Origin of the sequence: Andreprevotia sp. IGB-42 (assembly GCF_009848685.1) — a bacterium.
GTDB lineage: Bacteria > Pseudomonadota > Gammaproteobacteria > Burkholderiales > Chitinibacteraceae > Andreprevotia.
In genome coordinates this window covers 57672-163526 of record NZ_WXTX01000012.1, presented here as the reverse complement: position 1 = coordinate 163526, position 105855 = coordinate 57672, and the positions used below count along the sequence as shown (strand labels likewise).

89 protein-coding genes, 2 tRNA genes and 1 pseudogene (1 of these 92 cut by a window edge) are annotated in these 105855 nt (G+C 61.2%); 45 read left to right on the top strand and 47 right to left on the bottom strand.

Annotation, left to right across the window (positions count from 1 at the left end; translation table 11 throughout):
• The coding region (locus IGB42_RS17490) for a transposase (protein ID WP_174764231.1) at nt 1–277 on the bottom strand (277 nt) is incomplete at its 3' end.
• Nucleotides 278–493: 216 nt separating this feature from the next.
• On the opposite strand from IGB42_RS17490, the gene IGB42_RS17485 reads away from it, so the two are divergent.
• Nucleotides 494–2803: a kelch repeat-containing protein gene (locus IGB42_RS17485; RefSeq protein WP_159674050.1), complete on the top strand. Its 2310-nt coding sequence runs from the start codon at nt 494–496 to the stop codon at nt 2801–2803.
• A gap of 228 nt (nt 2804–3031) precedes the next feature.
• Here IGB42_RS17485 and IGB42_RS17480 read toward each other — a convergent pair.
• The 4 genes and pseudogenes from IGB42_RS17480 to IGB42_RS17465 form a co-directional block, all read right to left on the bottom strand.
• Nucleotides 3032–3405: pseudogene (locus IGB42_RS17480) on the bottom strand (IS5 family transposase); the annotation flags it as partial.
• A 210-nt stretch (nt 3406–3615) separates the two neighbouring features.
• Nucleotides 3616–3705 (bottom strand) — tRNA-Ser (locus IGB42_RS17475).
• A 35-nt stretch (nt 3706–3740) separates the two neighbouring features.
• A complete protein-coding gene (locus tag IGB42_RS17470) occupies nt 3741–5285 on the bottom strand; it encodes a hypothetical protein (protein WP_159674048.1) in 1545 nt (514 codons plus the stop codon).
• A gap of 90 nt (nt 5286–5375) precedes the next feature.
• On the bottom strand, nt 5376–6557 hold the full coding sequence (locus IGB42_RS17465) for a pyridoxal phosphate-dependent aminotransferase (protein ID WP_159674046.1): 1182 nt from the start codon (nt 6555–6557) through the stop codon (nt 5376–5378).
• Nucleotides 6558–6640: 83 nt separating this feature from the next.
• On the opposite strand from IGB42_RS17465, the gene IGB42_RS17460 reads away from it, so the two are divergent.
• The 4 genes from IGB42_RS17460 to nadC all read left to right on the top strand — a co-directional run bounded on the left by IGB42_RS17460 (nt 6641) and on the right by nadC (nt 11600).
• Complete coding sequence (locus IGB42_RS17460; protein WP_159674044.1) at nt 6641–8245, top strand: ABC-F family ATPase; 1605 nt, start codon at nt 6641–6643, stop codon at nt 8243–8245.
• A 120-nt stretch (nt 8246–8365) separates the two neighbouring features.
• Nucleotides 8366–9364, top strand: a complete 999-nt coding sequence (locus IGB42_RS17455) for a YheT family hydrolase (protein ID WP_159674042.1) — start codon at nt 8366–8368, stop codon at nt 9362–9364.
• Nucleotides 9365–9375: 11 nt separating this feature from the next.
• Complete coding sequence (locus tag IGB42_RS17450; RefSeq protein ID WP_159674040.1) at nt 9376–10749, top strand: phosphomannomutase/phosphoglucomutase; 1374 nt, start codon at nt 9376–9378, stop codon at nt 10747–10749.
• Between the two features lie 5 nt (nt 10750–10754).
• Nucleotides 10755–11600, top strand: coding sequence for a carboxylating nicotinate-nucleotide diphosphorylase (gene nadC / locus IGB42_RS17445; RefSeq protein WP_159674038.1), 846 nt, complete (start codon nt 10755–10757; stop codon nt 11598–11600).
• A 56-nt stretch (nt 11601–11656) separates the two neighbouring features.
• On the opposite strand, the gene IGB42_RS17440 is transcribed toward nadC, so the two are convergent.
• The 3 genes from IGB42_RS17440 to glmS form a co-directional block, all read right to left on the bottom strand.
• Nucleotides 11657–12145 carry a heme-binding protein gene (locus IGB42_RS17440; protein ID WP_159674037.1) on the bottom strand — a complete coding sequence of 163 codons (489 nt, stop codon included), beginning with the start codon at nt 12143–12145 and terminating at the stop codon, nt 11657–11659.
• A gap of 121 nt (nt 12146–12266) precedes the next feature.
• Entirely contained in the window at nt 12267–13829 is a 1563-nt protein-coding gene (locus tag IGB42_RS17435) for a methyl-accepting chemotaxis protein (protein WP_159674035.1), read from the bottom strand.
• 125 nt (nt 13830–13954) lie between these two features.
• Entirely contained in the window at nt 13955–15760 is a 1806-nt protein-coding gene (gene glmS / locus IGB42_RS17430; RefSeq protein ID WP_159674033.1) for a glutamine--fructose-6-phosphate transaminase (isomerizing), read from the bottom strand.
• A 176-nt stretch (nt 15761–15936) separates the two neighbouring features.
• Here glmS and IGB42_RS17425 point away from each other — a divergent pair, with 176 nt between their 5' ends.
• The 3 genes from IGB42_RS17425 to dxs are packed head-to-tail and all read left to right on the top strand — an operon-like array spanning nt 15937 to nt 18945.
• Nucleotides 15937–16179 (top strand): exodeoxyribonuclease VII small subunit, encoded by a 243-nt coding sequence (locus IGB42_RS17425; protein WP_159674031.1) that lies wholly within the window; start codon nt 15937–15939, stop codon nt 16177–16179.
• Nucleotides 16176–17078, top strand: a complete 903-nt coding sequence (locus IGB42_RS17420; protein ID WP_159674029.1) for a polyprenyl synthetase family protein — start codon at nt 16176–16178, stop codon at nt 17076–17078. The genes IGB42_RS17425 and IGB42_RS17420 overlap by 4 nt, the downstream gene beginning before the upstream one ends.
• 19 nt (nt 17079–17097) lie before the next feature.
• Nucleotides 17098–18945 (top strand): 1-deoxy-D-xylulose-5-phosphate synthase, encoded by a 1848-nt coding sequence (gene dxs / locus IGB42_RS17415; protein WP_374705057.1) that lies wholly within the window; start codon nt 17098–17100, stop codon nt 18943–18945.
• An 83-nt stretch (nt 18946–19028) separates the two neighbouring features.
• On the opposite strand, the gene IGB42_RS17410 is transcribed toward dxs, so the two are convergent.
• The 4 genes from IGB42_RS17410 to IGB42_RS17395 form a co-directional block, all read right to left on the bottom strand.
• On the bottom strand, nt 19029–20132 hold the full coding sequence (locus IGB42_RS17410) for a tetratricopeptide repeat protein (protein ID WP_159674025.1): 1104 nt from the start codon (nt 20130–20132) through the stop codon (nt 19029–19031).
• Entirely contained in the window at nt 20133–21599 is a 1467-nt protein-coding gene (locus IGB42_RS17405) for a diguanylate cyclase (RefSeq protein ID WP_159674023.1), read from the bottom strand.
• A 90-nt stretch (nt 21600–21689) separates the two neighbouring features.
• Entirely contained in the window at nt 21690–22817 is a 1128-nt protein-coding gene (locus IGB42_RS17400; RefSeq protein ID WP_159674021.1) for a MalY/PatB family protein, read from the bottom strand.
• A gap of 49 nt (nt 22818–22866) precedes the next feature.
• Nucleotides 22867–24018, bottom strand: a complete 1152-nt coding sequence (locus tag IGB42_RS17395; protein ID WP_159674019.1) for a PLP-dependent aspartate aminotransferase family protein — start codon at nt 24016–24018, stop codon at nt 22867–22869.
• 193 nt (nt 24019–24211) lie between these two features.
• Between IGB42_RS17395 and IGB42_RS17390 the strand changes: the two genes are divergently transcribed.
• The 9 genes from IGB42_RS17390 (at nt 24212) to yiaA (ending at nt 31145) form a co-directional block, all read left to right on the top strand.
• Nucleotides 24212–24994: a transporter substrate-binding domain-containing protein gene (locus IGB42_RS17390; RefSeq protein ID WP_236822632.1), complete on the top strand. Its 783-nt coding sequence runs from the start codon at nt 24212–24214 to the stop codon at nt 24992–24994.
• Between the two features lie 122 nt (nt 24995–25116).
• Nucleotides 25117–25785 carry an amino acid ABC transporter permease gene (locus IGB42_RS17385; protein WP_159674017.1) on the top strand — a complete coding sequence of 223 codons (669 nt, stop codon included), beginning with the start codon at nt 25117–25119 and terminating at the stop codon, nt 25783–25785.
• A gap of 105 nt (nt 25786–25890) precedes the next feature.
• Nucleotides 25891–26547 (top strand): VTT domain-containing protein, encoded by a 657-nt coding sequence (locus IGB42_RS17380; RefSeq protein ID WP_159674015.1) that lies wholly within the window; start codon nt 25891–25893, stop codon nt 26545–26547.
• 118 nt (nt 26548–26665) lie between these two features.
• A complete protein-coding gene (locus IGB42_RS17375; RefSeq protein ID WP_159674013.1) occupies nt 26666–26989 on the top strand; it encodes a hypothetical protein in 324 nt (107 codons plus the stop codon).
• A 209-nt stretch (nt 26990–27198) separates the two neighbouring features.
• The gene (locus tag IGB42_RS17370) at nt 27199–28032 is read left to right on the top strand and encodes an NADPH-dependent oxidoreductase (protein ID WP_159674011.1); all 834 of its coding nucleotides are present in this window, start codon (nt 27199–27201) and stop codon (nt 28030–28032) included.
• A 61-nt stretch (nt 28033–28093) separates the two neighbouring features.
• Complete coding sequence (locus IGB42_RS17365; RefSeq protein ID WP_159674010.1) at nt 28094–28906, top strand: class I SAM-dependent methyltransferase; 813 nt, start codon at nt 28094–28096, stop codon at nt 28904–28906.
• 74 nt (nt 28907–28980) lie between these two features.
• Complete coding sequence (locus IGB42_RS17360; protein WP_159674008.1) at nt 28981–29598, top strand: glutathione binding-like protein; 618 nt, start codon at nt 28981–28983, stop codon at nt 29596–29598.
• An 89-nt stretch (nt 29599–29687) separates the two neighbouring features.
• Entirely contained in the window at nt 29688–30557 is an 870-nt protein-coding gene (locus IGB42_RS17355) for a neutral zinc metallopeptidase (protein ID WP_255461514.1), read from the top strand.
• A 168-nt stretch (nt 30558–30725) separates the two neighbouring features.
• Entirely contained in the window at nt 30726–31145 is a 420-nt protein-coding gene (gene yiaA / locus IGB42_RS17350) for an inner membrane protein YiaA (protein ID WP_159674006.1), read from the top strand.
• A gap of 160 nt (nt 31146–31305) precedes the next feature.
• Here yiaA and IGB42_RS17345 read toward each other — a convergent pair whose 3' ends face one another.
• Together IGB42_RS17345 and IGB42_RS17340 are read right to left on the bottom strand one after the other, a co-directional pair.
• Nucleotides 31306–31809: a DUF3617 family protein gene (locus IGB42_RS17345; protein ID WP_159674004.1), complete on the bottom strand. Its 504-nt coding sequence runs from the start codon at nt 31807–31809 to the stop codon at nt 31306–31308.
• Between the two features lie 81 nt (nt 31810–31890).
• A complete protein-coding gene (locus IGB42_RS17340) occupies nt 31891–32985 on the bottom strand; it encodes an HD domain-containing phosphohydrolase (RefSeq protein WP_159674002.1) in 1095 nt (364 codons plus the stop codon).
• A gap of 187 nt (nt 32986–33172) precedes the next feature.
• Here IGB42_RS17340 and IGB42_RS17335 point away from each other — a divergent pair, with 187 nt between their 5' ends.
• The 6 genes from IGB42_RS17335 (at nt 33173) to IGB42_RS17310 (ending at nt 36706) form a co-directional block, all read left to right on the top strand.
• Nucleotides 33173–33532, top strand: coding sequence for a hypothetical protein (locus tag IGB42_RS17335; protein ID WP_159674000.1), 360 nt, complete (start codon nt 33173–33175; stop codon nt 33530–33532).
• Nucleotides 33533–33719: 187 nt separating this feature from the next.
• The gene (locus IGB42_RS17330; RefSeq protein WP_236822631.1) at nt 33720–34490 is read left to right on the top strand and encodes an HAD-IIA family hydrolase; all 771 of its coding nucleotides are present in this window, start codon (nt 33720–33722) and stop codon (nt 34488–34490) included.
• 52 nt (nt 34491–34542) lie between these two features.
• Complete coding sequence (locus IGB42_RS17325; RefSeq protein ID WP_159673998.1) at nt 34543–35136, top strand: DUF4124 domain-containing protein; 594 nt, start codon at nt 34543–34545, stop codon at nt 35134–35136.
• Nucleotides 35137–35258: 122 nt separating this feature from the next.
• Nucleotides 35259–35687: a DUF4124 domain-containing protein gene (locus tag IGB42_RS17320; RefSeq protein ID WP_159673996.1), complete on the top strand. Its 429-nt coding sequence runs from the start codon at nt 35259–35261 to the stop codon at nt 35685–35687.
• Between the two features lie 99 nt (nt 35688–35786).
• Nucleotides 35787–36107 carry a DUF4124 domain-containing protein gene (locus IGB42_RS22700; RefSeq protein WP_159673994.1) on the top strand — a complete coding sequence of 107 codons (321 nt, stop codon included), beginning with the start codon at nt 35787–35789 and terminating at the stop codon, nt 36105–36107.
• A 167-nt stretch (nt 36108–36274) separates the two neighbouring features.
• Nucleotides 36275–36706 (top strand): DUF4124 domain-containing protein, encoded by a 432-nt coding sequence (locus IGB42_RS17310; RefSeq protein ID WP_174764230.1) that lies wholly within the window; start codon nt 36275–36277, stop codon nt 36704–36706.
• Between the two features lie 118 nt (nt 36707–36824).
• Here IGB42_RS17310 and IGB42_RS17305 read toward each other — a convergent pair whose 3' ends face one another.
• The 7 genes from IGB42_RS17305 to rbsK form a co-directional block, all read right to left on the bottom strand.
• The gene (locus tag IGB42_RS17305; RefSeq protein WP_159673992.1) at nt 36825–37292 is read right to left on the bottom strand and encodes a hypothetical protein; all 468 of its coding nucleotides are present in this window, start codon (nt 37290–37292) and stop codon (nt 36825–36827) included.
• A gap of 449 nt (nt 37293–37741) precedes the next feature.
• Nucleotides 37742–38749 (bottom strand): LacI family DNA-binding transcriptional regulator, encoded by a 1008-nt coding sequence (locus IGB42_RS17300; protein WP_159673990.1) that lies wholly within the window; start codon nt 38747–38749, stop codon nt 37742–37744.
• 132 nt (nt 38750–38881) lie between these two features.
• Nucleotides 38882–39817 (bottom strand): ribose ABC transporter substrate-binding protein RbsB, encoded by a 936-nt coding sequence (rbsB, locus tag IGB42_RS17295; protein ID WP_159673988.1) that lies wholly within the window; start codon nt 39815–39817, stop codon nt 38882–38884.
• A 110-nt stretch (nt 39818–39927) separates the two neighbouring features.
• Nucleotides 39928–40866, bottom strand: coding sequence for an ABC transporter permease (locus IGB42_RS17290; RefSeq protein ID WP_174764229.1), 939 nt, complete (start codon nt 40864–40866; stop codon nt 39928–39930).
• Nucleotides 40867–40877: 11 nt separating this feature from the next.
• Nucleotides 40878–42359: a sugar ABC transporter ATP-binding protein gene (locus IGB42_RS17285; RefSeq protein ID WP_159673986.1), complete on the bottom strand. Its 1482-nt coding sequence runs from the start codon at nt 42357–42359 to the stop codon at nt 40878–40880.
• 19 nt (nt 42360–42378) lie between these two features.
• On the bottom strand, nt 42379–42777 hold the full coding sequence (rbsD, locus tag IGB42_RS17280) for a D-ribose pyranase (protein WP_159673984.1): 399 nt from the start codon (nt 42775–42777) through the stop codon (nt 42379–42381).
• A gap of 20 nt (nt 42778–42797) precedes the next feature.
• Nucleotides 42798–43715: a ribokinase gene (gene rbsK, locus IGB42_RS17275; protein WP_159673982.1), complete on the bottom strand. Its 918-nt coding sequence runs from the start codon at nt 43713–43715 to the stop codon at nt 42798–42800.
• A gap of 427 nt (nt 43716–44142) precedes the next feature.
• Between rbsK and IGB42_RS17270 the strand changes: the two genes are divergently transcribed.
• Nucleotides 44143–44233: transfer RNA gene (locus IGB42_RS17270), tRNA-Ser, on the top strand.
• Between the two features lie 134 nt (nt 44234–44367).
• Here the strand turns inward: IGB42_RS17270 and IGB42_RS17265 are convergent.
• Nucleotides 44368–45171: an ABC transporter substrate-binding protein gene (locus IGB42_RS17265; RefSeq protein WP_159673980.1), complete on the bottom strand. Its 804-nt coding sequence runs from the start codon at nt 45169–45171 to the stop codon at nt 44368–44370.
• Between the two features lie 196 nt (nt 45172–45367).
• Here IGB42_RS17265 and IGB42_RS17260 point away from each other — a divergent pair, with 196 nt between their 5' ends.
• The gene (locus IGB42_RS17260) at nt 45368–46261 is read left to right on the top strand and encodes an NAD(P)/FAD-dependent oxidoreductase (RefSeq protein ID WP_159673978.1); all 894 of its coding nucleotides are present in this window, start codon (nt 45368–45370) and stop codon (nt 46259–46261) included.
• A gap of 60 nt (nt 46262–46321) precedes the next feature.
• On the opposite strand, the gene IGB42_RS17255 is transcribed toward IGB42_RS17260, so the two are convergent.
• Nucleotides 46322–46780, bottom strand: coding sequence for an Rrf2 family transcriptional regulator (locus IGB42_RS17255; RefSeq protein ID WP_159673976.1), 459 nt, complete (start codon nt 46778–46780; stop codon nt 46322–46324).
• A gap of 99 nt (nt 46781–46879) precedes the next feature.
• Nucleotides 46880–47113 (bottom strand): hypothetical protein, encoded by a 234-nt coding sequence (locus IGB42_RS17250; RefSeq protein WP_159673974.1) that lies wholly within the window; start codon nt 47111–47113, stop codon nt 46880–46882.
• A gap of 231 nt (nt 47114–47344) precedes the next feature.
• Here IGB42_RS17250 and IGB42_RS17245 point away from each other — a divergent pair, with 231 nt between their 5' ends.
• The 4 genes from IGB42_RS17245 (at nt 47345) to IGB42_RS17230 (ending at nt 50336) form a co-directional block, all read left to right on the top strand.
• Complete coding sequence (locus tag IGB42_RS17245; protein WP_159673972.1) at nt 47345–47812, top strand: hypothetical protein; 468 nt, start codon at nt 47345–47347, stop codon at nt 47810–47812.
• 75 nt (nt 47813–47887) lie between these two features.
• The gene (locus IGB42_RS17240) at nt 47888–48430 is read left to right on the top strand and encodes a hypothetical protein (RefSeq protein ID WP_159673970.1); all 543 of its coding nucleotides are present in this window, start codon (nt 47888–47890) and stop codon (nt 48428–48430) included.
• A 438-nt stretch (nt 48431–48868) separates the two neighbouring features.
• Entirely contained in the window at nt 48869–49096 is a 228-nt protein-coding gene (locus IGB42_RS17235) for a hypothetical protein (protein ID WP_159673968.1), read from the top strand.
• 172 nt (nt 49097–49268) lie between these two features.
• Complete coding sequence (locus tag IGB42_RS17230; protein WP_159673966.1) at nt 49269–50336, top strand: ABC transporter substrate-binding protein; 1068 nt, start codon at nt 49269–49271, stop codon at nt 50334–50336.
• A gap of 46 nt (nt 50337–50382) precedes the next feature.
• On the opposite strand, the gene IGB42_RS17225 is transcribed toward IGB42_RS17230, so the two are convergent.
• Complete coding sequence (locus IGB42_RS17225) at nt 50383–52104, bottom strand: chloride channel protein (protein ID WP_159673964.1); 1722 nt, start codon at nt 52102–52104, stop codon at nt 50383–50385.
• A 6-nt stretch (nt 52105–52110) separates the two neighbouring features.
• Entirely contained in the window at nt 52111–52563 is a 453-nt protein-coding gene (locus IGB42_RS17220; RefSeq protein ID WP_159673962.1) for a MarR family winged helix-turn-helix transcriptional regulator, read from the bottom strand.
• A 109-nt stretch (nt 52564–52672) separates the two neighbouring features.
• Between IGB42_RS17220 and IGB42_RS17215 the strand changes: the two genes are divergently transcribed.
• A complete protein-coding gene (locus IGB42_RS17215) occupies nt 52673–53761 on the top strand; it encodes an HPP family protein (protein WP_159673960.1) in 1089 nt (362 codons plus the stop codon).
• 68 nt (nt 53762–53829) lie between these two features.
• On the opposite strand, the gene IGB42_RS17210 is transcribed toward IGB42_RS17215, so the two are convergent.
• From IGB42_RS17210 to IGB42_RS17175, 8 genes are all read right to left on the bottom strand, one after another.
• Entirely contained in the window at nt 53830–55929 is a 2100-nt protein-coding gene (locus tag IGB42_RS17210) for an HlyD family secretion protein (protein WP_159673958.1), read from the bottom strand.
• Between the two features lie 4 nt (nt 55930–55933).
• Complete coding sequence (locus IGB42_RS17205) at nt 55934–57277, bottom strand: efflux RND transporter periplasmic adaptor subunit (protein ID WP_159673956.1); 1344 nt, start codon at nt 57275–57277, stop codon at nt 55934–55936.
• Nucleotides 57274–58029, bottom strand: coding sequence for an efflux RND transporter periplasmic adaptor subunit (locus IGB42_RS17200; protein WP_159673954.1), 756 nt, complete (start codon nt 58027–58029; stop codon nt 57274–57276). Before IGB42_RS17200 ends, IGB42_RS17205 begins: the two co-directional genes overlap by 4 nt.
• 13 nt (nt 58030–58042) lie before the next feature.
• On the bottom strand, nt 58043–59566 hold the full coding sequence (locus IGB42_RS17195; RefSeq protein WP_201799987.1) for a TolC family protein: 1524 nt from the start codon (nt 59564–59566) through the stop codon (nt 58043–58045).
• Nucleotides 59567–59658: 92 nt separating this feature from the next.
• Entirely contained in the window at nt 59659–68364 is an 8706-nt protein-coding gene (locus IGB42_RS17190) for a DUF4347 domain-containing protein (protein WP_159673952.1), read from the bottom strand.
• Between the two features lie 104 nt (nt 68365–68468).
• Nucleotides 68469–69035, bottom strand: coding sequence for a phage tail protein (locus IGB42_RS17185; protein ID WP_159673950.1), 567 nt, complete (start codon nt 69033–69035; stop codon nt 68469–68471).
• A 64-nt stretch (nt 69036–69099) separates the two neighbouring features.
• Nucleotides 69100–69435 (bottom strand): hypothetical protein, encoded by a 336-nt coding sequence (locus IGB42_RS17180; protein ID WP_159673948.1) that lies wholly within the window; start codon nt 69433–69435, stop codon nt 69100–69102.
• Nucleotides 69432–69974, bottom strand: a complete 543-nt coding sequence (locus tag IGB42_RS17175; protein WP_159673946.1) for an N-acetyltransferase — start codon at nt 69972–69974, stop codon at nt 69432–69434. Before IGB42_RS17175 ends, IGB42_RS17180 begins: the two co-directional genes overlap by 4 nt.
• Nucleotides 69975–70346: 372 nt before the next feature.
• On the opposite strand from IGB42_RS17175, the gene cysC reads away from it, so the two are divergent.
• The 4 genes from cysC to IGB42_RS17155 all read left to right on the top strand — a co-directional run bounded on the left by cysC (nt 70347) and on the right by IGB42_RS17155 (nt 75623).
• The gene (gene cysC, locus IGB42_RS17170) at nt 70347–70919 is read left to right on the top strand and encodes an adenylyl-sulfate kinase (RefSeq protein ID WP_201799986.1); all 573 of its coding nucleotides are present in this window, start codon (nt 70347–70349) and stop codon (nt 70917–70919) included.
• A 206-nt stretch (nt 70920–71125) separates the two neighbouring features.
• The gene (gene macA / locus IGB42_RS17165; protein ID WP_159673944.1) at nt 71126–72271 is read left to right on the top strand and encodes a macrolide transporter subunit MacA; all 1146 of its coding nucleotides are present in this window, start codon (nt 71126–71128) and stop codon (nt 72269–72271) included.
• Between the two features lie 2 nt (nt 72272–72273).
• Nucleotides 72274–74223, top strand: a complete 1950-nt coding sequence (gene macB, locus IGB42_RS17160) for a macrolide ABC transporter ATP-binding protein/permease MacB (protein ID WP_159673942.1) — start codon at nt 72274–72276, stop codon at nt 74221–74223.
• Between the two features lie 17 nt (nt 74224–74240).
• Nucleotides 74241–75623 (top strand): efflux transporter outer membrane subunit, encoded by a 1383-nt coding sequence (locus tag IGB42_RS17155; protein ID WP_201799985.1) that lies wholly within the window; start codon nt 74241–74243, stop codon nt 75621–75623.
• Between the two features lie 25 nt (nt 75624–75648).
• On the opposite strand, the gene IGB42_RS17150 is transcribed toward IGB42_RS17155, so the two are convergent.
• The 12 genes from IGB42_RS17150 to tssA form a co-directional block, all read right to left on the bottom strand.
• Entirely contained in the window at nt 75649–75861 is a 213-nt protein-coding gene (locus tag IGB42_RS17150; RefSeq protein ID WP_159673938.1) for a hypothetical protein, read from the bottom strand.
• A 202-nt stretch (nt 75862–76063) separates the two neighbouring features.
• Nucleotides 76064–76669: a hypothetical protein gene (locus IGB42_RS17145; protein WP_159673936.1), complete on the bottom strand. Its 606-nt coding sequence runs from the start codon at nt 76667–76669 to the stop codon at nt 76064–76066.
• Nucleotides 76670–76678: 9 nt separating this feature from the next.
• A complete protein-coding gene (locus IGB42_RS17140) occupies nt 76679–81160 on the bottom strand; it encodes an RHS repeat-associated core domain-containing protein (protein ID WP_159673934.1) in 4482 nt (1493 codons plus the stop codon).
• A gap of 11 nt (nt 81161–81171) precedes the next feature.
• Nucleotides 81172–81615: a DcrB-related protein gene (locus IGB42_RS17135; protein WP_159673932.1), complete on the bottom strand. Its 444-nt coding sequence runs from the start codon at nt 81613–81615 to the stop codon at nt 81172–81174.
• A gap of 12 nt (nt 81616–81627) precedes the next feature.
• Entirely contained in the window at nt 81628–83562 is a 1935-nt protein-coding gene (locus IGB42_RS17130; protein ID WP_159673930.1) for a type VI secretion system Vgr family protein, read from the bottom strand.
• A gap of 243 nt (nt 83563–83805) precedes the next feature.
• Nucleotides 83806–84234 (bottom strand): hypothetical protein, encoded by a 429-nt coding sequence (locus IGB42_RS17125; RefSeq protein ID WP_159673928.1) that lies wholly within the window; start codon nt 84232–84234, stop codon nt 83806–83808.
• Nucleotides 84231–84653: a hypothetical protein gene (locus IGB42_RS17120; protein ID WP_159673926.1), complete on the bottom strand. Its 423-nt coding sequence runs from the start codon at nt 84651–84653 to the stop codon at nt 84231–84233. Before IGB42_RS17120 ends, IGB42_RS17125 begins: the two co-directional genes overlap by 4 nt.
• Nucleotides 84653–85486 carry a type VI secretion system accessory protein TagJ gene (locus IGB42_RS17115; protein WP_159673924.1) on the bottom strand — a complete coding sequence of 278 codons (834 nt, stop codon included), beginning with the start codon at nt 85484–85486 and terminating at the stop codon, nt 84653–84655. Before IGB42_RS17115 ends, IGB42_RS17120 begins: the two co-directional genes overlap by 1 nt.
• Before the next feature lie 571 nt (nt 85487–86057).
• Nucleotides 86058–86543 carry a type VI secretion system tube protein Hcp gene (locus IGB42_RS17110; RefSeq protein ID WP_159673922.1) on the bottom strand — a complete coding sequence of 162 codons (486 nt, stop codon included), beginning with the start codon at nt 86541–86543 and terminating at the stop codon, nt 86058–86060.
• 304 nt (nt 86544–86847) lie between these two features.
• Nucleotides 86848–88356 carry a type VI secretion system contractile sheath large subunit gene (gene tssC, locus IGB42_RS17105; RefSeq protein WP_159673920.1) on the bottom strand — a complete coding sequence of 503 codons (1509 nt, stop codon included), beginning with the start codon at nt 88354–88356 and terminating at the stop codon, nt 86848–86850.
• A gap of 51 nt (nt 88357–88407) precedes the next feature.
• A complete protein-coding gene (gene tssB, locus IGB42_RS17100) occupies nt 88408–88935 on the bottom strand; it encodes a type VI secretion system contractile sheath small subunit (RefSeq protein ID WP_159673918.1) in 528 nt (175 codons plus the stop codon).
• A gap of 41 nt (nt 88936–88976) precedes the next feature.
• Nucleotides 88977–89960 carry a type VI secretion system protein TssA gene (gene tssA / locus IGB42_RS17095; protein WP_159673916.1) on the bottom strand — a complete coding sequence of 328 codons (984 nt, stop codon included), beginning with the start codon at nt 89958–89960 and terminating at the stop codon, nt 88977–88979.
• A 220-nt stretch (nt 89961–90180) separates the two neighbouring features.
• Here tssA and tssJ point away from each other — a divergent pair, with 220 nt between their 5' ends.
• The 8 genes from tssJ to tssG are packed head-to-tail and all read left to right on the top strand — an operon-like array spanning nt 90181 to nt 101258.
• Nucleotides 90181–90894: a type VI secretion system lipoprotein TssJ gene (gene tssJ / locus IGB42_RS17090; RefSeq protein ID WP_159673914.1), complete on the top strand. Its 714-nt coding sequence runs from the start codon at nt 90181–90183 to the stop codon at nt 90892–90894.
• A 27-nt stretch (nt 90895–90921) separates the two neighbouring features.
• Nucleotides 90922–92250 (top strand): type VI secretion system baseplate subunit TssK, encoded by a 1329-nt coding sequence (gene tssK / locus IGB42_RS17085; RefSeq protein WP_159673912.1) that lies wholly within the window; start codon nt 90922–90924, stop codon nt 92248–92250.
• A gap of 31 nt (nt 92251–92281) precedes the next feature.
• Nucleotides 92282–93538, top strand: coding sequence for a type VI secretion system protein TssL, long form (gene tssL / locus IGB42_RS17080; protein WP_159673910.1), 1257 nt, complete (start codon nt 92282–92284; stop codon nt 93536–93538).
• Between the two features lie 21 nt (nt 93539–93559).
• A complete protein-coding gene (gene tssM, locus IGB42_RS17075) occupies nt 93560–97174 on the top strand; it encodes a type VI secretion system membrane subunit TssM (protein WP_159673908.1) in 3615 nt (1204 codons plus the stop codon).
• A gap of 19 nt (nt 97175–97193) precedes the next feature.
• The gene (gene tagF, locus IGB42_RS17070) at nt 97194–97913 is read left to right on the top strand and encodes a type VI secretion system-associated protein TagF (protein WP_159673906.1); all 720 of its coding nucleotides are present in this window, start codon (nt 97194–97196) and stop codon (nt 97911–97913) included.
• A 7-nt stretch (nt 97914–97920) separates the two neighbouring features.
• A complete protein-coding gene (gene tssE, locus IGB42_RS17065) occupies nt 97921–98403 on the top strand; it encodes a type VI secretion system baseplate subunit TssE (RefSeq protein ID WP_159673904.1) in 483 nt (160 codons plus the stop codon).
• Between the two features lie 3 nt (nt 98404–98406).
• Entirely contained in the window at nt 98407–100278 is a 1872-nt protein-coding gene (gene tssF, locus IGB42_RS17060; protein ID WP_159673902.1) for a type VI secretion system baseplate subunit TssF, read from the top strand.
• Nucleotides 100242–101258, top strand: coding sequence for a type VI secretion system baseplate subunit TssG (gene tssG, locus IGB42_RS17055; protein ID WP_159673900.1), 1017 nt, complete (start codon nt 100242–100244; stop codon nt 101256–101258). The genes tssF and tssG overlap by 37 nt, the downstream gene beginning before the upstream one ends.
• 44 nt (nt 101259–101302) lie before the next feature.
• On the opposite strand, the gene IGB42_RS17050 is transcribed toward tssG, so the two are convergent.
• The gene (locus IGB42_RS17050; RefSeq protein ID WP_159673898.1) at nt 101303–102085 is read right to left on the bottom strand and encodes an FHA domain-containing protein; all 783 of its coding nucleotides are present in this window, start codon (nt 102083–102085) and stop codon (nt 101303–101305) included.
• Nucleotides 102086–102165: 80 nt separating this feature from the next.
• On the opposite strand from IGB42_RS17050, the gene tssH reads away from it, so the two are divergent.
• The 3 genes from tssH to IGB42_RS17035 all read left to right on the top strand — a co-directional run.
• A complete protein-coding gene (gene tssH, locus IGB42_RS17045) occupies nt 102166–104808 on the top strand; it encodes a type VI secretion system ATPase TssH (RefSeq protein WP_159673896.1) in 2643 nt (880 codons plus the stop codon).
• A 116-nt stretch (nt 104809–104924) separates the two neighbouring features.
• Nucleotides 104925–105377, top strand: coding sequence for a DUF6714 family protein (locus tag IGB42_RS17040; protein ID WP_159673894.1), 453 nt, complete (start codon nt 104925–104927; stop codon nt 105375–105377).
• 247 nt (nt 105378–105624) lie between these two features.
• Nucleotides 105625–105855, top strand: partial view of a hypothetical protein gene (locus tag IGB42_RS17035; RefSeq protein ID WP_159673892.1) — the beginning only. Its footprint extends 342 nt past the window's final position; only the first 231 of its 573 coding nucleotides appear in the window; the start codon lies at nt 105625–105627; the stop codon falls past the right edge of the window.

Here is a 105855-nt window from a genome sequence, read left to right as displayed (position 1 = left end):
ACTTGATCTGCGCGTTCTCGGTGCGGCCGTTGCGCTGGATCGGCACCGGCACCAGCGTGGCATCGATGATCTGGCCGCAACGGGCCAGATAGCCATGGGCCTGCAGCTGGCGGTTCACTTCATCAAACAGTGCCGCACCCAGGCCGGCCTGGACCAGCTTCTCGCGGAAGGTCCAGACGGTATTGCGATCCGGCACCTTGCCGCTGTCCTTGATGCCCAGGAAACGCTGGAAGCTGCTGCGGTCAAGCACCTGATATTCGCGCTGTTCATCCGACAAGTTGAAGAGCTGCTGGATGACGTATACCCTTATGCAGATGAAAAGTGCGTGGTGATAACAAGCATTGGCACGTGGGCGATGCGCTCGCGAACACACCGTGCCTCCCATGATTTTCCAAGTGTTACACCGCAGTGCCCAATGAAGTAAAAGGCGTAATTTGACTCCTCTGGCATATCGCCAGCAGAACGGATTGTTCTGAACCAAGGAGGCATTTATATGCAAACATCTTTTCAATTGTCTGCCCGCCGCGGCGTGGCAGGCATGATGCTGGCGGCCTTGCTGGCGGCGAGTGGCGCCCAGGCGGCGGTGAGTACGGGCACATTGAGTGTGCCGCGCTTGTCTCATCAAGCCAGTGTGTTGGCGGATGGTCGGGTGCTGATCACCGGTGGGGAGGTTTCCGCGTCCACGGCGCCATATAGCAGCGTCGACATGTACGACCCCGCCATGGGCCTGTTCGTGCCAACGAGCCCGATGCTGCAGGCCCGTGCCGAGCACGGTGCGGTGACCTTGGCGGATGGCCGCGTGCTGGTGGTGGGCGGCACGATTGCCAACAGCCCGTCGCTGCTGGGTACGGCAAGTGCGGAAATCTTCGACCCGGCCACCGGTCAGTGGACGGCCACCGGCAGCATGGCAGTGGCGCGTGCACGTGTGCTGGCACAAAGACTGCCGGATGGTCGCGTGTTCGTGATCTCGAAGGACAACACTGGCGCACCGGCCTATGCCGAGGTGTATGACCCGCAGACCGGCACGTTCACCCCGACCGGCAATCAGCTGGTGTTGACCACTTTGCACGGTGTGGTCGTACTGGCGGATGGCAGGGTGCTGAAGGTGGGTGGCGTCGGCAATGTCGGGAGTGGCACCACATACCTGAAGCGTGCCGAGATTTGGGATCCGGCCACCAATCTGTGGACGGCAACTGGTGACATGAACGTGGCGCGGTCGGAAATCAAACCGGTGTTGCTTGCTGATGGCCGGGTATTGGTGGCGGGCGGCCGCAGTTCGTCGTCGCTGGCCAGTGCCGAAATCTATGATCCGGCGACCGGCAGGTTCTCGGCTGCGCCGGCCATGCCGGAGTGGGTCGACCCGGTGAATTATGTAGTGACGCTGCCTGGCGGCGATGTGATGCTGTCGGGCTCATTCAATAACGGCTTGCTGCGCTATAACGCGCAAGCGGGCAACTGGAGTGTGGCCGGCCCCAAGCGCCTCAGAGTACGCGAAGGCACGGCTACCGTGCTGCATGATGGCAGCTTGCTGCTGGCTGGCGGCACGGAGCAGCTCAATGCCTCGAGCTTTGCCGAGTTGTTCGAGCCAACGTGCCAGACACGAATCCTGGAGGCCAGCCCCGGCAGTATCAACCTGCCCAGCGAAGGCGGTAGCGCCAGCCTGACGGTGACCGGCGCACCGGGTTGCCACTTCGAAGTGGCCGGCTTGCCGAGCTGGCTACAGGGTGGTGCGCCCAACCCGCAGGTGATCCAGCCCGATGGCACCGCGGCAGTCGGCTTTGCCACCACAGGCAGCAACACCACGGTCACCCCGCTCAGCGCCAGCTTCACCGTGGGCAACATTAGAGTGCCGGTGACCCAGGCGGCCTCGACCTCCTGCACCAGCCAGCCCACGCTGTCGGGCACGTTCTCGTACAGCGCAGCAGCCACCAGCGGCACGCTGAACGTGAACGCCAGCGACCGCTGCCCGTGGACACTGCAGGGTGGCATGCCGGCATGGTTCACGATCAGCGGCCCCAGCAGCGGCGTCGGCAATGCCGTGCTGAACTACAGCGTGGCGACCAATACCGGCGCAGCGCGCAGCGGCGGCATCGCAGTGAGCGCGCAGGGCATCGGCAACAGCTATACCCTCACACAGAGCGCGCCAGGCAACTGCACGACTGCCCCGGTGCTGACACCGATCAATGTCAGCCTGAGCTCCGTCGGTGGCAGCACCACCATCAACGTGAGCGCACCGTCCACCTGCACCTGGATCGCCAGCGTGCCGGCCTGGGCTACCTTGACATCGGCCAACAGCGGCAACGGTAATGGCAGCTTCACTTTCAGCGTGCCGGCCAGCACCGGCGCACGCAGCGCCAGCGGCAGCGTGCAGGGGCCAGGTGTGGCATCGACCTTCAACGTCTCCCAGGCCCCGGGCGGCACCAACTGCACACCACCCACCACCCAGCCCATCAACAGCGGCGTGACGGTGAACGGCAATCTGCAGGCCAATACCTGCAGTTATGGTCTGCGTGGTAGCGGGTATTACACCGACCGCTACAGCTTTACCGCCACACCGGGAAACAAGGTAAGCATCGCACTCAGTGCATCGGCGTTTGACACCTATGTCTACCTGCTCGATCCGACCGGCAAGCAAATTGCCTACAACGATGACAGCGGCGGCAGCACCAACTCGCGCATCCCGGCCACCAGCGGTACCTTTACGCTGCCGGCCGGCACGGCGGGTAGCTACAGCATCCAGGTGACCAGCTATGGCAACGGCAATACCGGGCCGTACAGCCTGAATCTGACCGTTACCCCGTAACCTGTCCACGATTCGGCTGCGAGGGGCTGATCGGGGCTGATGTGCTGCCACCTCGTTTAGCCTCCTCTCACAGGGATAACGAACAACTTCTTGGCTCGACAACGTTATGTCAACCCCGGTTGCCGCAAGGTGCCGGGGGTTTTTTGGGTTTTATTCTAGATGTCTGGTGATCAACAGCGGTGCAATTTGATGCTCAAGTTCTATGCAACTAGGCGATCAAGTCAGTGCAATTTTGCAGTTCCGGCCACCGCGGGACTTGCCGATAGCCTGCGGACCGTTTTTTTTGGTGCTTCGGTGCCATCTGGATGGACCTTGACGCTGGTACTGTCCAAAGAGACGGCTTCCATCTTGATCCGTACAACCTGAGTGCGTTGTAGCTCCTCGAAGGCCCGGTCTAGAACGCCGACCTTGGCCCAGCGATTCATGCGGGTGTAGATGGTGTGCCAGTTGCCGAATCGTTTGGGCAAGCCTCGCCACTTACAGCCGTGCTCTGCGACGTACAGGATGGCATTGAAGACCTGCAGATTCGTGAGGCTGACGTTGCCGCGCTGCCGGGGCAGGCAGTGTTCGATCTGTGCAAATTGCGCGGACGTGATTTCCATGGACATCGTATCCGTAGAAATCGCTAACTGTGCAATTAGTGTTAACAGGCCCTGGTCCATAGCGAGTAAATCACTAACTCAGTAGTTCTTGTCTGGGGAAAGAAAGGCGAGGCCAAGTCCATATGGGTATAAAAATGGCATGCTGAATGGCATGCCGGAAAATTGAAAAAGAAAAAGCCCCTGAATTTTCAGGGGCTTAGTTCTTTATGTTGGCGGAAGCGCAGAGATTCGAACTCTGGGGGGACTCACATCCCCGACGGTTTTCAAGACCGCTGCCTTAAACCACTCAGCCACGCTTCCAGAGGCACGCAGTGTAACAAATTGGCCTTGGTCCGTCAGCCGCCAAGTTTCTCCAGCACCGCAAACCGGGTGAGCGTGGCTCTGGCTGTGTGCTCCAGCGCGGTACTCAGGCGGATACGGTAAATCTTGCCCTGCGCGGAGAGGCGGAATTCACGGCTGTCGGCAAAGAATGCTTGCGGCAGCAGCAAAAAACGCCCGCGCGGGTTGGCGGTGGCATCGGGTGAGTACAGGCCGAAGAAGCTGCGATCACTGCCCAGCGGGCTCAGTTCCACGATCACCGCGGTTTGCGTGAGTACCTCGATGCCGACATGCACCAGGCCATCCAGCGTCTTGTTGATACGGCGCACGATGCCCGTGGCAAAAGGCTGGTTGCCGATGCCGGACAAGCCAAGGATTTCGCCAGCCTGCAGCTTGTCGTCACCGGCGGACTGGTAGGTAACGCCCACGCCGCCGGCGCTTTCGTTTTCCACTTCCCAGCGTCCGCTCAGCGCAGGGGACCGGGCGGTGCTGCTGCCGGTGCGCTCGCCACGCAGGAACTGGATCACGTCATCCAGGCCGCGCACGACGTGGATGGCTTTTTTGGCTGTGCGGCGCTCGAACTTGCGGATGGGGGCCGGCGTATCGCGAGACCACAATTCGATCAGCCCCTGGATCAGGTCGATGTTGGCGGGTGCGGCAGAGTCTTCCGGCAGGCCATGCGCGGCCGGATCCACTTCATCCTGCATCAGTTGCTCGGCCACTTCGCGCATGTGTTGCACCAGCGGTTCGGTTGTCCAGTAGCGCCAGTTCTCGCCCACCATGTCGCGGCGTAAGCGCTTGGGCGGGGTGGAGCCGGCAATGTTGATGGCAAACAGCTGCCGGTTGGGGCGGATCTGTGTTTCCAGATCAATGCGGCCGGCCCAGCGCTTCAGCCATTGCGACAGCACTTCGATCTGGCTCGATTGCAGCCGTTCCGGGTTGGCGAGCGCCAGCATCAGCACCTGCAGGTATTCACGGCGTGATTCGGTGATTTCGCTGTCCGGATAAGCTTGCAGCGGCGTGTTGGCGCAGCCTTGCTGTTCAGCCAGCAAGTACAGCCGGTTCAGGTTGCGCCACACCTTGGGATCAAGCTCCAGGTAACGCAGGTAGGCCCATTTGATCTGCTGGCCGAAGTACGCCAGGCCGCGCAGGATGAAGATGTGCATGCTCTTGTCGAGCGGGCGGTTGCTGGTTTGCTGTGCCTGCTTGAGCGTGATGCGGTAGGCGTCGCCCATTTCTGCCCAGAAAGCGAGCAGGGTGGGCAGCACATGCGGTGGCCCTACATGTTCGACGATGACGCGGCCCAGATAAATGTCGACCAGATGTTGCTGTAAGGTGCGCGCTTTCTCGTCCAGGTAAGGAACGGTTTTCATCCGCTCCTTGAGACTGATTTTCGGATTGGCGTTCAGCTGTTTCAATGCCTTCACGATTTCCAGTTGTGCTTGCAGGATGTCTGATTCCGGCAGCTCCTGCATCATGACAGTGGCAGATTTGAGGTCGAATACGCCTTCCTGGTCGCGCTTGCTGAACAAGGCGCCCACCAGACCTTTGAAGTCAAACATCGTTGCCCATCCCCCTGATTTATTATTGGCTGGGATTGTAAGTCAATTTGCCGCTTACCAGATTAGGCAAACAGGGTCCCGGCTGCAAATTCAGGACGGACGGCGGCCACAGAAGTGCGCAATACGTTGCAATGCACCATTCAGGCGCGCTTCTGGCTGGGTGTAGGCAAAGCGCAACAGCGTGGGCGCATGGCCGAAATCCACCCCGGGGGTGACCGCAACCGCTTCCTCCGCCAGAAGTCGGGCGGCAAAATCGCTGGCGTCATCGGTAAAGCGTGCTGCATCGGCCCACAGGTAAAACGCACCATCGCCCACACAGGGTATTTCAAAGCCCAGCGCTTGCAGCCCGGTCGCCAGCAATGTGCGGCGCGCTGCCAGTTCCTGCCGGCGCGTTTCAAGAATGGCGAGGGTTTCCGGCGTGAATGCAGCCAGCGCCGCGTGCTGCGCCACGGTGGGTGGTGCCAGGAACAGGTTCTGCGCCAGCTTTTCCAGGTCGGGTAGCGCCCATTCCGGCGCCACCAACCAGCCCAGCCGCCAGCCTGTCATCTGGAAGAACTTCGAGAAACTGTTCACGACGAACACATCGTCCGCTACCGACAGTACCGTTTCATGCGGGCGGCCATATACCAGCCCCTGGTAGATCTCATCGACGATCAAGGCGCAGTCGCGCTGACGGGCGGCGGCGGCCAATGCGGCCAGTTCGGATAGCTCCAGCACCGTGCCGGTGGGATTGGCGGGGCTGGCTACCAGCGCGGCCACTGTGTTTTTATTCCAGTTTGTTGTCAGCAGATCGGCGGTCATCTGATAACGGCTGCCAGGGCCGACCCGCACATTGACAGGCTTGCCTTCAAACAGGCTCACCAGATGGCGATTGCACGGGTAGCCGGGATCGGTGAGCAATACCTCTGTATCGCGCTCTACCAGCAGCGCCAGGATGAGCTGCAGCGCGCCTGATGCACCGGGCGTGATGATGATGCGTGCCGGGTCCACCGTCACGCCAAACTGGCTGGCGTAAAAGCCCGCAATGGCTGCGCGCAGCTCGGGCAGTCCGCAGGCACCGGTATAAAAGGTTTTGTGCTGGCTCAGCGCCGCGATACCGGCGGCAACGATGGGGGCAGGGGTGGGGAAGTCGGGTTCGCCGACTTCCAGATGGATGACGTCATGCCCGGCCGCTTCCATGGCTTGCGCGTCCGCCAGGATGCGCATCACGTGGAAGGGTTCGATATGGGAAAGGCGCAACGGCCTTTGTGCCGCAAAGCGGTGCTGGGGCATGTGGTAGAATCCGGCGATTCGAAATTTTCAGTATTTTACCTGCGCCAAGGCCGGTTCGGCCCCGCGCGAGAGGCAATCGACACATGATCAGTACCGCCAATATCACCATGCAGTTCGGCGCCAAGCCGCTTTTTGAGAAAGTAAACGTCAAATTCGGCGATGGCAACCGCTACGGCCTGATCGGCGCCAACGGCTGCGGCAAGTCCACCTTCATGAAGATTCTGGGGGGTGATCTGGAGCCGTCCGGCGGTAACGTCAGCCTGGATCCGGGCGTGCGCTTGGGCAAGCTCAAGCAGGATCAGTTTGCCTACGAAGACATGCGCGTGCTGGATGTGGTGCTGCACGGCCATGCCGAGCTGTGGGATGCCATCCACGAGCGTGATTCCATCTACGCCAATCTGGAAGCCACCGAAGACGATTACATGCGCGCCGCAGAGCTGGAAGGCAAAGTGGCCGAATATGATGGCTACACAGCAGAAGCGCGCGCTGGCGCGCTGCTGATGGGCGCGGGCATCCCGATCGAGCTGCACAACGGCCCGATGAGTGACGTGGCCCCGGGCTGGAAGCTGCGCGTGCTGTTGGCCCAAGCGCTGTTCAGCAATCCGGACGTGCTGCTGCTGGACGAACCGACCAACAACCTGGACATCAATACTATCCGCTGGCTGGAAGAAACGCTGAACCAGCGCAACTCCACCATGCTGATCATCTCGCATGATCGTCACTTCCTGAACCAGGTATGCACGCACATTGCCGATGTGGATTACGGCGAGATCCGTATTTACCCCGGCAACTACGACGACTACATGCTGGCCGCCACGCAAGCGCGTGAACGCTTGCTGACCGACAACAGCAAGGCCAAGGAAAAAGTGGCCGAGCTGCAGGCGTTCGCGCAGCGTTTTGCCGCCAACAAGTCCAAGAGTCGCCAGGCCACATCGCGCCTGAAACTGGCCGACAAGATCAAGGAAAACATGATCGAGGTGAAGCCGTCGTCGCGGCAGAACCCCTACATCCGCTTCGACATGGACGACAAGCAGAAGCTGCACCGCCAGGCATTCGAGGCCAGCAATCTGTCCAAGTCGTTCGACAAGCCGCTGATCCAGAGCCTGAACCTGATTTTCGAAGCCGGTCACAAGCTGGCGGTGATCGGCGGCAACGGCGTGGGCAAATCCACGCTGATGAAGTTGCTGGTGAACGAGCTCAAGCCGGATGCCGGCAGCATCAAGTGGGCGGACAAGGCCGAGCCGGGCTACTTCGCGCAGGATCACGAGGAAGACTTCAGCGAAGACATCACGCTGTTCGACTGGATGAAGCAATGGGGCCAGCCGGGTGACGACGACCAGATCATCCGTGGCATCCTGGGCCGTCTGCTGTTTGGCGGCGATGATGTGAAGAAATCGGTGAAGGTGCTGTCCGGTGGCGAAAAGGGCCGCATGTTGTACGGCAAACTGATCCTGCAAAAGCCCAACGTGCTGATCATGGACGAGCCGACCAACCACATGGACATGGAGTCGATCGAATCCCTGAACCTGGCGCTGGATCTGTACAAGGGCACGCTGATTTTCGTCTCGCACGACCGGGTATTCGTGTCGTCGCTGGCCACGCAGATTCTGGAGCTGAACGGCGACGGCAGCTACGAGCACTTCCTCGGCGGGTACGAAGACTATCTGGCCAGCAAGGGTCTGGAATAAGCGCTTGGTGGTTTGCGCGATGCGTTGCATGGCCTGCCGCTCGTCGATCACGTAAGAAAGGCCGCCCTGGGTGGCCTTTCTTGCTTGTGCGCTTCACACAAAAAAATTAGCCTTGCACTCATGCGACACGAACGCCATCTCGATTTGCCCACTTACCACGCGCCGCCCTGGCTACCCGGCGGCCACGCCCAGACGGTTTATCCGGCGCTGTTCCTCTGGCAAAGGCTGACACGCTACCGGCGCGAAGCCTGGGTGACGCCCGATCTCGACAATATCGTGGTCGACTGGGTGGATGGCCGGGCAGGCACGCCCATCGTGGTGCTGTTTCATGGTCTCGAGGGCGGATCCAGAAGCCACTATGCGCTGTCGCTGGCGCAACACTTCTACCCGCGGGGCTACCGCGTTGCGGTGCCGCATTTCCGCAGTTGCGGCAATGTGTCCAATCGCCTGCCGCGTGCGTACCATGCGGGTGACAGCAACGAGATCGACTGGATCTTGCGCCGCATCCGTGATCGCAACCCGGAATCGCCGCTGTACGCGGTGGGTGTATCGCTGGGTGGCAATGCGCTGGCCAAATGGCTGGGCGAGCAGGGCGAATCCGCTGCAGAGCTGCTCAGCGGCGCCGGCGTGGTGTGCGCGCCGCTGGACCTGACCGCGTGCGGCAATGTGCTGGACGTGGGCGTCAACCGCCATCTGTACACACGCGAGTTCCTGCGCTCGCTCAAGCGCAAGACGCTACTCAAGCTGAAGATGACCGATAACCCGTATATCGACCGCGACAGCGTGAAGCGGGCGCGCACGCTACGCGAGTTTGATAATCTGGTGACTGCGCCACTGCATGGCTTCAAGAGTGTCGATCACTACTGGCAGACCTCCAGCGCGTTGCCGCTGCTCAAGCATATTGCCGTGCCCACCTTGCTGATCAACTCGAAAAATGATCCGTTCATTCCGGCCAGCAGCTTGCCGGGCGAGGACGATGTATCGGACTGGGTAATGCTGCTGCAGCCGAAGGAAGGCGGCCACGTGGGCTTCGTGACCGCGTATCCGCCCGGACGCCTGTCGTGGTTGCCGGATGTGCTGCACCGGTTCTTCCAGCATCACTCGCCGCTGCCGCGCTGAGCGGAGACCCGATGGCGCTGATACCCGCAGAAATCTTCAAGGCGTACGACGTGCGCGCGCGCACCGACCTGCTGACGCCGGATGCTGCTTGGCTGATCGGCCGCGCGCTGGGCTGCGAGGCCACCGCGCGTGGCTTCAGCCGCATGGCATTGGGGCGGGACGGGCGCCTGTCCAGCCCTGCGCTGACCGCCGCGCTGGCCCGTGGCCTGACCGAAGCCGGCATGCAGGTGCTGGACCTTGGCCTGGCGGCAACGCCGCTGCTGTATTTTGCCGCGAACCACGCTGCCGATGGCTGCGGTGTGGTGGTGACCGGTAGCCACAATCCGCCTGAATACAACGGTATCAAGATCATGCTGGGGGGCGAGGCTTTGGGTGGCGCCTTCCTGCAGGCGCTACGCAACTGCATCGAAACGGATGCATTTACCCGCGTACCGGCCGCCCAGCCGGGCAGCGTGCGGCAGTTTGCGGTGGCGGATGATTACTTTGCGGCGATTGCCGCGCGCCTGCCGCTGGCGCACCCGTTGAAAATCGTCGTCGATTGCGGCAGCGGTGTGGCCGGCGCGTTTGCACCCGCGCTGTACCGGCGCATGGGCTGCGAGGTGATCGAACTCTATTGCGAGGTGGACGGGCATTTTCCGCACCATCACCCCGATCCGCAGAATGAAGCCAACCTGTTGGACTTGAAAGCGGCCGTTGCCGCACACGGCGCGCACATCGGCCTGGCATTCGATGGTGATGGCGACCGCCTGGGCGTAGTCACGCGCCGTGGCGCCACGGTGCCGGGAGACCGGCTGCTGATGCTGTTCGCTGCCGCGGAACTTGCCGAGCATGGTGGCGGCCATGTGCTGTTCGATGTGAAATCGAGCCGCGCAGTGGCCGCGTGGGTGGCCCGGCACGGTGGCACATGCGAGGCCATTCCCACCGGCCACACGCATATGAAGAAAAAGCTGCGCGATACCGGCGCGCTGCTGGCGGGCGAGCTATCCGGCCACTTTGCGTTTGCTGGCTGGCGCATCGACGATGCGCTGTATGCGGGCGCCAAGCTGCTGCGGCTGCTGGCTGCCGGCCTCGATATCGATGCCGAGCTGGCTGGCTTCCCCACGCCGCTGACTTCGCCAGAACTGCAGATACCGCTGGCTGAAAACGGCCACGCACTGGTGGCGCGCATTGCTGCAGCCGCACGCTTTCCCAGTGCCGAGCGCGTGGCGGACATCGATGGCCTGCGCATCGAGTACCCGGATGGTTTCGGGCTGATCCGCGCGTCCAACACGCAACCCTTGCTTACCCTGCGGCTGGAAGCCGACAATGCACCCGCGCTGTGGCGGATACGCAGCGAACTTGCCGCCGCCATTGCCCCGTTGATCCTGCCTGATTTTGACTGCTGAGCCTCATGACCTTTGTCTTGCCCCCGCATCACCTCATTGCCGCCAACGTGGCTGCTGCATTGCAGGAAGATATCGGCGATGCCGACTGGACCGCCAGGCTGATCCCGGCAGGCCGCAGTGGCCGCGCCACGGTGATCGCACGCCAGGATGCGGTGATTTGTGGCCAGGCGTGGTTCGATGAAGTATTCCGCCAGGTGGATGCCGGTGTGGCCGTGCACTGGCAGGTGGCGGAGGGCGCACCCGTCGGAACGGATACCGTGCTGTGCCAGATCGAAGGCGTGGCGCAAAGCCTGCTGACCGCGGAGCGCTCCGCGCTCAATTTCCTGCAGACGCTGTCTGCAGTGGCCACCGAAACACGCCGTTATGCGGATGTGGTGGCTGGCACCCGTGCCCGGGTACTGGATACCCGCAAAACGTTGCCGGGCCTGCGCCGTGCGCAAAAGTATGCGGTGACGGTTGGCGGGGGTGCCAACCAGCGCATCGGCTTGTATGACGGGATACTGATCAAGGAAAACCACATCATGGCCGCTGGCGGCATTGCCGAGGCGCTGGCTGCCGCACGCGCGATTGCGCCTGACCACGTTACGCTGCAGATCGAAGTGGAAAACCTGCCGGAGCTGGCTGCGGCGCTGGCTGCCGGTGCGCCCTCGGTGCTGCTGGATAACTTCAGCCTGGAACAGCTGCATGAGGCGGTGCTCATCACCGCAGGCCGCGCGGTGCTGGAAGCATCAGGTGGCGTAGATATGGGCACCTTGCGCGCGATTGCTGAAACCGGTGTGGACCGGATTTCGGTGGGCAAGCTCACCAAGGATATCCAGGCGGTCGATCTGTCGATGCGTTTTGCGCTCTGACACCGGACAGATCAGCCGGCAAAGCGGATAGCGGCTTTGCCGGGGATGACGAGTTGCTACTTCAACCGGTCGGCAATCTTCGCAATGCCTGCCTGGGCACACGTTTCATCCAGTGGCCCGGCCGGTGCGCCGCCCACGCCGATGGCGCCGATCACTTCGTCGCCCACCTTGATCGGCACGCCGCCACCCAGCACCAGAAAGCCTTCTATCATCGGCAATGTGGCTGCAGGCGGATTTTTCTGTACCGCGTCCAGCATGGCCGTGGTGGCATTCCTGGCCGATGCGGACGTAAACGCCTTGTCCCGTGCAGCGGCGATGGTGTGCGGGCCGGCGCCATCGGCGCGCAGCTCGGCTTTCAGTACCCCGGCGCGGTCCACCACCGCTGCCGATACATTCCAGCCTTTGCCCTGGCAGAACTGCACTGCCGCCTGTGCGGCATCCACTGCAAGCGACAGTGACATATTGCGTTCGATCAGTACATCTGCCGCGTGTACCGGCAGGGTGGTCATGGCAAGCAGGGTGGCCAGCAACGGACGTAGCGGCATGGTGATGTCCTCCGGGTGGATCAGGGTGGCCCGGGATCGGCGCCACTCATACACCATAGCCCGTTGCGTGCAGGCTGAAAGGCGCCGCAGACGACAGGCAACATTGCCACGGTTAATGCCGCTAGAAGCGGAAATGTGCCAGTTGCTTGTCCAGCCGGTTGGCGGTTTCGGTCAGGTCACGCATGTCGCCGAGCATTTCCTCGCTGCGCCGGCTGCTATGCGCTGCGCCTTCACCGATGCCGGCCAGCCTTTCGTGGATGGCCACGCTGGCCTGGCTTTGTTCTTCGACCGCGGCGGCAATGGTATCCATCATCTCGCTGACGTTTTGCGCGGCCGAACCGATGGCGCCCAGCGAGCCCGCCACCGCCTCGCCATCGCCCAGGCACTCGCTGACCCGCGCACTGGCAGCCTGCATCGCGCCCAGTGTTTCACGTGCCTTGGTGCGCGTGGTATCGAGGATGCCGTGGATATCATGGGTGGCGCTGGCCGTTTGCAGCGAGAGCTTGCGCACTTCGTCCGCTACCACTGCAAAGCCCCGGCCTGCTTCACCGGCCCGCGCCGCTTCGATGGCGGCGTTAAGCGCCAGCAGGTTGGTCTGGCCGGCAATGTCGGCAATGCCTTGCGCCACGCGCACGATGTCCTGCACTGCCAGCGTGAGCGCGGAGAGCGCTGCCTCCGCATCGCCAAACTCGCTGCTGAGTGCATTCAGCCGCACGATGGAGTTGCGGCCGGCATGGCTGGCGTTGCCGGCGGCATCACGCGTCTGCGCGGCGAGGTTGGCGGCCTGCTCGGCCTGCTCGGCCACTGCGTTGATGGCGCCCTGCAGCGTCTGGCTGGTACTGGCAATGTCTTGCAGGTGACCGGTCTGGCGTGCGGCATCGCCGTGGATGGCATCGGCCAGCCGGGTGACATCGCCAGCGTCGTTGCGTGTGGTTTGCGCGGCTTGGCTGACGGTAGACAGCGTGCTGGCCAGCCGGGACAGGAAGCGGTTGAGGCTGCGGCCCAGCTCGCCGATTTCATCGGCGCTTTCCAGCATGCGCCCGGTCAGGTCGCCCTGTTCCAGCCGCTGGCTGGCTTCATGCATGGCTTGCAGCCGCGCCCGCAGCTTGCGGGCAAAGTACAGCTGGCTGGTCACGATCAGCAGTGCGGTCAGCGCCAGCGGGATCAGCGTGCTGGCCAGCAGATTGGCCATGCGCTCATCAATGGCGGTGGTGACCTGCCGCGCGTCGCTCTGCATGCCCGCGCTGGCGGTATCGAGCAAGGCCAGTACCGGCTCGAGCTCATTCTTGGAGATCTGCTCGGGGATGCTGAGCGCATCCTGCGGGCTGGTTTCGGAAATCTTCACCGCACTGCGGAACTGGGTCAGGTATTGCGCCCAGTGCTGCGCCAGCGCGGTGTTGAGCGCCGTGCTGTCGAGGCCTGCAAGGCCGGCAAGATTTTTCTGCACGGTCTGTTCCGCATCGTTCAGGCGCTCGCCGGTATCCGGGGCCAGCGGATCGGCGCGCGATACGGTCAGCATGGTGCTGCGGATGTTGCCGATGGCGGCCAGTGCCTGCTGGCTGTCGTGATAGCGCTGGTAATCGCTGTGCAGCAGGCGTACCTGCGTGGTGACCCATAGCCCGAGCCCGACCAAGGCGATGACGGTAATGGCGCTGACGGTTTTAAGCTGGGCAGAGATACGCATGATGGTCTGGCTGTTGAATCCGAGACCGCAAAGTATTTAATTCCGGTTACGCCCATATTAAAAGTTGCGCTGGCTTACAGATTTACCCGGGCAGCAAGCGGAGCCGGGTCACGTGATGGCCGCTGCTACTGCTCGTTGGCAAAGGATTTGGCCAGATAGCGCGGTGTATCGATCTCGTTACCCTTGCAAACGGCAATCCGGTAGGCAAGCAATTGCAGCGCGATCACGTACAGGATGGGGTTGAGATCGTGCAGATCATCGGGCATGCGGGCGATGTTGAGCCGGTCTGCCTGGGATAAGCCGGCGTCTGACAGCACGAACAACTCGCCATTGCGGGCGCGGATTTCCTGCAGGTTGGCCAGCAGCTTTTCGGCCAGCCGGTTCCACGGCAGGCAGGCTACCACCGGCAGCTTGGCATCCACCAGTGCCAGCGGGCCATGCTTGAGCTCGCCGCCGGGGTGGCCTTCAGCGTGCAGGTATGCCACTTCCTGCATTTTCAATGCGCCCTGCAATGCGATCGGGTAGTTGTAGTGCCGGCCGATGCAGAACAGGTGCTCGCTACGCGCCAGCCGCTGTGCCCACTGGTCCAGTGTGGGCTCCAGCGCCAGCACAGCCTGTGCGGCCTGTGGCAGGCGCAACAGGTCGGCATGCGCCTGCTGCTGCAGTACCGGCGTGAGCCGGCCGCGTTGCTGCGCCAGCCCCAGCGACAGCAGGTAGAGCATCAGCAACTGGGCGCTGAAGGTCTTGGTGGACGTCACGGCGATTTCCGGCCCGACTTCATGCGCCAGTTGCAGTTGTGCCTGGCGCATCAGGCTGCTGTTGCGTACGTTGGAAACGCCCAGAGTGACTGTGGCGCCCAGTTGCTGTGCGTGGCGCAATGCAGCCAGCGTATCCGCGGTTTCGCCCGATTGCGACAGGCCAATGGCCAGCGCATTGCTCGGTAGCACCGCATCCAGATAACGGAATTCGCTGCCAAGCTCCACGGTGGTGGGCAGGCCGGCCAGCCCTTCCAGCCAGTAACGGGCAGTCAGCGCTGCGTGATAGCTGCTGCCCGATGCAATCAGCACGACCGCATCCACATTGCCCAAGCTGCGCGCACCATGGTCGCCCACCAGCACGTTCAGATCCGGATCGCAACCGAAGCGTGCCAGAGCATCGGCCAGCAGCGCGGGCTGCTCGTTGATTTCCTTGCCCATGAAATGGCTGAAGCGGTCCAGCTCGGCGCGGTTGCTGCGGATATTGATGGCATCATGCTGTCGGCGCACCGGTGCACCACCGGCATCGACGATTTCATAATGCGTGGGTGTCAGGCTGGCCACATCGCCAGCGGTCAGTCGCACCACGTCGGTGGCAAACGGCAGCAGTGCGGCCAACTGGTCTGCGCAGGCATAACCGCCCTGGTGCGAGGCAATCAGCAGCGGAATACCCGCACTGGCAAACACCAGCTCATTGCTGTTGCCGTGTTCGATCACGCCGATCGCATACAGGCCGGTCAGCTCTTGCATGGCCGCGTGCGTGGCGCGCACCAGGTCACGCTGGGTGCGGTGATGCCAGTGGATCAGTGCGGCAATCAGCGCCACCTGGTTTGTGGCTTCGCTGGCATAGCCCAGCGATTCCAGCCGGTTGGCTACTGCCTCGCCGTTTTCCAGGCTGCCGCGCATCACCACGCCGATCAGCTCGCGCTCGATCACCGTGGCATGGCTGGCGACCGTGGCCCAATCCAGCCGCATCAGCAAGCGGTTGCTGGTTTGTCCGCCCAGCGCGGCCAGCAAGCTGGCTGGCCCGTCGTTGCTCTGATGGGCGGCAATGCCGTTCTGGTCACCGCTGATGGCAACGCATCCCTGCAGGCCCAGTGGGGCAAGCCGCGTACATTGCTGTTCCAGCGCGGGCAGGCAGTTTTGGGCGGCGATCAGGCCGATCAGGTGACTCATGGCAGGCTCTTGGACGGATTTGTCACTCTATTTGTAGTGCAGTCTGGCCGCGCAGGCTTGCAAACGTCATAAGTGAATGCTGAAACTGTGTGAAAAGCGCCGCCAACGGCCAGCGCAATTGACTAATGGCGCGGGTTTGGGCTACTTTCCACCCGTTCCCCCGCCTGTGTTTTTTCATGTCCAGATCCCCCAAATCCACTGCTGCTGCACCTGCTGATTTCGAAGCGGGCGTAGTCGAGCTCGAAACGCTGCTCGCCCAGCTTGAAAACGGCCAGTTGCCGCTGGAGCAGGCGCTTGCTGCCTACCAGCGCGGCCAGACGCTGCTGCGCTACTGCGAGGGCAAGCTGGAGGATGCGGAACAGCAGCTCAAGGTACTGGAAGGGGGCGAGCTCAAGCCCTACAGTGCGGAGGCGCCATGATTGCCGCCGATCTCGATTTCAAGGGCTGGATGAGCGCAGTACAAGCGCGCATTGAACACGTGCTGGAAGCCTGTCTGCCCAGCAACGAACACATCCCCGCCCGTTTGCACCAGGCAATGCGCTACGCGGTGCTCGACGGTGGCAAGCGGGTGCGCCCGCTGCTGGTGTTTGCCGCCGGCGAGCTGGTGGGCGCGGACCCGGCGCGGCTGGATCATGCCGCCGCCGCCGTCGAGCTGATCCATGCGTATTCGCTGGTGCACGACGATATGCCGCCGATGGACAACGACGTGCTGCGCCGTGGCAAGCCCACCGTGCATGTGCAGTATGACGAAGCCACCGCGCTGCTTGCTGGCGACGCGCTGCAAACGGCCGCATTCGATGCCTTGTCCGGCCACGTATTGACGGACGATCCGCGCGAGCAGCTGAAAATGATCAACCTGCTCGCCAAGGCATCCGGCAGCCTCGGCATGTGTGGCGGGCAGGGGGTTGACCTGTACAGCGTGGGCAAGGCATTGAACCTGCCCGAGCTGGAGCTGATGCATATCCTGAAAACCGGCGCGCTGATCCGTGCCTCGGTCTTGCTGGGCGCGCATTGCGGTACTTCGCCCGGTGCGGAGCAACTGGCCCGGCTCGATCATGCGGCCAAATGCGTGGGGCTGGCGTTCCAGGTGGTTGATGATATCCTCGACTGCGAAGCGGATTCGGCCACGCTGGGCAAGACCGCCGGCAAGGATGCCGCCAACGACAAGCCCACCTATGTGTCGCTGCTGGGGCTTGCCGCCGCGAAGGAAAAAGCCGCCGAACTGCAAGCGCAGGCGCATGCCGCGCTCGATACCTTTGGCGCGCCTGCCAGCCGCCTGAAACAGGTTGCCGACTTCATCGTCGCGCGCCGCTCCTGAACTGTTCCTCATGTCTGAACTGACCAATACCCGCTTGCTCGACCGTGTGGCCTGTCCTGCCGACCTGCGCCGCCTTGAGCGCAAGCAACTGCCGCAACTGGCCGACGAACTGCGCGCCTTCCTGCTCGACTCCATCAGCCAGACCGGCGGCCATTTCGCCTCCAACCTGGGTGCGGTAGAGCTGACGGTTGCGCTGCATTACGTATTCGATACCCCGAACGACCGGCTGGTATGGGATGTGGGCCACCAGAGCTACCCGCACAAGGTACTGACCGGCCGGCGCGAACGCATGGGCAGCATGCGCAAGAAGGGCGGGCTGGCTGGTTTCCCCAAGCGTGAAGAAAGCGAGTATGACACCTTTGGCGTTGGCCATTCTTCCACGTCGATCGGTGCTGCGCTGGGCTTTGCCGAGGCCGCCAAGCTGCGCGGCGAGGGCCGCCACGCCATCGCGGTGATCGGCGATGGTTCGATGACCGCCGGGCAGGCCATCGAAGCGCTGTTCAACGCTGGCCACCGCGACGTGAACTTGCTGGTCATCCTCAACGACAATGAAATGTCTATTTCGCCCAATGTGGGGGCGTTCAACAATTATCTGGCCAAGCTGCTGTCGGGCAAGTTCTACAACGGCTTCCGCAATGCCTCCGGCAAGATGCTGGATGTGATGCCCACGCTCAAGGAGCTGGCCAAAAAGGGTGAGGAAAGCGTCAAGGGCTTCTTTACCCCGGCTTCGTTCTTCGAGGAACTGGGCTTCAACTATATCGGCCCCATCGATGGCAACAACCTGGAAACGTTGCTTGCCACGCTGTCCAACATCAAGAAGTTGAGCGGCCCGCAATTCCTGCACATCGTCACCAAGAAAGGCCACGGCTACAAGCTGGCGGTGGACGACCCGGTGAAATACCACGCCGTCACGCCATTCACGCCGGAAAACGGCATGACCGGCAGCAAGGGCGGCAAGATCAGCTTCACCCAGGTGTTCGGTGACTGGTTGTGCGACATGGCTGCGCAGGATCAACGCCTGGTGGCCATCACCCCGGCCATGCGCGAGGGCTCGGGCCTGGTGCGTTTCGAGAAGGAATTCCCCACCCGCTATTTCGACGTGGGCATTGCCGAGCAGCACGCGGTGACCTTTGCCGCTGGCCTGGCTTGCGAAGGCCTCAAGCCGGTGGTGGCGATCTACTCGACCTTCCTGCAGCGCGCGTATGATCAACTGATCCACGACGTGGCGCTGCAGAACCTCGATGTCACCTTTGCCATCGACCGTGCAGGTTTGGTCGGCGCAGACGGCCCTACGCATGCCGGTGCGTTCGACCTGAGCTTCCTGCGCTGCATTCCCAATATGGCGGTACTGGCGCCGGCGGACGAGAACGAATGCCGGCAGATGCTCTACACCGCCTGGCAACACAACGGCCCCGCCGCCGTGCGCTATCCGCGTGGCGCCGGCAATGGCACCGCAATCGAAGCAGCCATGAGCGCCTTGCCCTGGGGCAAGGGTGAAGTGCGCCGCACTGGTGGCAAAGTGGCGATCCTTGCGTTCGGCACCGTATTCGAAGCGGCGCTGCAGGCTGGTGAAGTGCTGGATGCCAGCGTGGTCAACATGCGCTTCGTGAAGCCGCTGGATGTGGAACTGGTGAGGCAACTGGCTGCCAGCCATGACCTGCTGGTGACCGTGGAAGAGAACGCCATCATGGGCGGCGCGGGCAGCGCGGTACTTGAAGCATTGGCTGCCGCCGGCATTGCCAGACCGGTGCTGCAGCTGGGCTTGCCCGATAGCTACGTCGAACATGGCGAGCAGAAAGAGCTGCAGGCCGATTGCGGGCTGGATGCTGCCGGTATTGCTGCTGCGATACGGGTACGACTGGGCTGATTGCTAGCGCGTTGAATAAACCATGCCGGCTTGCAGCCGGCATGGTTGTTGCGGGGCGAGTAGTTTCCTGAGCGGCAGCCGATTCAGCGGCTTGCGGGCGAATTTGCCCCAGGCGTTGCAAAGCGCAGGCGCGTGCGGGCAAGGCGGCTGCGCGCTTCCAGCAACTTGAGCTGTGCTGCCGCTTGCGGGCTGCTCCGCAACGATGTTTCCGGGTTGGCGGGGAAGGCCTGGCTGCGCAATGCGTGCAGTTCGCGGTAGCGGCGCAGCGTGGTTTCGTGATCACCGCGATCTGCGGCAATCTGTGCCAGCAGGCTGACCGCGTCCTGCTGCAGCGAGGTCAGCTGCGCCTGCCTTGCCAGCTCGCGCGCGCCCAGCAGATCGCGTTCCGCGCTACTGGTATCGCAAAGCCGGGTGAACACTTTGCCCAGTGCCAGCAGCGCGTGCGCCTTGCCCCACAGGTTGTCGTTTTCGTTGTTGAGGCGGAATGCGGCTTCCAGAAAGGGGACTGCTGCGGCATCCTTGCCCTGCGCGTACAGGATCAGCCCGCGGTAGTTATGCACTTCCGCAGCCCATACCCGGTTGCTGACCGCACCCTGCAGCAGTGCATCGGCCTCTGCCAGTGCCTGTTCGGCACGGCTGTAGTTGAGCTGGCGATATGCATCACCGGCCACATTGATCAGTGCCTCGCATTCCAGCCGGGCTTCACCCAGCGGGCGCGCCAGCTTGAGCGCAAGCTCATGGTAGTGCAGTGCGCTGTCGTGATCGCCGAACGCCACATACACCTGGCCCACGCCCAGATAGACCCGGGCGCAGTTGTACAGATCATGGCTGACGTGCGCGTGTTCCAGGCTTTTTGCCCAGGTATCGAGCGCACGTGCAGCATCGCCAGCGGCGTAATGGCAGCGGCCTTCCTCGATCAGTGCTTCCACATGCGCGCGGGCCAGGTTGGCATGCAGAAACACCTTGGCGCCATGGCGGAACGCCTGCTGGGCATTTTTCAGGCTGCCGGTATGCTGCCACGCGTGCCCCAGCGTCACGTAGGCGAGGCCGATCAGTTGCGCATCGTTCAATGCGCGCGCGCGCCGCAGCAGCGCATCGATCACGGCCGGGCTTTCCGGAGAGCCGGAGGCTGCGGCGGTGGCCAGCGGTTCAAGCTCGGATGCCAGTTTTTGCTGCGTGTCGCTCACTCAGGCCTCCGGGGTGCTGCAGATGCGGTTGCTGCCGGCGCGCTTGGCCAGGTAAAGCGCCAGATCGGCGCGTGACAGCAGGATTTCCGCCGTATCGCCATGCGTGTATTCGGCGCAGCCGATGCCCACGGTGATTTTCAGATTGGGGTAGGCCAGCCAGTGATGCGATTCGATGCGGTAACGGATGCGTTCCGCCGTCTTGATCGCCTCGGCAAGGTGCACACCGGGCAGTGCCAGCACGAACTCTTCGCCGGAGAAGCGAGCCGGCAGATCGCTATCACGGCATTCATGCAGCAACAGCTGGGCCACACCCTGCAGCACTTCATCCCCGGCGGCATGCGAATAAGCGTCGTTTACCGCCACCAGCTGATCGATATCGAGCAGCAGCAAGGACAGCGGCACGCCGCCCTCGGCAGCGGCGGCCAGATCGGGCAGCCGCTCGTTCAGCGCGCGGCGGTTGGGCATCTGCGTGAGCGCATCACGGTAGGCGGCGTTTTCCAGTTTTTGCAGCTGCTGGCGCCCCGCCTGGGTTTCCTCGCGCAGCTGCGACAGTTCGATCTCGGACGTCAGCAGCTTCAGGCGCATTTCGATGGTAGCCAGCCGCTTGCTGGTGGCACGCGCAGCGGTGGTGGGCAGTGGCTGGCGCGCCAGGAAGGCCGCGTAATGTTCGGTGGCGCGTGCATGGTCAGCGCGTGCTTCGTACAGCGCCGCCAGCTCGCGGTGGATGTCGCCCTGCAGCCTGGCGGCGTCGAGCGCGCTGGCAAGCTCTGCGGCCGCTTTCAATTCCGTTTCGCCGTCCTGCCCAGCGGCCTGCTTCAGCTGGCCGATGCGCAGCAGGCAGCGCAGTTGCCCGCCGCGCGCACCATATTGCCGGTGTTGCTGCAATGCATGTTCATAGCAGACCAGCGCCTGCGCCGGCCTGCCATCCTGGCGGACCAGCTTGCCGAGTATCTCGTGGTAGGTGGCGGGCCAATCCGCGCTGGCATCGTGCTCTGCCACGCGCAGCACCGCGCTGGCTGTCGGCAGCTCGCCCAGCGCAAACAGGTCGGCAGCCAGCGCCAACTGGCAGCGCGCCAGCAATTCGCCATGGCTGCCGGCAAAATCCAGCGCCTGCTCGTGATGACGCAATGCGCTATCCACATCGCCCTGGCGGCGATGCAGCGTGCCGATTTCCAGCCACAGCTCGGCACAAAGCGGCGCGTGTTCCACCTGCAACGCCTTGTCCAGCCCCTGCAGCCAGATATTGAGCGCCTTGCCCTGATTGCCGCCATCGAGCAGTGTGCTGCGCCCCAGCCACAGGTCAACCTCGGCCTGGGCAAGCAGGTCGGCCCCGCATAGCCGCGCAGCCTGTTGCAGCAATGTCTCCGCACTGTGCTCGCCGCGCAGCAGCGTGGCTGCCTGCGCAAGCAACACATGCCTTTGCTGGGTGATCTTTGCAGAATTACCGGGGCTCAAATCAGTGGTCATTACGGGCAGGTGGGTATTGCAGATGGAAAGCCATGTCTGGATGGTGCCAAGCCATACCGGCTGAATCAAGCCCCTTTGTTACAAGCGGGTTCAACGCAGCGGCTCAAGACGCTGCAATGCCTGTTCGAGAAGCGCGGTAGGGCAGCCGAAGTTCAGCCGCAGGAAGCCTGGTGTGCCGAAATCACGCCCGTCCGACAAACCCACGCCATGATCTTCAAAGATGGGCAACGGGTTTTCCGCATCGATGGCGCGCGCGTCGATCCATGCGAGGTAGGTGGCTTGCGGCACGGTCAGCTTGAGGCGGCTACTGCCGGCAAACCAGTCTTGCAGCAGCTGGCGGTTGGTGCGCAGCGTAGCGAGCAGTGCGGCGTGCCATGCACCGTCATCGCGGTACGCCGCTTCTGCGGCGGTGTAGCCCAGCAGGTTCACCGATGGCGTCAGCCCCAGCGTGGCATGGCGGAAGCGGGCACGCAGTGCCGCATCCGGTATCACTGCCACCGCGCAGCCCAGCCCGGCGATGTTCCAGGTCTTGGATGGCGCCAGCAGGGTAATTGTCTGCCGGGCAAAATCGCTGTCCAGCAGCGCAAAGGGGGTATGCGTGGCACCGGGTTCCAGCAACAGGTCGCAATGCACTTCATCCGAGCACACCACCAGATCGTGCTGGCGGGCGATATCCAGCAATTCGCGTAATTCGTCATTGCGCCAGATCCGGCCTACCGGGTTGTGCGGGTGGCACAGCAGCAGCAGGCGGGTGGCGGGGGTGATGGCCGCTTCAAGCGCGGCCTTGTCCCAGCGCCATTCGCCATCGCGCTGTTCCAGCGGCACGGTGATCAGCTCGCGCTCACCCAGCGGTGGCGCATACAGGAACTTGGGATAAACCGGCGTAAAGGTCAGCACCGCATCGCCGGGCGAGCCAACCGCGCGGCAGGCAATGTTCAGCCCCTGTACCAGTCCCGGCAGCCATACCAGCCATGCCGGATCGATATCCCAGCGATACACGCGGCTGGCGTAGCCGGTGAACGCCTCGACCAGGCTGGCGGGTGGATCGGTATAGCCAAACACGCCATGTGCCACGCGCTCCTGCAGTGCGGCGATGATGGATGGCGGGCTGTGGAAATCCATGTCGGCCACCCACATCGGCAGGATGTCGCGATTGGCGTATTTCGCCCATTTCTGGCTGGCGGTGGGAAGGCGGTCTATCGGCGTATCGAAGCGCATTGCTGGAGCCTGCGGAATGAATGGCGGGGTGAGCCGGGTTACGGGTGGATCAATGTTGCAATGCAGCGGCCAGATCGGCAATCAAATCCGCGCTGTCCTCGATGCCGACGGACAAGCGCACTAGCGTATCGGTCACGCCCAGCCTTGCGCGCTCCGCCGCCGGCAGGTTGGCGTGCGTCTGCACCGCTGGTACGGTGATCAGGCTTTCCACACCGCCCAGGCTCTCTGCATACGAGATCAATTGAACGCCTTCGATCAGTGCGGCAACAGCTGCAGTGCTGGTCAATTCAAAGGACAACACCGCGCCAAAGCCATTACTGAAGCTTTTCAGCCGCGCGTGGCCGGCATCGCCAGGCAGGCCCGGGTAGTAAACGCGCCGCACCTGCGGATGCGCTTGCAGCCATTGCGCCAGCAGCAGCGCGTTGCGTTGCTGTGCTTCCAGCCGTAGCGCCAGTGTCTTGAGGCCGCGCAGCACCAGCCACGCATCCTGTGGCGCCAGCACTGCGCCCACCGCGTTTTGCAAGTAGCCCAGGCGCTCTGCCAGCGCCGGCGTGCGCACGCTGACCAGGCCGGCGATGGTGTCGTTGTGGCCGGCCAGGTATTTGGAGGCCGAATGCAGCACGATATCCGCAGCTACGCCATCGGCTCCCGCCAGCGGGCGCAGCCAGTATGGGGTCAGGAAGGTGTTGTCGACGATCAGCAGCGCGCCTGCTTCATGCGCAAGTGCGGCCAGCGCCGGCAAATCGGGTACCAGCAGGCAAGGGTTGGATACTGATTCGATCAGGATGGCGCGTGTATTGGGCTGCAACGCCGCGCGGTAGGCGGCGGTATCGGTAATCGATACATAGCTGGCCGATAGCCCCAGCCGTGCAAATACCTGGTCCAGCAGGCGCGTGGTGCCGCCATACGCGCCTTCGGCAACGATCAGGTTATCACCGCTGGAGAACAGGCACAGCACCGTGGAGAGCGCCGCCAGGCCACTGCCAAAGGCGAAGCTGGCTGCCGCGCCCTCGATCTGCGTCATCGCGTCCTCCAGCGCCTTGCGGGTAGGGTTGCTGCTGCGCGTGTAGTCGTACCCGGTGCTTTCGCCCAGCGCAGGGTGGGCAAAGGTAGCGGTCTGGTAAATGGGGGTGCTGATGGCGCCAGTGGCGGGGTCGCGGCGGTTGCCGGCTTGGGCGAGCAGGGTGGCAATACGGTGCATCAATTCAGGTCCGGAGGGCTATGCGGGGCTTGCTTGCCTAGACCTTACTATGTTGTCGTATCCGGAGGCCAGTGCAATTGCGTACAGATCAGGGCTATCCCGTATTTGTGGCTAATTCCGTTGACCAGCAAGGTGTCGCTTCTTAATATTCACTTTCGATATTAAATACCATTTTTAATACAAGGAATTGCATATGAATATGCGTAAATTGCTGGTTGCCGCCAGTTTGCTGGGTTTGGCACTGCACGCTGGTGCGGCCGATCTGCTCGATACCGTGAAGCAACGCGGTACGCTCAAGGTAGCGCTGGAAGGTACATACCCGCCGTTCAACTACAAGGAAAACAACGAACTGGCAGGCTTCGAAGTGGAGCTTGCCAAGGCACTCGGCCAGAAGCTGGGGGTGAAGGTTGAATTTACCACCAGCGAATGGAGCGCCATCCTGGCCGGCCTGCAGGCTGGCAAGTACGACGTGGTGATCAACCAGGTGGGCATTACCGACAAGCGCAAGGAGACATTCGATTTCTCCGAGCCCTATACCATCTCCGCACCGCAGCTGATCGTCCGCAAGGATGAAAAGCGCGTGTTCAACAGCCTGGAAGACCTGAAGGGCAAGAAGCTGGGCCTCGGGCAGGGCACCAATTACGCGGATATCGCCAAGGCAGTGGGCGGTATCGATGTGAAAACCTATCCGGGCGCACAGGAATACCTGCAGGACCTGGCATTGGGGCGCATCGACGCGGCGCTGAACGACAGCCTGCTGATCCCGTATATCGTCAAGCAGACCAAACTGCCGCTGAAGCCCGGTGCACCGGTGGGCGCGCTGGAAAAATCCGGCATCCCCTTCGTGAAAGGCAATCCCAAGTTCCAGGCTGCGCTCAACAAGGCGCTGGCGGATCTGCAGGCCGATGGCAGCTTTGCGAAGATTTCGAAAAAGTGGTTTGACCGTGATGTGAGCAAACCGCCGGTCGCCAGGTGACAGCACTGTGTGGCTGCGTGGCTTGTCCACCCGGCCGCTGCAGATAAGCTCTAAACTCCGCATGACCGAAGCCCGGCACCCCCAGCTCTGGCTGGGGGTTTTGTTTTGACGGAGTTGCACGTATGGATGTTCATGGCCTGATCGCGCTGTTGCGCGATGCATTGCCGCTGTTGCTCAAGGGCGCGGGTTATACGCTGATGCTGGCGTTGTCCGCGATGGTGGGCGGCTTCCTGATCGGCACGCTGGTGGCGGTGATCCGGCTGGCGCGGCTGCCCGTACTTACGCAGATTGCCGGCCTGTACGTGAGCTGCATGCGCGGTACGCCATTGCTGGTGCAGTTGTTCGTGATCTATTTCGGCCTGCCCAGCATCGGCATCCAGTTCGAGCCCATTACCGCCGGTATCCTTGGGTTGAGCCTGAACGTGGGTGCGTATCTGTCCGAGACCATACGCGGCGCGATTGTCGGCGTGGACCGTGGCCAGTGGGAGGCCGGCAAGAGCCTGGGCCTGACGTATGCGCAGACGCTGCGCTATGTGGTGGGCCCGCAGGCGTTGCGGCTGGCGGTGCCCAGCCTGTCCAACAGTCTGATCAGCCTGATCAAGGATACCTCGCTGGTATCGGTGATTGCCGTGGGTGAACTCATGCTGGCCACCAAGGAAGTGATTGCCACGACCTTCCAGCCTTTTCCGCTCTACCTTGCCGCGGCGGGCATCTACTGGCTGCTGAGCGCTTCGTTCGAGGCGGTACAGAAAAAGCTCGAGACGCACCTCAACCGCAGTTATGTGCGTTAGCGTGCCTGTTTAGCCGCGGTCGAACAAACCGGGCGAACGGCTGTGCGCCCGTTACCATGCGATGATGGCGCGGTGCCGGTATCGCATCCTCACGGAGGCTGCAGCATGGATTGGAGCACGTTCGCACATGCAGTCTTTCATGCCGAACAGGGTATGGATTTGCTGATCCGCCACGATGGCGTGCTGGTTTACGTGCTGCTGTTTGCCGTGGTGTGCAGCGAGATCGGTGTGGTGCCGCTGTTTTTCCTGCCCGGAGATCCGCTGCTGTTCGTGTGCGGCGCATTCTGCGCCACGCATGCACTCGATATCTGGCTGCTAATGCCCTTGCTGTTTGTCGCCGCGCTGGCGGGCAGCATGCTCGGTTACGGTATCGGCCGTGTGCTGGGGCGGCAGACGATGGCGCATGGCTACCGCTGGCTATCACCCCGGGCGCTGGAAAAAACCGCTGCTTTCCATGCACGCCACGGCGGCGCCACCTTTTTGCTGTCGCCTTTCGTGGCGGTGGTACGCACCTTTGCACCGTTCCTGGCCGGTGTGTCGGCGATGGACTTCGGCCGCTTCAGCCGTTTTGCCAGCGCGGGTGCGGCATTGTGGGTAGGCAGCTTGCTGTGGGCCGGCTATTTCTTTGGCCGTGTGCCCATCGTGCGTGAACACCTGCAGGCGCTGGTGCTGTGCGGCGTGATGCTGGGCGTGGGTGCGCTCATCATCGGTGCCGGCTGGCGCGGCCTACAGGCGCGCTGGCATCGCGCCGACAACGGCTGATCAGGTCAGGACCACCTTTTTTTTAATCCTGCTGTCATTTGTGCGCCCTGGTGGCGACCAACGGGGGAAGCGACTGCCCTTCGAGCGGGCAGGCCAGCCCCCGAACAGGATGATCACCATGACGACTATCAGCAGCGCGTGTGCGCCCGCTTCTACCGCCGCACTGCCCGGAAGGGGCGGCGCGGACATTGCCAGCCAGCTGGATGTGCTGCAACGCAAGTACGCGGATGTGGCCGGCTGTGCCACCACGCCACAGCCGGAAAAACAGGCGCAAGAAGCGCATCTGAGCCAGCAGATGCAGGCATTGCGCAATCGCCTTGCCGAGCAACAGCAAGCGCCACGCGCCACGGATGGGCAGGGTGTGGGCGATGAAGCGGGCCTGGCATCGGGCCAGTCTGATCGTGCACGCAACCCTTATGCGCTGGTGGATGTTTACGCGTGATGGGCTGCTGGCGGGCGGCTCATGCTGGATGCGTGAGCTGCCCCGTTGCGGCAAGCGATTGTTGAATATTCAGCAATTCGCGCAATGCGGCTGTAGAAATTCGCGCATAACGGTGTTTTTTAGCGAAAAAAGCGACAGATAGCCGCCATTTCGAGCTGGTACGGCGTTTGCTCTAGCTGGACTCTACGCAATCAACACGGGAGTTCGCCATGGGTAAACCGCAGGATTTTTCGTCGCTCGATCTCGTCAATGGCCGTTATGGCCGTGACGAACTGACCGTTGTGCCCGAGCTGAACGGCACGCTGGAAGCATTGCTGGGTCACCGCTCGGTGCGCGCATTCGAGCGCAAGCCGTTGCAGGGCGGCACGCTGGAGCTCTTGGTGGCTGCCGCACAGTCGGCGCCCAGCTCTTCCAACCTGCAGGTGTGGAGCGTACTGGCGGTAGAGGACGAAGCGCGCAAGGCCCGGCTGGCCGTGCTGGCGGGCAATCAGGCACACATCCCCGAGGCACCGCTGGTGCTGGTGTTCCTGGCCGATCTGGCCCGCCTGAACACCGTTGCCGCACAGCAGGATGCACCGATTGCCGGGCTCGATTATCTCGATACCTATCTGATGGGCGTGATCGATGCCGCGCTGGCCGCGCAGAACGTGGTGACCGCAGCCGAATCACTGGGCCTGGGCACCGTCTACATCGGCGCCATCCGCAACAAGCCGGAAGAAGTCGCCGCCGAGCTTGGCCTGCCGCCGCAGGTTTTCCCGGTATTCGGCCTGGTGATCGGCCACCCGGATCCGGCGCGCCCGGCATCGGTAAAGCCGCGGCTGTCGCAACGCACGGTGCTGCACCGCGAGCAGTACTCGGCCAGCCAGCAGCATGCGGCGGTGGCTGATTACGATACGGTGATCACTGCATTCCAGCACAGCCAGGGTCTGCCGCAGGTGCCATGGTCCAGACAGGCTGTATCGCGCTTGCGCGGGCCGGAAACCTTGTCTGGCCGGCATCGCCTGGTTGAAGCCATCGCCAATCTCGGCTTCACCATCAAGTAAACGTGTTGCCAGCGCTGCCCCGCCCAAGCGCGTGGCAATCACCGTTTTCAAGGAGTGCCTTATGCCCAGCCTGACCCTCGATACCCCCGAGCTTGCCGCGCAGTACGATCAGATCAGCGATCTGCAATACGAACATGGCCAGCACCTGCTCAACGGCCTGCAGCTCAAGCCGGGCGAAGCCCTGCTGGACGTGGGCAGCGGCACCGGCCGGCTGACCGCTTTTGCCGCCAAGCATTTCATCGGCCCGCAGGGCGTGGTGGTGGGCATTGATCCGCTGCCGCTGCGCATCGATATCGGCCGGCGGCGTGCCAGTGAGCAGGGCCTGGGCCAGCTGTCGTTCGAAGTGGGGCAGGCGGAAGACCTGCACCGTTTTGCCGATGCCAGTTTCGATGCCGTGGTGCTCAACAGCGTGTACCACTGGCTGCCGGACAAGGCACCAGCGTTGAACGAGGCCTTGCGCGTGCTCAAGCCCGGAGGCCGCATTGCCATCAGCAGCGCCAGCCGCGAGCGCCCGCACGATGTACAACGGCTGATTGCCGAAGTGCTGGCCGAAGCCGGCCTGGGGCGTGCGCACAGCACCGGCAGTACGCCCCACAAGGTGTCTTTTGCCGAGCTGGCCATCCAGCTGGAAGCGGCAGGGTTTCTGGTGGACGAAATCCGCCTGCGCCGTTTTGCCGACCGCTTTGCCGATGCCGATGCGGTACGCGCATTCAACGAGGCCAGCTCCTTCGGCAATTTCCTCGGTGAATTCGTGCCTGATGTGCGCCGTGACCTGACCGAACGCTTCAACGTACGGCTGAACGCACACCGCGACGAGCGCGGCATCCTGTTGCACCGAAACCTGCTGTTTGCGCTGGCCCGCAAGCCGGCTTGAGCAATCCGGGCTGAAGGTGGCCGCACTGGCTGCCTTCGGCCTTTTTCCGAGCAAACCCTTCAACGGATAGTCTGATGAGCAAACTTTATATCGCGCGCGGCGCATGTTCCTTCGGTGCACACGTGGCCGTGCGCGAACTGGGCCTGGATATCGAAATCGTCAAGGTAACGCTGCGCGATCCCGCATCGCCGATTTTCGCGGTGAACCCGCTGGGGCGGGTACCGACGCTGCAGCTGGACGATGGCAGTGTGATCACCGAGAACAGCGCCATCCTGCCGTACCTGGCTGACCTCAAGCCCGGCACCAGCCTGTTTGCCCCGGCGGGCAGCGTGGAACGTGCGCAAATCCAGAGCTGGCTGGGCTATATCAGCAGCGAAATCCATGTGGGCGCATTCCGCACCATCAATCGGCCGGAACGTTACCATCCGGATCCGGAAGCGCATACGCTGGTGCGGGAGCGCGGCGCAGTGCAGCTCAAAGCCGGCCTCACGCATATCGAGGCACACCTTGCCACGCGCAAGTGGCTGGTGGGCGAGCGCTTTACCATTGCCGATGCGTACTTTGGCCTGTTCGTGGGCTGGCTGGCGCGGCTGGGGCCGGAATTTGCCGATTACCCGGCATTGAACGCCTACCGCGAAGCCTATCGGGCGCGCCCCGCAGTGCAGGCAGCGCTCGCTTTCGAGCAAGGCTGATTGCTACCAGCCTGCCGCGTGCATTACTGCCGGCTGTATGCGTACTGCCAAACCGCTACACTGCATGCATCCAAGTGTGGCGGGAGAGCATGATGCGTTGGGACCGGATGCGCGAAAGCAGCAATGTCGAAGACAACCGCAGCAGCGGCGGTGGCATGGTGGGTGGGGGCCTGCGCCTGGGGGTGGGCGGCATTGCCGTTGCGGTGGTGGTGGGCTTGCTGCTGGGCAAGAGCCCGATGGAAATCCTCGGCTTCGTGATGCAGTTGTCGGGTAACCAGCCGGTAGCCACCCAGGGTGCCCGCCCGGCCGCCACCGACAACGACCAGAACAAGCAGATGGTTGCACATGTGCTGGGCGATACCGAGGACACCTGGAAACAGCTGTTTGCCGAACAGGCGGATGCGCAGTACGTGGCGCCCAAGCTGGTGCTGTTCCGCAATGCGGTGCAATCGGCGTGCGGCCAGGCCAGCTCTGCGGTCGGCCCGTTCTATTGCCCGGCCGATTCCAAGGTCTACCTCGACCTGGGCTTCTTCGATGAGCTGCACCGCCGCTTTGGCGCGCCGGGTGATTTTGCCGCTGCCTACGTGGTGGCGCACGAAGTGGGCCACCACGTGCAGAACCAGCTGGGCATTTCGGACAAGGTGCATCAGGCAGAGCAGAAGCTCTCGAAGGCGGCCGCCAATGCGCTGTCGGTGAAGCTGGAATTGCAGGCCGACTGCTTTGCCGGTGTCTGGGGGCATTACGCCAGCCAGCGCGGCGTGCTGGAGGCGGGCGATCTGGAAGAGGCGCTGAAAGCCGCCAATGCAATCGGCGACGACACCTTGCAGCGCAATGCCGGCCACAGCATCGCACCGGATTCATTTACGCACGGTACCTCGGAGCAGCGCATGCACTGGTTCAGGCAAGGGTTCGACAACGGCAACATGAAGCTGTGCAATACCTTCGCAAAGGGCGCCTGATGGGTGACGAAGGCGCGGATTGTGCTACCCGTGGTACACATTGCATGACACACACCTGAAAAACGCTTTCTCGGCCGCCTGGTTTTGTGCAAACTGCCTGTCTTGTCGGTGTCATAAAACCGGCTTGATAAAAATCAGTTTCAAAACGGCAAAACGGGGATAGGTTAAATGAGTGTGAATCAACAGAAAACGTCGGGTGCGTTCATTGCTGCATCGTGGGTTGCGCTGGTGGCCGGGGCTGCTGCGTACCTGATCGGCCTGTTCAATGCGAACATGCAGCTGAACGAGAAGGGCTATTACCTGGTGGTGCTGCTGTACGGTTTGTTCTCAGCGGTTTCGCTGCAGAAAAGCGTGCGTGACCAGCTCGAAGGCATCCGCGTGACCAAGATTTATTCCAGCATGTGCTGGTTCTCCAGTATCGCTGCGGTTGCTTTGCTGGCTGTCGGCCTGTGGAATGCCACGCTGGCGCCCAGCGAAAAAGGCTTCTACGGCATGGCCTTCCTGCTGAGCCTGTTTGCCGCCGTGGCCGTACAAAAGAACACCCGCGATGCCACTGCTGCGGATGGCCCGGCTACGCGCCCGCTGTAACTGCTGCTATAGCTGCTTGATGGCCGGTATCACATCGCATGGCGCCTGATACCGCGATGCACCGGGTGCGATAGCAAAAAACGCCGCCTCTCTGGAGAGAAGCGGCGTTTTTTTTTGCTTGCTGCCCATGGCTGCACCACCGGCAGATGCTGGCAACGACTCAACAGGGGCCGATTTTTTTGGCGCTGCCTTTCATCTGCATCTGTTGCCTGGCCGTGGTGATGTTGTGTTCGAAGCTATAGCCATCATGCGCGGCATTGAACTGGAACACGCTGTGCATGATGGTGGCTTCCGGTTTGTTGCACTTCATGTCCATGGTCAGTGTATTGCCGGTTACCGAGTACTTGGGATCATCACACTTCTGCTCGCCCTTGGCGCGGCTTGCTTCTCCGGCATCGTGCCATTTATCGATGTTCTGCTTGTTCAGGCACATGCTCATCGTCATGGTGCCCGCCTTTGGGTCGATCTCCATGCCGCGCTGTTTCATCATCGCCAGTGATGTCGCATCAAGATTGGCCATGGCGGCTTTTTGCTCGGGCATCATCTGGCTGGTAATCGCCCATTTGCCTTCTGAAGGCATCAATGGCGGCAAATCTCGCGCCAGCGCTGGCGTGATGATCAGCAGCACGGGCAGGACGGACAGTGTGCATATGGCAATACGCATGGCGGGCTCCAGAGCATGGTAGTGCCATGAATATAGGCACTGTGCGCATGCCGTATATCGGCTGCAATACAGATGTAGCGGTCAGCGCGGCCTGTTTTCCAGCATGGTGCGGATCACCGCATTGAATGGGGTCACCCAGGCGGGGTCGAATTGCCGGTCCGATGCGTTGACTTCGGCAATGGCCCGCAGCACCGAGCGATGCTGGCCGCGCTGGTGGTGCTTCACCATCACCGCCTCAAAAGCATCCACCAGCGCCAGGATCTTGGCGCCGGGTACGATGGCATCGCCGGCCAGGCCGGCAGGGTAGCCGCTGCCATCCTGCTTTTCATGATGCTGCAGCACCATGTCCACGGCCTGATCCCAGCCCGGCATGCGCGCCAGCAAACCTGCCCCCCAGCCCGGGTGCAGGGAAAGCTGCCGCCGCTGTATTTCCGATAGCCGTTCCGTCTGCAGCCAGATGGCTTCGGGCAGCAGCATCATGCCCAGGTCGTGCATGTACACCGCGGCTTCCAGCTGTACGGCGTCGACCGGGCTGCCTGCGGCAGTGTTGGTGTCGAGCGCCAGCTTGAGGTTGCGGCTGATGCGGCCCTCGAACAGCGGCAGCCGGTGCTCCATCTGCAAGGCCAGGTGGCGGAAAAACCGCAGGTCGTCGGCGCGTTCGGTATCGCTGCCGCGCCCGGTCTCCTGCTCCAGCTCTAGCGGTAGCGGGCTATCGGCACGAAAACCGGTCAGTTTTTCCAGCAATTGCCGGCAGCTGCGATCGAGCTGCCGCTGATCGAGCTCCGCCAAGCCAGCCAGCGCGTCCTCCAGATAGGGCAGCCTGAGGTGATCGATGCTCTGGCGTGCAGCCAATGCGTCTACCGCCAGTTCCAGCCGGTCCAGCGTGAGCAGGATCAGTTCTGCCAATACCGGCTTGAACTGCAGCGTGCCCGCGCGCAAGCGCGCCAGCAGGCTTTCCACGCTGTGCGCAAACGGCACCACGAAGGCCACGCCGCACAGCGAAGCATCGCCCTTGATGTTGTGGAAGGCACGGAACAGATCGGCAATCAGCGTGGGCTCGCCTGGGTGGCGCGTGAGTTCGGCCACCAGGCGCTCGATATTGGGCGCGTAGTCGTAGAGCGCCTCGCGAAACTCCTGCAGATCGTCGTTATTGCGGAAGGGGTTGGCAAGGCTCATGGCACGACGCTGCGTAAGGTATCCCTCCAGCATAGGCTGTGCCAGCGCACGTTGCATCGGCATGGCGCGGCCGGTGCATCCGCATGTAACCGGTGGTGACATTGCTGGCAACAGGTCATCGCGGCCGTGCACTACTGCGTTAATCGCTTATGGACGTCTTTGTGCGTCACGAACAGGAGTGAGAACCATGACCAGATTCTTTTCCCTCGTCGGGGCCGGCTTGCTGGCAGGTGTCGCTTTCACGCAGGCCGGTGTTGCGCAGGCGCAGGTGCGCGTGAGCATCAATGTGGGCGTGCCGGTGTATGCGGCGCCTGCGCCCATTGTCTACGCGCCCCCGCGCCGGCCGGGTTATCTGTGGGTGGAGCCGGGCTGGTATGGTCAGGGGCGTGCCCGCTATTGGCGTGAGGGCTACTGGCAGCCATCCGGTTACCGGGTCATCGAGTATCAGCCTGCACCACGCTGGCATGGCGGTGACCGTGGCGGGGACCGCGATGACCACCATGGGCACCATCATCATGATTGGCGCGATCGGGACGGCAGGCGCTGAGGGCGCTGGTGGTTCGCCGGCATCTGCCGGCAAGCCGTAAAAACACCCGGTGCGCAGTGTGCGCACCGGGTGTTTTTGTTGATGCGGCGTGCTTTCCTCGCTGCCATGTACACGCAGTGGTTCTCCGCAGGCTGCTTTCCCGGCTACGATAGGCGTATTGAACCGGCAGAACCCAAGGGAAAAGAGCATGATCAAGGCCGTTATATCCGATATGGATGGCGTGATTTACCGTGGCAAGCAAGTGATTGTGGGGGCGCAGGATTTTGTCGACAGGCTGCGGGCAGACAACACGCCATTCCTGTTCCTGACCAATAACGCCGAGCAAACCCCGCTGGACCTGAAACTCAAGCTGGCGCAGATGGGCATTCATGGCATCGAGGAAGAAAACTTCATCACCAGTGCCATGGCCACGGCCATGTTCCTGCGCAGCCAGAAAGAGCGGGCCACGGCATTCGTGATCGGCGGTGGCGGCCTGATGAATGAACTCTACAATGTGGGGTTCTCGCTCTCCGAATCGCACCCCGATTACGTGGTGGTCAGCAAGACCGCCAACTTCAATTTCGAGATGCTGAAAAAGGCCGTGCGCCTGATCGATGCGGGTGCCAAATTCATCGGCACCAATCCGGATATGATCGACCCGGTTGAAGGTGGCAACGAACCCGCTGCCGGCACCATCCTGGCGGCCATTTCGGCAGCCACCGGCAAGAAGCCGTATATCGTCGGCAAGCCCAATTCGCTGATGATGATGCTGGCCACACGCAAGCTGGGTGTGCATCCGGAAGAGGCGCTGATGGTGGGGGATCGCATGGATACCGATATCGTGGGTGGCATGGAAGCGGGCATGAAAACCGCGTTGGTACTGTCCGGGGTGACCACCATGGCGATGATCGAGCATTTTCCGTACAAGCCCGACTATGTATTCAATCATGTGGGCGAAATCGGTCTGGACAAACTGTGAGGCGTGCGGAGTGCCGCATGGCGACATTGCGCAAGACGGGATGGAGGAAAGGATGAGCTGGGGCGGATGCCGGTTTGCTGCATTGCTGCTGGTGCTGGCTGTCTGTGCCGCACCGGCTGCGGCCGAGATATTCAAATGCCGTGATCCCAGAGGGGGCGTGGTGTATTCCGATGCACCATGCAAAGGCCAGCGGCTGACCATGGATGAACGCGGTTCGGTCACCATCGTGCAAACCACGCCGGTGCCCAGGGCCGCCATCAAACCGGAAGCCAGCCCGGTGATCGCGGCTGCACCCACGCAGATACCAAGGGCTACGGAGCCGGACGTTGCCGCAGCGCAGCCCCGCTTGCCGGCATCGGCACCGCAGGTAATTGCCGCGCCTATCAGCAGCGAGGTGATCAGCCCGCAAGGCAATGCAACGGCAGACTGCAACCCCGGTAACGGGGGTTGCCAACCGGCAAAAACGCCGAAGCCCACCAAAAAAACCAAGGCAGCGCGCAGTGCCAGCAGTACGGCTGGCAGCGCGGCCAATGGCAGCGTGACCAACTCGGCCGGCAAGGACACTTCGCAGCCGGATCCGGAGGTACCCAAGGGCTTGCCGGTAGTGAAAATGAAGCCGCCACCCGATCAGGCTGCCGCCCAGTAGTACTGCCGGCGCCCGGGGCAGCGCCCGCTGGTTTTTCCCGGCATTGCATGCCATGCTTGCAGCATCAGGCCGGGCTGGCAGCCATTGGCAAGGCGGTGAGCAACGGGCAGGAAGGAGCATGCATGTTTGTTTATCAGTCTGCCTGTTTGTGCCCGGCGCTGGCTGCCCTGCTGATGGCATTGCCGTGTGCACAGGCCGCAGCGGCAGTATACAAATGCAAGGATGACGCAGGGGGCATCAGTTACTCCGAAATACCCTGCAAAGGCGAGGCCATGCCGATGGAAGGGGGCACGATGTCGGTATTGCCCATGCCGACATTGACGCCGCTGACACCCCTTGCACCGGAACAGCCACGCATCGAAACGCCCAAGCCCACACCATGGCCGCAAACGCCCACCAAGCGACCGGTAGACCCGGACGCCCCGATGGTGGAAAACTGCAGCGTGGATAATCCGGATTACGATCCCGAATTCTGCACGCCGGCCAATCTGAACAATGTGTACGGCCCCGCCGGCGGTACCGGCAAGCCACGTAAACGCCTGCGACGCTGATCCATGCCATCTGGCGGATTCCTGCAGCGGCAATCCTTGTATACGCAAGCAGCGGCTGCCAGCGTAAAGGGATGATGGTTTACGGTCGAGGTTCAGGCCATGCATGCTCATATATTGCTGTTGCGTGGCTATCTGCTGCCGGCCTTGATGATTGCTGCCGTAACCGCACCTGCCGCCGCTGCGCTTTACAAGTGCAAGGATGCGGGTGGTGCAATCACCTATTCGGATTCACCCTGCCTGGGGAAAGACATCCCGCTCAGCAAGCGTGGGGCGGTCAGTAGCGTGAATACGCCCAAGCGCGCTTTTGTGCCTGCTTATCGCGAATCGGACAGCAATGGCGGCACGGCAGTCAGTTCGACAAGCGGGGCAACCAGATCGGCCGATACAACACAATCATCCTCAGGCGGAAGCCATTACTGATCCAGGCCGGTTTGCGGTACCGCGATGCCATTGGCGATGATCTGACGGCAGCGTCGGTATTCCAGCCAGTCTTTTTAAGCATTGCAGCAATAGTGATCGTAGCGGCAATCGGCAAATATGACACATCACCCAACTTGAACCGCCTGTCCGGCGGCAGGAGGACTGTGATGAAACGTTGTCATGTAGCCATGTGCCGCAGCATGCTGCGGGCGACTCTCGTGCTTGCCGCGCTGGCAATAGCCAATCCGGCTTCTGCCGCAATGTATAAATGCAAGGAAGCGAGCGGTAGCACCAGCTATTCGGAAACGCCTTGCACCGGCAAGGCATTGCCGATCAAGTCCGGCACCCTGTCCGTGGTGCCGCCAGCACCGGCCAGGCAGGCTGCTGTCGACACTGCAGCAACACCCACTGCGGTGCCATCGATCACACCGCTACCCGTCTCGGCGACGCCATCTGCGGTACCGCCAGCGGAAACACTCAAACCCGCTGTGGGGTTCTGCGATCCGGATAGCCGGGATTATGATTCCGAACGCTGTACGCCCAATAGTCCCGGCTATTTCATCAAGCAACAGCACGAAAAAACGCCAGCAACACGATAACGCCCGGTCTGCATCCGATACGGCATGTGCCGGCTGATGGCGGGTGCCAGGACGGCAATGCGTGGGAGAGCCGTCAATCCCGGCTCGTCCACCTGATATCGATGCATGGACCCGTGGTTCAACCACGGCGCCAGCGGTCATCCCTGCCGTCGCGATCATGGTCGCGATGGTCGTGGTGATCGTCATGTCCACGGTCCCAGCGGTCCCGGTCATTGCCACGGCGATCATCGTCGCGGCGCGGTGGTGGCCCGCGGTGATCTTCGCGGTAGCGCGGCGCATACACATTGCTGTACCACTCATTGCGCACGAAATACACCGGGCGTCCGCATGCATTATATTGGCCGCAATACTGGCGCCAGCGCTGTGCATGGCCGGGGGGAACACGCATATAGACCGGCTCGTAATAGCGGCGCTCCTTCACCACCACAACGGGCTCCTGGTAAATGACTTGCGGTCGCGGGTAATTGCCGATGGCAATTTGTCCATAGAAATTGGGATCGCCGATATTGACCGATATACCCACATCGGCTGCGGATACTGCCGTGGCGGCGGTAATGGCCACGAGCGCAAACAGCATTTTCTTCATGACTGACTCCTTGTGGTGGCGCTATGGGCTGCGTCTGCAAAGGCAGGCAACCCTTGTTCTGGTTTTGCTGCAATGCAGTGCCAGCGCGGGTTGCGGCTACTGCGTTGCTGAAACCGATTATGCATAAGCGGCAATCGCGGATATCGGCATTTTTTACATACAGTGGCGACAGTGGGTGGGGATATACAGCCTGAATCAGGCGCAAATGCGCGTGCTGATTGGCTTCATGCGGATGGCATGATGATTGTTACGAATTGAACATCTGTTTGATCGCATGTAATGGCCGGATTGATTCCGGCCAATCGCTGCATTGGTAATGTGAATAGTGCGTATTCATCGCCATATGCGGATTGGCTGATGTAATCGCCTTGCCAATTGCGGATAGGCTTGCCGCGCTTGATCCGGTGCCGCGCGACGATAGGCCACGCAACACCGGATCAATGGCGGTTTCAGCCTTGCTGCCGCCGTGTTTTGATCACCGCCGGTATCCATTGCGATTGCGCTGCGGTGCCTGCAATCAACGCCTGCACGCCTGCCAGGCTGCCAGCGGCGATGGCTGCGCTGTCCTGGCCCACCGCATCCACCGGAAGTGGCAGGCAGTCGAGCAGCGGGTGATCATCGAATGTCATCAGCCGGGGGGCGCCGAGCAAGCCGCCGCTCGCAATCAACTGCGCCAGCACCCCTTCCAGCAAGGTGATCGAGCCGGTAAACAACGCCTGCGGGTAGCGGCCATGCGTGGCATGCCATTCGGTAATCAGCTGCTGGCCGGAGCTGCGCCAGTAATCGCGCTGGAATACCCAGTCATCATGCTCGCTGCTGCCCGCTGCGGTGAGCGCCGCGCGGTAGCCGGCCAGCCGGTCGCGGCTGGGGGAAAGGTCGGACTGGCCGCCGAAGTACACCACCTCGTCACAGCCGGCGCGTAGCGCGCCATTGACCAGCGCAGTGACCGATCCGGCCGCATCGGTCACCACGAAAGGAATATCGCTACCTTCCACACGGCGGTCGGCAAACACCAGCGGCACGCGGCGCACCCATTGCTGGTAGCGCGCGGCATCGCTGCTGCTGGGCACCACGATCAGCCCCTCCACCTGGCGCGATACCAGTTGGGTAATGCCGGCCATTTCCCGCTCGGGATCATCATCGCTGGTGACGATCAGCAACTGGTAGCCGGCGGCACGGCTTTGCGTTTCCAGTGCCTGTGCGAGACTGGCGTGCGCAAAGTTGGTCAGCTCCGGCACCACCAGGCCCAGCGTGCCGCTGCGCTTGCTGCGCAGCGCTCGTGCCGATTGCGAGGGGCTGAAGCGGTGCTCGGCCGCTACGGCCAGCACGCGCTCCACGGTGGCCTTGGCAATGCGGTAGCGCTCGGCGTGGCCGTTCAGCACCATGCTGGCGGTGGTACGCGATACCTGGGCCAGGCGGGCGATGTCGTCGATGGTCAGGCGTTCAAACTGGGTCACTGCCGGTATATCCTGTAGTCGTGCTGTTGCTGGTTACAGAGTGTAGCGCAATGCGAAAAAAAGCCGGTGCAAGTGCACCGGCCAAGTGTCGTTCCGAGGATGGAGAACGAATGCGGGATAGTCGGCAGGGCCTTACTGTTTGACGAGATCCAGCGGCACCGGGATGGATTTCTCTACCGGTTGGCCGTCGATCAGCTTTTTGGCGGCTTCCACCCCCATCTTGCCGATCAGTTCAGGTTTTTGCTGCACGGTGGCGGCGAGGGTGCCGGCTTTCACTGCGGCAACGGCATCCGGCGTGGCATCGAAGCCGATCACCACCACGTTTTTCACGCCCGCGGCCTCGATGGCTTTCTGGGCGCCCAGGGCCATTTCGTCGTTGTGGGCGAACACGCCTTGCACGTTCTTGTTGCCCTGCAGGATGTTCTCCATCACCGACAGGCCTTTGGCGCGGTCAAAATCAGCCGGTTGTTTGGCTACCAGCTTCACGTCCGCCTTGCCATCGACCACCGAGTGGAAACCCAGGCCGCGCTCGCGGGCGGCGCTGGAGCCGGCAATGCCTTCCAGCTCGACGACATTGCCCTTGCTGCCGATTTTTTCCAGCAGGTATCCGGCCGCCATCTTGCCGCCGGCCACGTTGTCCGAGGCGATATGCGCGCTGACTTCGGCGCCGTTTACGCTGCGGTCGAGCGAAATCACCTTGATACCGGCTGCTTCTGCCTGCTTGACCACGTTGGCCACGGCATCCGAATCGGTCGGGTTGATCAGGATGACGCTGACCTTTTTCTGGATCAGGTCTTCCACGCTGGCGATCTGCCGTGCCGGATCATCCTGCGCATCCACGGTAATCAGCTTGACGCCGGCATCCTTGGCGGCAGCGGCAGCGCCGTCGCGCAGCGAGACGAAGAACGGGTTGTTCAGGGTGGAGATGGACAGGCCGATGCTGGCGCCACCTTGCGCTGCAGGTGCGGATGCGGGTTCTGCCGCGGCAGTGTCCGGGCCCTGTTTCGAGCAGGCGATCAGGCCGACAGCCAGCAAGCCGGCGAGCAGGGATGGAATAAAGCGTTTCATGGTGACTCCTCGAAGAGGTTGGTATTTTCAGGGCAGCTGTGGCGCTGCCCGGTTGATGCCCTGATGGGCGTTGCCTGTTGCTGTTTATCCGTTTGCGAGTAGCGCAGAGGTCATTTCTTGCCAGCCCGGTCAAGCAATACCGCCAGCAGGATCACCACGCCCTTGATCACCTGCTGATAGAACGACGACACCCCCATCAGGTTGAGGCCGTTGTTGAGCACGCCGATCAGCAGCGCCCCTACCAGCGTGCCGAAGATCCAGCCGCGCCCGCCGGTCAGGCTGGTGCCACCGAGCACTACGGCGGCGATGGCATCCAGCTCGTAACCGGCACCGGCGGTGGGCTGCGCGGAGTTGAGGCGCGAGGTCAGCACCACGCCGGCCATTGCTGCCATGGTGCCAGACAGCGTGTACACGCCGATCTGCATGCGGTCGGTCTTGACGCCGGACAAGCGTGCCGCCTCGGCATTGCCGCCGGTGGCATACACGTGGCGGCCGAACACGGTCTTTTTCAGTACGAACCAGAACACGCCGAACATCAGCAGCGTCCAGACCACCGGGATCGGCATCAGCCCGGCGATATAGCCCCCGCCCAGCAGACTGAAGAAGTCACTGTGAAAGCCGGTGATGGGGCTGCCGTTGGAAAACACCAGCGACAGGCCACGCAGCACCGTCATCATCCCCAGCGTGGCGATGAAAGGCGCCACCTTGCCCTTGGCAATCACCAGGCCATTGATCGAGCCCATCAGCGCACCGATGGCAATGCCGATCAACGTGGCCAGCAGTGGGTCGCAGCCGGCTTTCATCAGCATGGCGGTCAGTACCGACGACACGGCGAGGATGGAGCCCACCGACAGGTCGATACCGCCCAGCAGAATCACCAGCGTCATGCCGAATGCGATCAGCGCGTTGATCGATACCTGGCGCAGCACATTCATCAGGTTGCCCACGGTGAGAAAATCCGGGCTCATCACGCTCAGGCCCACGCTGACGATCAGCAGCGCGATGAAGGGGCCGAGTTTTTGCAACGTGGCTTTTTGTTGGGGCGTCATGGTGCTCTCGTTCAGTTGCCGCCGGTTGCGGCGGTCATGATGGATTCTTGCGTGGCAGTGGCGGCGTCGAACACGCCGGCCTGGCGGCCCTGGTGCATCACCAGGATGCGGTCGCTCATCGCCAGCACTTCGGGCAATTCGGACGACACCATCACGATGGCGGTACCGGCGGCGGCCAGCCGGTTGATGATGTGGTAGATCTCGGCCTTGCCGCCCACGTCCACGCCGCGCGTGGGTTCGTCCAGCAGCAGCACTTTGGGGGGCTGCGCCAGCCATTTGGCGAACACCACCTTCTGCTGGTTGCCGCCGGACAGCGACTTCACGTCCAGTTCTGCATCCCGCGTGCGGATATGCAGGTCGGCAATCAATTGGTTCACCGCTGCGCGCTCGGCACGGCTGTTGACGATGCCGGCGCTGGCGTATTCATCCAGATGCACCAGCGTGGCGTTCTCGCGCACCGACATGCCCAGCACCAGCCCCTGGCTTTTGCGGTCTTCGGTAACGAAGCCGATGCCGGCGGCGATGGCCGCCGCAGGGTTGCTCGCCTGCAGCGCCACGCCATCGAGCACGATATCGCCATGGGTTTTACGGTTGACGCCAAACAGCGTCTTGAGGATTTCACTGCGCCCGGCGCCCATCAGCCCGGCCACGCCCAGCACCTCGCCCGCGCGTACCTCGAAGCTGATGCCGGCGATGTTGCCGTCGTCTGCCAGTTCGCGCACCTGCAAGCGCAGCGCGCCCGGCTGGGCAGCGCGGCGCGGAAAGCGATCACCGATCTCGCGGCCCACCATCAGCCGGACGATTTCATCAAAACCGGTTTGCGCGATCACCCGCTCGCCAGCGAAGCGGCCATCGCGCAGCACGGAAATCCGGTCGCATACCGCAAAAATTTCCTCCATGCGGTGCGAGACGTAAACAATCGCCACGCCACGGTTTTTCAGGTCTGCCATGATGGCGAACAGCGTTTCAATCTCGCGCTCGGTGAGGGCCGCGGTGGGCTCATCCATGATCAGCACCTGCGCATTCAGCGATAGCGCTTTGGCGATTTCCACCAGCTGCTGCTGGCCGATGGACAAGCTGCCGGCCTCTGCCGCGGGGTCGATCTGTCCGGCGCCAACCAGGGCCAGCCACTCGCTGGCCTCCGCACGCATGCGGCGGCTGTCGACGATGCCCAAGCGCTGTGGCTCGCGGCCCAGAAACAGGTTTTCCATCACCGACAATTGCGGGATCAGGTTCAGTTCCTGATGGATGATGGCAATGCCCAGTGCTTCCGCATCGGTGGTGTTGCGGATGGTGACCGGGGCACCATCGATGGTCAGCGTGCCGGCATCGGCCTGATACACGCCGCACAGAATTTTCATCAGCGTGGATTTGCCCGCGCCGTTCTCGCCCATCAGCGCGTGGATTTCGCCGGCAGCCAGCGTGAAATCGACGCCCTCCAGCACCCGCACCGGCCCGAAAGCCTTGCTGATACCGCGCATGGTGATCTGCATGTCGGTTCCCTTGGGCGGATCAGAAAATCACGCCGGAATGGAGGATCACGTTGGCGTACGGCGTGGCCTCCCCGGTGCGGATCACCGCTTTGGCTTCGCGGCACAGTGTCTTGAAGGTGTCGTGCGGCACGAAATCGACGGCGACGCCGGTACGCGCCATGGCGGTGGCGCGGGTGGTGACCGCGCTGTTGTGCTCGAGTGCCTCGCAGGCGAACACCGCGCGTTCGGTCTGGAAATCGGCCAGCAGTGTTTCCAGTACCGGCAGAAAGCCCGGTTCCCCCAATTGCAGTGCAAGGTCTATGCATTCCACGCCGGGTGGTATCGGCAGGCCGCAATCGGCAATCACGATGCAGTCGGTATGGCCCATACCCGCCAGCACACGGCTGATATCACGGTTGAGGTGGCCTGATTTTTTCATGGGGTTCGCTTCCGTGCGGTTCAGGATCGGGTGCTGGCTGCGTGTTGCAGGCCATCACGAAGGAAGGCATCCAGTTCGGTCAGGCGCGGCATGCCGCCTTGCGCACCAGCCTTGGTGACCGACAGTGCACCGGCGGCACTGGCGCGCCATGCCGCCTCGGCAAGGCCCAGGTGCCAGAATGCGGCGAGCGCACCGTTGAAGGTATCGCCCGCGCCGGTGGTATCCACCGGCGTTACCTTGAAACCGGGCTGGTGCTGGATGGTGCCGTCGGCATCGCTGAAATAGGCACCCCCCGCGCCCTTGGTCATCACCACGCCACCGGGCAGCGCGGCAAGCAGCGTTTGCCATTCGGCATCCGGTTCGCCCAGCGCCACCGCCAATTCGTATTCATTCGGCGTGAGCAGGGTGATCTGATCGAGCAGTGCTGCAGGCAGGGCGCTTGCAGGCGCGGGGTTCAGGATGAACGGCTTGCCGTGTTTGCTGGCGAGTGCCGCTGCGTGTTGCACGGTAGCGAGCGGCACTTCCAGCTGGGCAAGTACTACATCGCAGCTGGCAAATGCCGCTTCCGCTGCATCCAGATCGGCCGGCCCCAGCAACTGGTTGGCACCGGGCACCACCACGATGGCGTTATCCGCCTGGCAGAGCGTGATGGCGGCAATGCCGGTGGCTGCGGTGGCCGCTTCGCGTATCCAGCGGGTATCGATGCCCTGGGCCGCGAGGCCGGCTTTCAGCTGTGCGCCAAATGCATCATTACCCACGCAGCCGATCAGGGTGACCGCTGCACCCAGCCGTGCTGCTGCCACCGCCTGATTGGCGCCCTTGCCGCCGGGATAGGTAGCAAAGCGTTCGCCCAACAGCGTTTCGCCCAGGCGGGGAAAGGTTTGCGTTTCCACCACCAGATCCATATTGATGCTGCCGACTACCAGTACGCGGGTCATGCGCTCTCCTTTGCTGCACCTGCTGCAGTGGCCCCAAGCCTGTGCACTCAAGTGGTGCTGATGTGTTTGCTAAAACGTAATCAGCCTGTGTGGGAGCGATTTATAACAGAGAAATGTAGCGACTGGAATAGCACTACGTGATTCCCCTTACGGCTTGCGGACGGATGGTGGATTGCGATGCATGAAGCGTGGGCAGGCGGCGCAACCAAGCAATGGCGGGGTTTCGAGGAAGATGGAAGGCAGCCGGGCTGGGCGCGTAGTTACAAAGGCCGGGCTTGGAGGGCGGTCAATGCGTCCCCACGTTCGCAGGGGTCAATGATTTGCACCGTGCCGGTGCATCGATGCTGGAAGCAATGCTGGTGTTTACTGCTCCCGGGCTTTGCTTGGCAAAGCCGCCTTGCTGGGGTATAGTTCGGCCTCCTCTCGTGGAGAGATGGATGAGTGGTTTAAGTCGCACGCCTGGAAAGCGTGTATAGGTTAATAGCCTATCCGGGGTTCGAATCCCCGTCTCTCCGCCAGCGAATACAAAAAACCCCCTTGGGAAACCAAGGGGGTTTTTGCGTTGGTGCACCCAGTAGCGGTGCAATGCAGGCAAATCATGCTGATAGCGCATCGTTTTGGTATCCGACGAATGCCCGGGATGCAGATTCGGTTACTGCGGCGGATTGGCCACATTGCCCCTGCGCTTGGCCGCGCCCGGCAGATCCAGCACATTGCGCTGGGTGATGCTGGCAAAACGGCCATCGCGCTTCATCTGCTCGATGCCTTCATTGATGTCGCGCAGCAGCTTGGCTGCACCGGGGCGGCCGGGGACGATGCCGAAATAAAGCGGGATGCTGGCAAAGGCGGGCTCTTGCCAGCGCACATTGGCATTCAATGACCACGTCTTCCGGCTGGACATCAGGTATTCACCCACCGCGTGTTCCATGGCTGCGGTATCGATACGGTTGCTGGCCAGTTTCTTGAGGTTGGTTTCGTCGTCATTGACGGCTTCGAGTATCAGCCCGGCGTTGAGCAGGTTATCCGGATATCCATAACCGCGGACGGTACCGATCTTCTTGCCGTGCAATGAGGGCAAATCGGTTTTCTGTGTGGCTGCCTGCGTATCGCGCACGTAGAAGCCCAGGCGGCTTTCAAACACCGCCATGCTGGCCTGCAGGCCGAACGAGCCGATTTCGCTTTGCCAGCAAGGCAATACTCCGTCGGCATTGCCTTGCCTGAGTTCCAGCGGGACACGCGCCCAAGGCAGGAACACCACGCGAATGTCGTAACCCTTGCCGGCAAGCGCGCCATTCAGCACTTCCAGCATCGCCCCCTGGGCGGGCATGGATTCGGAAGTGTAGGGCGGGTACTCCAGCGTCAGGAACGTGACCGTGGTGCTTGCCGCAGCTGGCAATGCCACGCAGATCATGCCCAGCCATGCCAGTACGCCCGAACAGTGCCTTTTCCACCCCATGCCGACCCGTCTCCTTTCGCCCGCGCCCCTTCAGCATAGTGCCGTTTGTGCAATGCGGGGTGCCCAAAACGACGCTGCCGTGGCAGTGCGCCGGGCACTGCAGCATCGGTCGTTTTCATTACCGCAGCGGCTTCGTTGCTTTTGTTTTTCATGTAATATATAAAGTTACATGTTAAGCCATGAGCAGGAGAACACCATGCAGTACGACGTTGCAATCATTGGTGGCAGTTACGCGGGATTGTCGGCCGGGCTGCAACTGGCGCGGGCACGCCAGAGCGTGCTGGTGCTGGATACGGGGGCGCGCCGCAACCGCTTTGCACAGCACTCGCACGGCTTTCTGACGCAGGATGGCGCTGATCCTGCCGCGATTGCAGCTACGGCACGCGCGCAGTTGCGGGCGTATGGCACGGTGAGCTGGCTGGATGCCCGGGCAGAGCGGGCCAGTGTGGTGGAGGGCGGCTTTCTGCTCTCCGCGCAGCAAGTACCTGCCATTCTCGCCCGCAAGCTGATCCTGGCAACGGGAGTGATCGATCAGTTGCCGGAGGTGCCCGGGCTGGCGGAGCGCTGGGGCCGCAGTGTTTTCCACTGCCCCTATTGCCACGGCTATGAACTGCAGCAAAAGCCGCTTGGTGTGCTGGCAAGCTCGCCGTTATCCCTGCACCACGCGTTGATGTTGCCTGACTGGGGGCCGACTACCTTGTTCCTGAATGGCGCATTCACGCCGGACGACGCGCAACTGCAGCAGTTGCAACAGCGCGGCGTCGCCATCGAGGACGGATTGATCCGCGAGATTAGCGGCGAGCGTGCGGTGATGGTGATGCAGGATGGCCGCAGCATCGCGCTGGAGGGGCTGTTCACGCTGACCAGAACCCGCGTGGCCAGCGATATCGCCGCACAACTTGGTTGCGAATTCGAAGCAGGGCCTACAGGTGACTTCATCAAGACCGATGCCACCCGCGAAACCAGTGTGCCGGGCGTGTTTGCCTGCGGTGATGCCGCACGGGCGGCGGGCTCGCTGGCGCTGGCAGTGGGGGATGGCGTGATGGCAGGGACTGCAGCCCATCGTGCGCTGATTTTCGGGCAGGCCTGAATGGTTTGAAGTGCCGAGGATGGTGGCCGGGAAGGGGGGCTACCAGTCTTGCCCGCCGGGTCAGGCAGCTTCCGGCGTGCCCCCAGCATGCTGGTCGGTCACGCAGAGCGCGCTGAAGTCCCGCGCCAGATCGGCAAGCGTAATGATGCCCAGCCGGGCGATCAGCAGCGCTTCGGCTTGCTGCAGCGCTTGCTCGAGCGCGGCGTTGACTACCCGCTCAACCCCGCACGCTGGGTTGTCGTCACCGGCACCGATGGCAAAAATCTTCGGGCCGCCCACTGCGTTGTGGATATCGAGCAGCGTGACTTGCTGCAAGTCACAGGCCATGGTCCAGCCGCCACCGTGGCCTTTTTCCGAACTCACATAGCCAGCCTTGCGCAGCCCCGCCATGGTGCGCCGTACCACTACCGGGTTGGTGCCCAGCATTCTGGCAATCTGTTCCGAGGTATAGGGCTGATCATGGCGCGCCATGTGCAGCAGCACATGCAGCATGCGCGAAAGCCTGCTATCCGTGCGCATTGCGCGCCTTGCTGCTGGAGAGGTCGGCCATGCCAGCCCGGAGTATCGATGCCATGCCGGATATTAACATGGCCGTATCTGCGCGCTGCGCGGGGCGGTTCAAACCTCCCGGCCGGAAAAACCCTTGCTGTCCGGATCCCAGTCGGCATCTTCTTCGCCGCTGCTTTGCAGCGGTACATTGTGCGGTTTGTGTTCATGCGCTGCAGCGATGCAGGCATCCTGCCGCTGGTGGGTTTCGCTGTTGTTGGCATCCATGCCATGGGGGCTGTCGGCATCATGTTGATCGGTATGCTGGTTTGCCGGCACTTCTTGGGGTTTTGCCTGGGTTGCCATGTCGAAACTCCGTGCGTAGCGATGTCGCTACGCTACCACGGAGACCATTGGCGACCATAGGTCGGCGGCGCATCGGTTTGTGGGATCAATTGCCACACCGGATGCATAGCCCGACCAGTTATCGCGCCCCCGCGCATGGCAGGCCGTATCCCACAGCAAAGTCATCCGCCTGCCGCTGCCGGTGCGTGCATCGCTGGGCAATGATGTGACCATGATCACAAGGAGGCCGTCATGACACAGCCCCGCAATCACAGCACGCATCCGCAACGCAGTGTACCGGCGCAACAAGCGCTGGCAGCACAGCAGGCACTGGCCGACCAGCCGAAGCTGGATCAACCGGATCAGGATAGTCCGGATAAAAACGATCAGGGCCAGCCGGTTGCTTCAAACCGGCGCACGCAGAGCAATTTCGATTCCAACTACCCGGACGGCACCGCGCCCAACAGCGGCCTGCAGCGCGGAGAAGGGTTGAAAAAGCCGCTGGGAAAACCGACTGCAAACCACGACGACGAGTACGGCGCGGCGCCACCGCGTGACCAGATCCGCCCGCCGGAAATGGACATTGCCGCATCGGGCAAGCCGGCGGCAGGTGAGGACGTGCCGGCGTCGGTCACCGATCACGATGCCAACAATGACTACATGCGCCATTTTGCTGGTGAAGAGAAGGCCAAATCCCTGCGTGACAAGGCTGGCAAATAAATCCGCTTTGCATGCAGGTAGTACATATCCACACGGACGTATCCATTCAAACCCGAAACGCCCAAGGAGTTCATCATGTCTGATATCGCTGGCGATAACCGCCCGGAAGTTGAACGTACCATCAACAAGGACCCGGTGACCGGTGAAACCGCGTTTCACCCTGCCGGTACCGCTACCGGTGCAGTAGCCGGTGGCGCAGTGGGTATCGGCGCCGCAGTGGCCGCCGGTGTTGCATTGGGTGCGGTGGCAGGCCCGCTGGGCATGGCAGCAGGCGCCGCTATTGGTGCGGTAGCAGGGGGATGGGCCGGCAAGGCGCTGGCCGAGCAGGTCAACCCCAGCGAGGAAGAGGCCTACTGGCGCGAACATCACCATGTGCAGCCTTACTTCGACAATGTGCATGGTTTCGAGGAATATCGTGAGGCCTACCGCACTGGCTATGAAGGCCGTGTGCGTTACGAAGGTCGCAGTTTTGACGAAGTAGAGAAGGAGCTTCGTCTGGAATACGAGCGCAACCGTGATCAGTCCGATCTGGATTGGGAGGAAGGCAGCCTGGCTGCGCGCGCTTCGTGGAACAGGGTGGAGCATCGCTACGAAGTGCATTACCCGCCAAAAGACTGACCAGCGATACAGACACGATGGCCCCGTAAGGGGCCTTTTTTTTTATCGGATCAGCGCCAGGCTGCTGCGCCAGCCACATGGTTTTCGCTCGCTTTGCAGATTCGTGCAACTTGCCGGGCAAAGCAAGCAATGCACGCATGCAAGGGATGGCACGCGTGGGCGTGCGCCCGACCGTGCTTGTAGATGCGGGGGCATGTGTACCGGAATCTTTGACCCCGGCAGCCGGGTATCAATGCGTTTTCCACAGCGAAATCGCAACCGTATCGCATGTCTGTTTCTATTCAATCCATTGTGCGCACTGTACAAAAATCAACAATAAACATCACTTTGTGATGTATTTCTGTAAAAAAATGCCTGGCATGGGTTCTGCTTGGATCAGATCGAAATCATGAATCGGTCAGCCAAGGTGGCGCTGGATTAATCCATGCGGGAATAACAATGCACATATCACTGGCAGTACTGAAAAAGGGCTGGTCATGCCCGATGGGGCGTATTGCCGTCGCGCGCGCATTTGCAGGATATCTTCATTTCCCTACACCGTTTTCCGGTGGTGAATTGAAAAGCCGCAAGCGGTATCGGCAATCCGGGGCCGGCCAGCCTGCGAACCGGATGGAATTGAAGATGAAAATGCTGCTTCAGTTCAGCGCCTGCCTGTGGAGCATGTGATGTGCTGCGCTGTGCTGTTGCATTTGCCAGAAAACAGATTGTAGCCGGAGCATTTCCGGATGATGCGTATTTCCTTGTAAGCAAGAGTCGGACGATTGATACCGGTTCTGCTTTTACCATTCCTAGCCAATAACGGCTTTCCTTTCATCACGCCATTCATCAAGGTACTTCAATGAAAAACACCTTCAAGAAATTATTGCTGTTAGGCAGCGCCGCCCTTTTTGCTGCATGGAGCCTGCCTGCAGGAGCAGAGGAAAAACCGGGTGAAATCCGCTTTTCCTACCCCGGCGCTGGCTCGGGCGGGCGTCCGCTCGGCACCGGCAGCTTTCTGGCTACTGCGCATATCAAGGGCGTGCTGGAGCAGGAGTTCAAGGCGGATGGCATCAAGGTAAAATGGAACTTCTATCCGGGTGCCGGCCCGGCTGTGAATGAATCATTTGCCAATGGCCTGGTGGATTTTGCCGGTCATGGTGATTTGCCGCTGATCGTGGGGCGTTCCACCGGCCTCAAGCACAAGATCATTCTGAGCTATGGCCGATTGGGCAATACCTATTTCGTGGTGCCATCCGATTCACCTGCAAAAACCCTGGCTGATCTGAAGGGAAAACGGATTGCTGTTTTCAAAGGGACTGCAGGGCAGTTGACGCTGGGCCGCGTGCTGGAAAAATATGGCTTTACCGAGAAAGACTTCAAGGTCATCAGCATGGATACCGAGACTGCCAAAGCAGCATTGGCAACCAAGGATATTGAAGGCTATATCACCACCCCTTTTGATCTGGAAGCGCGCGGCATTGCCAAGCGGCTATTCGAGATTCCGCGTGACCCCAAGATCACCAGCGTGGGAACAATCTGGGTGTCAGAAGAATTCGAGAAAAAATATCCGCAAATCGTGCAGCGTGTCGTTACCGCGCTGCTGAAGCAGGCCGCGTGGGATTCGGATGAAAAGAATCGGGATCAGCTATTCAAGTTATGGGGTCAATCCGGCACCAGCCCTTACGGCGATTACGTGAAGAGCTGGGATAGCTACAAGCTGAAAGAACGCGTCAATCCACGCCTTGATGATTACTATGTGGCCAGCATCAGGAAATCCATTGATGAAGCCAGGCGCTTCAAACTGATACGCCGCGATGTGGATATCAATGGCTGGATCGAACCCAAGTACCAGAATGCCGCACTCAAGGAATTGAAGCTGGAAAACCTCTGGCCCGAATATGACGCGAACGGCGTGCCCAAGTCCTGACACCCATCATTGCGCCGCTGTTCGATGCAGCGGCGCAAACATGGCGTTAGCGGAGCTTCTCGCGCGTGTTCTCCTGGGAAAATGCCTCTACACCGGGGCGTAGCAGATCGTTCGCTGTCAGTAGCCCCAGGAAGGTGTGATTGGCCGCCGAGGTCACTACGGGCAAGCATTGCAACGCATGCCGGTTCATGCGTGCAGCTGCTACTCTGGCCGGCTCTTCCGGATAGGCCAAGGCGGGGAAAACCGCTTCCTGGCTGACCAGATCCAGCAACAACGCGTCATCAGCAGCACCAAACAAATCAACCGAGCCGATCATGCCAAGCAGCTTGCCCCGGGAAACCAGCGGATAGGCAGGCAACTTGCTGGCAGACGCGCGCAGCATCCGTTGCGCATAGCCTGCAGTGTGCCCGGCATTGAATGCCACCACGCCATGCTGCATCAACTCTCCGACGTGGCTGCGCTCGAGCGGGTCGACGCCATATTCCCGATAGACGTGCAGCCCCCGCCTGGCAATTTTCCCGGTCATGATGGAGCGCCCTTGCAATAAAGTCGCGAGGCCCCAGGCCACCAGCGTGGCCAGCATGATGGGTAGCAAGGCATCGCCATCGTGCGTAAGCCCGAACGCGAACACCACCGCAGTCAGCGGCGCACCCAAAGCGCTGCCAAGCAGGGCGGCCATGCATACCAGTGACCACAGCCCGGGTGATCCCCCCGGCAGCCAGGGGGAGAGTAAAACGCCCACCCCGGCACCAACCATCAGCAAGGGTGCCAATACCCCGCCCGATGTGCCCGATCCCAATGCAAGCAGCCAGATGCAAAGCTTGATGCCGATCAGAACGGCGACGACAGCCAGATCAAGCCGGCTGTTCAGCAAATCAGCGATGACGTCATAGCCCACGCCCAGCGCGCGGGGTACAAGATAGCCACCCAGCCCCACAGCGAGGCCACCCAATGCGGGCCACCACATCCAGTGCATGGGCAATCTGGCAAAACCATCCTCGACCTGATGCAACGCCCAGGTTACGAAAACCGCCAGCAGGCCAATCAGCAAGCCAGCGGTAATGCAGCTGCCCAGCCCGGCCATCTGCACCGGTGCAGTCTGCAGTGGAAACAGCGGTCCAGCCTCGAAGAACGGCGTTCTGAGAAAGCCTGCTACCGCACAGGCCAGGCCAACCGGTAACAGGCTGCGGGGGCGCAGTTCAAACAGCAGCAACTCGACCGCCAGCAGCACGGCGGCAACCGGGGTACCGAAAATGGCTGTCATGCCAGCGCAGGCACCGGCTACCAGTAACGTCTTGCGCTCGCCGGCACTGACGTGCAGGTATTGCGCCAGCAAGGAGCCGAGGGAGCCACCGGTCATGGTGATGGGGCCTTCGGCACCAAACGGGCCGCCGCTGCCGATGACGATGCCGGACGACAACGGCTTGAGCACGGCCACCCTGGCAGACATGCGGCTTTTGCCGAACAGGATGGCTTCCATGGCTTCCGGAATGCCATGGCCGCGTATCTTCTCGCTGCCATAACGAGCCATCAGCCCGACAACCAGGCCGCCAATGGCCGGCAAGACGATGACCCACCAACCCAGGTGGTGTTGCGCAGGGGAGTGTTCAGCCAGCGACAGGGTCTGGAAGAAGAACAGGTTGGTAAAGAAGCGGATCAGCAGGATGAGCAGCTTGGCCGCCAAAGTGCTGGCGATGCCGATAAGCATGGCCAGGCCGGAGAGCAATACCAGCCGCCGGTTGACCGTGTAATCGCGTCTGAATGCCATCGCGGCTTACTCCTTGGCCGGAGCGGCCGCATCTACATCGTTGAACGCGGTGATTTGCGCCACCTGGAACGTTCCCCGCAGCGATTGCAGTTCCAGCTCGTGCAGCGCCGCCAGTTGCGCCAGCAAGGCCATGCCTTTGGGTTGCAGGTGCACTTCTACCTGGCGGCGATCCACCTCGCTTTTCTGGCGTCGCACCAAGCCCGCATCCTCGCAACGCGACAACAGCGCGACGGTACCGTGATGCTGCAGTTGCAATCGTTCAGCCAATTCACTTACGGTGGCCCAGTCCCGACCGGGAAAGCCGCGCACATGCAACATCAGCAGATATTGCAAGGGTGTCAGACCGGCAGATTTGGCCGCGGATTCACTGAAATGGATGAAGCGCCGCAGCTGGTAGCGAAATTCCGAGAGCGCTTCATACTGCGCCTTGTGCAGCGGGGGAAGATTTTGGCTCGACATCCGTGAACTTTACGAAGAAAGCAGATAGATGAGCAAATATATCACAATATGATATATTTTCGACCGTCGAGAAACGCCCCATGCGCGGGCATGAATCAAGGTCAAATAGATGCAAACAGGTTTCAGGGGCTGGGGTGGTTTCTGGCCACAGGCTGCAATGGCGGGCGGGCGTGACCGGCTGGTCGCGTGCATTGGTGCTTGCCTGGGCATGCTGCTCACGCAATGGATCAGCCGATCCGCGCTGGGTCAAGCCAGCCCGTGGTTCATTGCCCCGATGGGCGCATCGGCAGTATTGCTGTTTGCGGTGCCGGCCAGCCCGCTGGCGCAGCCCTGGTCCATCGTTGGCGGCAATCTGGTTGCCGCATCGATTGGCGTTGCATGTGCGCAGTGGATTCCCGATCAGATGCTGGCGGTGGGTTGTGCAGTCGCGCTGTCCATCGGCGTGATGTTCCCTTTGCGCTGCTTGCATCCACCCAGTGGCGCGGTTGCCTTGACGGCGGTACTCGGCGGGCCGGCGGTCCATCAGTTGGGTTTCCATTTTGTGTGGCACCCGGTCCTGCTCAATTCGCTGCTGCTTGCTGCGCTCGCTATCCTGTTCAACAACCTGGCCGGGCGGCCTTATCCACATCGTGTACCGATACCCACCAGTCATGCTACGGCAGATTTGCCGCCGATCGAGCGCTCCGGCGTCTCGCGGGAAGACCTGCATGCGGTGCTGGCCCAGCACGGCGGGCTCTTCGACATTAACGAAGCAGATTTGCAGGAAATCCTGCTGCAGGCAGAGATGCATGCGCACCAGCGCCGCTTCGGCACCTTGCGTTGTGCCGATTTCATGGCCAAGGATGTCATCACGGTCGACGCCCATACGCCGGTTGCGCTGGCCTATCAAAAACTGCAGCAGCACCGCTTTTCGGCACTGCCCGTGCTGGGTGAGGATGCACAGCTGGTGGGCATCGTCTCGCTGCATGATCTGCTCGCCGCACAGTTCAGCCCGGACGACGCGGGCACCAGGGTGTGGCAGGTGATGACAACGGAAGTCATCACTGCCCGCCCGGAGGATCTGATCACATCGCTGGTGCGGCCATTTTCCGATGGCGGCTTGCACCATATGCCGGTGGCTGATCCGGCAGGCAGAGTGGTCGGGATGGTGACGCAATCCGATCTGATTGCGGCGCTCTTTCATGAGCCATTGCCCTGACCTTGCCACCAAGGCCGCGCCACGCTACCGGTGCGGTTCGATATCCGGCGACTGGCAATGACGGGGGGCTACAGACCGCGTTCACGTTGCATCAGCACCAGCAGCTTGTTCCAGACTTCACCGGCCAGGCTTTGCCGCTGGCGTGACAGCATCACCGTACCGGGTAACTCCCTTGGCAACACGCGGCGGTCGCACTGCGTCAGCCGTACCCGGTAAATGGCATTGGTGGGAGCAAGCCCATTGTGGTGGCTGCGTGTTACCGCGATCGGCCCGCCAAAAGTACTGGCGAGATAGTTCTGTTCCAGCCCCGCCACGTTGACGTCATCACTTTGTGCGGCGTTACAGCGTATTGCGCCGAATTCGGGCAGGTTGGCAATGAATACCGCTTTGCTGTTCGCTGCCAGCGCAGCATGATCGCTTTCACCGACAAAGGCTTCTGCTTTCAGCTCACCGGTTTCGCCAATGATCTGGTACAGCTGCTCGCCACGGGCCAGCCAGGCACCATCCGCAAGAAACAGGTTGGCATCGATCACGCGACCATCGAATGGCGCGCGTACTTCCAGCCGTTTTCGCTCTTCTGCCAGGCCTGATACCTCGGCTTGCACGGCCACCCAGCGGCGGCGCAATACATCGCCCTCACCCTGCAGCTTGTCGGTAAATGGCTGTTGCTCCACCTGCCATTGCAATTGCTGCGCGCGTGCCTGTGCGGCCTGCAAGTGGAAATCCAGCTCCGGTGATACCAGTTGTACCAGCAACTGGCCTGCGCTCACCTGCTGCCCGGCAGCCACTGCTGCACCTTTTACATAGGCGGGTTGTACGCTATAGAGTGCCTGGCTCTGGCTGGCGCTCAGCACTGCAGGCGCCTGGATTGCACCGCGCCAGGGCAGGAAGATGAACAGCAGCAGCATGGCGAACAGAACCACCGCGCGCCGGGATTGCCGGTTCCATTGGATGTCGTCTCGTCGCCGCCACCATACGCGCAGTTCGCGGATGATGGGCATGGCAATGAATACGCCCAGCTCGATGAACAGCAGTCCCAGGCCCAGTGCCTTGAAGAACAGGTGGTAAACAGTCAGCGCAATACCCAGGAACAAGCCCAGCCGGTACAGCCAGGTGCCGAACGCAAACGCGATCAGGAAGCGGCGGCGACCGGGCGGGAAGGGCTCCGGCATCGGGTCGTCCAGCCCGAATAGCCAGCGGCGCAGCCACCAGCGTGCCAGCGCGAAGGCGCGGTCATGCAGGTTGGGCATGTTCAGCCAGTCTGCCAGCAGGAAGTACCCATCAAAGCGCATGAAAGGGCTGGCGTTGATGGCCAGCGTCAGCAGCCAGGTGCTGGTGGCCAGCATGAATACGCCGGCGCGCAGCGGCCCATCGGGCAAAAAGCTCCACGCCAGTGTGGCGAACGCGGCCAGTGCCAGCTCGGCCAGGATGCCGGCGGCGCCGATTTTCAGGCGGTCTTCGCGCCGCATCAGCTTCCAGGCTTCGTTGGTATCGGTGTACAGCACCGGCCACATCACCAGGAAAGCCACCCCCATGGTGGGTACCCGGCAGCCATAGCGATATGCGGTGAACGCATGCCCCAGCTCGTGCAGCACCTTGGCGAAAGACAGCGCAATGCCGATGCCCAGCAGGCCCTGCAGCCCGGCATACGAAGAAAAGGTGTGGGTGAATTCATCCCAGCGGCGTGATACGAAGTACAGCCCCAGCAGCGCCACCATGCCCACCGCCCACCAGAAGCGCGGGCTGTACGCCCATTCCACCCACGGTGAAAAACGTTGCAGCAGCGGCATGGGCCGCACCAGCGGCACACGGAAGAACAGGTAGTGCTTGAGCAACCACATGGCCTTGCTGGTGCGATGCGCGGCGGCCATCTTGTCCAGCCTGGCGGTATCGTCCGCACGCCATGCCAGCAGCAGGCTGTGGTAGCTGAGGAATTGCCCGACCGCTTCCAGGTCATCTTCATCTACGGTGAGCGTGGTTTCGCGGTTGACGGCATCGAGCAGCGCCTGCGGATCACCCAGCGACCAGCGCGACAGGATCTCGAACGCCGGCCATGACAGTTCATAGAACTTGTTGGCGGCCGGGTCGTGCAGCGTCCAGGTGGGTGCCCCGCTGTCGTCGGCCGGGCCGGGGTGCAGCGTCAGGTCTTGACGCAGTGTGGGCAGCATGGCCTCAGATACCCAGCCACTGGCGCGTGACCGTCAGCGGACGGCGCAGCGCGTAGTAGAAAAACGGTACCCAGCCCGCCGTCAGCCGTGCGGTACCGCGCAATCCCAGTCGGGGCAGGGATTTATCCACGAAGCTGGCGCGTATACGGTAGGCAAGCACGCCGCCATCGGTTTCTGCAGCCGCATACGAGATGCTGATGATCTTTGCATCGAACGATTGCGTGGGGCTGGCATCCGGATAGAACGACAGCGTATCGCCCGGCTTGAGGCTGATCTGCTCGGCGACCGGCATTTGCGCGGTGAGTTCCACCTTGCCGGGGTCAGCCAGCAGCAGCACCTTTTCCCCGATGGTGACGGCCTTGCCCTGCCAGTCGTTCACATCGCCAAACACCGCCACACCGGCGCGCTCGGCCTTCACCTGCACGCGCTCCAGCTGGCCGGAGGTGTAATCGAGTTCCAGCGCTTTCTGTTCCAGCTCGCCACGGCTTTGCGCCATTTTCAGGCGGCTTTCGTCATCCGTGACTGCCGCCTGCGCGGATTGCCGGTATTCCTCCTGGGCGGTGTCATACGCGCGCTGCGCAACAGCCCGGCGCGTTTGCAGCGCGGCAGTATCCAGGCTGAACAATGGCGTGGACACGGCTACCGGCTGGTTGGGGCGGATGTAGATCTTGTCGATCACCCCATCCAGCGGCGCACGCACCAGGAATGGATCCAGCGGCGACACTTCGGCCGGTGCCAGTACGGTCAGCCGCATCGGGATCAGGCAACAGGCCAGCAGCGCCAGCAACACGCGGCGCCGGTTGCGGCCGGGCCGCAGCAGCGCCTTGGCGCGGTCTGCCAATGGCTGTGCCGGGTGAAAGGCGGCCAGTGCATGGCCATAGGCGTGGGTCAGTTCGGTCAGCACTGCCAGTTCGTGTTCATCGAACGGCTGCTCGCGCGCCAGCAACAAGGCGCCTTCCAGATGGCCGCTGCGGTCTTTCAATGGCAGCCATAGCGCATGTGCAGGCAACCAGTCAGCCCAGTCGGCACCACTACCGGCCGGTGCAGTGGCTGCAGTGACCGCGGTAATACCCGAATGCGCGTGTGCCAGCTTGCGGCACAATTGTGTCAGCCAGTGCAGATAGGGCGCGTTGGGGTCTACCTGCGGCAGGCCGGATACCGTAGACACGTAGCCCAGGCCACTTTCCAGCCATACCGCAGCCTGGCGATAGCCAACCAGGCCCAGCGTTTCGTTGGCCATTACAAAGCCCAGCGATTCGACGCTTTGTGCATCGCGTGCGCGGCGTTCCAGCTGCAGCAGCGTCAGCAGCGGCCCCACCGCTGGCGGGGTTTCCGGAAGCTGGCTCATTTGTCGCTGAAGCTGGCCCAGCCACTCATGCCGGGCAGCAGCGAGGGCGGGTTGCCATCGATCTTGCCGACGATGGAAATGGATTGGCTCACCGGATCGATCTTCGCGCCGATACGCACTACCTTGGCCGGATAGCTCTGGTTGAGTTCATCCACCAGCACATTGAACGACGTACCGGGCTTGATGCGCGCCAGCCATTTGGACGGCACGATCATCTGCAGCTCCAGCGCGCTCGAATCGACGATTTCCAGCAGCGGTTTGCCGGGGGTGACAAACTCGTGCGAGGTGGCCAGCTTTTTGGTAACCCGGCCGGAAAAGGGCGCGGCAATGCTGCATTTGCTGACGGTGGAGCGCATGTATGCCGCTTCTGCCGTGGATTCCTTCACCTTGGCTTCGGCCTGCTCCACTTCCAGCTTGCCTACCGAGTTGAGCTCGGCCAGTCGCCGGTTCACGTCCAGCAGCTTGCGCGCGGCCTCGGCAGAGGCCTCGGCCTTGCGCAGTTGCGCCACGAACAGCACGCAGTCAAAGGAAACCAGTGTCTGGCCTGCCTTGAAGCTGTCGCCGTCGCGCACGGTCAGCCGGTCTATCTTGGCGTTGAGTTCGCTGGAAATGGTGGCGGAATCGCGCGCGGCTAGCTGGGTGCGGATGCGCCCATCCTTGTCCGCGCCGGTAAACGTGGTGGGGGCCGCAACCTGTGCGGCATGCCCCAGCGCTGCCGCAACAAGCAGCGGCAGCAGAACTGCAATTTTCATCCTGAACCCTTGGTTACCTGGTCTTCTTGCTGGCTGGTTCTACCAGTGTTTTTTCACGTTCGGCAATCGCGGCACGCAAGGTCGGCAGGTCGTAGCCGGCCACTTCCTCCGGTAGCGGATCGATACCCAGCGTAGTCAGCATCTGGCCATAGGTGTTCTGCAACGCGCCATAGGCCTGGTACAGGCGCAGCTCGGACATTACCGCACTGGCCTGCGCGCGGATCTCGGCCAGCTTGCCGGCCGCATCCGATTTTGCCGCATTCTGCGTATGGGTGAGGATGCGTTGATCTACGTCGTTCAGATCATCCGAGAGTTCGAACTGGCGCTTGCGGCCCTGATAATCGCGGTAGGCCACGTGTACCTGCGTGAGCACTGCCATGTTCAGCGCCAGTCTTTGCTGCTTGGCCACATCGTATTGCGCCTGTGCCGCACCCTGGATATTGCTGGCGTTCAACACGTTGAGCAAGTTCCAGCTCACGCGCAGGCCGGCGGTATTCCAGCGGTTATTGACGAGGAAATCGTCGCTGTCGTAATTGGTACCCAGTTCAACCGTGATACCCGGCAGCATCTTGGCCAGTGCCTTCTTGGTTTCTGCCAGGCCGATACGCTCGTTGTAGCTGGCTTCCACCAGTTCCGGACGATTGATGAGCGCCGTTTCTTCCATTGCTGCCGGGTCTATCGGCAGCTTGGGGGTGCTGAAGCCGGCAGGGGTAGCCAGGGTGTATTCATCGCCAGGCGGGATGTTCATGATCGAGGCCAGACGCGGCTTGGCCTGCGCCAGCTCATCACGCACTGCTTCCAGCTGGCGGATGATGTCCAGCAACTGGCGCTGGTAATTGAGCGTATCCAGCGGCGACTGCAGCTTTTCCTTCTCGATCTTGCGCGAGTCATCCAGTGCCTTCTGCGTGAGCTTCAGGATGGGCTCGACCTTCTTGTCGAGCAGCTGCGCGCCGATGGCCTGCCAGTATGCCTGGCGTACCTGTTGCATCATCAGATGCACCACCTTGCGGCGGCGTTCACGCGTGACCAGTACGCGGTCGGCCTGCTGGTGCGCGGCATAATAGCTGACGCCAAAGTCCAGCACGTTCCACGACATGCCAAGGTCTGCAGTGGTATGCATGCGCTCGGACGAGACCGATGGCACCAGCGATTGCTGACCGGTGACCACATCCTTGGAAACCGATGCCAGATCGTTGTTGCGCCAGCCATAGCCCGCGCCAGCGGTCAGTTGCGGCAGCATGTCCCAGCGCGACAGATCCAGCTGGCGTTGTGCCAGGGCTTCTTCCATCACCTTCAGGCGGTTATCCAGGTTGTACTTGAGCGCCCGCGCCATCGCTTCATCCAGGCTGATGGGGCCGGATATCGCTTCCTGGTTCTGGAACATCGTTGTGCGCTGGCTGGCCAGCTCGGCCTGGCGTTCTGCCTGTGTGGTCGCCACCGGCTGGATGGCGCAGCCGCCCAGCAGGGCGGCGCCAACCAGCAGGCTGACCAGTTTGGGGCGGCCGGGTAGGGCGGGGCGGGATTTGGCGTTCGACAACGGATGCTCCTCGTTACGGGTCGGTTGTGGATAGGGGTGTTCCGGCACTGCGGCATGGGCCGGCAGTGCCGATGAATGGATTGCGTTACGGATCACGCTTCGGCCTCGGCATCTGCCTGGGCGGGCTGGCGGCTCATGGCAAGGTGATGCAGCAAGGCATTGCCCGCTGCATGCCGGGCCGGGCGGCCAAACTGGTCGAACTGCACCGCCAGCGCCGGTTTGCCGGCTGCGTTATCTGCCGCGTGCATCAGGCCGGCCAGCGGGTGCTGCAGCAAGCCGGCGTCGGCCAGCTGCGTATCGGTGATATCCAGCGCCGCGCGGTTCGCGCCCGCCTTGACGGTCAGGTCCAGATGGCTGCTGGCGCGGTTGCCCTTGTTGTCGCGCGCAATGATTTCGATCTGCAGTTTCTGGTTCATGCCTGCAGGCGGCTTGCCGACGAGCGTGCCGGTAACGGGGTCGAATTTCAGCCACACCGGCAACGGCCTGCCGTCTACTAGGCGCACTTCCACCGTTACGCTCACGTTGCGGTCGCTGTGGCTGAACGTGGACGCAGGCAGCGCGATGCTGATCGGCTCGCCAGCGACGACCGAGAAGTTGCCGATCTCCGGCATCGCCTGCAGGCCGGCGCTGCTCGATGAACCCAGCTCGACAAACGACATGCGGCCATCGTTGAGCGGCGTGATGGTCGAGTTGCCGCCGGACAGGTCAACCCCGAAGGTATTGTTGCTGAGCGTGCCGGCACCGAAGGTTTGCATGGTGCCGGTAGGATTCAGCGTGGGCGCATCGGCGAAGCTGATGGTGTTGCTGGTGGGGTTCAGCGTGGGGGTATTGGCAAACGAGGTCGGATCAAGCGCAACCAGCGTGATCAGCGGTGCGGGAGTGGGCGCCGGCGCTGGCGCCGATTGCGATGGTGACGGCGCAGGTATGCTGTCAGGCGCCGGTGTGGGCACCGGCGGCGGATTGCCATTGCCGATGGTGTAGAGCCCACCGCTAAGGCCGCCATTGATGTTGTTGCCCGCGCGATCCGCAATGCCGGTGCCGGATGGCCGCAGCGATACGCTCAGCGTGCCATCACCGCTGACGTTGCTTACCTGGATGGAGTACGTGCTGGCCGTGAGTTGGGTGACCGATGCAATCGTTCCGGCGGCAGAGCCGGTGGTGCTGAGCGTGAAGTCTGCGCCGTCCACGCCGAAGACGTTTTCCGAGAAGGTGACCGTGTAGGCAACCGACGTGGCGGAAGTCGGGTTGGCATCGACGGCGATAATGCCGGTTGCAGTGGGCGGGGTGGTATCGATGATCACGCTGCCGAGCGCCACTGGCGCCGGCAGGGCGAGCGATACGGTTCTGCCTTGGCTATCGCGCAGCAGCGCGCCGTTGCTGTCGAAGCTGGCAACGGCGATGCCGTCCGTATCGTTCTGGCCGGCAGCGACGACATAGTGGAATGTCAGTGTGGTGCTGCCGCTGCCTGCCACATAATCGGCATAGACAGTCTGTCCACCGACATCCAGTGCCAGCCGCGGTGTACCGCCGCTGGTATCGATGCTGGTGGCGCTGGACAGGGTGACGGTGAAATTGACGCCATCACCCTCATTGAACGCACCATTGCTGCTGGTGATGCTGTTGATGGTGGGGTTGCCGTTACTGATTTCGTAGGCACCACCGGCCAGGCCTGCCACGATGGCGTTGCCCGCCAGATCGCGGATGCCGGTACCCGTGCCATTCAGGTCAAGCTGCAAGGAACCCGTGCCCCCTACATTGCTCACGGTCACAATATAAGTACGGGCATCAACTTGCGTAATCGATGTGATCTGGCCGTGTGCGCTGCCGGTGGTGACCAGAGCGAAATCGCCGGCATCGACACCTTGCACGCCTTCGCTGAAGGTAGCGATGTAACGGGCAACGTCACCAACCAACGGGCTTGGATCAATGGGCGCAATGTGGCCGGGATAAGGCGCGATGGTGTCGATCAGTACCGCATCGGTACGGCCGATGCCATTGAGGTTGAGCGAGGCATCGATATTGGCACCGCTGCGGATACGCCCGCCATTGCTATCCAGCGTGGTGGTAATGGTGATGCCATCGGTATCGATCGAGCCGCCAGAGCCCAGCGTAATACGGAAAGTCAGTGTGCTGCTGCCGGAGCCGCCCGCGTAGTCCACGCCGATGCTATTGCCGCCAATATCGATCATCAAACGCGGAATACCGCCGCTGGTATCGACGAACACCGCTTCCGAATAATTGACGGTGAATTCCAGTGTCTGGCCGCCAATATAGGTGCCGGGCGCAGGTACACCCACGGTGCCGACAGTTGGCGAGACATTGTGGATCACGCCATCGACGATGATGTTGTGCTGGCCACCGATCGAATCGGGTCCGCCTACGGTGGGCAAGGTCAATACTGCGTTGTTGCTGCCTGCGCTCTGGATGGTGGCGCCATTGAGCGCCAGTGCACTGGTCGAGTTGACATCGAGATCGCTGCTGGTATCGCCGGTTTGCACCGTGTACGAGAACATCAGGGTATCGGTACCCGAACCGGATACATACGTGGCGTTGCGGTCCACGCTGCCGGTTTCCAGCAACAGCGTGGGCGTGCCGCCGGTGGTATCTACGTTGACGATCTGGTCGAATTTCACCTGCAGGGTAACGGTCTGGCCGGCTACATAGGTGCCATTGGCCGAAGTGGCATCGACGTTCAGTACTGCGGGATTGATGCCGAATACATTGATATTGACGGTATCGGTATCGGTTTTGGTGCCGCCGCTGCCAGTCAGGCCCAGATCGCTGAGGGTGATCTGTACCGAGGCACTGCCGTGATAGCCGGGCGTCGGCGTGAAGGTCAGGCCATTGAGCGCGTTGTTGATGTCCGCCAGCGTACCTTCAAAGGTCGCGGTGCCATCGTTGGTGCCATTGCCGACGAGGAAGCTCAAGCCGGTGGTGCCGGACAGGGTCAGCAGGCCATTGGTGGCAGTCAGTGTCACGCGTTCGACACCACCGTTGCTGTCCACATCGCTGATGCTGATCAGGTTGCTGTTGCCGGTATTGAATGTGAGCGTGCCGTTTTCTGCCACCGCTTGCGATACCGGTACCGTATTGACCGGATCATTGTTGAACGCGGTGATGGCGACCAGCTTGGTGGCGATATTGCCAGTGGAATTACCATCGTTGACTGCAAAACTGATGGTGCGGTTGCCGGTATCCGGGTTGTGCGAGGTATCGGTATAGGTGACGGTGCGCAGCGCAGCCTGCCATTGCGCCTTGGTGGCGGTCGCGCCGGCCGAGGTCAGCGTCAGCACGCCGGTGGCGGCGTTGTACGATGCCGCGATATTGCCCATGGTGGCGGGGTTGTTGGTAAACGCCAGCACGTCTTCACCGGTCTGGAAGTTGCCGGTGATGGATACCGTGGCGCTGGCCAGGTTGGCGGTATCGATATCGCTGACGGTAATGCCGCTGTCGATCACTACCGGCGTGCTGGTGACAGCACCTTCGGTAAACGTGGTGTTGCCGCCGGATGTGGTGGTCACCGGCGGGAAGTTGTATGCAGCCACCGACACTGCCTTGGTGGCGGTGTTGCCATTGCCGGTGCCATCGTTGGTGGTGAAGCTGATGGTGCGCGTGCTGGTGTTCACCGTGCCGGCGGTATCGGTATAGGTAACCGAGCGCAGCGCGGCCTGCCATTGCGCGGTGGTGGCGGTTGCACCGGCCGAGGTCAGCGTCAGCACACCGGTAGCAGCGTTGTAGCTGGCACCGATATTGCCCATGGTGGCCGGGTTGTTGGTGAACGCCAGCTCATCTTCGCCATTCTGGAAGTTGCCGGTTATCGCTACGGTAGCGCTGGCCAGCGTGCTGTTATCCCCGTCAGTGACGGTAAAGCCGCTATCGATCACCACCGGTGTGCTGGTGGGGTTGCCCTGGTTGAATGCGGTGGTGCCGCCAGAGGTGGTATCCACCGGCACGTCGTTGGCAGCGGCCACTGTGACATCACGGGTTGCGGCGTTGCCGGTGGAGTTGCCGTCGTTCACCGCAAAGCTGATGGTGCGGTTGCCGGTATTGGGCGTATCCGAGCTGTTGGTATACGAGACCGTGCGCAATGCCGCCTGCCATTGCGCGGTGGTGGCCGTGGCGCCGGCCGAGGTCAGCGTCAGCACGCCGGTAGCCGCGTTGTAGCTGCCAGCGATATTGCCCATGGTGGCCGGGTTGTTGGTGAAGGCCAGTACGTCTTCACCGGTCTGGAAGTTGCCGGTGATGGACACGGTAGCACTGGCCAGGCTGGCGGTATCGATATCGCTGACGGTGATGCCGCTATCGATCACCACCGGTGTGCTGGTCACGTTGGCGCCTTCGGTAAATGCAGCGCTGCCGCCCGATGTAGTGGTCACCGGCGGGAAGTTGTATGCGGTAACTGACAGCGATTTGGTGGCGGTGTTGCCGTCCGCAGTGCCGTCATTGGTGGTGAAGCTGATGGTGCGTGTGCTGGTATTCACCAGGCCGGCGGTATCGGTATAGGTAACCGAGCGCAACGCGTTCTGCCATTGCGCGGTGGTGGCGGTAGCGCCGGCCGAGGTCAGCGTCAGCACACCGGTGGCGGCGTTGTAGCTGGCGCTGATATTGCCCATGGTGGCCGGGTTGTTGGTGAACGCCAGCTCATCTTCGCCGTTCTGGAAATTGCCGGTGATGGCCACGGTGGCGCTGGCCAGCGTGCTGTTGTCACCATCGGTAACCGTGAAGCCGCTGTCGATCACCACCGGGGTGCTGGTGGGGTTGCCCTGATTGAACGCGGTGGTGCCACCCGACGTGGTATCCACCGGCACATCGTTGGTAGCCGCAATGCTGACGGTCTTGGTGGCAGCATTGCTGTTCGAGTTGCCGTCGTTTACCACGAAGCTGATGGTGCGGTTGCTGGTGTTCGGGTTGTCCGAGCTGTTGGTATAGGTGACCGATTGCAGCGCGGCCTGCCATTGCGCCTTGGTGGCGGTAGCGCCGGCCGATGTCAGTGTCAGCACGCCGGTGGCGGCGTTGTAACTGGCGCTGATATTGCCCATGGTGGCCGGGTTGTTGGTGAACGCCAGCGTATCTTCCGCGGTGTGCAGGTTGGCGGTGATGGATACCGTGGCGCTGGCCAGCGTAGTGCTGTCGCTATCGCTGAGCGTGATGCCGCTGTCGACGACCACCGGTGTGCTGGTCACGTTGGCGCCTTCGGTAAACGCCGTAGTACCGCCGCTGCTGGCGGCAATCGGCGACTGGCTGGTGGCAGTAACCGTGATGGTCTTGGTCACCGTATTGCCATCGGCCGTGCCGTCGTTGGTGGTAAAGCTGATGGTGCGGTTGCTGGTGTTTACCGTGCTGGCGGTATCGGTATAGGTGACCGAGCGCAGCGCAGCCTGCCATTGCGCGGTGGTGGCGGTGGCGCCAGCCGATGTCAGTGTCAGCACGCCGGTGGCGGCGTTGTAGCTGGCGCTGATATTGCCCATGGTGGCCGGGTTGTTGGTGAACGCGAGTTCGTCCTCGCCATTCTGGAAGTTGCCGGTGATGGCCACGGTGGCGCTGGCCAGCGTGCTGTTATCGCCATCGGTAACGGTAAATCCGCTGTCGACTGCCACAGGCGTGCTGGTGGTATTGTTGCCCTGCACGAACGCGGTATTGCCGCCCGATGCCGTATCAACCGGCACATCGTTGGCAGCGGCAACGCTGACGGTCTTGGTGGTGGCAGTGCTGTTGGTGCTGCCGTCATTCACCACGAAACTGACGGTGCGGTTGCTGGTGTTCGGATTGTCCGAGCTGTTGGTGTAGGTGACCGATTGCAGCGCGGCTTGCCATTGCGCCTTGGTGGCGGTAGCACCGGCCGAACTCAGGCTCAGTATGCCGGTACCGCTATTGTAGCTGCCGCTGATGTTGCCCATGGTAGCCGGGTTGTTGGTAAAGGCCAGCACGTCTTCGGCAGTCTGCAGATTGGCAGTGATGGCAACGGTGGCACTGGCAAAGGTGGTGCTGTCGATGTCGCTGAGCGTGATACCGCTGTCGACGACCACCGGTGTGCTGGTGACGTTGGCGCCTTCGGTAAACGCCGTGGTGCCGCCGCTGGCGGTGGCAATGGGCGTATCGTTGACGGCGGCAACAGAAACGATCTTGGTGGCGGTATTGCCATCAGCGGTGCCATCGTTGGTGGTGAAGCTGATGGTACGGTTGCTGGTATTGGGTGTTTCGGAGCTGTTGCTGTAAGTGATGGATCGCAATGCCGCCTGCCATTGCGCAGTGGTGGCTGTCGCACCGGCCGAACTCAGACTGAGTATCCCGGTGCCGCTATTGTAGCTGCCGCTGATGTTGCCCATGGTGGCCGGGTTGTTGGTGAACGCCAGCACATCCTCGGCCGTTTGCAGGTTGCCGGTGATGGCCACGGTGGCGCTGGCCAGCGTGCTGTTGTCCGCATCGGTGACGGTAAAGCCGCTATCGACGGCCACCGGCGTGCTGGTGGTGTTGTTGCCTTCGGTAAACGCGGTGGTGCCCCCGGACGTGGTATCGACCGGGGTATCGTTGACCGCCGCCACACTGACGGTTTTGGTGACGGTGCTGCTGCTGGTGCTGCCGTCATTCACCACGAAGCTGATGGTGCGGTTGCCGGTATTGGGCGTATCGGCGCTGTCGGTATACGTGACCGAGCGCAGCGCGGCTTGCCATTGTGCCAGCGTGGCGGTGGCGCCAGCCGAACTCAGCGACATCACACCGGTGGTGCTGTTATAGCTGCCGCTGATGTTGCCCATGGTGGCCGGGGTGTTGGTAAACGCCAGCACGTCCTCGGTATTGTGCAGGTTGCCGGTGATGGACACGGTAGCGGTGGATAAGGTGCTGCTGTCGAGGTCGCTGACGGTAAAGCCGCTATCGATCGCCACTGGCGTGCTGGTGACGTTGTTGCCTTCGGTAAACGCGGTGGTGCCGCCCGATGCGGTGGCGATGGGTGTATCGTTGGTCGCGCCGACGCTGACCGTCTTGGTGCCGGCAGTGCTGTTGGCGATGCTGTCGTTGACCACAAAACTGATGGTGCGGTTGCCGGTATTGGGCGTATCGGAGCTGTCGGTATACGTAACCGAGCGCAACGCGGCCTGCCATTGCGCCAATGTGGCGGTAGCGCCGGACGAAGTCAGGCTGAGTATGCCGGTGCCACTGTTGTAGCTGCCACTGATATTGCCCATGGTGGCCGGGTTGTTGGTGAACGCCAGCACATCCTGGCCGGTCTGGAAGTTGCCGGTGATGCTGACGGTGCCGCTGGCCAGTGTGCTGTTGTCGCTATCGGTGATGGTGATGCCGCTATCGATGACCACCGGCGTGCTGGCGACGTTGTTGCCTTCGGTAAAGGCGGTGGTACCGCCGCTGGTGGTGGCGACTGGCGCGACGTTGGGCGGGACTGCGGCGGCAACAACGATGTCGTCGATATAGATCGAGATATCTGCTGCGCCGTTTTGCTGAACGATGCGGACTTCATCCACGTACTGCCACTGGCTGCCAGAAACGGAAACCACGGTATTGCTGCCAAAGGCGGGCGCGGTGAAGTTCTGCGTGGCGCCGGATACGGCACTGCCATCGCGGTAACCAACCAGCCGGTAGGTGTTGGCGCCCCCACCGTTTTCCACGGTGATCGATACGAATGAAAACTCCTCACCTGTCGTTGCCTTGAATACCCCGGCAGCCTGCGTACCGGAGCTGGCGGCAACGTAGGTGCCATTCAAGACTGCCGCGTGGTCCGTGCCACCATTGGCCATCGAGGTATCCGTCGACAACTGGGTGACGTCGACATAACCGCCCGCATCCTGCGTACCGGCAGAATTGAGCAGCGTGAATGTCCAGCCGTTGATCACGCGGGGAGCGCCTGTCGTACCCTGGCTCTGGCCGGTACCGCCGTTGACCGCAACACCATCAAAGTTTTCCGAGGTGGGTGCGGCAAGCAGCGCATCATAATGATCCAGTGCTGCAGCGGTACCGAACAGGCCCGCCTCTATGCTGCCCGAACGGGCTTCCAGCACCCAGTTGCCACCAAGATGTGTACTGCCGGTATTGTCTGTCGAGGCAGCCACATCGGCGCCGGTGGCTTTGGCCAGGGCGTTGATGAAATCGGCACCCTTGCCATCGGCGCCCACCTTGCAACCATAAAGCAGGATGTCGCCATTCTGGCTCAGTGATTGGCCGATGGAGCCCAGCAGGCCGGTGTGAGATGCAACATCAGCACTATCTATCCAGCTGTTACCCAGCTCGATCCTGCCCACTTCGCCGTGACTGATGATGTGGATGGCATCGATGTCGCTGCGGCCCGCCACAGTATCGGCAATGACCTGCAGGCCATCCTGATCGGGCCGGATCACGATCACTTCGAGATTCGGGGAAATGCCATTGAGTAATGTTTGTACGTTGCTGAGGCCACCATCGACGAATACGATCTGCCGGCCGGGCTCTGCATTGCTCAGGCTGGCGGGCAACGTCGCTGCCGGTGCGACCTGCGTATCACGCTGTGCGGCGGGATCGGCAGCATTGGTGGCTGGGCGGTTGGGCGCTGCATCGTTGCCTGCCGGTGCTGGCCGCGTATCCTGCCTGCCTGCCTGATCGGCATTGGTCAGATATGCGGTGGGGCGATCGGCCACCTCTGCGCTGCGTGGCGCCGGTTTGGCTTCCGCGTGGCTGGTATCGGCATGCGCGGCAGTGGCCACCACTGCGGCGTCGAACATGATGCGTGGCTCCAGCGCGCGCAACAATACTGGCTTGGCTTTGCCAACAGGGGTTGCTGTTGGCTTGAGGTCGCGTTTGGTCCACCACATGATCATCTCCTGGCCGCATAAAGCAAAGTGGGAGTCCTGGTGAGAGGACTCCCTTGCGCACAGTCTATTGCGGATCAGACCATACGCGTTGTATCACTTCGGAATCAGTTGCGTGAAGGGAAAATGCCTTCCAGCGCGATCACGAAGTTGGTACCAAGGTAAGGATTGCGTAGCGGGATCGGCTGGCTGCCGCCAATCGGTGCGCTGGTTACTTGTGCTGCAAATGGCGCCAGTGTGACGTCGCTGGCATCGGTGCTGTACAGCGTGCCAGGGCGGCCGCTGCCGGTAACCGGGCCCAGGCGGCTGGTCGCCGAAGGCACTGCCGCCACATTGGTGCTGGCAGTCACTGCCGGAATGGCAACGTTGACCGTCACATTCGGGATGAACTGTGGCAGTTGCGGAGTGAGCAACGTGATGTTTTCAGCACCAGCCAGTTCACCCTGTGTGATCGGGGTCAGGCCCGGGCCCTGGCCCTGGCCAACCGGGCTGCGGCCGCGGTAGTCAGGCAGGCCGAATGTTTGCTGGCCATTGCCGCCATATACGGTGCCCAGCAAGGAAAACAGCGCCTGGTTCTGCGCAATGCCGACCAGCGCACCATTGCAGGAAGCCCAGCCACGCGGGGCGAAATTGAAACCGACCATACGAATTTCACCGATAAACGGATCACTCATTTTGCTGCTCCACTTGGTATACGGCCGACATCGTCGGCTGGTTGCGCGGCGAGCCGCGAGAAGATCATTGGGTATCCGCTATTGCTGCCTCAACAGGCCGCCGGCAATGGAAAACAGCCTGTAACAAATGATGTTCGCCATCTTCGTCGGGGCCGATGGGTGTCAGCATCACTGGCCATTGCATCTTTGCGGGGCTGTGCAGCAGGTAGGTGTATTGCGGCAACTGCAGGCCAGCGGGCTGCCTGAATACGGCGCTGTAGCATTCGAACCGGCGGTTCATTGCCACGCCTTCATTCACTTCGACGAGCTGCACGTCCACGCCGCCATGGCCTTCCCAGCTCAGGTGCCAGTTTTGCTCTAGCGATTGCTGCAGGTCTGTGAAACTCGGAATAGCGGTCATGCGGTTGTTTCCATTGCCCGGGCCTGTGACTGCGGCATTCCAGTGGTAGTACGATGCATCTGCAGATAAAGGTTGTTACTGCCGGTGACCGAAAAACCAAAACGCTCATACAGCTGCCTGGCTGGGTTGGTCTGCTCGACAAACAGCCGGATCGCCTTACCGGCTTGGTCTGCCTCTGCGGTCAGCGCACGCAGGTAATGGCTGCCGATGCCGCATTGCCGCCAGTCTGGCAGCAGTGAAATATCGATCAGGTTGATCGTGCTTGGCCCGCGGAACACATACAGGCGGCCGATGGGCTGCTCCTGATACACAATCAGCGAGAATTCGGCATCGTGATAATGCTGCTGGTAATACGCGTGCTGCGCTTCAAACTGCTGCAGCAGAAACTGTGCTTTTTGCTCGTCGCTCCAGCCAGATAGCGCCAGTTCGTCGATGCGGGTAGAGGCAAACAGCACCCGCAGGAAGTCGAGATCGCCGTCCGCAGCGGGGCATAGCTGCAACGCAGACAGATCGACAGGCTGACGGGTGGGTGCGCTCATGGATTAAGGTAGAGCCCGGTATGACAACGCCCTATATGATAAGCACCTGGTTTTCTTACGCAAGTGCCATCGCTAGATGATTGGAAATTACAACACAGTTTCTTTTTCTTGTGGGATAAATGCATGGTTTGATAAAGCCTTTTGCTGACCAGCGGGCCAGATATGGGTAACGTGAAGTATGCCGCTGCATGCACGCAGCCCCGAGGCGTGGGAATGGGCTGCTTGTTTACCTCGTGGCCAGCTGCAGCAGGCTCGGTGCCAGCCGGCTGGGACGGCGCCGGGCCATGATCAGATCCATACCGTATCGCCAAAACTGTCACGGACTGCCCGATTCGACCATCAAGTATGCAAAAGCCAGGTGACACGCTGTTGATGCCCATGCCCGGAACCGCGCATGCCGGCCCCTTGCTGCAACGCAGCCCCGGTACCGTCTGGATTACGGGTTTGTCCGGCGCGGGTAAAACCACGCTCAGCCGGGCGCTGCAGCAGCGGATGAATGCAGCAGGCCTGGCGGTGCTGTTGCTGGATGGTGATGACGTGCGCGCCGGCCTCAACCGTGATCTGGGGTTCTCTTCTGCAGACAGAACCGAAAACATCCGCCGCGTTGCCGAAGTAGCCAGCCTTGCCAACCGCAGTGGCATCTGGGTGGTGGCCGCGTTCATTTCGCCATTGCGTATACAGCGGCAACTGGCGCGTGACCTTATCGGTAGCGAGCATTTCATCGAAGTATTTCTGGATACCGCCCTGGATGTGTGTGCAAGGCGCGATGCCAAGGGCCTGTATGCACAGGCCAAGGCAGGGCAGATAGGCCAGTTCACCGGGCTGAGTGCCCCTTATGAGCCGCCGCTGGCGCCAGCACTGGCCATAGACACCGCACAGCTCACTCCGGCGCAGGCCGTTGCGATGATCTGGCAGCAGCTGGCAGCCCACCAGCCTGCTGGCTGAGCCCGTTCGCAGGCTGACCCGCCCCCCGTTTTGGATACCGCCCTTAATGGCGTACGGAATTGTTTGTTTTTACAGGCAGGCCGTAGCCCGATCCCACGAATTTTACGGTTTCGATGTTTTCCTGATACAGACTGCAGCTAAGATAGCGTGCCCTGCCGCCAGGCTGATTTTGCCGACGGCATTCCAATCGAACATAGCGCTTCCGGATGAAACTGAAAAAACGCGGTACCCGCATCGTGCTGGCTGTGCTGGTACTGATCGTGGTGGCTTTGCTGGTATGGTATTTCAAGCGGCCTGCGCCACCCCCCCAATACCTGACTGCGCCGGTGGCGCGCATGGATATCGAAGAAGCGGTATTGGCCAGCGGCACGCTGGAGCCCATTACCCAGGTCAGCGTCGGTGCACAGGTGAACGGGCAGCTGAAAGCGCTGAAGGTGAAGTTGGGCGATAGTGTGAAGAAGGGCCAGCTGCTGGCCGAGATCGACCCTGCCATCCAGCAGAATGATCTGCGCAACGCACAGGCTGGCCTGCAGAACGTCGAGGCACAGCGCCGTGCCAAGGAAGCGCTGCTGCGCCAGTATGATCTGGCACTCAAGCGCCAGCAGCAGATGATCGCCAGCGATGCCAGCCCGCGTGCCGATCTGGAAAGCGCACAGGCGCAGCTCGATTCCACCCGCGCCGAACTGGCTGCAGTGGATGCACAGATCGCCCAATCGCGCGTGCAGGTGGATACCGCGCAGACCAATCTGGGCTACACCCGCATCATGGCGCCCATGGATGGCGAGATCATCTCGGTAGTCACCAAGGAAGGGCAGACGGTGGTTTCGGCCCAATCCGCGCCCACCATCCTGATCATGGCCAACCTCGATACCATGACCATCAAGGCACAAATCTCCGAGGCCGACGTGGTGCGTGTGAAGGCGGGCCAGACGGTGTACTTCACCATCCTGGGCGTGCCGGAGCGGCGCTTCTACGCCAGGCTGCGTGCCATCGAACCCGCGCCGGAATCCATCAACAGCAGCAGTTCCTCCAGCAGCGCCGTCTATTACAACGGCCTGTTCGACGTGGCCAACCCCAATCACGTGCTGCGCACATCGATGACGGCGCAGGTGTCCATCGTGCAGGGTGAGGCCAAACAGGCGCTAACCGTACCGGCAGCAGCATTGGGCTTGCGCGGCAAGGACGGGCGCTATGAAGTTCGGGTGCTGAAGAATGGCAAGGTGGAAACCCGCCAGGTGAAGGCGGGGCTGAACAACAACGTCAATGCACAGGTACTGGCCGGGCTGGCTGGTGGCGAACAGGTGATCATCGGTGAGCCGGTTGCCGGCATGATGCCGCCGCCGGGGCCGTAAGCATGGCGGCCTTGCTTGAGTTGATGCAGCTGGAACGCCGCTTCCCGGCCGGGGATGAAGAAGTGGTGGTGTTGAAGAACATCAACCTCAGCATTCACGCGGGCGAAATGGTGGCCATTGTCGGGCAGTCTGGTTCCGGAAAATCAACGCTGATGAATGTATTGGGCTGCCTGGACAAGCCATCCAGCGGCAGCTACCGCGTGGCCGGGCGTGAAACCGGTGAGCTGAGCGTGGATGAACTCGCCACGCTGCGCCGCGAACATTTCGGCTTCATTTTCCAGCGTTACCACCTGATGCCGCACCTGAGTGCGGAGCAGAATGTCGAAATCCCCGCCGTCTATGCCAGTGTGGACAAAACGCACCGTCGCGAGCGCGCACGGCAATTGCTGACCAGGCTGGGCCTGGCAGGCCGTACGCTGCACCTGCCCAGCCAGCTATCTGGCGGCCAGCAACAGCGCGTGAGTATCGCCCGCGCGTTGATGAACGGCGGCGACGTCATCCTGGCAGACGAGCCCACCGGTGCGCTGGACAGCCATAGTGGCGAAGAAGTGATGAACATCTTGCGCGAGCTGCATCGCGCCGGGCACACGGTGATCATCGTTACCCACGACATGCAGGTGGCCAGCAACGCCGGGCGCATCATCGAAATCCATGATGGCGAAATCGTTGCAGACCGTGCCAACCCCGTTGCCGGCGATGGCGAGCGCACGGTGCTGGTGAAGCCTGCCGCCCCGGCCCGCGCCAGGCGCTTCAATGCCAGCCGCTTTGGCGAGGCATTCAAGATGGCGTGGATTGCCATGGTGTCCAACCGCATGCGCACCTTGCTGACCATGCTGGGCATCATTATCGGCATTGCATCGGTGGTCTCGGTGGTGGCGCTGGGGCAGGGCGCCCGGCAGAAGGTGATCAGCGATATCAGCGCCATGGGCACCAATACCATCGAGATTTTCCCCGGCAAGGATTGGGGCGACAGCAAGGCTGGCAGCATCCACACGCTGGTGGCTGCGGACGTTACCGCGCTGCAGGCACAAGTCTATGTGGATAGCGCCACGCCGCAGTTGAATGGTAGTGGTACGTTGCGCTACCGCAATATCGAGGCCGCCGCGCAAGTGGCCGGGGTGGGGGAGCAGTTTTTCCGCGTCAAGGGCGTGACCATGGCCCAAGGGGCCGCATTCCGTGAGGAAGACGTACGCCGTCAGGCACAGGTGGTGGTCATCGACGACAACACCCGCAATAAGCTGTTTCCGCACGGCGGTAACCCGGTGGGCGAGATCATCCTGCTGGGCACGGTGCCGGCCCGCATCATCGCCGTGGCGGCCAAGAAAAGCGGTGGCTTCGGTAACGATGCCAATCTGAATGTGTGGATACCCTATACCACCGCAATGGGGCGGCTACTTGGCCAAAGCCACCTGAGCAGCATCACCGCGCGGGTGCGCGACGGCCTGCCCAATGACCAGGCCGAGCAAAGCCTGACCCGGCTGCTGACCGTACGGCATGGCAGCAAGGATTTCTTCACCTTCAGCAGCGACAGCATACTCAAGACCGTGGAACAAACCACTGCTACGCTGGCCTTGCTGATTTCCTCCATCGCGCTGATTTCGCTGGCGGTGGGCGGCATCGGCGTGATGAACATCATGCTGGTATCCGTCACTGAACGCACGCGCGAGATCGGCATCCGCATGGCGGTGGGCGCGCGCCAGGGCGACATCATGCAGCAATTTCTGATCGAGGCCGCGCTGGTTTGCCTGATTGGCGGGCTGATCGGCGTGGTGCTCTCGCTGGGCATCGGCGTGGTGTTCTCTTACTTCGTGCAGGTGATTGCCATGCAGTTTTCCATCGCCTCCATCGTGGTGGCCTGCGTGTGCTCCACGCTGATCGGCATTGGCTTTGGCTACCTGCCGGCCCGCAACGCCGCCCGGCTGGATCCGATCGAGGCACTGGCACGCGAATGACCCCCATGCGAGCAAGAATGTATACAAGGCTACCCACGCTGGCATTGGCACTGTTGCTGGCCGGCTGTGGCAGCGCACTGCAAAGTGATTACCAGCGCCCGGCGGTAGCGATGCCGGCGCAATGGCAAGGCACGGCCATCACCGGGCCGCAGGTTGCCAGTGGCGAACGCTGGTGGCAGCGCTTTGGTGATCCGCAACTGGATGCGCTGATCGACAAGGCACTGCGCAGCAACAACGATCTGGCCGCGGCCACCATCAGGGTGCAGCGCGCCCGGCTGCAAGCCGGGCTGACTGATACCAACCTCACCCCCAGCGTAACCGTGGGGGCGGGGGGCAACGTGCAGCAAGATCTGAAAGAGGGTGGCCGCAGCGTGCGTAGCTACAACGCCACCGCATCGCTCAGCTATGAAATCGACCTGTGGGGCAAGCTGGCGCGCCAGCGCGACGCCGCCGCCTGGGAAGCCAACGCCACCGAGCTGGATCGCCGCAATACCGCGCTGGCGCTGATCGGCACCACCGCGCAGCTGTACTGGCAAATCGCCTACCTGAACCAGCGCATTGCCTCGGCCGAGGCCAGCCTTGCCTATACCGAAAAGACACTGGCGCTGGTACACGTGCAGCACAAGGCCGGCGCGGTGGCCGGGCTGGATGAAGTGCAAGCCGCGCAAAGTGTGGCCACCCAGCAAGCCACCCTGGTCAACCTGCAACAGCAGCGCGAAGAAGCACGTAACGCACTGGCCATCCTTTTCGACCAGGCACCGCAGCAGCGGGAGCTGGAGCTGGCAGCGCTGCCGCAAACGCCATTGCCCACGGTTCCGGAAGGCATCCCCGCCGATGTACTGGCCCGCCGGCCGGATCTGCAAGCAGCAGAATGGCGCTTGCGCGCCAGCATGGCCAATGTGGATGCCACTCGCGCCAGCTTCTACCCGGCATTCACGTTGACCGGCAGCGTGGGCAGTGTCAGCACCAATCTCGGCAATGTACTGAGCAACCCCATCGGCACGCTGGGGGCAGGGCTGACGCTGCCCTTCCTGCAATGGAACACCACCCAGCTCACCATCAAGGTATCGCAAGCCGATTACCAGCTTGCCGTGGTGCAATTCCGCCAGGCGCTCTACAAGGCGCTGGCCGATGTGGAAAACGCGTTATCCGCCCGCAGCCATGATTTGCAAGAAGGGGAGGCACTGCAGCGCGCGTTTGATCTGGCCCGCCGCAGCGAAACCCTGGCAGAAGTGCGCTATCGCGCCGGCAAGACCGGCGTGAAAGATTGGCTGGACCAACAGCAAGCGCGCCGCGCCATCGAAATCACGCTGGCCGAAAACCGCTATCGGCAACTGAATGACTTGATGAAGCTGTATCAGGCGCTGGGTGGGGATGTTGTGGATAACACGCTGGATTAATGGGAACTTCCAAAAACCTCGATTTTCAACCGCCGTGCGCATGTAACCTATTGATTGATATAAGCGGTGTTTTATGGAAAAAGGGGTTTCTGGAAGTACCCGTGGGGTAGAACGGTTCGATCACGCTGCACAGCCGCTCCCAAGGGACGACCTCGTCAATCCCTGCCAGAAACTGCTGACGCTTGGTGGCCTTGGGCTGCTTGGTGAAGGCGTGTTCGGCGACGCTTTGCTGTTTCATTGTGCTGGCGCTTGAGTGGGATGCCTGATTCAATCACATCAGTCGGCCGGGTGCTGATTTTTGCAGATGTTCCTTAGCATTTTTTGGAATTCTTTGGAGTTCTATGTAATCGTTTGATCGATTACTGATTTTCTGCCAAGGGCTCCGTCAATTTCTATTTGACAACGTTTCTGACTTGCCGAGGCCGTTGGTGTCCGATTAATTAGGCTAAATATTTTTTAGCAAATGCAAAATCAAAATCTTTTTTCCCAAGCATGCCTTTTTTACATATAGCTTCTTGGACTGCCTCGCTGTCAAAAGGTAGTTTGCTTTGCTTTGCTGCAAAAACAACTATCAAGAACGGGTATGAAAAATCGTTTGGGCTATCAATGACTTCTTTAATCAAAGCTGTGTCGAGGGTTAGGCAATTTTTAATTCTTCTTATGTAGAATTCATTTAATTTTTGAAAAATTCGCTCGGCATTTTCTTTTGTGCTTTGATTTTTGTTTAGCCTGACAACTCCGGTTGTATCATCGCCAAACCTTTTATATGGCTCATTTTGGGATGTGGCAGAAAAAAAAGCGGGGTTAGATAAATTGTTCTTGTAGGGCGGCGCAGCCTCTTTACAAAAATTCTCAATTTCGCTGCTGTAAGCACGTGCTCCAGCATAGTAGCCATCTGCATTTCTCAAATGTTGTATATATATTTCAGCAATCACCTCGCTGCCTTTTTTATACTTTATTGTGTTTTTAGATAAAGATGTCCCACTTTCTTTTCTTTCTTTTAGGGTTTCAAGAAAAGTTGCCTCAAATTCTTTCAAATCAAACATGCCTATTCTCTATTTGTAAATTAGTAGGTTGAATGTGGCGTCGTGTTGAGCGCCAAATCCACCTAGTTCCTTGCCTGGTTGGCCGCGTGTGGCGACTTTGAATACACCTTGTTTTCCTTGAGAAGGTTTAATTGTTCCTCCCCCAAGATTTTTTGTAGTATTGGCAGGTGATTTCATATCAAAAACGCCTGCAGCCTTTTGATTTTTCGTGAGGCCACCGGAGCCATGCTTTACTTCGAAGACGTGATATTTTCCTTGTTGGTCTTGCATGACAAAGTCAGCGCGAATTCGTTTGCCGTTGACCTTCATTGTTACTTCTTCAGCAACAAGCTTAAAGCCATTTCTCTTCAAATCATGCATGGCCTTATTTCTACCTCGATTACCACTAAAAGCACTTTTACATACCCATCCCCACGGATCAATCCATGCAAACGGATTGGGCCCATACTGATACAGGTTCAAACCACCATTCAAGCCGATCGGGTCTTCTGTGGTAAAGCGGCCGATGTCCGGATCATAGTAGCGGAAGGTATTGTAGTGCAGCCCCGTTTCCCGGTCATGATACTGGCCGGGGTAGCGCAGGTCGTTCTGTAGCTTGGTGACGGCGTATTCATCCGCTGGCTGTTGCTCCAGCGCCAGGTTACCCCAGCTTTGGTAACGTGCCTGCCACACTACGCGGCCATTGCGGTCGGTCAGTTCTTCCGGCGCGCCGGTGGGGTTGGCGTGGAACCAGTAAACGGTTGCATCGTCATTGGCGGCATCCGGGCGGCGGTCCACGCGGGCCAGCGGGGTATAGCTGCCTGGTTCATACAGGTACAGGGTGTGGCTGCTGTGGCTGTCCTCCAGGATCATCTGCATGCCATCCCAGCCAAAGCGGGTGCTGCTGTTGCCGCTGTGCTTGGCAGTACGCCTGCCCAGCGCATCGTATTCAAAGCGCACGCTGCTTTGCTGACCATGTTTGAGGATGGCCACTTCAATCAACTGGTGTTCGCAGTTGTAGCGGAAGGTCTGGATGGTATGGGCGCCGATGCGCTTCTCGGCCAGCCTGCCGTGCGCATCGTAGGCAAAGCGTTTGTCTTCGTGCACGCTGATACGGTTGTGCAGCAGTGCGGCTTGCGCCTGGCCGGTGCGTACCGGGTCCAGCATGTTGGAGGCGGCATCGTAGGCGAAGTGTTCATTCACCACTGACGAGCGCGCTTCGCGCAGGCGGCCGATGGCGTCGTAGCTGAACAGTGCTTCACCATTGATGGTGTCTTGCCGGCGGGTCAGCTCGCCAGTCGGGCCATATTCAAAGTGCTTGGCCAGGGCATCGCCCACACGCGGGTGCAGGCTGCGCTGGCGGATTTCCTCCCGCGCTTGCGGCCATGGCCATTGCTGGCCAGGCTTGAATGCCCAGTGGCGGGTCTGGCGGCCGACCGCGTCATATTCAAATGCAGAATTCAGAAGACCCTGGCTGCGGGCAATTTCGCGGTGCAGATCATCACGATCCATATCGCACATGATCTCGCCATCCAGCATGATCTGGTGCACATGGCCGCTACCATAGCTCAGCCATTGCAGCCGGCGGCCATCGGGCAGGGTGGTGGCAATACGGTTACCCAGCACATCGTATTCGTGCTGCAGCGTCTGCACGTCTTCCTGCGCGGGCTGCCCGGGGTAGGGGGAGGCGCGCAGCCGCTTGGTGGTTTCACTTAGCAGGCTGCCCAGTGGATCATAGGCCCAGTCGATCTGGTCGATGAAAGCACCTTGCTGCTGTTCCGCCGTATCATCCCTGGCCCAGCGTGCTACCTGGATGACCTGGTCATTGGCATCCCAGCTGTAGCGGGTGACGGTTTCCGCGGTGATCTTGGCAACCAGCCGGCCCATGATATCGCGCTGTAGCTCGGTAACGATCTGGTGCACGCTGCCTGCGGCTTCACGCACTTCCACCGTATTGCCATTGATATCCAGGCCATACTCACGGCGGCGGCCATCCAGCGAGATTTCAGCGGTGCATTGGTCCGCAGCGTCGTAATTGAAGCCGTAGCTTTGCTGGTTCTGGTTACGCAGTTGCGCCAGGTTGCCGGCGCGGTCGTATTCAAATGCCAGCGTGCCGTGTAGCGGGTCGGTTTTGCGGGCCAGCCGGCCCAGCGGGTCACGCTCGTAGCGGGTGATCTGGCCGAGGGCATCGGTCTCCGCTGCCAGCCATCCTTCCGTGGACCAGTGAAATTGCTGCTGGCTGCCATCGGCCAGTTGCAGTTGCTTCAGCTGGCCCACTGCATCCCAGTTGAAGCTGGTTTCGTTGCCGATGGCGTTGACGGTGCGGATGGGCAGGCCATGCACATCGTAATAGAAATAGCTGGATTTCCCGGAGCAATCGGTTTCCTGGATCAACTGCCCCATGCCGTTCCACACCAGCAGGTTCTGGCCGCCGCGCGGGTCGGTGATCTTGATCAGTTGACCATGATCGTCGTAGTTCTCCAGCGTGACATGGCCAAGCGGGTCCGTAGTGCGTACACGCTGGCCTTCGTTGTCATACTCGAACTGCCAGGCCTGGCCACCTGGCTCGACCATGTTGACCACCTGCAGCCACTGCGGGTGCCAACTGAAGGTATAGCTGCGGCCCAGTGGGTCAGTCAGCGCCACCACATTGCCGGCATCGTCATAGCTGGCTGTATCACGGCCGCCGTCCGGCCCTTCGATGGCTGCGGGCATCCGTTGTTCGGTCCATTCGCACAGGGTAGTGCGGCCCAGTGCATCGGTGTGGCTGAGCACCTGATACAGCGCATCCCAGGTCCACGTTTGCGTGCGGCCCAGTTGATCGGTGCAGCGGGTGATGCCTTGCTCGCCGTCATAGGCAAATTGCCAGAGCTGACCAAGGCTGTTGGTGTGGCGCACCACCCTTGGAAAAACGCCCTGCGCATCCTGCACCTGCTGCCACTCGTAATGGCATATCAGGCCGGTGCGCAAGGCTTGTTCCACCATCAAACTATTGTTGTCATAGGCAAAACGGCGCACGCTCTGGCCCGCGCTGTCGCGCACTTCAATGAGCTGGCCGCGTGCATCGTAAGCGTATTCAACCAGCGTTTCGCGCTCTGGCGCCTGATTGAGATACAGGCGTTCCATCTTTGCTACGCGCTGCGGGTGCTGCGGGTCATAACTCAGTTCAACCAGCACGCCACTGCAGTTGATCATCTGGTACAAGCGGCCATGTTCGTCGTGGCGCAAGGTCAGGCGGTTGCCGTGGCGGTCTTCAATGCCACGCAATGGCTGGTTTTGCACTGCGGCAAGATGGTCAAGCTTGCCAAACAGATAATAGATGCCGGCATCAATGATCTCGACGATCAGGTGATCGCCTTCGGTACGGCCTACGCGCAGCCCCAGATCGACAACGTGATAAGACTCGCCCGCGGCCATGGGCGGCACACTGAGCACCTGGCCGTCATCCAGTTGCAGATGGTAATGCACGCCATCCGGGCGGAGGTCGGTACTGATCTGTTGGGCGTAATCGCAAGACCAGCCCTGACCAAACAAACCGGTGGAGGACAGGTTGCGGCTGTTATATACCCGCTGCCAGGTAATGGGCATGCGGCCCGGTAGTGAAAAGTCGAGATCGTCTTCCGCATCGAGTACCTTGGCACCGCTCAGCACGTGTACCGGGCTACCCTGACGGAAGTTGTTGATTGCGGTAACGGCGCGCTGCGTGACATACGCAGTGGCAACACCGACCACAAAGCTGCCACCCATACAGAGTAGCTTGGTGCAGAAGCTGCCTTTGACCTTGCCAGTCAGCAGCAGGGCTACCGTAGCAATGGCACCCACCCAGGGGTTGGCACCGCTTTTTACGTCACGCACGGTAATGGTCTGGCCACCAATGAATACGTTCTTGGATGCCGTGCCCACATCTGCACCGCAGGTGGTTTTGTCACCTTTGCGTGTGGCGGGCTGGCTGTTGATGAAAACGGATTCCGAGCCTTGTGCCAGAAAAGCCGGTGGGGCGGGCGGATGTTTGCCACACAGCACGGTATCCAGTGGCACAGGGGATGAGCCCGGTGCCGCTACCGCAATCGTGGGCCGCCACATGTCCGACAGAAACCCGACTACCTCATCACCCAGGCTGGGTGCGGGCGGTGGCGACGCAGGGCCACCCCCCACCTTGCCGGCTGCACGGGCAGCAGGCTTGCTGTTGGTGAAGGTATTGGTAGAGCCGGTCAGGATCTTGCCGTCTTCCTGCGGGGGGCAGATGAAATTGGCTATCCCGGTGGTGGCTTTATCCAGTAAGCCGGAGCCACCAGAGACCCCCATGCCGATCCCGACAACCACGCCAATCAACAGGGGCGCACCTGCGCCCAAGGTCAACCCGGTTGCCGCTGCGGCAGCTGCAACCGCGGCAACGGCGGCGGCTGTAATCAATGCGTATGCGGCAATATCCAGCGCGACTTTCAGAATGTCGCCTAGGAGGGAGGTGTGAACAATGGGGTCACCCAGGCGTGCGGCACAGAGATCAGACATGTCGGGGGGCTTTATTGTGGGTTGGCTTGCGCAAGGCGAATGCTGCTTTTGATGGCCTGCCAGGCTTGTGCGTCCTGTTCATTCATCGCGGTGGGCTTTGAATACGTAAATACCAGCGTTTTGTCGGTATCCGGAATCTGCAGGATGACCTGGTGCTGGTAAATGATCTCGTTGCCCCGCACAAAGCGGGATTGGATTTCAAATGCCGGGTATTGCAGATTTTCGCCAATCTGGCAGGCGCTCTGGTTTTGAATCCGCAAGCTGCTCACTTGGCGGTCCAATGCTTCCAGCTGGCGCTTCACGTTCTCTTCCAGGCTGGTTTCATCCGGCTGCATCTGGCCCCGGCCAATGGCAAGGTTGGCCCCAAGCTGGTTCAGCTTGATCATGTTGATGGTGTAATCAGTTGGCGTAGGGTCCGGCAACTTGAAAAGCGCTTCATTGATAAGGTAATTCACGATTGCTGGCCTTTACTTGCTTGGGAAGTTTTGATTGACGGTATTCACGATGGTGCCTTTCTGGCCATGCGGGCCGGAATCGGTACTGGCTGCGCCACCATCCTTGTTCAAATCAAGCTTGCCACCCAGGGTATTGATTTCACCGCTTTGCTTGGCGGTGATATTGAAGGCTTCGCAGCTGATGCTGAACATGCCGTCCGCACTCATTTCCAGCACGGTCTTGCCGCACACCAGGCGGATCGCATCGCCGGCCTCGATGAGGTAGGTGGTGCCTACCGCATCTGCGCGGCTTGCGCCGGCCATGATGGTCAGCGCATTCTTGACAACTTCAACCCGGTCATTGTGTACGCGCAGTACCTGATCATGGCCCACGTAGCGTTGCTCATCATTGCCAACCACGTAACCCTGATTGTTCTTGACCAGGCCGTTCATGTCTTTTTCCGCCTGGAATTTGACTTCCTCCGCGCCGGTTTTGTCTTCAAACCGCAACATGTTGGCATTATCCGGCCCGCCACCCGGGCTGGAACGGCTGATCAGGCCGCTTTGGGTCTTGCTGCTGGCGTGGCCGAACGGGGTAGGCTGTTCTTCGTTGTAAACCCGGCCGCTGATGATGGGGCGGTCTGCATCGCCTTCGATGAAGGACACCAGCACTTCCTGGCCGATACGCGGAATGGCGGTGGCGCCAAAGCCCTGGCCGGCCCAGGCACTGGCTACGCGTACCCAGCAGCCGGATTGCTCGTTCTTGGCGCCGTAGCGATCCCAGTGGAACTGGATCTTCACACGGCCTTTTTCGTCACAATAGATTTCTTCACCGGCAGGGCCGACCACGCTGGCCGTTTGCGTGCCCTGGATGATGGGCTTGGGCGTGGCGCGCGGCGGGCGGTAGGCGGTCTTGCTCGGCAGCACGGTGATATGGCACTCACGCTGGCCGGTGCCGGAGCCGGTGGATTCGTAGGTGTTCTCTTCCAGCACCAAGTGTTCGCTGGTGATCATGAACTGCTGGTTCTGATCATTGCGCGGGTGGTCGATCAGCGTGAACAGCTGGCCGGCGCCCAAGCCTTCAATCGGGCCGCTGCCGCTGGCTGTTTCATGGCGGGCTTGGCTTTCTTCCAGCCGCACATCGGCAAAGTGCTGGCCGCGGTCGTTGGCGTAATACTCGCTGGGCCACAGGTAAACATCGTGCTGGGCCTGGCCGTGCGCGCGGGTTTCGGTGGCCTTGAGCTGCAGGTTGGCGGAAGGGCGGAAGTAGTCGTATTCGTTGACGATGAAACGCGTGCTTTCCACCACCTTGCCGTAACGCCAGTTGGCAAAGTGTTCTTCATCGATACGCATGCCGCCGTCGTTGGCGCCGTGCTCGAACGGCAATGTCTCGTAGCCCGGGCGCGGCTTGTGTGCGGGCAGGCCATCGGCCAGTACCAGCACGTGCTGGTCTGCCTTGTGTTCAAAGAAGAAGTAGATGCCTTCCTGCTCCAGCAGGCGCATCACGAAGTTGGCATCGGTTTCGCCCGCCTGCACACAGTAGCGGCGGGGCGGGTAGTTCTGCGTGGTGCGTTCTTCAAAGCGGGCAATGCCGTGATCGGCAAACACCTTCTTGACGATATCCAGCGTGCTTTGCTTCTGGAAAATCTTCCAGTCCGCAGTGCGGGTCAGAAACCATAGCCATGGGCGCAATTCAGCTTCATAGCGGTAGTGCTGGCCCTCTTTGCCGATCAGCGCAATGCTGGCCACATACTGGTGGATATAGCGCTGTCCGCCTTTGGGCAGATCCAGCTCGATGGTGACCGGGTGGCCTACCAGATCATCCAGCGGCAGATCCGGGCTGAGCGAGAGGGCGGCCAGTTGATAATGGCCGATCGTACTCAGCGCCTCACCCCCAGTCAGGTTGCGGAAGAACAGGCTGGTATCGGGCAGCGGGCTGTGCAGGCGGATTGAGCGATTATCAAACATGTAGGATCCCGGATTTTGCGGAAGACGTCACACGGTTAGGATGGGGTTGCGCTGCCCGGGCTGGCCGAGGGTGCGCAATGAAACGATGATCGAGCTGCCGCGCCTGCGTGGCAGGGCAGGGGGCTGCGTGCCGTGGCATGCCCAGGTTGGCCGCTGCACGGTTGGCGCTGGCTGCGGATGCAATGGCATCCGCAGCGGCATGCCTCGCCGATATGGCGCGGGGTTGTGGTGGCACGCGCTTGTTCATGATGTTTTGCGTGGCCGGCACTGCGGGTCGAAGCGTAAGCGCTTCTTGCCAATCTGGTAGCCGTCTTTCAGTAGCCTTGCAGCGCCGAATTGCGGCTTGCTTTGCCAGATCAGCTTGCATTGTTGCAGATCGTACTGCGCCAGTTGCTGTTCACTGCCGCTGGTGCGGATCAGGAACAGGTAGCGGCCCTGCGCGGTGGCCAGCGGGCCGCGGAACAATTCCGGCTCCAGCGTGCAGGCAGGCGTGCGCACCGGGCCCAGCCAGAGCGGGGCTTCGGCATTGTCGTCACTGCCTTCCAGCGTGACGCCGCCGGCCAGTTCGGCCAGCACGGCTGGCGTGGCTTCCTGCAATTGGCAATCCGCAACCGCCCAGGGTGACCAGAACGCGGCGAACAGCAAGGCAAACAGCGTGGCAGTCTGGCTCATAGCGGACGGGCGTAGAACTTGACGTTGGCCAGATCGCTGGCACGCCAGCTGTAGTTGATGGTGGCATTCTTGCGGCCAGCGGCGCCAAACGTGCCCCAGTAGGCCACCGGGTAGGGGTGCGGCGTATCGGTGGCAACCACCACCACCACGTGCCCATGACCACGGGTATTGAGTGCGCCCACGACGAACATGCCGTTGTTGGCGCGCAGTTGTGCGGTGGCGAGGTCGCTGCCGAGGTTTTGCCAATCGGCAGCGGTTTCCAGGTAAGTGCCGATGGCGTTGGCATTGCCTTGCAGCGCAACGCCCAGGGTTGCGCCGACTGCTTTCAGAAAGCCGCTGCAATCGTTTTTCCAGGCATCCCAGTTCTGCTCGCAGGCAGCGATGATGCGTGTTGCGGTTTCATTCAGTGCTTCGGCCATTATTCAGTGTCCCCCGTTTGTTTGTTGTTCTCGAAGCGGATCAGCTTGATGTCCAGCAGCCCGTATTCTGCTTCTTCTGTACCCAGTACGCGCTGCCCGATGCCTTGCCAGCCGTCACTACCCACGTTCAGCCAATCCGTGGCGCGGCACAGTGCATAGCGCGCATCCGCATTGGGCGATTCCGGGTAGCGGGCCGGAATGAGTGCCGGGTGGGCCACGCCATCGTGCGTGGTGATGGTGGCCTGGCGCCAGATCAGATCCATCAAAGTTTGCGTGGCAAAAAAGTCGATCTGGCGGATGTCGCTCTGCTGCAGCCAATGGTATTGGCCGTCGAGCATGGCTTCGACCACCGGGCCCAGTCGCGGGTCGGCATCGGCCAGCCATTCAAATGGGGTGCCATCCACCTCGCCACGGACAGCCGGGGCTGATTCGGCGGCATGCTGGCGTTCGGTCACCGCTGCGCGATGCGCCTTGGTGCGCTCCATCAGGAATGCATTGATCTGCATCACCAGCCATTGCGGTGGCTCGTCGCCCATTTGCGGTGCGGCATCACCCTGAAATACGGCCAGACGCTGGCGCTCGCCGCGCAGCGCACCCAGGTAAGTCTGGCAAAAGCGCGTGTACTCGCGGTCGGTCTGTTCCAGTTGCTGCAGTTGTTTCTCGGCACGATCCCACTGGCCTAATGCCAGCAGCAGTTGTATCAGCACCACGCGGTGCGGCGGATACGACGGTGCATTGCGTACCACATCCTGAATCTGGTTCAGGGCTTGCTCCAGCTCGCCTTGCTTGATCAGCTTGTCGATGCTTTCCTGGGCGGGGGTCAATGTGGTCATGTCTGGCTCTGCATGCTGAATCGTTGAGGCGCGCGCTCAGCGCTGCGCCGGGGTAAAGGGTGACTGCCAGCGCGATTTTGCCAAGGCATTGCGCTGCCTGATCCGGCGCGCTGGTATGGCTGCTTGCAATCGGCTGTGCCAATCTGTCGTGGTGTACTTCGGTAACGCAACATCAGGCCATGCTTGGCCGGGTACTCGTTGCGCGATGCTGCCGGCATCGCCTGGCAGACAGGCAATGACGGAAATTTTGTCAGCTTGCGCAGGTTCGGTCGCCGTTGCGTCGCTTCTTTCTTGGTTAACTTTACAGCGGCTGGGCTTGGAACAATGCCGCCGGCTCGCAGTGTGCAATTGGCCGCGCATGCGCTACCCGTTTTTCCATGCACTGGATTGCCGCCTGAATCACGCCCGTCAATGTCCTTGAACAATTGCGGGCGCGGCATTGCTGCTGGCCATTGCATATTGTTCCGGTGCGGGAAAGGATAGGCTTGCAAAACAGGTATTCCCAAAATTGATCGGTTCATTCATTCGCAATTAAAAACTGGCCCGGGCAAGCCCGGACCAGTTGCACGCATCAAACCTTCTTGTTGGCTTTGATGTCCCACTCGGTAACCACGGCACCGCCGCTGGCTGCACCATCTGCACCCTGCGGTTGGTACTCGATCTTCACCTTGGAGAATGCCAGGCCCACGGTTTCGACCAAGCCGCTGCCGGTGTTTGCACCAGCCGGTGCAACGCTGGAGATCATCACGTCTGTCATGGTGATCTTGTAGTAATCCAGCGGCTTTTCGCCTGCTTTACGCACGGTCAGCACAGCCTTGGCAATGTGTTTGCCGCTCATGCAGGTCTGCATCAGGATCGGGCTGGACTTGTCGATTGCGTGCGTGATGACCAGGTCGTCAATGCTGACCTTGCCTGCGCCGCCACCGGTACCGGCATGCATCGAAGCACCCTGGCTCATGTTCCACTGAACCGAATGTACTTCGATTTCATTGGCATGCTTGTCATCTTTGGATTCGCCATCGATGCCGTCAATCTTCAGGAAAATATCACTTGCCATTTACTGCTCCTTTTAAAGTACAGCGACGTTGCTGCGGTACATCAAACATAGGAATCATTAATGTGATTCCGGGTTGAAAATGCAATTGGTCAAAGCAGCGGCCAATGTGCATGAAATTAAATTAACCATATCCTGATATGGTTATTCATCCGGCATGATGCGCGCAGACTGCCAAGCGGCATCCCGGCGGAATGCAGCATTTTTGAAACGGAAATGAATAAACGGATGTTCTGGTCAGGGCTGAGGAACGCAGCTTGCGCCGCATTCCTCATGACCATCAGGACTGGTTATGTTTCCCCTGGTGTCAGCTGCCCCCGTTCTTGACCGATGGCAGCTTGGAGACCAGGCGCAACGATACGGTCAAGCCTTCCAGCTGATAGTGCGGACGCAAGAAGAACTTGGCCGAGTAGTAGCCTGGGTTGCCTTCCACTTCTTCAACCTGTACTTCAGCGGATGCCAGCGGTTTTTCAGCCTTGACCGATTCGGACGAATTTTGCGGATCACCATCCACATAATTCAGAACCCAATCGTTCAGCCAGCGCTGCATTTCATCGCGGCTGGTAAACGAGCCGATCTTGTCACGCACGATGCACTTGAGGTAATGCGCAAAACGGCACACCGCAAACAGGTAAGGCAGGCGTGCAGCCAGATTGGCGTTCGCGGTTGCATCCGGATCCATGTATTCGGTCGGCTTTTGCAGCGACTGCGCGCCGATGAATGCCGCCAGATCCGAGTTCTTGCGATGCAGCAGCGGCATGAAGCCATTCTTGGCCAGCTCTGCTTCGCGGCGATCCGAAATGGCGATTTCGGTCGGGCACTTCATGTCCACGCCGCCATCGTCGGTCGGGAAGGTATGGCTGGGCAGGTTCTCTACCGCGCCGCCCGATTCCACACCGCGGATGCGGGTGCACCAGCCGTAGTACTTGAACGAACGGTTGATGTTGACCGCCATGGCATAGGCCGAGTTGGCCCAGCTGTAGCGCTCGTGTGCGGCGCCGGCGGTATCTTCTTCAAAATCGAACTCGTCCACCGGGTTGGTTTTTACACCGTATGGCAGCCGGGCCAGGAAGCGTGGCATGGCCAGGCCCAGGTAGCGCGCATCTTCCGATTCGCGCAGCGAGCGCCAGGCAGCGTATTCCGGCGTCTGGAAAATCTTGGTCAGATCGCGCGGGTTGGCCAGCTCTTGCCACGATTCCATCTGCATGGAAGCAGGCGAGGCGCCGGTGATGAACGGGCAGTGCGAGGCCGCAGCGGTGCGGGCGATTTCACGCAGCAGCTCAACGTCAACCGGGGTGTGGTCGAAGTAGTAGTCGCCTACCAGGCAGCCGAACGGCTCACCACCGAACTGGCCATATTCTTCTTCGTAAATGCGCTTGAAGAACGGGCTCTGATCCCACGATGTACCCTTGTAGCGGCGCAGGTTGCGATGCAGCTCGCTCTTGGAAATGCTCAACACCTTGATCTTGAGCATTTCGTCGGTTTCGGTGTTGTTCACGAGGTAATGCAGGCCGCGCCACGCCGATTCCAGTGCCTGGTAATCCGGGTGATGAATGATGAGGTTCATCTGTGCCGACAGTTTGCGGTCCAGCTCCGCCACCATCGCTTCGATGGTGCGGATGGCATCGCTACCGATCAGGCTGGTCTGGCCCAGCGCCTGCTCGGCCAGTGTACGTACCGCGTTCTCGACGGCGCTGCGCGCTTCGTCGGATTTGGGGCGGAATTCCTTTTGCAACAGTTGATAAAAAGCGTTATCAGCCTGTTCGTTTTGCGTGGCACCCGCGCCGGGTTGCTCTAGAAGAAGTTCGCTGCTCATGATGTCCCTTGATCTCTATGACTATCCAATGCCGTACCGGCCAGTGCCGGTTCAGCCTTCGCCGGGGGCTTCACCTGCCGCGGCTTGCGGCTTGGCGGAGGCGGACAGCGTGGCCAGCAGGGTTGGGTCGCTCAGCAAATCGGCGATCAGCGTTTCCGCGCCGTTCTTGCCGTCCATGTAGGTCAGCAGGTTGGACAGTTGCTGACGGGCATCCAGCAGCTTGCGCAGCGGTTCGATCTGCTGGGCAGCGGCAGCCGGCGAGAAATCATTGATGTTGGAGAACGTCAGATCCACTGACAGCTCGCCATCGTTGGTCAGGACGTTGTCCACGCGGAACGCGGCACGCGGGCGCATCGACTGCATGCGGTTGTCGAAGTTGTCGACGTCGATTTCCAAGAACTTGCGCTCTGACAGCGGCGGCAGGTCTTCTGCAGATTTGCCGGCCAGATCCGACAGCACGCCCATGATGAACGGCAGCTGGATTTTCTTTTCCGAGCCGTAAACCTCTACGTCGTACTCGATCTGCACACGTGGAGCCCGGTTACGGGCAATGAATTTCTGGGCGCTGTTGCTTGCCATCTTGCGGTCCTCTGTTGGATTACTTCACTCGGTGCTTCGGTTTAGCGGTTAATGCCAGCCAGCATTTCTATATGACCAACGCTGTCTGGTGTCAGCTCACGGATGATATCCATGAAGTCCATCGTCAGCACTTTTTGCGCACGGCGCAGCAGCAGCGGAGCGGGGTTACTCGGCTCAACCCGCTCAAGATAGCTGCATATCGCCTCGAGTTGCCGCTCCACATCAGCCCTGGAGCGTATGACCCCCGGGGTGGATGTGACGGCAATCACATCTGTTGTCTCGCTGGATGTTTCGATGTCACCGTCTGTCAGTTGCTCAGTGGCGGCGCCCGAATCCGGCAGTTTGTGTTGTAAACGCATCAGTAACTGCGCCAGTTGCTCCAGCGCGTTCTGATGTTCCGGCGCCTGCTCGGACAGGCAAGCCTTGATCTGTTCCACTGCCTGCAGGCTGTGGCCGAACTGCTCGCGCAGTGCGGCCAGGCCCTCTGGCTGGCTATTGAGCTGCAGATGCAGCTCGCCCTCGGTGAGCTCGGTACTGGCACCCGGCGTGAATAGCGCCTCCACCTCGAAGACGCGGATCGGCTGCGCACCCTTGCTGTGGAAGAACACCGCGCGGCGCAATTCCTTCAGTAAGAAATCCGGGCTAGCCAGCGAGGAGATCGCATTCATGCGAAAGGTTGCGTCGCCGTCCTCCAGCTCGGGGTGCAGGTCCGCCCAATAGCGTTCGACCAGACCGGCAACCAGCGACAAGCCTTGTTGCAAACCCAGCAGCCCCTGTTTGAAAACCAACGCGCGACACAGGATCACCGCAACGCGCAGATCCTTGGTCTTGCTGAATATCTGCTGACAGTTTTCAGCAATGCGGTTCCAGTCAGGCGGGGTTGCCGCGATGATCACATCACCGAACTGCTGCTCCGGCGTCTCCTGAGCTGACGCCTCGATTTCCATGAAGTCAGGCGAATATTCCAGGTTGGGCCCGGTCGGATTGGCTTCTGATACGGGTGAGAGTAGCGCGTCTAACTGCATGATATTTAAGTGTTTGCTTCTAGAGGTTTAGAGGGTGATGCTAGGTGCATACTTGCCGAAAACAGGGTGCTGTAACAACCGTTGGTCTGCACATTGTTACCGAACGGAAACAAAATGCACGCATTGATTTTTTAGATGTTGTGGATCTGTAATTCTCCAGTTAGCATTCGCGCCACGTCAATAGCCAAGGTCTTTTGTAGACCTTAAGAAAGATACGAAAATGTATGATTTTGTTTTTTTCCGGGGTGGACGATGGGCTGCCGCCTCGCTGCTGGTGATGGTTGCCATGCTGAGCGGCTGCGCTGCGCAGCCGACCGAGGTTGATGCGCTGGTGCTGGCGCAACCCAAGATCAATCCTGACCTGAATGCACGCCCTTCGCCGGTGGTGGTGCGTCTGTTCCAGTTGAAATCACTCAATGCTTTCCAGGCTGCAGATTACTTTGTGCTGGTTGATCACCCCGAGACGCTGGGGCCTGAATTGCTCAGCAGCGAAGAGGTGCTGGTGCGCCCCGATGAGGCACTGCGCCTGAAGCGCCCCATCCTGCCCGAGGCGCGCTACTTTGCTGCCGTTGCCGCGTTCCGCGATGTCGACCGTTCCAAATGGCGTGTTGATGGTCAGGTGGAGAACGTGACCGCAATCAAGATTCCGCTGGTGTGGGAGCGCAAGCCGGCCATGGCGCTGCGTATCGATCTGGTGGATTCCACGCTGCAGATTTCTTCGCCGGACGATGTGGCGTTGCTTGACGTTGCGGAAGAAAGTGCACGTGTGAAGCACAAGGCACAGGCCGGTGCTTCCGGCGCCAGCGACAAGGCCATCGCCAAGGCCAAGGCTTATGCCGCGAGCGCAGCGGACCGTGCCGCAGATCAGGCTGTGAGCATGGCCGAAGACAAAGCCAAGGATGCGGTACTGAGCCGCCTGCCGAGCATCCAGTAATGCGATACCACTTTTGGGAACATGCAAATGAGCGGTAATCGCGTTGTCTGGAGTGAAGGGCTGTTCTTGCAGCAGCAGCATTTTCAGCAGCAAGAACGTTTTTTTGAATCCTTGCTGATCCGCCACGTGCAACTGGGCGGCGAATGGCACTGGGGCTTTGCCGAGCTGAAGCTCGATAGCGCCCTGTGCAGCATGGGTAAACTGGGCGTGCTGGCGGCGCGTGGCCTGTTCCGCGATGGTGCGGTGTTTGACGTGCCCGGCTACGATCTGGCCCCCGCGCCACTGGACGTGCCGCAGGATGCTCGCAACGAACTGGTTTACCTGGCCGTGCCCATGGCACTGGTCGGGCGTGCGCAATTCGATCTGTCCAGCGGTAGCGAGCCGGTTGCTGCCCGCTATGTGGCGGAAGGGCATGAGCTGGTGGACGCGCTTGATCCGGCGCTGAAGGTGCATGCCTTGCTGGGGCGCCAGAACCTGCGCCTGTTGATGGCGCGTGAGCTGTCCGGTGCGTGGGTGGCCTTGCCGGTTGCCCGCGTGGTGGAGTGTCAGGCTGATGGTCGCGTCACGCTCGATGGCAGTTTCGTGCCGCCGACCCTGGCGGTGACCGCATCGCCGCTGATCGAAACCTGGCTGAAAGAGCTGGCCGGGCTGGTGCGGCAACGTGCGATGGCGGTTGCCGCCCGCGTGGGCGCCCCCAAGAGCAGCGTGGCGGATATCGCTGAATTCCTGTTGCTGCAAACATTGAACCGCTATTCGCCAGCACTGGAGCAGATGGTGGTCCGCAGCAACTGTCACCCGTCGCTGTTCTTCGGCTTGGGGCAGACCTTGCTGGGTGACCTGTCGATCTTTGCCAACGAATCACGCTTGGCCACCGATGTGCCGCTTTACCAGCATGATGCGCCAGAAGCGTGCTTCCCGCCGCTGATTGCCGAACTGCGCCGCATGTTGTCGATGGTGTTCGAGCAAAGTGCCATCGCTATCGAGCTGCAGGAGCGCAACTACGGCGTACGCGTGGCCATTGTTCCGGACAACGGTTTGTTCGATCAGGCCAAGTTCATCCTGGCCGCCAAGGGGCAACTGGCCAGCGAGGTGCTGCGCAACCTGTTGCCATCGCAAATCAAGATTGGCCCGGTCGAGAAGATTCGCGATCTGATCAGCCTGCAACTGCCTGGCGTGCGCATTTCTGCGCTGCCGGTGGTGCCGCACCAGATCCCTTTCCATGCCGGCTTCAATTACTTCGAACTGGAAAAGGGTGGCGATTTCTGGCAGCAGCTTGGGCAGTCGGCCGGTTTGGCCCTACACGTCGCCGGTGATTTCCCCGGTTTGGAACTAGAGCTTTGGGCCGTACGCAGCTAAGCACTGCGTGGCCGATACAGGAGTATGTACGTTGAGTATCGCAACCGAATCCAACCACCCGCTGGATCAGTTCATCGGGTCAGGTACCGCGCAGCCCGGCACGGCGCAGCCCTATGGCCCTGCCGATGCGGCAGCCGTCGAGGCACTGCGTAGTGGTGTGAACCCCATCTTGTCCAGCGCCAGCCCGCTGATCTACGCGGCAATGCAATTGCGCCACAGCGACAGTCCGCAAAACCTGACCGCGCTGCAGAGCTACCTGGTGCAAGGCATCAAGGAGTTCGAGGATGCCATGCGCCGCAAGGGTGTACGCCACGAACACGTGGTTGCTGCGCGCTATGTGTTGTGTACCTTTCTGGACGAGGTAATCTGCTCTTGCGAGTGGGGCGTGAGCTGGGGCTCTTGCAGCTTGCTGGTGCAGTTCCATAACGAAACCTGGGGGGGCGAGAAGTTCTTCCAGTTGCTCGATCGCCTGAAGGAAACACCGGCTGATACGCGTGATCTGCTTGAGCTGATGTATGTCTGCCTCAGCTACGGGTTTTCCGGCCGCTTTGGCGTGATCGATGGTGGCCAGCAGCAACTGAATGTGCTGCGCAACCAGCTGGCGGAGTTGCTGCGCCAGTACACGCCGCAAGCGGGCAACAATGACCTGTCCGAGCGCTGGCAAGGCGTATCGGGCAAGGCGGTCAAACCGCTGGCGATCATTCCGTTGTGGGTATCCGCGGTGGCCATGCTGATTGTGCTGGTGGTGATGTATCTGTTCCTGTCGCTGCGCATCAACCAGCATTCCGATCCGGTGTTCGGCGAGATCCAGAGCATCCGCGCGCGTTCGGCACCGCTGGCAGCGCCCAAGGCTGCGGCACAGCCACGGCTGGCACAGTTCCTGGAACGCGAGATTGCTGCCGGTCAGGTCAGCGTGGCTGACTACGCTGATCGCTCGGTGGTCACCATCCTGGGTGATGGCCTGTTCGAGTCGGGCAGTGCGGATGTGATTCCGGCCGCTTTGCCGGTGTTGCACCGTGTGGGCGAGGAAGTGAAGAAGATTCAGGGCAGGGTGCTGGTGACCGGTCATACCGATGACCAGCCGATCGGCAGCCTGCGCTTCCCGTCCAACTGGCATCTGTCGCAGGCGCGCGCGCAATCGGTACGCGATGTACTCGCCGTTGATGTACCAGCAACGCGTCTGTCCGTTGAAGGCCGTTCTGATTCCGAACCCGTGGTCAAGAACGACAAACCCGCCAACCGCGCCAAGAACCGCCGCGTGGAAATCACCGTGTTCGTTGCACGCTAACCCGATCCCGAGCCGCATTAGATGAAAACGTTTCTTCGCTTTATCCTCAATCGCTGGGTCCTGGTTGCCTTGGGTCTGATCGGCCTTACGCTCTTGGTCTGGTTTGTCGGCCCGTTGGTGGCTATTGGTTCCTGGCGTCCGTTCGCCCCGCTGTGGGTGCGTGTGACCTTCACCGCTGTCGTTGCACTGATTTACGTGATCGCGCTGGTGCTTGCATTGCGCCGCGCCCGCCGCGCCAATGCCGCCTTGCAAAAAGGCATGCTGGGTGCAGAGGGCGAAACGGGTGATGAACGCCAGCGTGGTGATGTCCTCAAGCGCCGCTTCTCCGAAGCCCTGCTTACCCTGCGCAAAGTGCGCCAGGACGAAGCAGGCCACGGCTGGTTTGCCCGCACGCTGGGTACGCTGGATCGCGATACCTATCTGTATCGCCTGCCCTGGTATGTGATTGTGGGTGCACCGGGTACCGGCAAAAGCACCATTTTCCGCAACTCCGGTTTGAAGTTTCCGCTGGGTGATCAGAAGCAGGATGACGCAGTTGATGGCGTGGGTGGTACGCGCAACTGCAAATGGCTGTTTTCCGACAAGGCGGTACTGCTCGATACCGCAGGCCGCTATTGCACGCACGAAAGCGATCGTCAGGCTGATTCGGCCGAGTGGGAAGAATTCCTGCTGCTGCTGAAAAAGAGCCGCCCGCGCCAGCCGATCAACGGCATCATGGTCTCGGTCAGTGCCGATACATTGCTGGCTGGCCGCAAGTCCGAGCTGGAAATCCAGGCCAATGCCATCCGCAACCGCGTGCAGGAACTGCGCCACGTGCTGGGCCTTGAAGTGCCGGTGTATCTGGTGGTGACCAAGGCCGACCTGATTTCCGGTTTCTGCGAATTCTTTGAAACGCTGAGTGCCGAAGAGCGCGAGCAGGTGTGGGGCGTGACCTTGCCCATCCCGGCTTCCGCCAAAGACCCGGTTGCCCTCAATACCGTGCAGGGCGAGCTGGCGGCACTCAGCCAGCGCCTGCAGGGCCTGCTGTTGCAAAAACTGCAGCGCGAAACCGATCTGGATCGTCGTACCCTGCTGGGCTTCTTCCCGCAGAGCTTCCAGGCATTGCAACAACCGCTGCTCGACTTCATCGAGGCGGCATTCAGCGCCAATCCGTATCAGTCGCGCATCCTGTTCCGTGGCTTTTACTTCACCAGTGGTGCGCAGGAAGGTGCACCGGTGGATCCGCTGCTGCCAGCTGTTGCTGCGCCGCTGGGCCTGCGCCAGTCATTCACGCTGGCGCGCGCGCAGCAGATGGTGTTCCGTCCGTTCTTCGTGGCCCGGGTGTTCCGTGAGCTGATGCTGGGCGAAGCACACTTGGCCGGCAGCAATCTGTCCTGGCACCGCAAGCGTACCCTGCTGCACTCGGCCGGTTATGTGCTGCTGAGCCTGATGGTGGTGCTGGCAGCCGGTTCGATGATCGTTGGCTATCGCCACAACAACGATTACGTGGACGCGGTAGCCGCACGGGTGCCCAAGGTGCGTGACCAGGTTGAGCGCATCAATGTCGGCCAGGAAATGTCGCTGGGCGATCTGTTGCCCACCTTGCAGGCAGTGCGGGATATTCCTGCGCCGGTAGCGGGGCAATCCGACCTGTGGCTGGGCAATATGGGCATGTACCAGGGCGAGAAGCTGACCGCCGCATCGTCCAACGCGTATTACCGCCTGTTGCAGGATACGTTCATCCCGCAAATCAATGGTCGTCTCGAACAAGCGCTGCGTTCGTTCAAGTCCGATCCGGACATGCAGTACGAAACGCTCAAGGTTTATCTGATGCTGCACGAGGCCGAGCGTTTCAATGCCAATGCATTCAAGGCATGGGTGATGCTCGATTGGGATGCCAACCTGCCGCGTGATTTTCCGATCGAACAGCGCAAGCAGTTGGAAATCCACCTGGATACGCTGTTGTCCCGCGGTGCGGTGCAAAGCCCCATTCCGCTCGACAAGGCATTGACCACGGAAGTGCGTGCGCAGCTTGCCAGCTCGCCACTGCCCAACCGCATCTATGGCCGCCTCAAGCGCATGGGTGTGGGTAACCAGATTGCCGAGTTCCGCATTACCGAAGCGGCAGGTCCATCGGCTGCCGTGGTGTTCGTACGCGCCAGCGGCGCGCCACTCAGCCAGGGCATGCCGGGCCTGTTCACCGCAGATGGCTACTCCAAGGCTTTCCTGCCGGCCATCGACCCGGTACTGAAAGACATGTACCAGGAGGAGGGCTGGGTACTGCGTGACGAGCCGGTGGCTGCCGGCGGAGTAAAAACACTCGTCAACGCCGAGCAGGAAGAAAAGCGCGTGCGCGATGCAGTCAAACGCCTGTATCTGGAAGAGTACGCAGCCGCATGGGAGCGCCTCGTCAACGATATCCGCATTGCCCCGCAAGCCAGCCTGGAGCAAAGCGTGCATGTGACGCGCGTGTTGTCCGGTCCGGATTCGCCGCTGCTGTACCTGCTGCGCGGCATCACGCATGAAACGTCGCTGGTCGCACTGGCTGAAACCCAGGGTACCGCCGGCAAGCTGGTTGAAATGGCCACCGCCAGCGCGGTGCAGGCACAGCGCGACAAGCTGCAACGCCTGATGGCGCCACGCCAGACCCGCAATGCAGAGACAGAAACCCGCCTCGAGTACATTGTGGATAGCCGTTTCACCAGCATCCATCGCATGGTGACGCCGCCGGCACCGAATGCTCAGGCGCCGATTGAAAGCACCATCGTGCTGCTGGGTGATCTGTACAACTACCTGTCTGCGGCAGATGCGGCGACCCAATCCAAGGGCGCATTGCCCGCCAGCGATCTGCCGGTACGCCTGAAGTCCGAGGCTGCCCGCATGCCGGAACCACTGGGCAGCATGCTGCAGGGTTTGTCGGATACCAGCGTTGGTCATGTGCAGGGCGTTGCCAAGCAGAACCTGTCGTCTGCGATGGAGTCGTCGGTGGGGGATGTCTGCACGCAGGTGGTGAAAGACCGCTATCCGTTCAACCGCAGCAGCCCCAGCGATGTACGCCGCGATGACTTTGCCCGGGTATTCAGCCCGGGTGGGGTCATTGACGCTTTTTTTCAGAAAAGCCTGGCGCAAGAGGTTGATACTTCCACCAAACCCTGGTCTTTTCGCCCGGGTGCAGCCAGCGCCAACAATAACCAATCGGCCGCACTGGCCGATTTTCAGCGTGCAGCTGTAATCCGCGATGTGTTCTTCCCGGGCGGCAACCAGGCGCAGGTGCGCTTTACCATCAAGCCGGTTGAAATGGATGCCGCCTTGTCGCAAACCGTGCTCGATATCGACGGCCAGATTCTCAAGTACCGTCACGGCGCCATCGTGCCGCAGCAAATGACCTGGCCCGGCCCCAAGGGCACCGGCGTGATCCGCCTGACCATGAATGGCCTGAACGGCAATGACGTGGGCGGCCTGACCTTCGATGGCGACTGGGCGTTGTGGCATGCCATGGACAAGGCCACTGTCGAGCCGACCTCACGGCCCGAATCCGTACGTGTTGCGTTCAAGATCCAGGATCGTTACGTCAAGTTCGAAGTCACCACTTCTACCGTGCAGAGCCCGTTCCGCCTGGCTGAGCTGGACAAATTCAAATGCCCGACCAATCTGTGACGACGGGCAGGAACAGTCAGTGATCGGTTGGTTTGGAAAAATACCCGCAGCACCGGATTTTCTGGTTCGCCGTGTCGATGGCGCGTTGTTCGAACGCCTGACGGACTGGATGGAAGCCTCGGTTGCCAGCTACCGCAGCACCGCAGGTGCGGATTGGCAAAGCCTGTTCCTGCAAGCGCCACAATGGCGTTTTTTGCTTGCGCCCGGTGTTGCCGGCCAGCAGGCGATACTCGGCATCCTGACGCCCAGCATCGATGCCGTAGGCCGCTGCTATCCGTGCGTGTTCTGCCAGCGTTTTTCCGGCGACTGGACGCAGCAGATCGTTTACGCCGACTCGGCAACGTGGTTTGATCAGCTTGAAGCCATTGCACTGCAGGCCGTCAGCCAGCGCTGGGATGCACAGCAGATCGACGGCGAGCTGGAGCGCCTCAATGTGTTGGGGCTGGATGATTTCAATATGGCGCTGGATGCGCAGGCGCGCCGCCTGGCCACCGAATGGCACCAGCACCGCCCGCAAGGCGCGCCGCTGCAGATACCGGCTGATCCGCCGATTACCGCGCTGGCGCAGCAACTGGGCAGTCTCGCGTTCGAGCGGCTGTTCGCCGGGCAATCGGTGTGGTGGGAGCGTGGGGCAGGCAGCGATCATTTCCAGATGCGCCGTTTTCAGGGCTTGCCCAATTTTTATGAATTTTCCTTGCTGATGTCCCCGCGGACAACCGCAGTTGCTTCTGCCATCTAGCGAAAACATGAAACGAGAAGACTTTTATTTTCCTTCGCTATTCGATCGGCTTACCGGCACCCAGGCGGCCATCAGCAACCGGGGCGGCGCCAGGCTGCCCGACCGCAAGGGCTTGCTTGCCAGCATCATGCGTGATCTGTCATTCCTGCTGAATTCGATTTCGGCATATCACGTTGCACCCGACAGCGACGAGGAATACAGCACATCGGTGATCGGTTACGGTTTCCCCTGCCTGAGCGGGCAGACCACCAGCCAGAACACCATGCGCCAGATCGAACGCTGGATACGCCAGTCCATCTTGCGCTTCGAGCCGCGCATTGATCCGGTTTCGCTCAAAGTCGTACCGTTGAACAATATTGCCGATACGCACCACCAGTTGCTGTCGTTCCAGATTGCCGGTTATGTGCTGGCCAACCCGGTGCCGATCGAATTGCTGCTGCGTACACAGCTGGATGTAGAAAACGGCCGCTTTTCGGTTTCCGAGTACTAAGTCATGGTCAATCAGCGGTTTCTGGAGCTTTACAACCAAGAGCTCCGGCACGTCCGGGAAACCGGGCGCGAGTTCGCCCAGCAATATCCCGACATCGCCGGCCGGCTGGGCGATTTTGAAGGCATCAGCGACCCGTATGTAGAGCGGCTGGTCGAGGCGTTTGCATTCCTGACCGCGCGTATCCAGCTCAAGCAGGAAGCCGCATTCCCGCAATTCACCAGCCAACTGCTGCGCTGCGCTTATCCCAACTGGGGCGCCCCAACGCCATCCATGGCGATCGTGGCGATGAACCCGTCGCGCGCAGCCGCCGGCCTGCAGGATGGTTATGCCATCGCGCGCGGCACCCGTCTGGTTAGCCAATCGATACCCGGTATCGATGGCAACTGTGAATTCGTAACCGCGCACGAGGTCAAGATCTGGCCGCTGTCCGTTGCCGCTTGCCGCTATCTGCCAGGCCGGCCACAGGAAAGCGCGCATCCTGCCGCCAATGCCAAGATCGAGGTCACGCTGGAAGCACAAACCGGTGCCGACCTGTTGCGCATGCGCGTGGATGGCCTTGATTTCTATCTGGCTGGCGCCGAAGACGTGGCCGGGCGCCTGGCTGAGCAGATACTCGGCCATTGCGTGGCCATCCGCATCGGCGCGCCGGATGGCCCCGAGCCGCGCAAATTCACCGAGCTGGGCCTGCAGGCGCTGGGCACGGTCGGTTTCGAAGATGACGAAGCGCTGCTCGATCATGGCTCCGCGGCGTTTTCCGGCTATCGCTTGCTGCACGAGTACTTTGCTTTTCCGCAGCGTTATCGTTATTTCCGCCTGGGTGGCGTTGCGTTTGCCGACGCAATACGCCGCCATGCGGTGCAAAACCGCGTCAACATCACCTTTTACCTGTCGGCCAATGATGCATCACTGGCCGGTACGGTGGATCAGAACAATCTGACCCTGTTCACCACACCGGTGGTCAACCTGTTCCAGCGGCGCACGGACCGCATCCTGGTGAACCAGATGGCTTCTGAATACCATGTGGTGCCCGATCGCCGCCGCCCGCTCAATTACGAAGTCTATGATGTGCTGGCGCTGGAAGGCTACGCTGCGGATGCCAACGATTTCACGCGTTTCTCGCCGCTGTTCGCCCCTGCGGATTCGCGCGAATGGGCGCCATCGCGCGCCATGTTCTCCATCCGCCGTTCGCCACGGCTCATCCACGGCCTGTCGGGTGCGCAGGCGCAGCTGGGCAACTACCGTTATTCGGACGTGTTCGTCTCGCTGGTGGATCGCGACAACGTACCGTACCGCAGTGATCTCGCGCAGATCGGTGGCGATATTCTTGTCACCAATGGCGCTCTGCCCATTCTGTGCCCCAAAGGCAGCAGCCACGATCTGGCCATGACTGATTCGGCCCCGGTGGATGGCATCCGTTTCATTACCGGCCCCACCGAGCCCACGCCTGCCGTCACCGAGGGAGAGACGCCATGGCGGCTGATCAACCTGCTGTCGCTCAATTACCTGTATCTGCACGATCAGGCAGATGGCGCGGCGGCGGCCGCGTTGAAGGAATTGCTGTCGCTGCATGCGCTGCTGGTAGGGGGACGCAATGCCGTGCACGCAAACGCGCTGCAACAGGTGCACAGCCGGCTGGTGACGCGGCCTTACCCCGGAGGGGGCCCCATCGTGTTTGCGCGCGGCGTCAACGTGGCGCTGACTTTTGATGAAATGCCGTTTGCCGGTGGCAGCGCTTTCTTGCTGGGGTTGGTGCTCAAGAACTACCTGAGCCAGCACGCCAATCTGAACAGCTTTGTTGAAACCACCCTGCACGGTCTGGGGAGAAAGGACATCAAGACATGGCCAGCGCAACTGGGACGGAAAGGGTTGATCTGAACGTTCTGGCGCCGCTGTCCGAGAACGCAGCCCGCCAGGATTATTTTGCGCTGCTGCGGCTGGTGGATGCCGCGTCGCCCGGCTTGCCGCGGCTGGGCCGCGCGCAGCGCCCGCAACAGGAGGCTGTACGCCTGTCGCAAACGCCTGCGCTGATCTTCGCCGCCAGCGAGGTGGCCGAGGTACGCACGGGTGCGGGTGAAAAGCCGATGATCCGCTCGGCAGGCTTTGGTGTGTACGGGCCAAACGGGCCACTGCAGCTGCACATGACCGAAGCGGCATGGGATCAGCTGCACAACCATCAGGATGATGGTCTGGTCGCGTTTGCCGACGTATTCCATCAGCGTTTGCACAGCCTGTTTTACCGTGCGTGGGCAGACAGCCAGCCGGTGATCAGTTTTGATCGCCCCGAGCGTGGGCCGTTCAGCAACATGCTGGGGAGCTTGTGTGGCTACGGCAGCGCCGCGCTGGCCGGGCGCGATGCGGTCAGCGATTCATTCAAGCTGCTGTATAGCGGCTTCTTTTCCCGGTCGGTACGCAGCGCATGCGCATTGCAGTCATTGCTGCATGCGCTGTTCCAGGTTGATGTGGTGGTACACGAACACGTGCGCGGTTACATCGCGCTTGAGCCCGACCAAACATCCTGCCTGGGCCGCAACAATGCCGGTCTGGCGCAAAGCGTGGTGCTGGGGGCGCGCGTACCCGATGTGCAGTACGGGTTTTCTATCGAGCTGGGGCCGCTGGATCGCGTGCAGTACGAGCTGTTTTCCCCCGGCGGTTTTGCCATGCAGGCGCTCACTGCGCTCGTCAATAACTGGGTGGGCGTTGAATACCGCTGGGAAGTACGGCTGATTGCACAGGCTGCACCCGCCCGGCAGTTGCGGCTGGGGCAGGGTGCGCGACTGAGCTTTGATACCTGGGCGCGGGATGCCGACGTCAGCCGGCAGACCCTGCACGGGGCGAACATGGTTCATCGCCCATGACATTGCAGGGTTTGCATGTGGCCGCGCCGGCCGGCGCCGCAGCCTTACTTGCCCGGTGGACGGAACAGCGCGTCGAGCGCATCTTCGTCGCTGCTTCTGGCACGCGGAATATTGATGGCGGAAGCGGCCTGCTGGCGTTGTTCCGGCACCGAAGCCGGCCCGGCCGGCGGGTTGCTGGGGCCGCCCAGCAAAGCCAGCGGATCCAGGTTGTTGTTGACCGGCATGGTTGCAGGCCGCTGCTGTGTGCTGGCGGCCAGGCCGAACATGCTGTCCAGATCACTGCTGCTGGCCGGTTTGCCTGCCGGTGCGTTGGCGCTGCCTGCCTGGCTGCTGCCGAACATGGCCAGCGGATCGATGCTGGGACCGCGATGCGTGCCCAGCTCAGCCAGCCGCTCTGCGGCAATGCGCGTGGCATATTGGGTGGCAGGTTGCTGCTGAACCAGCGAAACGGGTTGCAGCGCCGGCGTTGCCTGGGGGCTGCTTGCGGGCGCACCCGACGGGGCGATCAGGCTGTCTGCGGACACTTCCGCGACGACTTGCAGGATGGACGCGCCGATCTTGACGTAGTCACCGATGCGCAACACATGTGTCTCGCCGGCACCCAGGGCACGCTGGTTGATCAAGACCGGCAGCAGATCACCCTGGTCACGGATCTGCCAGCCCGATGCATGCGGCACGATGACCGCATGAACAGGCGAAATGGCGCCGGTATCGGGAATGGCCAGCGTGCAGCTGGCCGCGCTGCCGATGGTGATCTGGGCATCGCCCAGTGCCACGCTTTTTGCTGCGCTGCCCGCAGCATTCTGAGTAATCAGCTGAATAAACATTGAATTGAACCAATCCTGGGGCAAAGCCCTGAGCTTTGCGATCTGAACCCTATTTTAGCATGTACCACCGGAGATCATTGATGGCCGACATCAGCCGCACAGCCTTGTTTGAGAAGTTGGATCGCACGCTATTCGAGGCACTGGAAAGCGCAACGCTCTATGCCCGCTATCGCGGTAACCCGCGCGTGGAAGTGGCGCACTGGCTGAATCAGTTGTTGCAGCTGAGCGGGTCTGATCTGCATCAGATCGCCAAGGCCTTTGATGTGGATCTGGGCAAGCTGTCGGCCGACTTCACTGCACTGATGGGCAGGTTGCCGCAGAACGCATCCGGCGTCGATTTCTCCGGTGAGCTGGAGCACGCGGTCGAAAAAGCGTGGATGTACGCATCGCTCAAATATGGTGCGGCGCGTATCCGTGGCGCCCATTTGACCGTTGCCATCCTGTCCGACGCTACCATGCGCACTGATCTGTTCCGCATCAGCAGCGAGTTGCGCAAGCTGGATGTCGATGCATTGACCGAACGCTGGGGCAGCATCCTGGCCGGCTCACCGGAAAGCAATGAAGTGACCGAGGCTGCACCGGCTGGCGATGCAGCCGAAGGGGGGCAGGGTGGCATGCCGGGCAGCCGTGGCGATGCGCTCAAGCGCTACACCACTGATCTGACCGAGCAGGCCCGCTCGGGCAAGATGGACCCGGTGACCGGTCGTGAAGATGAAATCCGCCAGATGATCGATATCCTGATCCGCCGCCGCCAGAACAACCCGCTGCTGACCGGCGAAGCTGGCGTGGGCAAGACTGCAGTGGTGGAAGGGCTGGCGCAGCGCATCGTGGAAGGCAGCGTGCCCGAGCCATTGCGCAATGTGCGCCTGCTGGCGCTGGATATCGGCATGATGCAGGCCGGTGCTGGCGTGAAAGGCGAGTTCGAAAGCCGCCTCAAGCAGATCATCAACGAAGTGCACGCATCCGAAGTGCCCATCATCTTGTTCATCGACGAAGCGCACACGCTGATCGGTGCCGGTGGCGCCAGCGGTACCGGCGATGCAGCCAACCTGCTCAAGCCTGCGTTGGCGCGCGGCGAGCTGCGCACGGTGGCGGCCACCACGTGGAGCGAATACAAGCGCTACATCGAGAAAGACCCGGCGCTGACCCGCCGCTTCCAGGTGGTGCAGGTGCACGAGCCGGACGAAACCAAGGCCACCGGCATGCTGCGCTCGGTTGCCGCGCACCTGCAACGCCACCATCGCGTGTTCCTGCTGGACGAAGCAGTGGAAGCCGCGGTCAAGCTCTCGCACCGTTATATCCCGGCACGCCAGTTGCCGGACAAGGCGGTCAGCCTGCTCGATACCGCTTGCTCGCGCGTGGCGGTCAGCCAATCGCAGCAGCCCGCCGCGCTCGAGCGCCTGCACGCCGGCATCAGCCGCGCCAGCGATACGCTGGTGATGCTGGAAGAAGAACAGAAACACGGCCTCGATCACGCCGAGCGTATTGCCGCATTGCGCAGCAGCATCGATACCGACGAAGCTGCCGCGCTGGAAATGACCGGGCGCTGGCAAGCCGAAAAAGAACTGGTGCAAGAGCTGGTTGACCTGGGCCAGGCCATCCGTGACAACAAGGACGATACCGCACCGCGCGAAGCGTATATCGCGCTGCAACAGAAGCTGAACGCGCTGCAACGTGAAGACAAGCTGGTGCATCCGTGCGTGGACGCCGCCGCCGTTGCCGCCGTGGTATCTGACTGGACCGGCATCCCGGTGGGCCGCATGGTGCGTGATGAAACCAACGCCATCCTGCAACTGCCGCAAGATCTGGCCCGCCGCGTGGTCGGGCAGGACCATGCGTTGCAGGAAATCAGCCGCCAGGTGCAGATCGCCCGTGCCGGGCTGGAAGACCCGGTAAAGCCGACCGGCGTGTTCATGCTGGTGGGCCCGTCCGGCGTGGGCAAGACCGAAACCGCGCTGGCGCTGGCCGAGCTGCTGTACGGCGGGGAAGAAAACCTGATCAGCGTGAACATGAGCGAATATCAGGAAGCGCATACCGTTTCCACGCTCAAGGGCGCGCCACCCGGCTATGTGGGTTATGGCGAAGGCGGGGTGCTCACCGAAGCGGTGCGCCGCCGCCCGTACAGCGTGGTGCTGCTGGATGAAATCGAGAAAGCCCACCCGGACGTGCACGAACTGTTCTTTCAGGTGTTCGACAAGGGCTGGATGGAAGATGGCGAAGGCCGCTATATCGACTTCCGCAACACGCTGATCCTGCTCACCTCCAACGTGGGCAGCGAGCACCTGATCCAGCTGTGTTCAGACCCTGATCTGGCCCCGCCACCGGCCGTGCTGGCGCAGGAACTGCGCGAGCCGCTGCGCCAGGTCTTCCCTGCCGCCTTCCTTGGCCGCATGAACGTGGTGCCGTACTACCCGCTGTCCGACGCGGTGTTGCAGCAACTGGTATCGCTGAAACTGCGCCGCATTGCCGACCGCCTGCAGGCACGCCACCAACTGCGGCTGGAGTGGGACGACGCCGTGCTGGCCGAGCTGCGTGCCCGCTGCAATCAGGTGGAAAGCGGTGGCCGCATCATCGATGCATTGCTCAACCGCCTGGTGCTGACTGAGTTGAGCCTGCGCCTGCTGGCCGCTGCCGAAGCACCCGTGCCTGGTGGCGTGATCCGCATCGTGGTGGAAAATGGCCAGATCCTGCTCAAGGATGACGTTGTTGCTGCAGTGGAGTGATTCGCTGCGGCGGGGCTGATTTTGTGAACGCGAACCGCGGTGAATGCCACGGTTCGCTTTTTGCAAACAGAGGCCAAGTCTCTGAGCATTGATCAGCGCACCCAACTGGAGGCCGCATGCAGAGCGCAGTCGCCGATCTTTCAGTGCAGATACGCGCTGCATTCCAGCAGCGCCGCTATCCCGCAGGCGCTTTGACCGTCGCCACTTACGACGATGAAGGCACCGATGCATGGTTCACCGATAAACGCTGGGCAGATCTCGGCGTGCAGCAGCTGCGCACGCACGAGTCCGCGCTGCATTTCTCTACCGATGAAGCATTCTGTTACTTCCTGCCCGCATTCATGCTGGCAGTGCTGGATGATCCGGTAACGGCCGACGTGTTGATTGATACGCTGCAGGCAAAACTGTTACCACCCAAGGCTGACCCCAGCCGCCCCGGCTTTGCTGGCAGATGGCAGCGCTTCAGGCCGGTTGAACAGCGCGTTATTGTTGCTTTTCTGATTCGCGTCAGTGGAGATCAGCCCGATGCCGCGCTGGAAGCTTTGCAAAAATGGGCGAACTTGGCTTGAATGGAAAAGCAATTGACGGACATCGCTGATTTTCCATTGGCCTGCTATTGGATTTTTCCTGTTAAAAGAGGGTGCGCAAGTCATTTTGTCAAATTCATCAGTGCTGCATGCTTCAAGTGTTTCGTTTTTGACTGATCCAGCTTGATGCACTATAAAACATCAGCTTTGGTTTGGGCACCCGGTTCAATCTTTCCGCACACAGATAAACTTGGGTTGGTACTTTGTGAAAAGCATTTCTGGAGCGTTCATGCTAACCAAACAGGAAAGAAAAAGCAGATTCAAGGCAGTGCAAGAGGAGAGGATGAGCCTGTTCCAGAAGTTTCATGTTTTTGGCAATATTGATATGAAGCTGGATGATTGGGTGTCCGCATTAAAAAGAGAAAGCAGGCAATTCAATTTGAATCTGAAATTCGAGATAAAAGACGGCACTGACATCCGGATATATACGCCAGGATTTCCAGCGGACATGGCATGCTTC

Bases quoted from the DNA above. Each gene is read 5' to 3' on its own strand.
- glmS (WP_159674033.1), bottom strand. From the start codon at position 15,760: ATGAGTCACCTGATCGGCCTGATCGCCGCCCAAAACTGCCTGCCCGCG.
- IGB42_RS17255 (WP_159673976.1), bottom strand. From the start codon at position 46,780: ATGCGCACGGATAGCAGGCTTTCGCGCATGCTGCATGTGCTGCTGCAC.
- IGB42_RS17360 (WP_159674008.1), top strand. From the start codon at position 28,981: ATGAGCAAACTTTATATCGCGCGCGGCGCATGTTCCTTCGGTGCACAC.
- IGB42_RS17375 (WP_159674013.1), top strand. From the start codon at position 26,666: ATGACGACTATCAGCAGCGCGTGTGCGCCCGCTTCTACCGCCGCACTG.
- IGB42_RS17125 (WP_159673928.1), bottom strand. From the start codon at position 84,234: ATGAGCCAGACTGCCACGCTGTTTGCCTTGCTGTTCGCCGCGTTCTGG.
- IGB42_RS17365 (WP_159674010.1), top strand. From the start codon at position 28,094: ATGCCCAGCCTGACCCTCGATACCCCCGAGCTTGCCGCGCAGTACGAT.
- IGB42_RS17290 (WP_174764229.1), bottom strand. From the start codon at position 40,866: ATGACGCCCCAACAAAAAGCCACGTTGCAAAAACTCGGCCCCTTCATC.
- IGB42_RS17355 (WP_255461514.1), top strand. From the start codon at position 29,688: ATGATGCGTTGGGACCGGATGCGCGAAAGCAGCAATGTCGAAGACAAC.
- IGB42_RS17150 (WP_159673938.1), bottom strand. From the start codon at position 75,861: ATGAAACAGCAAAGCGTCGCCGAACACGCCTTCACCAAGCAGCCCAAG.
- tssK (WP_159673912.1), top strand. From the start codon at position 90,922: ATGAGCGGTAATCGCGTTGTCTGGAGTGAAGGGCTGTTCTTGCAGCAG.
- rbsD (WP_159673984.1), bottom strand. From the start codon at position 42,777: ATGAAAAAATCAGGCCACCTCAACCGTGATATCAGCCGTGTGCTGGCG.
- IGB42_RS17200 (WP_159673954.1), bottom strand. From the start codon at position 58,029: ATGAAAATTGCAGTTCTGCTGCCGCTGCTTGTTGCGGCAGCGCTGGGG.
- IGB42_RS17245 (WP_159673972.1), top strand. From the start codon at position 47,345: ATGACACAGCCCCGCAATCACAGCACGCATCCGCAACGCAGTGTACCG.
- cysC (WP_201799986.1), top strand. From the start codon at position 70,347: ATGCCCATGCCCGGAACCGCGCATGCCGGCCCCTTGCTGCAACGCAGC.
- IGB42_RS17395 (WP_159674019.1), bottom strand. From the start codon at position 24,018: ATGCACCGTATTGCCACCCTGCTCGCCCAAGCCGGCAACCGCCGCGAC.
- IGB42_RS17420 (WP_159674029.1), top strand. From the start codon at position 16,176: ATGATTGCCGCCGATCTCGATTTCAAGGGCTGGATGAGCGCAGTACAA.
- IGB42_RS17110 (WP_159673922.1), bottom strand. From the start codon at position 86,543: ATGGCAAGTGATATTTTCCTGAAGATTGACGGCATCGATGGCGAATCC.
- IGB42_RS17465 (WP_159674046.1), bottom strand. From the start codon at position 6,557: ATGCCCCAGCACCGCTTTGCGGCACAAAGGCCGTTGCGCCTTTCCCAT.
- IGB42_RS17485 (WP_159674050.1), top strand. From the start codon at position 494: ATGCAAACATCTTTTCAATTGTCTGCCCGCCGCGGCGTGGCAGGCATG.
- IGB42_RS17250 (WP_159673974.1), bottom strand. From the start codon at position 47,113: ATGGCAACCCAGGCAAAACCCCAAGAAGTGCCGGCAAACCAGCATACC.
- IGB42_RS17285 (WP_159673986.1), bottom strand. From the start codon at position 42,359: ATGCAGATCACCATGCGCGGTATCAGCAAGGCTTTCGGGCCGGTGCGG.
- tssJ (WP_159673914.1), top strand. From the start codon at position 90,181: ATGTATGATTTTGTTTTTTTCCGGGGTGGACGATGGGCTGCCGCCTCG.
- IGB42_RS17225 (WP_159673964.1), bottom strand. From the start codon at position 52,104: ATGGCATTCAGACGCGATTACACGGTCAACCGGCGGCTGGTATTGCTC.
- rbsB (WP_159673988.1), bottom strand. From the start codon at position 39,817: ATGAAACGCTTTATTCCATCCCTGCTCGCCGGCTTGCTGGCTGTCGGC.
- IGB42_RS17435 (WP_159674035.1), bottom strand. From the start codon at position 13,829: ATGCGTATCTCTGCCCAGCTTAAAACCGTCAGCGCCATTACCGTCATC.
- IGB42_RS17155 (WP_201799985.1), top strand. From the start codon at position 74,241: ATGTATACAAGGCTACCCACGCTGGCATTGGCACTGTTGCTGGCCGGC.
- IGB42_RS17390 (WP_236822632.1), top strand. From the start codon at position 24,212: ATGAATATGCGTAAATTGCTGGTTGCCGCCAGTTTGCTGGGTTTGGCA.
- IGB42_RS17180 (WP_159673948.1), bottom strand. From the start codon at position 69,435: ATGACCGCTATTCCGAGTTTCACAGACCTGCAGCAATCGCTAGAGCAA.
- yiaA (WP_159674006.1), top strand. From the start codon at position 30,726: ATGAGTGTGAATCAACAGAAAACGTCGGGTGCGTTCATTGCTGCATCG.
- IGB42_RS22700 (WP_159673994.1), top strand. From the start codon at position 35,787: ATGCATGCTCATATATTGCTGTTGCGTGGCTATCTGCTGCCGGCCTTG.
- IGB42_RS17320 (WP_159673996.1), top strand. From the start codon at position 35,259: ATGTTTGTTTATCAGTCTGCCTGTTTGTGCCCGGCGCTGGCTGCCCTG.
- tssF (WP_159673902.1), top strand. From the start codon at position 98,407: ATGGTCAATCAGCGGTTTCTGGAGCTTTACAACCAAGAGCTCCGGCAC.
- IGB42_RS17450 (WP_159674040.1), top strand. From the start codon at position 9,376: ATGGCGCTGATACCCGCAGAAATCTTCAAGGCGTACGACGTGCGCGCG.
- IGB42_RS17345 (WP_159674004.1), bottom strand. From the start codon at position 31,809: ATGCGTATTGCCATATGCACACTGTCCGTCCTGCCCGTGCTGCTGATC.
- tssC (WP_159673920.1), bottom strand. From the start codon at position 88,356: ATGAGCAGCGAACTTCTTCTAGAGCAACCCGGCGCGGGTGCCACGCAA.
- IGB42_RS17405 (WP_159674023.1), bottom strand. From the start codon at position 21,599: ATGACCACTGATTTGAGCCCCGGTAATTCTGCAAAGATCACCCAGCAA.
- IGB42_RS17220 (WP_159673962.1), bottom strand. From the start codon at position 52,563: ATGTCGAGCCAAAATCTTCCCCCGCTGCACAAGGCGCAGTATGAAGCG.
- IGB42_RS17380 (WP_159674015.1), top strand. From the start codon at position 25,891: ATGGATTGGAGCACGTTCGCACATGCAGTCTTTCATGCCGAACAGGGT.
- tssE (WP_159673904.1), top strand. From the start codon at position 97,921: ATGAAACGAGAAGACTTTTATTTTCCTTCGCTATTCGATCGGCTTACC.
- IGB42_RS17175 (WP_159673946.1), bottom strand. From the start codon at position 69,974: ATGAGCGCACCCACCCGTCAGCCTGTCGATCTGTCTGCGTTGCAGCTA.
- tssH (WP_159673896.1), top strand. From the start codon at position 102,166: ATGGCCGACATCAGCCGCACAGCCTTGTTTGAGAAGTTGGATCGCACG.
- IGB42_RS17240 (WP_159673970.1), top strand. From the start codon at position 47,888: ATGTCTGATATCGCTGGCGATAACCGCCCGGAAGTTGAACGTACCATC.
- IGB42_RS17325 (WP_159673998.1), top strand. From the start codon at position 34,543: ATGAGCTGGGGCGGATGCCGGTTTGCTGCATTGCTGCTGGTGCTGGCT.
- macA (WP_159673944.1), top strand. From the start codon at position 71,126: ATGAAACTGAAAAAACGCGGTACCCGCATCGTGCTGGCTGTGCTGGTA.
- IGB42_RS17460 (WP_159674044.1), top strand. From the start codon at position 6,641: ATGATCAGTACCGCCAATATCACCATGCAGTTCGGCGCCAAGCCGCTT.
- IGB42_RS17140 (WP_159673934.1), bottom strand. From the start codon at position 81,160: ATGTCTGATCTCTGTGCCGCACGCCTGGGTGACCCCATTGTTCACACC.
- IGB42_RS17385 (WP_159674017.1), top strand. From the start codon at position 25,117: ATGGATGTTCATGGCCTGATCGCGCTGTTGCGCGATGCATTGCCGCTG.
- IGB42_RS17205 (WP_159673956.1), bottom strand. From the start codon at position 57,277: ATGAGCCAGCTTCCGGAAACCCCGCCAGCGGTGGGGCCGCTGCTGACG.
- IGB42_RS17400 (WP_159674021.1), bottom strand. From the start codon at position 22,817: ATGCGCTTCGATACGCCGATAGACCGCCTTCCCACCGCCAGCCAGAAA.
- IGB42_RS17235 (WP_159673968.1), top strand. From the start codon at position 48,869: ATGCACATATCACTGGCAGTACTGAAAAAGGGCTGGTCATGCCCGATG.
- IGB42_RS17260 (WP_159673978.1), top strand. From the start codon at position 45,368: ATGCAGTACGACGTTGCAATCATTGGTGGCAGTTACGCGGGATTGTCG.
- IGB42_RS17310 (WP_174764230.1), top strand. From the start codon at position 36,275: ATGAAACGTTGTCATGTAGCCATGTGCCGCAGCATGCTGCGGGCGACT.
- IGB42_RS17265 (WP_159673980.1), bottom strand. From the start codon at position 45,171: ATGGGGTGGAAAAGGCACTGTTCGGGCGTACTGGCATGGCTGGGCATG.
- tssM (WP_159673908.1), top strand. From the start codon at position 93,560: ATGAAAACGTTTCTTCGCTTTATCCTCAATCGCTGGGTCCTGGTTGCC.
- IGB42_RS17115 (WP_159673924.1), bottom strand. From the start codon at position 85,486: ATGACCACATTGACCCCCGCCCAGGAAAGCATCGACAAGCTGATCAAG.
- IGB42_RS17340 (WP_159674002.1), bottom strand. From the start codon at position 32,985: ATGAGCCTTGCCAACCCCTTCCGCAATAACGACGATCTGCAGGAGTTT.
- IGB42_RS17335 (WP_159674000.1), top strand. From the start codon at position 33,173: ATGACCAGATTCTTTTCCCTCGTCGGGGCCGGCTTGCTGGCAGGTGTC.
- IGB42_RS17470 (WP_159674048.1), bottom strand. From the start codon at position 5,285: ATGTTTGACTTCAAAGGTCTGGTGGGCGCCTTGTTCAGCAAGCGCGAC.
- nadC (WP_159674038.1), top strand. From the start codon at position 10,755: ATGACCTTTGTCTTGCCCCCGCATCACCTCATTGCCGCCAACGTGGCT.
- IGB42_RS17210 (WP_159673958.1), bottom strand. From the start codon at position 55,929: ATGCTGCCCACACTGCGTCAAGACCTGACGCTGCACCCCGGCCCGGCC.
- IGB42_RS17370 (WP_159674011.1), top strand. From the start codon at position 27,199: ATGGGTAAACCGCAGGATTTTTCGTCGCTCGATCTCGTCAATGGCCGT.
- tssG (WP_159673900.1), top strand. From the start codon at position 100,242: ATGGCCAGCGCAACTGGGACGGAAAGGGTTGATCTGAACGTTCTGGCG.
- IGB42_RS17190 (WP_159673952.1), bottom strand. From the start codon at position 68,364: ATGTGGTGGACCAAACGCGACCTCAAGCCAACAGCAACCCCTGTTGGC.
- IGB42_RS17130 (WP_159673930.1), bottom strand. From the start codon at position 83,562: ATGTTTGATAATCGCTCAATCCGCCTGCACAGCCCGCTGCCCGATACC.
- IGB42_RS17230 (WP_159673966.1), top strand. From the start codon at position 49,269: ATGAAAAACACCTTCAAGAAATTATTGCTGTTAGGCAGCGCCGCCCTT.
- IGB42_RS17440 (WP_159674037.1), bottom strand. From the start codon at position 12,145: ATGCCGCTACGTCCGTTGCTGGCCACCCTGCTTGCCATGACCACCCTG.
- IGB42_RS17305 (WP_159673992.1), bottom strand. From the start codon at position 37,292: ATGAAGAAAATGCTGTTTGCGCTCGTGGCCATTACCGCCGCCACGGCA.
- IGB42_RS17215 (WP_159673960.1), top strand. From the start codon at position 52,673: ATGCAAACAGGTTTCAGGGGCTGGGGTGGTTTCTGGCCACAGGCTGCA.
- IGB42_RS17185 (WP_159673950.1), bottom strand. From the start codon at position 69,035: ATGAGTGATCCGTTTATCGGTGAAATTCGTATGGTCGGTTTCAATTTC.
- rbsK (WP_159673982.1), bottom strand. From the start codon at position 43,715: ATGACCCGCGTACTGGTAGTCGGCAGCATCAATATGGATCTGGTGGTG.
- macB (WP_159673942.1), top strand. From the start codon at position 72,274: ATGGCGGCCTTGCTTGAGTTGATGCAGCTGGAACGCCGCTTCCCGGCC.
- IGB42_RS17330 (WP_236822631.1), top strand. From the start codon at position 33,720: ATGATCAAGGCCGTTATATCCGATATGGATGGCGTGATTTACCGTGGC.
- tssB (WP_159673918.1), bottom strand. From the start codon at position 88,935: ATGGCAAGCAACAGCGCCCAGAAATTCATTGCCCGTAACCGGGCTCCA.
- IGB42_RS17425 (WP_159674031.1), top strand. From the start codon at position 15,937: ATGTCCAGATCCCCCAAATCCACTGCTGCTGCACCTGCTGATTTCGAA.
- IGB42_RS17040 (WP_159673894.1), top strand. From the start codon at position 104,925: ATGCAGAGCGCAGTCGCCGATCTTTCAGTGCAGATACGCGCTGCATTC.
- tssA (WP_159673916.1), bottom strand. From the start codon at position 89,960: ATGCAGTTAGACGCGCTACTCTCACCCGTATCAGAAGCCAATCCGACC.
- IGB42_RS17145 (WP_159673936.1), bottom strand. From the start codon at position 76,669: ATGTTTGATTTGAAAGAATTTGAGGCAACTTTTCTTGAAACCCTAAAA.
- IGB42_RS17050 (WP_159673898.1), bottom strand. From the start codon at position 102,085: ATGTTTATTCAGCTGATTACTCAGAATGCTGCGGGCAGCGCAGCAAAA.
- IGB42_RS17455 (WP_159674042.1), top strand. From the start codon at position 8,366: ATGCGACACGAACGCCATCTCGATTTGCCCACTTACCACGCGCCGCCC.
- IGB42_RS17120 (WP_159673926.1), bottom strand. From the start codon at position 84,653: ATGGCCGAAGCACTGAATGAAACCGCAACACGCATCATCGCTGCCTGC.